Annotated in this window: 110 protein-coding genes, 2 tRNA genes, 2 pseudogenes, 1 riboswitch and 1 other annotated feature (1 of these 116 running past the window's edge); of the genes and pseudogenes, 66 read left to right on the forward strand and 48 right to left on the reverse strand. The window is 45.2% G+C overall.

All coding sequences use genetic code 11. The features are described from left to right. Positions 1-41 precede the first annotated feature (41 nt). Complete coding sequence (locus B2751_RS13835) at positions 42-593, reverse strand: YdhK family protein (protein WP_035412424.1); 552 nt, start codon at positions 591-593, stop codon at positions 42-44. A gap of 148 nt (positions 594-741) precedes the next feature. Between B2751_RS13835 and B2751_RS13840 the strand changes: the two genes are divergently transcribed. The 3 genes from B2751_RS13840 to B2751_RS13850 are packed head-to-tail and all read left to right on the forward strand — an operon-like array spanning position 742 to position 3325. Beyond that, positions 742-2091 (forward strand): sensor histidine kinase, encoded by a 1350-nt coding sequence (locus tag B2751_RS13840; RefSeq protein WP_290775321.1) that lies wholly within the window; start codon positions 742-744, stop codon positions 2089-2091. Position 2092: 1 nt separating this feature from the next. Then, complete coding sequence (locus B2751_RS13845; RefSeq protein ID WP_290775323.1) at positions 2093-2740, forward strand: response regulator transcription factor; 648 nt, start codon at positions 2093-2095, stop codon at positions 2738-2740. Between the two features lie 18 nt (positions 2741-2758). Then, positions 2759-3325: a histidine phosphatase family protein gene (locus B2751_RS13850; protein WP_290775325.1), complete on the forward strand. Its 567-nt coding sequence runs from the start codon at positions 2759-2761 to the stop codon at positions 3323-3325. 58 nt (positions 3326-3383) lie between these two features. Here the strand turns inward: B2751_RS13850 and B2751_RS13855 are convergent, their stop codons facing one another. Both B2751_RS13855 and B2751_RS13860 read right to left on the reverse strand, forming a co-directional pair. Beyond that, positions 3384-4871 carry a phytoene desaturase family protein gene (locus B2751_RS13855; protein WP_290775327.1) on the reverse strand — a complete coding sequence of 496 codons (1488 nt, stop codon included), beginning with the start codon at positions 4869-4871 and terminating at the stop codon, positions 3384-3386. 17 nt (positions 4872-4888) lie between these two features. Then, the gene (locus B2751_RS13860; protein WP_035412434.1) at positions 4889-5434 is read right to left on the reverse strand and encodes a methyltransferase family protein; all 546 of its coding nucleotides are present in this window, start codon (positions 5432-5434) and stop codon (positions 4889-4891) included. A 213-nt stretch (positions 5435-5647) separates the two neighbouring features. On the opposite strand from B2751_RS13860, the gene B2751_RS13865 reads away from it, so the two are divergent. Next, a complete protein-coding gene (locus B2751_RS13865; protein ID WP_047395064.1) occupies positions 5648-6475 on the forward strand; it encodes a D-alanyl-D-alanine carboxypeptidase family protein in 828 nt (275 codons plus the stop codon). A gap of 200 nt (positions 6476-6675) precedes the next feature. Here B2751_RS13865 and B2751_RS13870 read toward each other — a convergent pair whose 3' ends face one another. Next, positions 6676-9816, reverse strand: coding sequence for an efflux RND transporter permease subunit (locus B2751_RS13870; protein WP_290775331.1), 3141 nt, complete (start codon positions 9814-9816; stop codon positions 6676-6678). 184 nt (positions 9817-10000) lie between these two features. On the opposite strand from B2751_RS13870, the gene B2751_RS13875 reads away from it, so the two are divergent. Then, positions 10001-10073, forward strand: a tRNA-Val gene (locus B2751_RS13875). A gap of 97 nt (positions 10074-10170) precedes the next feature. Here the strand turns inward: B2751_RS13875 and B2751_RS13880 are convergent. After that, positions 10171-11193, reverse strand: coding sequence for a PTS transporter subunit IIC (locus tag B2751_RS13880; protein ID WP_035412440.1), 1023 nt, complete (start codon positions 11191-11193; stop codon positions 10171-10173). Between the two features lie 362 nt (positions 11194-11555). On the opposite strand from B2751_RS13880, the gene B2751_RS13885 reads away from it, so the two are divergent. Further along, positions 11556-12290: a metallophosphoesterase family protein gene (locus B2751_RS13885; RefSeq protein ID WP_290775333.1), complete on the forward strand. Its 735-nt coding sequence runs from the start codon at positions 11556-11558 to the stop codon at positions 12288-12290. Between the two features lie 36 nt (positions 12291-12326). Here the strand turns inward: B2751_RS13885 and B2751_RS13890 are convergent, their stop codons facing one another. From B2751_RS13890 to B2751_RS13910, 5 genes and pseudogenes are all read right to left on the reverse strand, one after another. After that, entirely contained in the window at positions 12327-12605 is a 279-nt protein-coding gene (locus B2751_RS13890; protein ID WP_056063494.1) for a hypothetical protein, read from the reverse strand. Between the two features lie 127 nt (positions 12606-12732). Further along, positions 12733-13895 (reverse strand): annotated as a pseudogene (locus tag B2751_RS13895) (IS3 family transposase). 111 nt (positions 13896-14006) lie between these two features. Next, positions 14007-14561 (reverse strand): TetR/AcrR family transcriptional regulator, encoded by a 555-nt coding sequence (locus B2751_RS13900; RefSeq protein ID WP_035412451.1) that lies wholly within the window; start codon positions 14559-14561, stop codon positions 14007-14009. Then, positions 14548-16866, reverse strand: coding sequence for a YhgE/Pip domain-containing protein (locus tag B2751_RS13905; RefSeq protein ID WP_290775335.1), 2319 nt, complete (start codon positions 16864-16866; stop codon positions 14548-14550). Before B2751_RS13905 ends, B2751_RS13900 begins: the two co-directional genes overlap by 14 nt. 149 nt (positions 16867-17015) lie before the next feature. Next, positions 17016-17981: a quinone oxidoreductase family protein gene (locus B2751_RS13910; protein ID WP_035412456.1), complete on the reverse strand. Its 966-nt coding sequence runs from the start codon at positions 17979-17981 to the stop codon at positions 17016-17018. A 104-nt stretch (positions 17982-18085) separates the two neighbouring features. Here B2751_RS13910 and yidD point away from each other — a divergent pair, with 104 nt between their 5' ends. Continuing rightward, complete coding sequence (yidD, locus tag B2751_RS13915) at positions 18086-18370, forward strand: membrane protein insertion efficiency factor YidD (RefSeq protein ID WP_035412458.1); 285 nt, start codon at positions 18086-18088, stop codon at positions 18368-18370. Positions 18371-18412: 42 nt separating this feature from the next. On the opposite strand, the gene B2751_RS13920 is transcribed toward yidD, so the two are convergent. Together B2751_RS13920 and B2751_RS13925 are read right to left on the reverse strand one after the other, a co-directional pair. Continuing rightward, positions 18413-18802 carry a tautomerase family protein gene (locus tag B2751_RS13920; RefSeq protein ID WP_056063504.1) on the reverse strand — a complete coding sequence of 130 codons (390 nt, stop codon included), beginning with the start codon at positions 18800-18802 and terminating at the stop codon, positions 18413-18415. A 60-nt stretch (positions 18803-18862) separates the two neighbouring features. Further along, positions 18863-20347, reverse strand: coding sequence for an aldehyde dehydrogenase family protein (locus B2751_RS13925; RefSeq protein WP_081780441.1), 1485 nt, complete (start codon positions 20345-20347; stop codon positions 18863-18865). 273 nt (positions 20348-20620) lie between these two features. Between B2751_RS13925 and B2751_RS13930 the strand changes: the two genes are divergently transcribed. The 5 genes from B2751_RS13930 (at position 20621) to B2751_RS13950 (ending at position 23990) form a co-directional block, all read left to right on the forward strand. Then, a complete protein-coding gene (locus tag B2751_RS13930; protein WP_231496923.1) occupies positions 20621-21109 on the forward strand; it encodes a DUF456 domain-containing protein in 489 nt (162 codons plus the stop codon). 192 nt (positions 21110-21301) lie between these two features. Then, positions 21302-22639 (forward strand): hemolysin family protein, encoded by a 1338-nt coding sequence (locus B2751_RS13935; RefSeq protein ID WP_056063508.1) that lies wholly within the window; start codon positions 21302-21304, stop codon positions 22637-22639. A 176-nt stretch (positions 22640-22815) separates the two neighbouring features. Next, positions 22816-23250 (forward strand): organic hydroperoxide resistance protein, encoded by a 435-nt coding sequence (locus B2751_RS13940; protein WP_035412467.1) that lies wholly within the window; start codon positions 22816-22818, stop codon positions 23248-23250. Between the two features lie 26 nt (positions 23251-23276). Next, a complete protein-coding gene (locus B2751_RS13945) occupies positions 23277-23450 on the forward strand; it encodes a hypothetical protein (RefSeq protein WP_197026247.1) in 174 nt (57 codons plus the stop codon). A 27-nt stretch (positions 23451-23477) separates the two neighbouring features. Then, on the forward strand, positions 23478-23990 hold the full coding sequence (locus tag B2751_RS13950) for a type 1 glutamine amidotransferase domain-containing protein (RefSeq protein ID WP_290775338.1): 513 nt from the start codon (positions 23478-23480) through the stop codon (positions 23988-23990). Between the two features lie 47 nt (positions 23991-24037). On the opposite strand, the gene mce is transcribed toward B2751_RS13950, so the two are convergent. After that, positions 24038-24448 (reverse strand): methylmalonyl-CoA epimerase, encoded by a 411-nt coding sequence (gene mce / locus B2751_RS13955; RefSeq protein ID WP_035412473.1) that lies wholly within the window; start codon positions 24446-24448, stop codon positions 24038-24040. Between the two features lie 264 nt (positions 24449-24712). Here mce and B2751_RS13960 point away from each other — a divergent pair, with 264 nt between their 5' ends. The 6 genes from B2751_RS13960 (at position 24713) to B2751_RS13985 (ending at position 30990) form a co-directional block, all read left to right on the forward strand. After that, the gene (locus B2751_RS13960) at positions 24713-26158 is read left to right on the forward strand and encodes a murein hydrolase activator EnvC family protein (protein ID WP_290775340.1); all 1446 of its coding nucleotides are present in this window, start codon (positions 24713-24715) and stop codon (positions 26156-26158) included. Between the two features lie 202 nt (positions 26159-26360). Then, complete coding sequence (locus tag B2751_RS13965) at positions 26361-27638, forward strand: murein hydrolase activator EnvC family protein (RefSeq protein ID WP_290775342.1); 1278 nt, start codon at positions 26361-26363, stop codon at positions 27636-27638. 64 nt (positions 27639-27702) lie between these two features. Beyond that, a riboswitch (TPP riboswitch) is annotated at positions 27703-27813 on the forward strand. A gap of 115 nt (positions 27814-27928) precedes the next feature. Beyond that, positions 27929-28732: a bifunctional hydroxymethylpyrimidine kinase/phosphomethylpyrimidine kinase gene (gene thiD, locus B2751_RS13970; protein ID WP_290775344.1), complete on the forward strand. Its 804-nt coding sequence runs from the start codon at positions 27929-27931 to the stop codon at positions 28730-28732. Then, positions 28713-29480, forward strand: coding sequence for a hydroxyethylthiazole kinase (thiM, locus tag B2751_RS13975; RefSeq protein ID WP_290775346.1), 768 nt, complete (start codon positions 28713-28715; stop codon positions 29478-29480). Before thiD ends, thiM begins: the two co-directional genes overlap by 20 nt. After that, positions 29470-30108, forward strand: a complete 639-nt coding sequence (gene thiE / locus B2751_RS13980; protein ID WP_035412485.1) for a thiamine phosphate synthase — start codon at positions 29470-29472, stop codon at positions 30106-30108. Before thiM ends, thiE begins: the two co-directional genes overlap by 11 nt. Before the next feature lie 513 nt (positions 30109-30621). Then, positions 30622-30990, forward strand: coding sequence for an ArsR/SmtB family transcription factor (locus tag B2751_RS13985; RefSeq protein WP_035412491.1), 369 nt, complete (start codon positions 30622-30624; stop codon positions 30988-30990). Positions 30991-31030: 40 nt separating this feature from the next. Here the strand turns inward: B2751_RS13985 and B2751_RS13990 are convergent, their stop codons facing one another. Beyond that, positions 31031-31669 carry a CHASE3 domain-containing protein gene (locus B2751_RS13990; RefSeq protein ID WP_035412493.1) on the reverse strand — a complete coding sequence of 213 codons (639 nt, stop codon included), beginning with the start codon at positions 31667-31669 and terminating at the stop codon, positions 31031-31033. A gap of 201 nt (positions 31670-31870) precedes the next feature. Continuing rightward, positions 31871-32737, reverse strand: a complete 867-nt coding sequence (locus B2751_RS13995; RefSeq protein WP_035412496.1) for a YitT family protein — start codon at positions 32735-32737, stop codon at positions 31871-31873. A gap of 136 nt (positions 32738-32873) precedes the next feature. Between B2751_RS13995 and B2751_RS14000 the strand changes: the two genes are divergently transcribed. Continuing rightward, the gene (locus B2751_RS14000; RefSeq protein WP_290775348.1) at positions 32874-33476 is read left to right on the forward strand and encodes a hypothetical protein; all 603 of its coding nucleotides are present in this window, start codon (positions 32874-32876) and stop codon (positions 33474-33476) included. Between the two features lie 183 nt (positions 33477-33659). After that, complete coding sequence (locus B2751_RS14005; RefSeq protein ID WP_035412502.1) at positions 33660-34496, forward strand: formate/nitrite transporter family protein; 837 nt, start codon at positions 33660-33662, stop codon at positions 34494-34496. A 35-nt stretch (positions 34497-34531) separates the two neighbouring features. On the opposite strand, the gene B2751_RS14010 is transcribed toward B2751_RS14005, so the two are convergent. Further along, positions 34532-34951, reverse strand: a complete 420-nt coding sequence (locus B2751_RS14010; protein WP_035412504.1) for a YkvA family protein — start codon at positions 34949-34951, stop codon at positions 34532-34534. Between the two features lie 98 nt (positions 34952-35049). Between B2751_RS14010 and B2751_RS14015 the strand changes: the two genes are divergently transcribed. Continuing rightward, positions 35050-36273, forward strand: coding sequence for an aminopeptidase (locus B2751_RS14015; RefSeq protein ID WP_035412507.1), 1224 nt, complete (start codon positions 35050-35052; stop codon positions 36271-36273). Between the two features lie 55 nt (positions 36274-36328). Here B2751_RS14015 and murB read toward each other — a convergent pair whose 3' ends face one another. Next, positions 36329-37243: a UDP-N-acetylmuramate dehydrogenase gene (gene murB, locus B2751_RS14020; RefSeq protein ID WP_214856439.1), complete on the reverse strand. Its 915-nt coding sequence runs from the start codon at positions 37241-37243 to the stop codon at positions 36329-36331. Between the two features lie 245 nt (positions 37244-37488). Here murB and B2751_RS14025 point away from each other — a divergent pair, with 245 nt between their 5' ends. From B2751_RS14025 to B2751_RS14040, 4 genes are all read left to right on the forward strand, one after another. After that, complete coding sequence (locus B2751_RS14025; RefSeq protein WP_035412512.1) at positions 37489-38004, forward strand: GNAT family N-acetyltransferase; 516 nt, start codon at positions 37489-37491, stop codon at positions 38002-38004. Positions 38005-38018: 14 nt separating this feature from the next. Further along, positions 38019-38504 carry a GNAT family N-acetyltransferase gene (locus tag B2751_RS14030; protein WP_052019161.1) on the forward strand — a complete coding sequence of 162 codons (486 nt, stop codon included), beginning with the start codon at positions 38019-38021 and terminating at the stop codon, positions 38502-38504. 29 nt (positions 38505-38533) lie between these two features. Beyond that, complete coding sequence (locus B2751_RS14035) at positions 38534-38893, forward strand: hypothetical protein (RefSeq protein ID WP_035412515.1); 360 nt, start codon at positions 38534-38536, stop codon at positions 38891-38893. A gap of 113 nt (positions 38894-39006) precedes the next feature. Beyond that, positions 39007-39942: a hypothetical protein gene (locus B2751_RS14040; RefSeq protein WP_290775350.1), complete on the forward strand. Its 936-nt coding sequence runs from the start codon at positions 39007-39009 to the stop codon at positions 39940-39942. Here the strand turns inward: B2751_RS14040 and B2751_RS14045 are convergent. Next, positions 39931-40761 (reverse strand): GNAT family N-acetyltransferase, encoded by an 831-nt coding sequence (locus tag B2751_RS14045; protein ID WP_349679895.1) that lies wholly within the window; start codon positions 40759-40761, stop codon positions 39931-39933. The genes B2751_RS14040 and B2751_RS14045 overlap by 12 nt on opposite strands. A 149-nt stretch (positions 40762-40910) precedes the next feature. Between B2751_RS14045 and B2751_RS14050 the strand changes: the two genes are divergently transcribed. Then, positions 40911-41174: a hypothetical protein gene (locus B2751_RS14050; RefSeq protein ID WP_035412522.1), complete on the forward strand. Its 264-nt coding sequence runs from the start codon at positions 40911-40913 to the stop codon at positions 41172-41174. Between the two features lie 99 nt (positions 41175-41273). On the opposite strand, the gene B2751_RS14055 is transcribed toward B2751_RS14050, so the two are convergent. Continuing rightward, positions 41274-42185 (reverse strand): hypothetical protein, encoded by a 912-nt coding sequence (locus B2751_RS14055; protein ID WP_035412525.1) that lies wholly within the window; start codon positions 42183-42185, stop codon positions 41274-41276. Positions 42186-42329: 144 nt separating this feature from the next. On the opposite strand from B2751_RS14055, the gene nfsA reads away from it, so the two are divergent. The 5 genes from nfsA to B2751_RS14080 all read left to right on the forward strand — a co-directional run bounded on the left by nfsA (position 42330) and on the right by B2751_RS14080 (position 46306). Then, complete coding sequence (nfsA, locus tag B2751_RS14060) at positions 42330-43076, forward strand: oxygen-insensitive NADPH nitroreductase (RefSeq protein ID WP_290775354.1); 747 nt, start codon at positions 42330-42332, stop codon at positions 43074-43076. A gap of 15 nt (positions 43077-43091) precedes the next feature. Then, complete coding sequence (locus B2751_RS14065; protein ID WP_290754012.1) at positions 43092-44297, forward strand: LCP family protein; 1206 nt, start codon at positions 43092-43094, stop codon at positions 44295-44297. A 156-nt stretch (positions 44298-44453) separates the two neighbouring features. Next, on the forward strand, positions 44454-45164 hold the full coding sequence (locus B2751_RS14070; RefSeq protein ID WP_035412533.1) for an NAD(P)H-binding protein: 711 nt from the start codon (positions 44454-44456) through the stop codon (positions 45162-45164). Positions 45165-45314: 150 nt separating this feature from the next. Continuing rightward, entirely contained in the window at positions 45315-45851 is a 537-nt protein-coding gene (locus tag B2751_RS14075; protein WP_231496927.1) for a TlpA family protein disulfide reductase, read from the forward strand. Positions 45852-45853: 2 nt separating this feature from the next. Then, complete coding sequence (locus B2751_RS14080; RefSeq protein WP_035412539.1) at positions 45854-46306, forward strand: hypothetical protein; 453 nt, start codon at positions 45854-45856, stop codon at positions 46304-46306. Between the two features lie 90 nt (positions 46307-46396). Here the strand turns inward: B2751_RS14080 and B2751_RS14085 are convergent, their stop codons facing one another. After that, a complete protein-coding gene (locus B2751_RS14085) occupies positions 46397-46606 on the reverse strand; it encodes a DUF3006 domain-containing protein (RefSeq protein WP_290754005.1) in 210 nt (69 codons plus the stop codon). A 257-nt stretch (positions 46607-46863) separates the two neighbouring features. Beyond that, entirely contained in the window at positions 46864-48240 is a 1377-nt protein-coding gene (nhaC, locus tag B2751_RS14090) for a Na+/H+ antiporter NhaC (protein WP_290775357.1), read from the reverse strand. A 507-nt stretch (positions 48241-48747) separates the two neighbouring features. On the opposite strand from nhaC, the gene argC reads away from it, so the two are divergent. The 7 genes from argC to argF are packed head-to-tail and all read left to right on the forward strand — an operon-like array spanning position 48748 to position 57911. Then, positions 48748-49779 carry an N-acetyl-gamma-glutamyl-phosphate reductase gene (gene argC / locus B2751_RS14095; RefSeq protein WP_290775359.1) on the forward strand — a complete coding sequence of 344 codons (1032 nt, stop codon included), beginning with the start codon at positions 48748-48750 and terminating at the stop codon, positions 49777-49779. Between the two features lie 30 nt (positions 49780-49809). Then, positions 49810-51027 (forward strand): bifunctional glutamate N-acetyltransferase/amino-acid acetyltransferase ArgJ, encoded by a 1218-nt coding sequence (gene argJ, locus B2751_RS14100; protein WP_290775361.1) that lies wholly within the window; start codon positions 49810-49812, stop codon positions 51025-51027. After that, the gene (argB, locus tag B2751_RS14105) at positions 51024-51797 is read left to right on the forward strand and encodes an acetylglutamate kinase (protein ID WP_214856452.1); all 774 of its coding nucleotides are present in this window, start codon (positions 51024-51026) and stop codon (positions 51795-51797) included. The genes argJ and argB overlap by 4 nt, the downstream gene beginning before the upstream one ends. Continuing rightward, on the forward strand, positions 51763-52908 hold the full coding sequence (locus tag B2751_RS14110) for an acetylornithine transaminase (protein WP_056063541.1): 1146 nt from the start codon (positions 51763-51765) through the stop codon (positions 52906-52908). Before argB ends, B2751_RS14110 begins: the two co-directional genes overlap by 35 nt. Beyond that, the gene (locus tag B2751_RS14115) at positions 52905-53963 is read left to right on the forward strand and encodes a carbamoyl phosphate synthase small subunit (RefSeq protein WP_290775364.1); all 1059 of its coding nucleotides are present in this window, start codon (positions 52905-52907) and stop codon (positions 53961-53963) included. The genes B2751_RS14110 and B2751_RS14115 overlap by 4 nt, the downstream gene beginning before the upstream one ends. Then, positions 53953-56985 carry a carbamoyl-phosphate synthase (glutamine-hydrolyzing) large subunit gene (carB, locus tag B2751_RS14120; RefSeq protein ID WP_290775366.1) on the forward strand — a complete coding sequence of 1011 codons (3033 nt, stop codon included), beginning with the start codon at positions 53953-53955 and terminating at the stop codon, positions 56983-56985. The genes B2751_RS14115 and carB overlap by 11 nt, the downstream gene beginning before the upstream one ends. After that, a complete protein-coding gene (argF, locus tag B2751_RS14125) occupies positions 56982-57911 on the forward strand; it encodes an ornithine carbamoyltransferase (protein ID WP_056063549.1) in 930 nt (309 codons plus the stop codon). Before carB ends, argF begins: the two co-directional genes overlap by 4 nt. A gap of 53 nt (positions 57912-57964) precedes the next feature. On the opposite strand, the gene B2751_RS14130 is transcribed toward argF, so the two are convergent. Together B2751_RS14130 and B2751_RS14135 are read right to left on the reverse strand one after the other, a co-directional pair. Next, positions 57965-58774 (reverse strand): MBL fold metallo-hydrolase, encoded by an 810-nt coding sequence (locus tag B2751_RS14130; protein WP_035412567.1) that lies wholly within the window; start codon positions 58772-58774, stop codon positions 57965-57967. Positions 58775-58926: 152 nt separating this feature from the next. Further along, a tRNA-Gly gene (locus tag B2751_RS14135) sits at positions 58927-59000 on the reverse strand. Positions 59001-59169: 169 nt separating this feature from the next. On the opposite strand from B2751_RS14135, the gene B2751_RS14140 reads away from it, so the two are divergent. Continuing rightward, the gene (locus tag B2751_RS14140; protein ID WP_231496925.1) at positions 59170-59715 is read left to right on the forward strand and encodes an imm11 family protein; all 546 of its coding nucleotides are present in this window, start codon (positions 59170-59172) and stop codon (positions 59713-59715) included. Further along, the gene (locus B2751_RS14145; RefSeq protein WP_023467229.1) at positions 59712-60131 is read left to right on the forward strand and encodes a hypothetical protein; all 420 of its coding nucleotides are present in this window, start codon (positions 59712-59714) and stop codon (positions 60129-60131) included. Before B2751_RS14140 ends, B2751_RS14145 begins: the two co-directional genes overlap by 4 nt. 71 nt (positions 60132-60202) lie before the next feature. Here B2751_RS14145 and B2751_RS14150 read toward each other — a convergent pair whose 3' ends face one another. Together B2751_RS14150 and B2751_RS14155 are read right to left on the reverse strand one after the other, a co-directional pair. Then, positions 60203-61159: an alpha/beta fold hydrolase gene (locus B2751_RS14150; RefSeq protein ID WP_290775368.1), complete on the reverse strand. Its 957-nt coding sequence runs from the start codon at positions 61157-61159 to the stop codon at positions 60203-60205. Positions 61160-61175: 16 nt separating this feature from the next. Further along, positions 61176-62864 (reverse strand): formate--tetrahydrofolate ligase, encoded by a 1689-nt coding sequence (locus tag B2751_RS14155; protein ID WP_290775370.1) that lies wholly within the window; start codon positions 62862-62864, stop codon positions 61176-61178. Between the two features lie 166 nt (positions 62865-63030). Between B2751_RS14155 and B2751_RS14160 the strand changes: the two genes are divergently transcribed. The 5 genes from B2751_RS14160 (at position 63031) to B2751_RS14180 (ending at position 67280) form a co-directional block, all read left to right on the forward strand. Further along, positions 63031-63918, forward strand: coding sequence for a carbohydrate ABC transporter permease (locus tag B2751_RS14160; RefSeq protein WP_052019165.1), 888 nt, complete (start codon positions 63031-63033; stop codon positions 63916-63918). Next, positions 63915-64802 carry a carbohydrate ABC transporter permease gene (locus B2751_RS14165; protein ID WP_035412579.1) on the forward strand — a complete coding sequence of 296 codons (888 nt, stop codon included), beginning with the start codon at positions 63915-63917 and terminating at the stop codon, positions 64800-64802. The genes B2751_RS14160 and B2751_RS14165 overlap by 4 nt, the downstream gene beginning before the upstream one ends. A 144-nt stretch (positions 64803-64946) precedes the next feature. Beyond that, positions 64947-65194 (forward strand) — a binding site (T-box leader). Between the two features lie 66 nt (positions 65195-65260). Further along, a complete protein-coding gene (asnA, locus tag B2751_RS14170) occupies positions 65261-66235 on the forward strand; it encodes an aspartate--ammonia ligase (protein ID WP_035412582.1) in 975 nt (324 codons plus the stop codon). Between the two features lie 171 nt (positions 66236-66406). Next, complete coding sequence (locus B2751_RS14175; protein WP_035412585.1) at positions 66407-66628, forward strand: hypothetical protein; 222 nt, start codon at positions 66407-66409, stop codon at positions 66626-66628. A 16-nt stretch (positions 66629-66644) separates the two neighbouring features. Beyond that, positions 66645-67280: a DedA family protein gene (locus B2751_RS14180; protein WP_290775372.1), complete on the forward strand. Its 636-nt coding sequence runs from the start codon at positions 66645-66647 to the stop codon at positions 67278-67280. Between the two features lie 153 nt (positions 67281-67433). Here B2751_RS14180 and B2751_RS14185 read toward each other — a convergent pair whose 3' ends face one another. Next, a complete protein-coding gene (locus tag B2751_RS14185) occupies positions 67434-68894 on the reverse strand; it encodes a potassium/proton antiporter (RefSeq protein WP_035412588.1) in 1461 nt (486 codons plus the stop codon). Between the two features lie 190 nt (positions 68895-69084). Here B2751_RS14185 and B2751_RS14190 point away from each other — a divergent pair, with 190 nt between their 5' ends. Next, a complete protein-coding gene (locus B2751_RS14190; RefSeq protein ID WP_035412590.1) occupies positions 69085-70365 on the forward strand; it encodes an ABC transporter substrate-binding protein in 1281 nt (426 codons plus the stop codon). A 59-nt stretch (positions 70366-70424) separates the two neighbouring features. Here the strand turns inward: B2751_RS14190 and B2751_RS14195 are convergent, their stop codons facing one another. Further along, positions 70425-71714, reverse strand: coding sequence for an NCS2 family permease (locus B2751_RS14195; protein WP_290775374.1), 1290 nt, complete (start codon positions 71712-71714; stop codon positions 70425-70427). Between the two features lie 197 nt (positions 71715-71911). Between B2751_RS14195 and B2751_RS14200 the strand changes: the two genes are divergently transcribed. From B2751_RS14200 to B2751_RS14250, 11 genes are all read left to right on the forward strand, one after another. After that, complete coding sequence (locus B2751_RS14200) at positions 71912-73675, forward strand: sensor histidine kinase (protein WP_035412597.1); 1764 nt, start codon at positions 71912-71914, stop codon at positions 73673-73675. Further along, positions 73672-74376 carry a response regulator transcription factor gene (locus B2751_RS14205; RefSeq protein ID WP_035412600.1) on the forward strand — a complete coding sequence of 235 codons (705 nt, stop codon included), beginning with the start codon at positions 73672-73674 and terminating at the stop codon, positions 74374-74376. The genes B2751_RS14200 and B2751_RS14205 overlap by 4 nt, the downstream gene beginning before the upstream one ends. 24 nt (positions 74377-74400) lie before the next feature. Further along, on the forward strand, positions 74401-75108 hold the full coding sequence (deoD, locus tag B2751_RS14210; protein WP_035412602.1) for a purine-nucleoside phosphorylase: 708 nt from the start codon (positions 74401-74403) through the stop codon (positions 75106-75108). 100 nt (positions 75109-75208) lie between these two features. Beyond that, positions 75209-76591 carry an aldehyde dehydrogenase gene (locus B2751_RS14215; protein ID WP_290775376.1) on the forward strand — a complete coding sequence of 461 codons (1383 nt, stop codon included), beginning with the start codon at positions 75209-75211 and terminating at the stop codon, positions 76589-76591. 62 nt (positions 76592-76653) lie between these two features. After that, on the forward strand, positions 76654-77823 hold the full coding sequence (locus tag B2751_RS14220; protein ID WP_290775436.1) for a CDP-glycerol glycerophosphotransferase family protein: 1170 nt from the start codon (positions 76654-76656) through the stop codon (positions 77821-77823). A 16-nt stretch (positions 77824-77839) separates the two neighbouring features. Next, positions 77840-78229 (forward strand): glycerol-3-phosphate cytidylyltransferase, encoded by a 390-nt coding sequence (tagD, locus tag B2751_RS14225; protein WP_035412608.1) that lies wholly within the window; start codon positions 77840-77842, stop codon positions 78227-78229. A gap of 52 nt (positions 78230-78281) precedes the next feature. Then, entirely contained in the window at positions 78282-79436 is a 1155-nt protein-coding gene (locus tag B2751_RS14230; protein WP_290775378.1) for a CDP-glycerol glycerophosphotransferase family protein, read from the forward strand. A 157-nt stretch (positions 79437-79593) separates the two neighbouring features. Then, positions 79594-80307 carry a Crp/Fnr family transcriptional regulator gene (locus B2751_RS14235; RefSeq protein ID WP_251137623.1) on the forward strand — a complete coding sequence of 238 codons (714 nt, stop codon included), beginning with the start codon at positions 79594-79596 and terminating at the stop codon, positions 80305-80307. A 232-nt stretch (positions 80308-80539) separates the two neighbouring features. Further along, positions 80540-80653 (forward strand): cytochrome C oxidase subunit II, encoded by a 114-nt coding sequence (locus B2751_RS14240; protein WP_155960209.1) that lies wholly within the window; start codon positions 80540-80542, stop codon positions 80651-80653. 12 nt (positions 80654-80665) lie between these two features. Next, a complete protein-coding gene (locus B2751_RS14245) occupies positions 80666-81136 on the forward strand; it encodes a cytochrome c oxidase subunit II (RefSeq protein WP_035412613.1) in 471 nt (156 codons plus the stop codon). A gap of 1 nt (position 81137) precedes the next feature. Continuing rightward, the gene (locus tag B2751_RS14250) at positions 81138-82829 is read left to right on the forward strand and encodes a b(o/a)3-type cytochrome-c oxidase subunit 1 (RefSeq protein WP_251137987.1); all 1692 of its coding nucleotides are present in this window, start codon (positions 81138-81140) and stop codon (positions 82827-82829) included. A gap of 99 nt (positions 82830-82928) precedes the next feature. Here the strand turns inward: B2751_RS14250 and B2751_RS14255 are convergent, their stop codons facing one another. The 5 genes from B2751_RS14255 to B2751_RS14275 are packed head-to-tail and all read right to left on the reverse strand — an operon-like array spanning position 82929 to position 86401. Beyond that, on the reverse strand, positions 82929-83558 hold the full coding sequence (locus B2751_RS14255; RefSeq protein ID WP_023467256.1) for a response regulator: 630 nt from the start codon (positions 83556-83558) through the stop codon (positions 82929-82931). After that, positions 83555-84580, reverse strand: coding sequence for a sensor histidine kinase (locus B2751_RS14260; protein WP_290775381.1), 1026 nt, complete (start codon positions 84578-84580; stop codon positions 83555-83557). The genes B2751_RS14255 and B2751_RS14260 overlap by 4 nt, the downstream gene beginning before the upstream one ends. Continuing rightward, entirely contained in the window at positions 84577-85296 is a 720-nt protein-coding gene (liaF, locus tag B2751_RS14265) for a cell wall-active antibiotics response protein LiaF (protein WP_029340864.1), read from the reverse strand. The genes B2751_RS14260 and liaF overlap by 4 nt, the downstream gene beginning before the upstream one ends. A 59-nt stretch (positions 85297-85355) precedes the next feature. Continuing rightward, positions 85356-85973, reverse strand: coding sequence for a hypothetical protein (locus B2751_RS14270; protein WP_023467259.1), 618 nt, complete (start codon positions 85971-85973; stop codon positions 85356-85358). Positions 85974-86023: 50 nt separating this feature from the next. Beyond that, the gene (locus tag B2751_RS14275; protein ID WP_058704987.1) at positions 86024-86401 is read right to left on the reverse strand and encodes a hypothetical protein; all 378 of its coding nucleotides are present in this window, start codon (positions 86399-86401) and stop codon (positions 86024-86026) included. A gap of 273 nt (positions 86402-86674) precedes the next feature. Between B2751_RS14275 and rsgA the strand changes: the two genes are divergently transcribed. Next, positions 86675-87724 (forward strand): ribosome small subunit-dependent GTPase A, encoded by a 1050-nt coding sequence (gene rsgA, locus B2751_RS14280; protein WP_290775384.1) that lies wholly within the window; start codon positions 86675-86677, stop codon positions 87722-87724. 72 nt (positions 87725-87796) lie between these two features. Here the strand turns inward: rsgA and abc-f are convergent, their stop codons facing one another. From abc-f to pflB, 3 genes are all read right to left on the reverse strand, one after another. Further along, entirely contained in the window at positions 87797-89497 is a 1701-nt protein-coding gene (gene abc-f / locus B2751_RS14285) for a ribosomal protection-like ABC-F family protein (RefSeq protein WP_290775386.1), read from the reverse strand. Positions 89498-89771: 274 nt separating this feature from the next. Further along, complete coding sequence (pflA, locus tag B2751_RS14290; RefSeq protein ID WP_035412629.1) at positions 89772-90491, reverse strand: pyruvate formate-lyase-activating protein; 720 nt, start codon at positions 90489-90491, stop codon at positions 89772-89774. A gap of 34 nt (positions 90492-90525) precedes the next feature. Next, positions 90526-92775, reverse strand: coding sequence for a formate C-acetyltransferase (pflB, locus tag B2751_RS14295; protein ID WP_290775388.1), 2250 nt, complete (start codon positions 92773-92775; stop codon positions 90526-90528). A gap of 339 nt (positions 92776-93114) precedes the next feature. Here pflB and B2751_RS14300 point away from each other — a divergent pair, with 339 nt between their 5' ends. From B2751_RS14300 to B2751_RS14310, 3 genes are read left to right on the forward strand one after another with little or no spacing between them, the layout of a single operon-like run. Then, a complete protein-coding gene (locus tag B2751_RS14300; protein ID WP_035412635.1) occupies positions 93115-93543 on the forward strand; it encodes a hypothetical protein in 429 nt (142 codons plus the stop codon). A gap of 28 nt (positions 93544-93571) precedes the next feature. Next, positions 93572-94744: a DEAD/DEAH box helicase gene (locus B2751_RS14305; RefSeq protein WP_035412637.1), complete on the forward strand. Its 1173-nt coding sequence runs from the start codon at positions 93572-93574 to the stop codon at positions 94742-94744. Further along, positions 94741-95385: a hypothetical protein gene (locus B2751_RS14310; protein ID WP_035412639.1), complete on the forward strand. Its 645-nt coding sequence runs from the start codon at positions 94741-94743 to the stop codon at positions 95383-95385. Before B2751_RS14305 ends, B2751_RS14310 begins: the two co-directional genes overlap by 4 nt. A gap of 54 nt (positions 95386-95439) precedes the next feature. On the opposite strand, the gene B2751_RS14315 is transcribed toward B2751_RS14310, so the two are convergent. The 7 genes and pseudogenes from B2751_RS14315 to B2751_RS14345 form a co-directional block, all read right to left on the reverse strand. Continuing rightward, positions 95440-97227: a GGDEF domain-containing protein gene (locus B2751_RS14315; protein WP_056063607.1), complete on the reverse strand. Its 1788-nt coding sequence runs from the start codon at positions 97225-97227 to the stop codon at positions 95440-95442. Between the two features lie 10 nt (positions 97228-97237). After that, a complete protein-coding gene (locus B2751_RS14320) occupies positions 97238-97726 on the reverse strand; it encodes a GGDEF domain-containing protein (protein ID WP_290775391.1) in 489 nt (162 codons plus the stop codon). 1471 nt (positions 97727-99197) lie between these two features. Beyond that, a pseudogene (locus tag B2751_RS14325) lies at positions 99198-101118 on the reverse strand (ABC-F family ATP-binding cassette domain-containing protein). Position 101119: 1 nt separating this feature from the next. Beyond that, positions 101120-101818, reverse strand: a complete 699-nt coding sequence (locus B2751_RS14330; protein WP_035412648.1) for a lysophospholipid acyltransferase family protein — start codon at positions 101816-101818, stop codon at positions 101120-101122. A 78-nt stretch (positions 101819-101896) separates the two neighbouring features. After that, a complete protein-coding gene (locus B2751_RS14335; protein WP_023467272.1) occupies positions 101897-102154 on the reverse strand; it encodes a hypothetical protein in 258 nt (85 codons plus the stop codon). 38 nt (positions 102155-102192) lie between these two features. Then, positions 102193-102498, reverse strand: coding sequence for a hypothetical protein (locus B2751_RS14340; RefSeq protein ID WP_035412654.1), 306 nt, complete (start codon positions 102496-102498; stop codon positions 102193-102195). Between the two features lie 125 nt (positions 102499-102623). Beyond that, the gene (locus B2751_RS14345; protein WP_023467274.1) at positions 102624-102791 is read right to left on the reverse strand and encodes a hypothetical protein; all 168 of its coding nucleotides are present in this window, start codon (positions 102789-102791) and stop codon (positions 102624-102626) included. A gap of 233 nt (positions 102792-103024) precedes the next feature. Between B2751_RS14345 and B2751_RS14350 the strand changes: the two genes are divergently transcribed. The 5 genes from B2751_RS14350 to map all read left to right on the forward strand — a co-directional run bounded on the left by B2751_RS14350 (position 103025) and on the right by map (position 108183). After that, entirely contained in the window at positions 103025-103879 is an 855-nt protein-coding gene (locus tag B2751_RS14350; RefSeq protein WP_035412657.1) for a CvfB family protein, read from the forward strand. 332 nt (positions 103880-104211) lie between these two features. Further along, positions 104212-105771 carry a DEAD/DEAH box helicase gene (locus tag B2751_RS14355; RefSeq protein ID WP_035412660.1) on the forward strand — a complete coding sequence of 520 codons (1560 nt, stop codon included), beginning with the start codon at positions 104212-104214 and terminating at the stop codon, positions 105769-105771. A gap of 106 nt (positions 105772-105877) precedes the next feature. Continuing rightward, complete coding sequence (locus B2751_RS14360) at positions 105878-106144, forward strand: hypothetical protein (protein ID WP_035412663.1); 267 nt, start codon at positions 105878-105880, stop codon at positions 106142-106144. A gap of 73 nt (positions 106145-106217) precedes the next feature. Continuing rightward, positions 106218-107408 carry an EAL-associated domain-containing protein gene (locus B2751_RS14365; protein WP_056063615.1) on the forward strand — a complete coding sequence of 397 codons (1191 nt, stop codon included), beginning with the start codon at positions 106218-106220 and terminating at the stop codon, positions 107406-107408. A gap of 13 nt (positions 107409-107421) precedes the next feature. Then, positions 107422-108183 (forward strand): type I methionyl aminopeptidase, encoded by a 762-nt coding sequence (map, locus tag B2751_RS14370; protein ID WP_023467279.1) that lies wholly within the window; start codon positions 107422-107424, stop codon positions 108181-108183. Positions 108184-108259: 76 nt separating this feature from the next. Here map and menC read toward each other — a convergent pair whose 3' ends face one another. From menC to B2751_RS14400, 6 genes are all read right to left on the reverse strand, one after another. Continuing rightward, the gene (gene menC, locus B2751_RS14375; RefSeq protein ID WP_290775395.1) at positions 108260-109330 is read right to left on the reverse strand and encodes an o-succinylbenzoate synthase; all 1071 of its coding nucleotides are present in this window, start codon (positions 109328-109330) and stop codon (positions 108260-108262) included. Further along, positions 109327-110700: an o-succinylbenzoate--CoA ligase gene (menE, locus tag B2751_RS14380; protein WP_290775397.1), complete on the reverse strand. Its 1374-nt coding sequence runs from the start codon at positions 110698-110700 to the stop codon at positions 109327-109329. The genes menC and menE overlap by 4 nt, the downstream gene beginning before the upstream one ends. A 71-nt stretch (positions 110701-110771) precedes the next feature. After that, positions 110772-111596: a 1,4-dihydroxy-2-naphthoyl-CoA synthase gene (menB, locus tag B2751_RS14385; RefSeq protein ID WP_023469886.1), complete on the reverse strand. Its 825-nt coding sequence runs from the start codon at positions 111594-111596 to the stop codon at positions 110772-110774. Between the two features lie 18 nt (positions 111597-111614). Next, positions 111615-112391, reverse strand: coding sequence for a 2-succinyl-6-hydroxy-2,4-cyclohexadiene-1-carboxylate synthase (gene menH, locus B2751_RS14390; RefSeq protein WP_035412672.1), 777 nt, complete (start codon positions 112389-112391; stop codon positions 111615-111617). After that, positions 112388-114031, reverse strand: a complete 1644-nt coding sequence (gene menD / locus B2751_RS14395) for a 2-succinyl-5-enolpyruvyl-6-hydroxy-3-cyclohexene-1-carboxylic-acid synthase (protein WP_290775400.1) — start codon at positions 114029-114031, stop codon at positions 112388-112390. The genes menH and menD overlap by 4 nt, the downstream gene beginning before the upstream one ends. Beyond that, positions 114021-115343: the 3' portion of an isochorismate synthase gene (locus B2751_RS14400; RefSeq protein ID WP_290775402.1), read on the reverse strand. It continues 63 nt past the right edge of the window; only the last 1323 of its 1386 coding nucleotides appear in the window; its start codon lies off the right edge, out of view; its stop codon occupies positions 114021-114023. Before B2751_RS14400 ends, menD begins: the two co-directional genes overlap by 11 nt.

Below are 115343 nucleotides of genomic sequence, written 5' to 3' on the forward strand. Positions count from 1 at the left end.
GAAAGCCCGCTTCTCCTTTATAGGAAAAGCGGGTTTTTTTATTATTTCTTTATCTCATCCTCGGTGACCCATTTATGATTTTTCACCATCTCTCCACCGTCCGTTGGTTCATAGTTCACCATGTAGACAGTCGTTTCTTTTACTTCATCAATCGTCGCTTTAGCTCCATCCATACCTTTCATATGATCTGCCTTGACAGTCGTTTCATCACCAACTTGCAGTGGCTTAGTTGGAACTGGATCAAGTTCTTCCTGAATGACCCATTTGTGATTTTTCACCATCTTTCCACCAGTAGTCGGTTTATAACTGATCGCATAGACGACAGTATCATAAGCACCGGCAATCGTTGCTTTTGCTCCGTTCATTCCGTCCATATGATTCGTCGTCAAAGTGACATTACTGCCTCTCGGATAAGTCGGATCACTAGCTTTCTTTAAACCAGACGGTACCTTTCCGTCACTCGAATGCATCATATCTCCATGTGACATGTCGTGTGAGTCACTATTACTTCCATCGTTATTAGCGGATCCACATGCACCGAGCCAAAGCGTAGAACTAAGAGCAAGTACAGTTAACGTCAATGATTTTTTCATATTAAAACCCTCCTGAAGTCATTAGTCTTCTTTACTATACCCAGCGTATGTGCAAATCGTGTGCAGATGAGGTGACAGTTTCGTTTGTCTGCATCGATCGCGTTTTTTTTAGCTATACTAAAAGTGGAGAGAAAAAGGAGGAATCGTCATGCGTCGTATTTCATACTCAGTTGGAGGAATCGTGCTTGCGGCATTTTTAATTTGTGGCAGTGTGTTGTTCGGGACATTGTATTATCAGTTGTCTCAAACACGAACGCAGGAAGTAGTAGACGGTTTACTGAACCGAGGAAATACACACCGTGATGTCCTGGTCGATTCCTATGACCAAACGACGATGCGCCATGTCAGCATGATGGAAGCAGATTCATCGTTTACTGTGGTGATCACTGATGCAGATGGAAAACAACTTGAAGCGTCACGACCTTTGTCGAATGAGATGAAGAGCATGTTAGAGCATACGGATTTTGATTATCGTCAACAAGGAAAAATCGTGACGATGCGTGACTTTTTAATGACGGACAGTCCCATCACCATTAACGGGGAACATCGTGGTCATGTATTCATGTTCGCTTCTAAAGAAATCGTAGATCACGTACTTGATCCGTTGAAACAGCAGTTTTTCCAAGTGGGTCTGCTAGCGCTTTTATTAGCAGGTGCTGCAAGCATTTGGACGACCCGAATCATTTCTCGTCCGTTGATTCAGATGGAAAAAGCGACAGCGCGTCTATTGGATGGGGAAGGTGGAGAGTTGCCGATTGATCGAAAAGATGAACTGGGACAATTGGCGCGTTCGATTCAGCAATTAAAACAAGATCTCGATTTTTTAAATCGGGAACGATCCGAATTTTTAGCAACCGTATCTCATGAACTACGAACACCATTGACATATATAAAGGGATACGCGGATATTCTCGAACGCCAAACGTTGACGCCGGATGAGCAACAACGCTACATTACGATCATTCGAGAAGAAAGTCAGCAAATGAATGAATGGATTGAGCAATTGTTTTGGTTAGCACGAATTGACGCCAATGCTTTTATGATGGAGCGAAAACCTGTCGATGTCGAAGACTTGATTCATCAAGTGATACGATTGATGCGTCCAGACATCGAACAAGAAAATGTTTCGTTCGAGATAGAAGGTGAGCGATTAGAAGTGATGGGTGACGCTCAGCAGCTCCGTCAGATGATCGTGAATATCATTGAAAATGCACGGCGACATACGACGTCGGGAAAAATTATCGTTCGTTATGGTGTCAACGCAGTAGGGGCTTTCATTCAAATCGAAGATACAGGAGAAGGGATCGCTGCAGAATCTTTACCTCATGTAAAGAAACGGCTCTACCGAACGGAAGCATCTCGTTCTCGAAAACATGGAGGAACTGGAATCGGACTCTCCATCGTTGAAGCAATTGCGCAGACACATGGAGCAGAATTGAACATCAAGAGTCAACTTGGACATGGAACACAAGTGACACTGCAGTGGAAGGAGAAATAAAATGCCGCATGTATTGATCGTAGATGATGAACCGAGAATGCTTGAACTGCTCAAACTGTATATTCAGCCGTATGGGTACACATGTCAGCTTGTGGATTCTGCGCAACAAGCTCTTGATCTCTGCCGTCAGCACGTATTCGACCTGATTTTACTAGATGTCATGATGCCAGATATGGACGGATGGACATGTTGTCGTCTCATTCGAGAACACTCTAACATCCCGATCTTGATGGTTACGGCTCGGAATCAGCGGGAAGACATCATTCGGACACGGGAAGTAGGAGCGAATGATTACATATCAAAGCCGATTCAAGAAGGAGAACTGATCGGACGAATGGAAGTTTTATTACAGCAGCGGCATGCTGGTCTATCCTATGACCGGGAAGGCTATCGTTGTAGTTACCTCCAACAAACGATTTCGTTAACGAAGACGGAGTTTGAATTGTTAGGTGTATTTTTAGATTCTCCACGACGTGTTTTGACGCGGAATCAGCTGACGACGATGTTATGGGGAGCGGAAGCGTCTGTAGACGAGCGGACAATCGACTCGCATATCAGACATTTAAGAGAAAAACTACGTGTTTGCGGTTTTCCAATCGAACAGCATCTGGAAACGGTTCGCGGAATCGGATACCGCTGGATACACTAGTAAGAAGGAGATTCAAACATGACGACACTTTATTTCGTACGGCACGCACATTCGACATACTCACCGGATGAACGGAGACGTCCACTTTCCGATAAAGGACAGGCAGATGCAAGACGTTTACTTGAAACGTTTCAAGAAATTCCAATCGACAGATTCTACAGCAGTCCGTATCAGCGGGCGATCGAGACGGTTGCACCGCTCGCGGAGGCACGTCGACAACCAATTATTGAGGTAGAAGAACTAAGAGAGCGATTACTAGCACCTGGAGAGCTTGACGGTTTTCAGGAGGCGGTTATGTATGTATGGCAACATCCGAATGAAAATCCGTATGGAGGCGAAACGAACAACGAAGCGTCGCAACGCATTCGGCAATTCATCGACGAACTAGTGGAGAAATATCCTGACGAAACAGTCGTTCTTGGAACACACGGGAATATCATGGTGTTACTTTTAGAAACATTTGATCCGACGTTTGATTACGCATTTTGGAAATCCTTACCGATGCCAGCCGTGTGTCGAATGGATGTGAAAGTAGGAAAACAGGTGAACATTCAAGTCGTACCACTTTTGACGAATGTAAAGTAAAAAAGAGGCGGAACTGATGAGTAAATCAGTTTCCGTCTCTTTTGTAATCAAAGAAATCTTAAGGCGTAGGAATAGCACCTTCATGTTTTCGGATCAAATCAGCTGTTAATTGACCGGACAAGGTGACCATCGGCACACCGCCGCCTGGGTGTGTAGAACCACCAACGAAATAAAGTCCTTCGTATAAGTCGCTCTTCGATGGAATCTTGAATCCACCATTTTTCTTCCGATCAGCTGCGACACCATAAATCGATCCACCGTTTGGACCATATAAGTCCTTCAGATCTTCTGGGGTGAAGCGATATTCAAACTCGATTGATTCCCGAAGACCGTAAAGTCCCATTCGTTCGAGTTTATCAAGAACGACTTCACGATACGCATCCCAGTCGACCTCACCTTTTTGGAGTGTTAGAGGAGGGACATGTGTCAAGACGAACAGATTATCTTTTCCATCGGGCGCTTGCGAAGCATCAGATTTCGATGAGACCCCGACATAAATCGTCGGATCCTCAGGAGGCGTTCCTTCTTTGAACATTTGAGCGAATTCGCGCTCTGGATTTTCTGAGAAAAAGAAGTTGTGATGTGCTAGTCCACTGTACTCACGGTTCACACCAAGTAATAATACGAGTCCAGAAACAGAGGGAGCAAACGATGCCTGTAATTTTTTTGCCTGCTTCCGGGCTTTTTTCTCAGGTACGATTCGTTCGTAAGTCGGGATGACCTCAAGATTTGAGACGACGATGTCGGCTGCATGGAACGTACCATTCGAAAGGACACCAACTGCTTTTTTATTTTCAAGGACGATTTGTTCAACCGGTGAGTTGAGATGCACCGTGACGCGTAGCTCGTCAAGCAATCGTTTCATAGCACGCGCGATTTGATACATCCCGCCCTTAACATAATAGATGCCAAGTCCCATCTGTACATAAATCATTTGATTGAAGACGGCTGGCGCTTGATAAGGGTTGGAACCGACATACATGACCATGTAGTTGAACAGCTGTTCGAGATACGGATCATTGAGGTGTTTTTTTGTTCCGGTCGCGACGGTGTTCATCGGGTCCATCTTTAATAAATCAGACATCGTATGGTATTTTTTTAAGTCCTTTAAATCTTCGAGACTGTATTTATAAAAGCTGTCGAGACATAAGTCATACATTTGTTTTGAGTACCGGAACAATTCGACGAAATCCGCTCTTGACGAAATTTGCTCGACTTCTTCAAGCATTCCAGGTAAGTCACCTTTGACGTCGATTTTTGTCCCATCTTCAAAAAAAGTACGCCATTGCGGTTCAATGCGTTCGATTTCTAAGTAATCATCTAAGTTACGATGAACACTTGAGAAGAGTTGTTCGAGTACCCAAGGCATCGTTAAAATCGATGGACCAGTATCAAAAGTAAATCCTTTCCCGCTGCGCTGATTTAGTTTCCCACCGACGTTTGCATTTTTTTCAAGCATCGTGACTGCGTAACCATCTCCAGCTAGACGAATGGCAGCAGACATACCGGCAAGACCAGCTCCAATGACGATTGCACGTTTCTTCAAATGGATCACTTCTCCTTTTAATAGATGAATGGAATCAAACGTTTTCGTTTTGCAGCCCACATCGTATAGGCAGGTCCGAAACCTTTTGTCAACATCGCTTCCTCGATCCGGATTCGATAGAGTAGGAAAAAGAACATGAGCACTCCAGCGAAAGCGAATAGGACCATTTGTCCCGTGAACAGAGGAAAGCTGATCGTGATCAACAATAATCCACTGTACAATGGATGGCGCAAGAAACGATAAGGACCACTACTGACAAGCTTGTCATCAGCTGCGACGACGACGTGACGAGTGAATTGTTGTTTTAAGTGGAGAATTCCCCAAAGGCGTAAAGCGACTCCACTCCACAACAGCAGGCAGGAAGTGATGCGCAACCAGGGAGAAACACTTTCGTCCGCAAAGAGGAAAGAGCAGACGATCGTTCCACTCAAGACAAGGAAAATCAAATAAAAACTTACTTGTTCTGCGGCGCCCGACCGGGAATCGGATCGATTCCGAAAACGAATCATTTCACTGATCCAACAGACGCTACCAATGCTGAAGATCCATTCCCACAATGTCACGTACGCTCCTCCTTTCTGTTTCAGAACTTGTTTCGAAAGCGCATTCAACGTTATTTACCCATTGCAATTCACCCTTAAGCTACATTTAGAAAACTTCAGAAATACTTCATTTTCATGACAAGCATTCCGAATGAACCCTGTTTGAAAAAAATAATGGTATTCTAATCTAAAACATGGATGCAGATCCTCATGCATAAAGGAGATACACGATTCATGAAATACATCAAGACACTCATCACGACATTGGCATTGACGGTAGCCTGTACGTCGACTTATATATCAGAAGCTGAGGCGGCGACTTCTTCTTATCGTCAAGCCAAGACATCCCTTCATTTACGTCAAGGGACATCAGTCGAGCAACCGAGTATTGCAGTCATTCCGACAGGGATTTATGTAACAGAACTATCAAAAATCGGTACGTGGTCCAAAATACAGTACGGAACGAAGATTGGCTATGCGAGTACGAAATATCTGTTAACGGATGAACAAATCGGTGGGAAACGTATTGGCAAGACACTCATCGCGAATAAGAACTTAGCACTCCGTTCGACGTACGCTCCTGGAGAGAATCAGCAAGCGCGTGCAGCTTTTGAGAAAATGCGCTTGGCGGCAAAAAAAGAGGGGATTACGCTGGTCGCATTTAGTACATACCGTTCGTACGCTTACCAAAAGGCATTGTTTGATAAATATGTCGCGCGAGATGGATATGAAAAAGCGAGTACTTATAGTGCGGAGCCAGGAAAAAGCGAACATCAGACAGGACTCGCTTTTGATATCGGGGGAGCAGATTCTTCTAAATACGCGATGTTCAGTTTTGCGAAGACGAAAGAGGCGAAATGGCTGTTCGCGAATGCACACCGGTACGGTTTCCATCTTCGTTATCCATCTGGTAAAGAATCGTGGACAGGTTATACGTATGAAAGCTGGCACTACCGTTATGTAGGGGCGACGCTTGCTGCTCGCCTGAAACTCAGTGGGTTGACAATGGAAGAGTATTTTCATCTTGCTCCTTGGAAACCAGTAAAGACTTCGACATCTTAAAACATGATAAATAGAGGGTGTTGGATTCATCTATTATTCGTCTTGAATGAAAGAGATGGACTGTTTGACAATGACCGGCATGCTGATTGGTAGCTGAACATGACGGTACATTGGAGCAGACGGATGAACCGTTGGAATTATAAGCCTCACACTATAAAAAGCCCATCGCAATCCAAGCGATGGGCTTTTTTGATGTTCACTTAATTGGTTGTTCGTTCTTTTTTCGCTTTTTTGAAGAAGAACAGTTCATAGACGACTGGAACAATGATGAGTGTTAACAACGTAGATGTCGTTAACCCCCCAATAACTGTTAGGGCGAGACCTTTTGAGATCAATGTCCCTGAAGAAGTTGTTAATGCGAGTGGTACTAATGCCATGATCGTTGCGAATGCGGTCATCAGGATTGGACGCAATCGTGTTTTACCCGCTTCAATCAATGATTCGCGAATTGGCATACCACGACCAACGTTTTGACCAATACGGTCGACGAGAACGATGGCATTCGTGGTGACGATACCAATTAACATCAAGAAGCCGATCATGACACTGACCGATAATGGTTCATTTGCAAAGAAGAGCGTGACGAGTGAACCGATTGGAACAAAAATCAGTGAAGACAAGATGATGAACGGAATTCGTGCTTTTCCGAACGTGATCAGCATCGTCAGGTAAACAAGCCCGATTGCAACGACAATCGCGATTCCGAGGGACTGGAAGATTTCGACTGTATCATCATTCCCACCACCACTTGTCAACGAGACACCGTCTGGTAAATTAATTTTTTCGACCTCTGTTTTTACAGCATTAGAAACGTTTTGTACGTCGTCTCCTTTAACTTGTCCGGAAACGCGAGCATATACTTTTCCGTCGAGCTTTTGAATTGATGTGAAGGTCTCAACTTCTTTGACGGTCGCGACATCTTTTAGAGCAACAGGACCGTTTGCTGAGAACAGTTGGACGTCTTCGAGATCTTTCTTCGAAACGAGTCCTTTTTCATAAGACAATTGTACATTTTGATCTTTATTATCAAGATTCAACGTTCCAACAGTAACAGGCTTCGTTTGATCATTGACGGTCCCGAGGATCTGGAAGCCGGATAGTCCACGATCACTTGCTTTTTCAGGATCGATTTCAACGAGGAATTGCTTTTGTTTTTCGCTGAAGTTGTTTGTGATATATTTTAAATCACTATTTTTGGACATATTATCCTCGACTAATTTCGCAGCTTTTTGAAGCGCTTCGAGATCGTTCGAGAACAGGTCGACATCGACGTTGTTGTTCGACGGAGGACCACCTGTTGATAATTCAGCTACGCTGATTTTGACATTGACGTTTTCCTCTTGAGCGATGTCCTCCATCTGTGTCTCAAGTGATTTGATCGTTTGCTCAACGTTCGCGCCGTCCTTCAGGTTCAAGAAATAACTTGCTTTATTATCGAGACGTAAGCCTGTCGTAAAGTCTCGTGCTCCGACAGACGTCGTGACGTCAGCGATTGCTTGTTCTTTATCAAACATCTTTTCCATCTCAAATGAGACGTCGCTCGTTTTCTCGAGCGATGTGGCAGCCGGAAGTTCAAGCGATGCCGTTAGTGTCTTTGAGGCTTCGTTCGGAATGAACGTAAAGCCGAGACGTGGAACGATCGCTAGAGAACCGCCGAGAAGAATGAACGATACAATTAAGATCGTCGCCTTATGCGAGAGTGACTTTTCAATCAGCTTGCCATACCACCGTTGAAGAGCACCTTCTTTTTCTTCTGCTGGAACCTTCTTAAAGGCAAATTTCGCAAGAATCGGTACGATCGTGATCGCAACGAGTAGTGAAGCAAGTAATGAGAAAATAATTGTCAAAGCAAACGGTAAGAAGAACTTACCAGTGATTCCACCGACGAATCCGATTGGCAGGAAGACGACGACGGTCCTGAGCGTCGATGATGTGATTGCTTTTAAAATCTCTTTTGTCGATTGTTCGATGATCTCATCCGTCATACCGGATTCGGATTTTCGAACACGCCGGAAGATGTTCTCGATAACGACGATACTATCATCAACGACACGACCGACCGCAACGGCCATCCCGCCAAGTGTCATGATGTTCAGAGAAATATCTTGCCAGTTCAAGAAGATAGCAGCAATGAGTAACGATAAAGGAATCGAGACGATGGCAATAATCGTTGCGCGAATATTTCGTAAGAACAAGAGTACAGCGAGAGAGGCAAAGAGGGCACCAAGTAATCCTTCTTTGACGAGTGTCGCGACGGATTCCTCGATATCCTTCGCTGAATCGATCCCAATCGTATAGTCGACTTGATCGTCATATTTATTAAGGATCTTCGTGACTTCATCTGCGATTTCGACCGTATTGGCATCTTGTTTTTTCGTGATTGCCATCGATAAGGAATCTTTTAAATCGTAACGTGTTTTTTCGCTTTGTTGCGAGACTGCTTCTATTTTTGCAATATCTTCTAGACGAATCGGTTCTGCAGGTTCAGACGCCTGATCTGTAGCTGCTCCACCTGTTGTACTTGGTGGTCCTTGTGTTGCACCTTGTGGTGGACCGCCAGCAGATGAACCACCTGTTTGATCGCTACTAGCTGAACTAGTCGCACCTGCAACGGGTGTCAATTGTAGATTTTTTAGTTTATCTAGATTTTCTAGTTTTTCCTCAACGCGAATCGGTATTTGTGAATCGTTTTCTGATAGCTGACCAGATGGGAACGAGACATACTTTCCGTTGATTTGTTCCTTGATACTTGAGAGCGAGAGTCCTGCTTCTGTTGCTTTCTGATTATCGACGGTGATTTGAACGAGATCATCTTTGTAGCCACCAACGGAAACGCTATTGATTCCTGGAATCTTATTAAGTTCAGGTTCGATATCGTCCTTGAGGATTTTTTCGATGTCTTTACCATCCTTACTAAAGAAAGAGATATTATAGATTGGGAACGATCCAAAGGACAGACGATTTAATTTCGTTGTTGCTTCCTCTGGTAGATTCGCATCTTGGATTGCAGCATCAATCTGTTGTTCGACTTTATCCATATCAGTATCGAACGGGAATTCGATGTTTAAGATACCGATGCTTTCATAAGAAGAGCTTGTCAGCTTAGTAGCTCCTTCGATTCCTTTCAAAGCAGTTTCAAGCTTCGAGACGACTTGTTTATCGACATCGTCGGGTGAAGCACCAGGATATACTGCTTCAACAGAGATTTGAGGAAATTCGATTTCTGGGAACTGATCGACTTTTAATTTCGAGAAAGAATAGACGCCTCCTAAAACTAAAAGAATGGCGATGATGAAAACAGCCACCGAATTCTTTAAACTGAATCGGGTTAAAAAGTTCATATGAACACTCCTTTCGTTTATATGTGCTTATTTACATAGTAGAGGACACTCATAGAACCCGCAACTTTAAAACTGTTTTATTCAAAAAGATCTTTTTGAAAAAAGATAATTTTTTTTGTTAAAAAGGCTTTACACCTTTCGATATGCTGCTATAATAAAAATATACCCAGTAACAACACAGCATGATTCTGTAGCTCAGCTGGGAGAGCGCTACCTTGACAGGGTAGAGGTCGCTGGTTCGAGCCCAGTCAGAATCATACCGAAATCGTTCCTTTTCGAAGGAACGATTTTTTTTGCATTAAAAAAACTATTCCCGAAATCAATCAGGAATAGTTGGAAGGTAGAGATATTATTTTATTGGATTTCGAGATGAAGATCGCCACGCTTCGTCCAGCCTGCGACAGTCGTCAATCGATAGAAGACGAGTGTCAAGACGCCAGGTAAAACGACACCAGTCAAGAAGAAGATAAGGAACGCCTGAGGACCTTGGTTGACGAAGATATTGAGTGGCGCAATCATCGAATTTAAACCGAGTCCAGCGAGTTCATATGGTACTTTCAAAGAGAGAAGAAGCGTCGCTACAGGAGCTGAAATCATCGCTGCGAGAAACGGTGCAACGACAAGACGTGGATTTTTAACGATATTCGGGAATTGTACTTTAGGTGTGACAAAGAATGAAGCAATCAAACCACCGGGATCCGTCTGACGATATGCCATCAATGTGAAGCCAACGAATTGAGCGGAACAGCCAATGAGTGCAGCGGCACTTGCTACAGGATCAAGCTGCAAAGCGATAGCGAGTGCAGCGGACGAAGCGGGAGACATCAATAAGACACTAAAGATGAGTGCAATGACAAGAGATGTAGCAATAGGAGACGATTCGACTGAAGCGGTGATCATAGCGCTGAATTTTGTAAGGAGTGGTGTCGTTACGGCAGCAGCACCGATACCAGTGATACCACCGGCAAGCACAGCACTCATCGGGATGACCATCATGTCAAATTTCGTTTTTCCAGTCATGCGTTTTCCGACATATACAGCGACCGCAGCTGCGAGTAATGCACTGATTGGCTGACCGGGGGCAAGAACGAGTCCAGAAGCAGTCGATTGAAGCGCAGCACCACCAATCGTCGCTGCGATCATCGCGCTGAACAGGACAAGTGTGTTTCCTCCGAGCTGAAAGGCGATACCGGCACCGAGTGCAGGAGCAAGCAGTACTTTTGCGACGCCGCCAATCGTCAGTAGCATTTGGATATGTAAAAAATTGCCGAGCGTCTCAATCAGGAGTCCGACACCGAGTGTTACAAGAACGGCATTCGCCATTCCAGCTGATACTTTTACCATTCGATCCATCGCATATTCTTTCAACGTTGTCATCCTCTCTCTATCTATCTCTATTTTTTGCCATGAAAAAAGCCTATCCATTTTTGGGATAGGCGCCACTCATTCTGTGCGGGCGCCTCATTCGATGCATCGAAAGGAGGGCCCAAAAATCATTTCCGTTTCATCATCGGAAAAGTTTTCAGTCCCTCATGCATAGAATAATCAGTCGTCCGGCTTGGTTAAATGGCTGTTGCGTCGGAATCATTCAATCGTGCCCCTCTCTGTGAATTTTTCTAAGCCTAACATGCTTCTGATCAATAATCAATATTTTCTGACAATTTATTTTTTCTCTAAATCTAATAGGAATTCACGCTATCATCGGGAAATCCTAATGTACTAACAATGGAGGCGTTTACATGAAAGTAATGATTTTTACAGATATTCACGGGAATGCTTCAGCATTGCGTGCCGTGTTGTCCTATCTCGATCAGTCTTCAGACATCGATGCTATATATTGCCTCGGTGATCTCGTCGGTATCGGACCTGAACATAATGAGGTCATCAATTTGTTAAGGCAGCGATCTGATATTCAGACGATTTCAGGAAACCATGATGAATGCGTCCTTGCTTTGATTCATGGGGATGTCTATCCCGCTAGTTACCAACATGCGAAAGAGCATCATCAATGGATTGCAGATTCATTGACGCAGGAGAATCAGAGTTATTTGGAGCGTTTACCGCGTGAATTGAATGTCACCCATCAGGAACAAACGATGTATCTGACACATTATGCCTATGCCGATCAGACGAAGAAAATCGGTGAGGAACCCTTAAAGCCAGCAGTGGATGGAACAAAAGAAAACTTACCCGTCCTTTTTTCTGGAAATGAGGCGCGAATCATTGGCTTTGGTCACCACCATCCAGCACAACAAGTTGAGACGGAGCAAACGCTGTACATCAACCCTGGAGCGGTCGGATGTCAGGAAACAGCTCTTGCCCCAGTAGCAATCCTCACTTTAGAAAAAGGACAAGTACGTTCGGAGATTCTGACGATTCCATATGATGATCGACCATTTCTAAATGTACTCAATACAACAGAAATGCCGGAACGTGAATTGATGCGACGTCTCTTCTTCGGAAATAGATCATGAAAAAAACCTTCATGAATAGTTCATGAAGGAAGTCGATCATGCAGACAGTTTCGTCATGATTGAGACGAGACAGACGATAATCAGTAACAGGATGCCGATATTTCGTTTCAACGAGTGACGTGACCAGTAGAAGAATAGTGCAAGGACAGGGGCCACGAAAAAGGCAAGAACAAGACTGATCAGTGTTGCAAGAAATAAAACAAATATCCAGAGCTTGCTCGTTGTCCGGTAAACCTGCCACATGTCGTAAAGCGACATAAGTGTATAAGCGAGTAATACAAAGATGATTCCGGTCGATAAACTCAAAACGATCATCACTCCATTTCTTTTTTAGTATAAGGGAAGGAGCAAAGATGACTATATGTCTTGCAGGAAAAAACGTGACGAATCGATGAACGTATAGACTGACCTAGCACTATGAGACACATATAAAACACCTTGATTAAGCTGCCAGTACACCGTATCTTTTCGGTGTCAGGTAGCCTAATTTTTCTTGGATTCGTTCTTCGTTATAGTAGTTTAAGTAATTAATAACGCGTTCAGAGACCTCATGGTCTCTTAGCGAGTTAAATTTGACGTACTGGAACTCCTTGGACTTTAAATTAGAGTGGAACGATTCAATAACTGCGTTGTCCCAACAGTTTCCTCTACGAGACATGCTACTTATTAGGTGATTGCTCTTAACGAATTCTTGAAAGGCATATGACGTATAGACACTGCCTTGGTCCGAATGAAGGATGACCCCTTCGGGATAGTTTCGGTTCTCAAGCGCTATCTTCAACGTATCGATCACAAGAGGCGTTTGTTGATGCTCGTATAACTTGTAGGCGATGATTTCGTTATTGAATAAGTCCATGATAGTTGAAAGATATTTCGTCGTGCTGCCGTATTGGATCTAAGTGATATCCGTCACCCACTTCTGATTCGGTTTACTTGCTGTGAAGTCGCGCTTGATGAGATCCGGTGCCGTTACGATGCGCTCACCTTGAGACTTCCATCTTCGTTTCGGCTTGATCCGGCATTGGAGATGGTGTTTTTGCATGATTTTCTGCACGGTATTCCGATTGGCTTTCAACTGATAAATTTGCTGTAATAATGCCTTTATTTTTCGATGTCCATTCCGATACTTCGTCTGCTTACTTAGTCCAATGATGGCTTTTTCGAGCACCGAGGGTGCTTTCACAGATTCTTTAATCCAACGGTAATAGCTTGCTCTCGGTACATTCAAAACGCTAAGAATAGCGGTGATTGTATACTTTCCCCGAAGAAACTCTACAATTTTTATGAGTACTTCTTTCTCAACTCTCTTTCGATCTCCATGTACTTTTTTAAGATTTCGTTTTCCATCTTCAGATGAGACATTTGTCGTTCTCTCTTATCATCCTCACTTGCAGAATCTGGACCATGTCCATAGGTATATTGTTTTCCAATCGGCTGATCAAATCGATAATGTTCGTTAGCGCGATACCATCTCATCCATGTTTTAATTTGAGATTCATTTTTGATTCCGTACTTCTCCATAATCTCTTTCGTCGTTAACTTACCATTCAGCTTATCTTTTACTACTGCCCATTTCACTTCACTTGAATATACGTTTTTGCCCATGCAAAAACACCTCCGATGTTAGTACTTTTTAAAAGTGTACCACTCCGAAGGTGTTTTATATTGTCTCAAAATTTTAGGTTAGCCCAATCCATTGATCAGCGGTTTTTTTATTCACAGAACGCGCAACATGGCACGTCGAATCGTATCGAGTTCAAGTGGACGCGCAATCGATGGCCATTCGGCGATCAACGCGATATACGTTCGAAAGATCAGGAAGGCCGTGACATCGACCGGTATGTCGCGATCGTCTTGACCAAGACGAGTCTCAAGTAATGTCTTGATATATTCGACGACATGTCGTTCAATCCGCATCCGTAATTCCTGCATCTCTTGTAATTTTAAGTTGCGTGTTTCTTCGATGATTTGAAGAATGAATAAGTGTTGTTGCTGATGATAGACGATGGCGTCGATCATTGCTTGTTTATTTTCTTCTACGGTCGCCTGTTCGACGTAAGCGCGTTCTGCTTCTTCTTTCATCTCTTGCAACACACGTGTTACGAGTGATTCAAACAGATTGAGTTTACTTTCGAACAATTGATAGACGGTTGGTTTTCCGACATGAGCGCGTCGGGCGACACGCTCGATCGTCGTTCCCTTATAACCGAGTTCTGAAAAGCAAGCCATTGCTGAGTCGAGTATCAAAGTTTCTTTATCAGACTGTGTCATGTTGTTTTCGTCTCGCTTTCGTTGAGAGTAGAATCCGTTTGGCTCCGAGCCCTCCAACGAAGCTGATGATTAATGCGACGACTAATATGATCGCAAGGACTTGACTATTGGATACGAGGGCATCCGTCACACCGAGTCCAAGCGCTTCGCGGAATCCACCGACCGAATATGTCATCGGTAAGAAAGCGTGAATCGCTTGGAAGAACCCTGGCGTCATTTCGACAGGGAACGTTCCACCACTACCACCGATTTGAAGAAGGAGTAGTAAGAAGGCAAGGAACTGTCCGACGCGACCGAGTAGCATCGCGAGCGTGAACAGAATGGTAATGAACGTCATACCTGTCAAGGCAGCGAATCCATAGAGCGCAGGGACACTCGCGACATCAGCATCCAGCACATAGACGATGGCTGTGGCCGCTGCGACACCTTGTAATGCGCCAATCGGTAAGATAAGTGATAATTTACCGACGAGGAAGCGCCATGTCAGACTCTCACCATGTTCGGGACGAATCTGATAGACCGAAGAGAACATCAAGGCACCTGCGAACAAGGCAATACTAAGGATATAAGCTGATAAACCAGAACCGTAATTGTTGACAGTCGAATAGTCATGTTCTTTTAAGACGACGGGTTCTGCTAGCATATTATCCCGCTCTTTTGTCGGCTTGACCGTCGCGTCTTTAGCTCCTTTGCTGAGCTCATCCTTCAGTGTTTTAGCTCCATCTTCAAGTTTCGTGTTGGCATCCGCGATTTTTGAAGCACCCTCGGTCGTTTTGCCGATACCATCTGTAATCGTAGAAGAACCAGATGCCAATTGTCCTAATCCGTTATTCAACGCGCTAGCCCCAGCTTGAAGTTGATGTGTACCATCTGACAGTTGGTTCGCGCCGTCAGCTAGTTGGGCACCGCCTGTTGCGGCTTTATGCACACCCGCAGTATACTGACCGAGTTTTTCATTGAACGTCTGTTGTCCACTAGCTAATTGTTGTGCGCCAGACTCGACTTGTTTCGCACCATCGACGAGCTTCAATTGTCCAGCGTTTAGTTGCGATACAGCAGACTGGACTTGCTGACCACCTGCGGCGAGTTGACCGATTTTCTTCGTTGCTTCTGTTGCTTGAGCAAGACTCTGATCAATTGCACCTTCTTGGGCAGCAAGACTTTGAATATTTTCTTCTAATGAACCAATAGAACCGAGTAATGTTTGTTTTTCTTCATCTGATAACTGTTCAGAAGCAGAAATAACTTCTTTTAGTTGAGCGACGTTTGCTTCAAGTGCTTCGCGACGGGCCCGTAAGTCCTGTTTCGCCTGTTCAGCATCTTGATTGAGTTGTGTTAAAAAGGCATTCGCAGCTTGTGCTTTTTCATCCAGTTGATTTAATCCGTCCGTCAACTGAGGAATTTTTTCATTAAGCTGAGCAGTACCCGCAGCCAGTTGTTCTGCCCCTTGGCGTACCTGTGTTGAGCCACCGCTGAGTTTTGTTGCGCCTTCTTGAAGTTGCGCGGCACCTGCCTGTAACTTGCCACCGTTTTCATCGAGTGTGTTCAATCCAGAAGATAGCTCACCCGTTTTTTGAGCGAAGAGGGTGGTTTTTTCGTCGAGTGTCGTGACACCATCACTCAGTTTTTTAGAACCTTGATTCGCTTCCCCGAGTTTTTCGGACAGTGTCAGACTGCCATCTGCGAGTTTTCCAAGATTTGTTGCTAGTGTTCTAGCGCCATCCGCTGTTTTATGGTTACCGTCCTCGAGTTTAGAGGAACCGTCCGACGCTTTTTCCATTCCGTTTGCGATTTTCTTTAACGCACCGAATATAGCACTACTATATTGTTTCGTAACGGATTTTCGGATTTTTTCGTTTAACTGTTTTGCGGCAGTACTCGAAATTTGTGTTCCCGAGTAGTTTTTCGCTGGATTCAAGTAATATTCTAACTCAATCTTCTTCGGGTGATCATCGAGTAGTGTCGTTGCATTTTTAGAAAAATTCTTTGGAATGACGACTGTCATGTAGACTTTTCCGTCACGCAATTCTTTCTCTGCCTTATCCTGAGACAAGAACTGCCAATCAAAATCATCATTTTTTTTGAGTTTATCGACGAATTGATCCCCGATGTCGACTTTCTCTCCTTTAAACTTTGTCGCCTGATCTTCGTTGACGATAGCTACCTTAATATCTTCTGTACGACCGTACGGGTCCCAGAATGCAGATAAGAAGATGGAGTTGTAAAGAAACGGTACGAGGATGAGGGCGAGAATAACGACGATCATCATCGGACTCTTCAATTTCTTCCATTCTGAGCGAAACATAAATACAAATCCCCTTTCTAAAACTCAAAACTAATTTGAGTTTTAGGTTTTGATGAGATTTACTTTACTCTCTTCATTATAAAAAATCAATCGATAATTCCAATTTCACACAAAAAAACGACTCACGGAGAGTCGTCTCTAGAAAATGATTAAGGAATTAACAGTAACTTTCCTGTACTACGTCGGCTTTCTAAAAAGTCATGCGCTGCTTTTCCATCAGATAAAGCAAAAATTGTCGGAGAGGACAGGTTAAGGTGACTAGATAAAATCCAATCAAACAGCTCACCCGATCTGCGGATGCGTTCCTCAGAAGACGTTAACACATTCCAAAGGTCGCCACCTGTTAATGTTTTGGACGTATCCATTAAAAAACGTGGATCGACAGGTGCGGGATCACCGCCTGCCATACCATAGAAGACGACGGTCCCATGTACTTTCGTTACATGGAAACTGTCCATTAGCGTAGAACCGATAGACTCATAAACGACATCGACCCCTCTACCAGAAGTTTGTGTAAGCACTTGCTCGACCCAGTTCTCTGAGTACAAATAGACAGACTCACAACCGGCAGTTTTTGCGATCTGTGCCTTATCGGGAGAAGAAGTTAAGCCAATCGGAGTTGCACCAAGTAAACGAATGAGTTGTGTCAGTAATTGCCCCACGCCACCGGCAGCAGCGTGAACTAAGACGGTATCTCCTGGTTGAACGTGATAACTGTCGCGAGTCAAATAATGTGCCGTCAATCCTTGTAATAAGACAGAAGCTGCTGTTTCGTATGAGATACCGTCAGGAAGCGGAATCAATTTATCAACGGGTGCCGCCACGTACTCAGCGTTCGCAAGCGGAACGTCCGCAAAAGCAATCCGTTGACCTACATGGAACGTTGAAACGGCTGCACCGATTGCGGTGATGACTCCTGCTCCTTCGTAACCTAAAATATAGGGAGGCTGTCCTTCTAAATGATAGTTTCCTTTTCGACGATAAATATCTGCAAAATTCAGACCGATCGCTTTCATTTCAATCAGAACTTCCTGTTCGCTGATTGTTGGCGTTGGCACGTCTTCGAAGCGTAATACATCAGAACCTCCGAATTCGTGGAATGTTAATGCCTTCATCTCAACACATCCTTCTTTTAAATCTGCTTATAATATAAAGCAGAACATCTGAAAATGATGGACAGATGCGTTACACTAGAAAAAAAGAAGAAAGAAGGGACGTTATGAAACGTGTCTTAATGGGAGGCATTCGCTTTTATCAAAAAGTCATTTCTCCCATGAAACCAGCCACATGTCGATTCTATCCGACGTGTTCCCATTACGGGATGGAGGCAATTGAACGTCATGGTGCAGTAAAAGGGAGTTATTTGACGACACGCCGTTTGCTCCGTTGCCAACCGTTTCATCCAGGAGGTCTCGATTTCGTTCCAGAACCTGATCAGTTTAGTTGGAAAGCGCCGTTACAGCGAGAAAATCCCCGTGAGAAGGTCGAAGTCACTGTGGAATAAGTCATGTTAGGGTTTATGTTAATTGTTTCATTTGTTGAACGCTCATAGTTTACCTGTTAAAAACTGTGCTTCACCGAGACCGAAACTCCAGTCCGCCGCATCATTTTCGACGATTGAAACCATTAAATCAGTCGGAGCAAGTCCACAATTTGCTTCTAATCGTTCAGCGAGCAATTGATAGAGACGTTGCTTCTTCTCTTTCGTCCGCGTTTTACTTGTCACACTGATAAGGACGATATCTTTACTCCGCTTAAAACCAAGACCTGTATCTTGAATGACCATTTCGTGAGCTTTGTGTGTATGCACGATTTGATACCGATCACGTTCCGGCACGTCGAATGCTTCGACCATCGCGTCATGTGCAGTGTTGAGTAACACGTTCAACTCTTCTTCAGAACGTCCTTCAATGACGTCGAATCGTAATAATGGCATAACCGTTCAGCTCCTTTTTTAAGTATGTAGAGCAGGGAAGAGTTCCCTGCTCTCGATTATTTATTCAAAGAATGGTTTGTATTGGCGGCGATCATGCATGACGGACAACCATTGTACAGTTGAGAATTCTTCAAGTACCCATTCACCGTTAAAGCGACCAAGTCCTGAATCTTTTTCACCACCAAATGGCATATGTGGCTCATCGTTGACCGATTGGTCGTTGATGTGAATCATACCTGTCTCGACTTCCAGTGCAAAAGCGGTCGCACGTTCAATAGATGAACCGTGCACTGCACCACTCAATCCGTATGGAAGAGAGTTTGCGATTTCAAGTGCCTCTTCATCTGTATCGAATGGGATGATGACTGCAACTGGTCCAAAGATTTCATTTTTAGCAAGCGGCATATCGTTCGTGACGCCTGTGACGACAGTTGGCGCAATGACGTTGTCTTTTGCTTCTCCACCTACACGAACGGTTGCACCGGCAGCTTTTGTTTTTTCAAGATCTTCAAGGATGCGTTCGACTTGTGATTGATTGATGAGTGGTCCGACTTGTGTCCGGTCATGTGATGGATCACCATACTGTAATTCTTTCACACGAGCAACGTATTTTTCGACGAACTCATCATGAATCGAAGAAGCGACAAGAATTCGGTTCGTCGACATACAGATTTGACCTTGATGATAGAACTTGCTGTAGACAGCAGATTCAACCGCACGATCGAGATCAGCATCATCAAGTACGACGAAGACGTTGTTTCCGCCAAGTTCAAGCGCTGTTTTCTTCAGGTGTTTACCGGCAAGTTCTCCGATGTGGCGACCGACTTCAGTTGATCCTGTAAAGGAAATCAAGCGTGGGACAGGGTGTTCGACGATGGCGTCACCGATTTCTGAACCACGACCGACGATAACATTTAAAACACCTTTTGGTAATCCAGCTTTTTCAAACAGGCTAGCGAAAATTAAACCGCCTGAGACAGGTGTGTCTGTTGCCGGTTTAACGACGACTGCATTCCCAATAGCGATAGCAGTAGCGATCGACCGCACAGCTAAGTGGAACGGGAAGTTCCATGGACTGATGACACCGATGACGCCAAGTGCTTTACGATAGATTCGGTTTTCTTTGCCTGGTACGACCGATGGACGAATTTCACCGTGCATCCGTAATGGGAAGGTAGCAGCTTCTTTTACGATCAAGACTGAGGCGAGGAATTCACCTTCCGCTTTAATACGTGTACTTCCTGACTCTTTGATTAGCCAATCGATGATAGTCTCTTTTTCTTCGTACAACACCTTCAGGAAGTTTTCGATGAGACCTTGGCGTTTTAAGGCAGGAACTTTCGCCCAGTCTTTTTGAGCAACTTGAGCCGCTTCATACGCGTCATCTAAATCTTGTTGGTTCGCGGCAGAGATCGTAAAGAGCTCTTCTCCAGTGAATGGATTTGTGTTCGTCATGTTGCTGTCACTTGCGCCTGTGCGCCACTGACCGTCAATATAAATCTTCGTAAAATCCGTATGCAATGTAGCTTCGTTTTGTTGAGCCATCTCATTTCATCCTCCATTCGTTATTATAACAATTAAGTTATTCACGTTATGAAAAGAAGTAAAACACATCCATACACTTCTACCAAACATATTGCTCAAAATCAGTCAGTCAAGCGGGTTTTAAAGAACTTTAAACCAGGAATTTAACCAATATAATGCTATAAAAATGAGTGGGATCGTTCTTTTTTAGAAGGACGATTGAAACAAGCGCTTGATGAAACCTTTGCCTCTTCACGTTCGTAATAAAAGCAAGAACTTTAGAAGAAGGGAGGGATGGAAGTGACAATTTTATTATGGAGTCTAATCGTCGTGTGTTTTCTCGTCGCTTTTGCAGGACTCGTATATCCGATCATCCCAAGTGCGCCGATTTTAGTGGTAGGCTTTTTGATTTATGGATTCGGATTCGGTTTCTCTGAATTATCGATTAGTTTTTGGGTGATTCAAGCGATTTTTATCATTCTCTTGTTCACACTGGATTATCTCGTCAGCGCCTACACTGTTGATCGACGGGGAGGATCTCAAGCGGCTAAAATCGCGACGACAGTGGGATTGATTGCTGGACCGTTTATTTTACCAGGAATCGGACTATTGATTTTCCCGTTCGTCTTTGCCATCTTGACGGAAAAAATCATTAGTAAAAAAACATGGCAAACAGCCGTTTCAGTAGGGATCGGTACGGTTCTCGGTATCTTATCAAGTGCGTTGTTAAAGGGAATCGCGATGTTGCTCATGATTGTAATCTTCATCCTATACGTGGTCTGACCGATTGAAATCGTGTCTTCAAGTACACATTTTGCAAAAGTTCCGTTATAGTATGAATATGAAAAAGTAAGGAAGCTTTGAAAGAATAAAGCTTCTTTTTGCTGTAAACGACCAGATGCCTTTGCATCTGGCTTTATATTAATGGAGGTGAATCCCCTTTCTTCGGGGAAACGATTGGACAGTACACACTCAATGGAGACATTCGACACGACGACGATCATTATTCGACTACTCGTCATTGCACTACTCATCATTTTAACCGCTTTTTTTGTTGCCGCCGAATTTTCGGTCGTCAAAATGCGAATGTCTCGAATCGATCAGTTGATTACAGAAGGAAGCAAGACTGCGAAAGTAGCGAAAAGGCTGCTTGAGAATTTGGATTATTATTTATCAGCCTGTCAACTTGGAATTACCGTGACAGCGCTTGGTCTCGGGTGGTTAGGAGAATCGACGGTAGGTGCGATTCTCAGTATGTTGTTCGAAGAAATCGACATCCCAAACTCCGTTTCGACGATCATTTCGTTCGTCCTTGCATTCTCAATTGTAACGTTTCTTCATGTCGTGCTTGGAGAACTAGCTCCTAAGTCCTTGGCTATTCAAAAGACGGAAGCCATCACGATGTTACTCGCACCACCGCTTTATTGGTTCGGTAAGGTCATGAAACCTTTCATTTGGACATTGAACGGTTCAGCCCGGGTCATTCTTCGTTTGTTTGGTGTTGAACCTGCTGGTCACGAAGAAGTTCACTCGGAAGAAGAAATTAAAATCATCATGACGCAGAGTTACAAGAGTGGAGAAATCAACCAGACCGAACTTTCCTACATGCAAAATATCTTCTCGTTCGATGAGCGGATCGCGAAAGACATCATGTTACCGCGGACAGATTTAATCACGATTTCGAACGATGCATCGATGGAGGACATTATTCGTCTCGTTGAAGAGTATCAGTTCACACGTTATCCGGTAGCGGAAGAAGGAGATAAGGATAAAATCCTTGGCTTCATCAATGCAAAACAATTATTTACGGACCATATGGCGAACAAAGGGAAAGCATTAAGTTATTACATCCATAACTTGCCGATCGTATCCGAGTATTCACCGCTTCAAGACGCGATGCTGAAGATGCAGGTGGAACGGACGCCAATGGCACTCGTCATTGATGAATACGGAGGGACAGCTGGTGTCATCACGATGGAAGACATATTGGAGGAAATCGTCGGAGAAATCCGAGATGAATTCGATAAAGATGAGAAAGCGGATATCGAACAGATTCATGAGCGATTATACCGGATTTCAGGTCGTGTCTTAATTGATGACTTAAATGAACGCTTTAACCTAGGTATTGAAGAAGAAGATATTGATACGATTGGTGGTTGGGTCATGGCACAGGATACAGAAGTATCAAGTGGTCAAGAATTCCGCTATCAAGCGTATACGATCAAGGTCATGGAAGTCGATAACCACCAAGTGAAGTCGATTTATCTTCAATTGCCTGATCAAGAAGAAGTTGCAACAGAGGATATCGGATAAAATAGCAAAATCAAAAGACGATGGACATTAAGTTCATCGTCTTTTTTCGTTATTGAAAGAATGGCAGGGTAAAGGGATTGAACACTCCTTGTGTTTATCTCCGCCAGTGACGGGTATTACTGTTTATGTGGCAAAAAAGTCTTTTTTTAATTCAACAGGAAAAGGGGTTTTCTATCATGTCAAACGTCATTCTTACTTCACGCGCATCTGCAGTCGGTGGTCGCGACGGGAAAGTCGCTTCAGATGATAACGTCATTAATCTTGATTTAGTCATGCCTGGAACAAAAGGCAAAGAAGACATTCCGACATCAAACCCGGAACAGTTATTCGCAGCAGGATATGCCGCTTGTTTTGATGGTGCCTACAATTTGATGGCGCGCCAAGCGAAAAAACGAGTCGAGACGCGGACTAATTCAGAAGTCAGCCTCTTACAGGACGAAGCGGATAACGGTGTGAAAATTGCGGCGAAACTCGTCGTCGAAGTCGTTGGGGTATCGCAAGAAGAAGCAGAAGAACTACTTGAGAAGACACACAATTTCTGCCCGTATTCAAAAGCGACTCGTGGCAACATCGATGTTGACCTTTCTGTTAAAGTCGTCGATTCGTTATAAGAATACATCCTTAAGGAGGGTTTTCGATGGCACCAAAAGAAACCGATCGTCCAAATGAAAAATTGGAAGATGAACGGGATCGTCTGTCTGATAAAGAACGGAAACTGACAGAGGAGCAGCAAAAGGAAATCCTAAAAGGGAAAAACGAGATGCCAGATGATCCGGTTTCTCCACGAGATCGCGGAGAAGATCCGATTTAAATTCAAATAACTTGGGAGATGAATCACATGTCTAAAAAAGTAGCAGTCGTACTCGCCGATCATTTTGAAGATGTAGAATTCACTGGACCGGTTGATGCGTTAAAAGAAGCGGGGCACGACATTACTGTCATTGGTGCCAAAAAAAGTGCAGAGCTTGTTGGTAAACAGGAAGATGCAAAAGTAACCGTTGATCTCTCAATTGATGAGACATCGGCGGCAGACTATGATGCCCTTTTGATACCAGGTGGATTTTCACCAGATTTACTACGCGAAGATGAGCGTTTCGTCTCATTCGTCGAAGAATTCGATATGTCAAAAAAACCGATCTTCTCGATCTGTCATGGACCTCAGTTGATGATTAACGCCAAAATCGTTAAAGGAAGAAAAATGACAGGTTATAAATCAATTCGCATCGACCTAGAAAATGCTGGAGTAGATTTCGCGGACGAAGAAGTCGTCGTTGATGATAATTTTATCTCAAGTCGACAACCGGATGACATTCCTGCATTCAATCGAGAAATCGTTGCAAAACTCGGCTAATCGTATAAAACAAAAATCAGCACTGCGTTGTCGCAGTGCTGATTTTTTTATGAGTTCTCTGGATAATCACAGAGTTCCGTGATAACCCCATGTGAATGACGAGGGTTCATATAAATCAGTCGTCGTCCAAACGGCGTCGTTCGATACGTATCTTCTAAAAATGTTAAGCCTTGTTGTTTTGCTTCGGCGATTGCTTGATCTAAATCATCAACACGGTAGGCAATGTGATGGACTCCTTTTCCACGTTGTTTTAAAAAACGAGCGATTGGACTATCCTGGCTAGTTGGTGTCAACAGCTCGATATGCGCATCATCGAACTCGATGACGGCGATGTTGGAAGCGACACCAGGTGCGGGGTTTGAGTACTCTTTTGTTAATGTTCCACCAAGTACTTTTGTATAAAATGAGATTGCTTCTTGCATATCGCGAACGGCGATGCCGGTATGATCTAGTTTCATCTGATGTTTCCCTCCATTCGCTTCAGTTTCCCAAAAATGAATTAAAGTTGCAATGGGAAGCTGTTTTCCATCATTTTCTATTACATAGAAGAGGAACAATTTATTTAAAATGAAATATCACTGAAATATTATGGAAGAGGAATGAATGCTATAATCAAAAACGTTCCTATAAATAAGAAAAACTATTATAGAATTTAATTTTAACGTAACTGTTATTCCATATAATGCATCGACATACTACTAGAGAAAAAGAGGGAATACTACATGAAAAAAACGTTCGCGTCGCTCATCGTTTCCGCACTAGTTCTTTCATCAGCACCTCATTTTGCAGCAGCTGACGATTTAAGTGAACAGAAAGCTAAAAACGAACAACAGCAACAAGACAATGCTAAAAAACAAAAAAACTTAGAGTCTTCCGTTAATCAGGAGGGTCAAAAAATTTCTAAGACGCAACAAGAAGTCAATCGATTAGACGAAGCCTTGAATGAAAAGATCTTTGCTGTCGAAACGAAAGATCGTCAAATTAAGGCGACGGAACGAGAAATCGTTCAACTTGGAAAAGAAATCGAAAAGTATAAAGCGAAATTAAAACGCCAAGAAAAACTACTTGGGGATCGTCTTCGTGTCATGCAAGAAAATGACGGGAACTCGATTAAATGGGAAGAAGTCATTTTTGGGGCAAAAAACGTCGGTGACCTCGTTAGCCGTGTCATGGCCGGAAAATCGATTTCAAAGCAAGATGATAAAATGATCACGGATTATCAAAATACGCAAAAGCAATTAGCGGATGCACAACAAGAAGTGAAAGACAAGAAAGCACAATTGGTTGTTGAAAAGCAAGAATTGAAACGCCAACAAGCAGAACTTGAATCGCAATTAAAAGAGCGAAACAAACGCTTAAAAGAATTACGTAAGAAAAAAGAGAAATTTGAAACACAATTGATGGATGCAAAAGAAGTCCAGCAAATTCTGATTGCTCAAGAAAAAGCGATTGCAGCTGAAAAAGCAGCACGTGAACGTGAAGCACGTATCGAAAAAGAGCGTCAAGCTCAAGCAGCACGTGAAGCAAAAGCGCGAGCAGAAGCTGAAGCAGCTCAAGCAGCGGCTCAAAAAGAATCTGAGCAACAAGCAGCTAAAGAAGCAGCGGCTCAGCAGGCAGCACAAGAGAAAGCGTCGCAAGCAGCGAAACCTTCTGGTTCGACGAAACAATCGACTCCAAAAGCATCTACACCTGCGCCAGCACCAGCTGCGCCAACACCGTCAGCACCTGCGACACCTAAACCGTCACCATCATCCGGTGGTCTGTTCATCCATCCAACGGTTGGGGCTGTCACGCAAGGCTATGGCTCAGCAGGTGGAGAAAACGGTTATACGTTCCATAACGGGATCGACTTTGGTGGTCCGGTTGGAACTCCAATCGTTGCAGCTGCAACAGGAACAGTCATTACAGCATCAGGTGGTGGTCCTTACGGAAACCACATCATGATTGCTCACCAATTAAACGGTAAAACGTACACAACATTGTATGCTCATATGAGCGCACTCAATGCTCACGCAGGTCAACGCGTCAGTCAAGGTGAACAAATCGGTTTACGTGGAAGTACTGGGAATTCAACTGGTCCACACTTACACTTTGAAATCCACGTCGGTGGATACAGCTATAGTGCAACTGGTCCAGCTAGCTCAGTGAACCCAATGACGATGTTTTAAACAGTAAAGAATCGTTGCTTATGCAGCGGTTCTTTTTTTGCGATTTTCAAAAAATAAATGATTATATTACAAAAAAACGTTTTCATTTGAAATGTAAATGAAATTTTTTTGAAACGATTAGGGTGCTATAATCTATTTCAGATATGAGAGAAACTTGAATACTATAATAAAATATGAAAAACATAAGTGAGGAAAACGATATATGCTAAAAAAACTAATTTCTACCATTGTTTTAGGAGCATTACTTATAACAGGAACACAACCAATTGCGGCAGCAACGATCAAAGAAAAAAAGGCTGAAAATGCCGCAGAACAACGTAAATTAGAAAAAGCAATTAAAAAACAAGAGTCGAAAATTTCGAAAGAACAACGTCAAATCAATCGAATCGATGCAGCGATCAACGAAAAGATTTTTCAGATTTCCGAAAAAAATAAACAAATCGAGAAATTGAATTTGCGAATTGATGAATTAAAAGCAGACATCGTTCGCTACGAAGAGATGTTGAAAAAACAAGAAGAACTACTCGGTGATCGTCTACGTGTCTTCCAAGAAAACGATGGAAACTCAATCAAATGGGAAGAAGTCATTTTTGGATCGAAGGATTTAGGTGATTTATTTAGTCGTGTCATGGCAGGGAAAAAAATCGCGGAGCAAGATGATAAAATGATTTCGGATTACATCGCAACCCAACAAAAGCTAGCGGAAGCAAAACAAGCGCTCGTTGAAAAAAAGGCGGAGCAGGTTGAAGAGAAGAAAACATTAATCGAACAAAAAAAAGCGTTGAAAGTTCAAATGAAAGAACGCAGTGCTACGCTTAAAAAATTACGAAAAGGTAAGACGAAGTTTACGACAGAACTTCTAGACGCGAAAGAACTACAAGCCACACTTGAAGCTCAAGAACGTGCGATTGCGGCAGCGAAGGCAGCAGCTAAAGTAGCGGCTGAAAGAGCAGCAGCCGAGAAAGCAGCAGCTGAAAAAGCCGCTAAAGCGAATGCTCAAGCAGCAAAACAAGCAGGTAAGAGTTCAGAATCACCTACTTCAGTTGCCCCACCCGTTGTTTCGAGCGGTGGGAAATTCGTTCGTCCATCTTCTGGTGGCGTATCACAAGGGTTTGGACCAGCAAGCGGTGCGAACGGCTATACGTTCCATAATGGTGTCGATTTCAGTGGTTCGGTCGGCTCACCAATCGTCGCAGCAGCAGCTGGAACGGTCATTACAGCTTCAGGTGGTGGGCCTTATGGAAATCACGTCATGATTTCTCACTTCCTTGACGGGAAAGTCTATACGACAGTCTACGCTCATATGAGATCATTATCTGTTCATGCAGGACAAACAGTTTCTCAAGGTCAGCAAGTTGGAACACTTGGTAGTACTGGGAATTCAACAGGACCACACTTGCATTTCGAACTACATGTCGGAGGCTATCAGTACAGTGCCTCTTCTCCTCTGAATGCAGTTAATCCATTAGCATACCTATAATTCAAAACGAGCTTCGGCTCGTTTTTTTCTTGCCGCTATGCTACAGTTAAGGCGAAATGAATACTTGAGCAACTAGGGGAGCTGGAGGAATCCGGCTGAGAGGAAAACCAATCTGTTTTCGACCCTATTACCTGAACTGGATAATACCAGCGTAGGAAAGTTGAGCCGAACGGATACCGAAATGGTTGGATAACGATTTCGTATAGCGTCGACTGCTTTTTTACAGCGGTCGACGCTTTTTTTGTCGGTAACAACTCCCTTACATTGCTCGATGGAAAGGTGAGAAAAATATGAAACATGTATTGACGATTGCGGGATCTGACTCCGGTGGTGGAGCTGGAATTCAGGCAGATTTAAAGACATTTTCGGCATTGGGCGTTTATGGGATGAGTGTTTTGACGGCGGTAACGGCTCAAAATACACTGGGCGTTCAAGCAGTAGAAGAGTTATCATCGGAAATCGTTGATGCCCAATTAGCTTCAATCTTTTCAGATATTCGTGTGGATGCTATCAAAATCGGTATGGTCTCGAATGCACAAACGATTCACGTCATTGCAACACATCTTCGCAAACAGACAGTTCCGATCATACTAGACCCTGTCATGGTCGCAAAAGGCGGGCATGCCCTATTGCGGACGGAGGCAGAGGAAGCACTAATCGCGGAGTTACTGCCACTTGCGACACTCGTCACACCAAATTTACCGGAAGCAGAGCGCTTAACAGGGCAGTCAGTTACTAATCTAGAGGAGATGCAACTGGCGATGCATCAGTTGGCTATGAAGACTGGAGCCGTCTTGCTAAAAGGTGGACATCTACCGGGAGCTGCCACGGATTTATTATGGGACGGGCAAGAGGAATACCGTTTCACATCAGATCGGTTAGATAATCAACATACTCACGGAACAGGCTGTACCTTATCTGCAGCGATTGCGGCACGGATGGCACTTGGAGAAGCTTTACCGGACAGTGTACGTCAGGCCAAGAAGTATGTTACAGAGGCGATTCGTCATGGATTTGCTCTCGGACAAGGGATTGGACCGACACATCATTTTCATTCACTTTGGAGGGATACACATGTTTACGACCATTCTTAAACACAAACCACTCATTCATCATTTGACGAACACAGTCACGATCAATGATTGCGCCAATGTCACACTCGCCGTTGGCGCATCTCCAGTCATGGCGGAGGATATTCGCGAAGTGGAAGAGATGGTTCGACTTGCGCAAGCTCTTGTCTTGAACATTGGAACAATTGATGCAGACATGCAAGCAGCTCAACGACTCGCCGCAAGCGAAGCGAGACGCTTGAACGTTCCGATCATCCTTGATCCAGTTGGAGCGGGAGCTACATCATTGCGTACGTCCTTTTCAAAAGAATTGAGTAGACTCGGATGTACGGTCGTTAAAGGAAATGCTTCAGAAATCAAGACATTGCTTGGGGAGAATGGACGAACAAAAGGAGTCGATGCTGCTAGTGATGAGATCATGGATCGAGAAATCATTCGTGCATTCGCTCGTAAACAAAAGTCCGTCATTGTCGTCACAGGTCCAATCGACTACATCACGGATGGCATGCGCGAAGTGGAACTACAAGTAGGTACGCCGCGTCTCGGAGACGTCACAGGTACGGGGTGTATGACAGCTTCTTTGATTGCGAGTTTTCTTGGTGCAGGATATTCTGCGTTTGAGGCAGCAGTCCACGGAACATTTATCATGGGAAAAGCAGGAGAACAGGCAGCATCAGAAAAAGGTCTAGGTAATTTCAAACGAGAGTTGTTCAATGCAATCAGTCTGATGACGGAGCAAGATTTGATAGAGGTGGTAGAACATGTCAATTGATTATTCCATTTATGCGGTGACAGATCGTCGATATCATCCGGGAGTTGCAATCGAAACGGTCGTTGAAGAAGCGATTTTAGGTGGTGCAACGATTATACAATTACGGGAAAAAACAGCGCAGGGAAAGGAATTCTTCGAACAGGCAGTCCGGTTAAAGAGATTGACGGATCGTCATGATGTTCCTTTGATTATCAATGACCGAATTGATATTGCGTTACTTGTCGGAGCTGGTTTGCATATCGGACAAGAAGATATTCCTCTAACCGCAGCGCGACGTCTCTTACCGAACACTGTGATCGGCGTATCGGTAGCAACCGTCGCGCAAGCGATTGAAGCAGAACGAGATGGAGCATCTTATTTAGGTGTAGGTTCTCTATTTGCGACGTCATCGAAAGCAGACGCCGACTCGATGTCACACACGATGCTTCAAGCGATTCGCGAAGCCGTGCGCTTACCTTTAATCGGCATTGGTGGAATTACGGCAACGAATGTCGCTTCTCTTCCTATCCCATTAGAAGGATATGCGGTCATCTCGGAAATTTTTGCTAAAGAAGATCGACGACGTGCTGCACAACATATGACAGATGCTGTATGGGAATGGCATCAATCTCTTCAGAACAGGGTATAATCCGTTCAGAGGTGATTGTATTGAAATGGCAGACGATCCGTTTTCGGGACTATTGGATCCGGTATCGATTGGAACCACAAATCATTCGCGTGGATAATCGGGGGATCTACCATTTGGGGAAAATTTTATTTCCGCGTCCTAATCGTGTATCTTATGAAATGGCTCTCTTGCTGAAGGAAAAGTATGAAAGACGCTACAAACGTCCGTTGTATATCAAGACAAGTTCGATCGCTACAGAAATTTGGGGACACACCCACTTAGACATCTATTATCGAATACTGCTTCGTCTCCCGATTCCTTCTCGATTACGTAAGTGTTATAGGAATCGATTGGAGAGTACGAAGATCATCGATATCGGTGTACGTGCGGTCGATCAAAATCGAATCGTTTGGGATATCGGTGATTACGTAGGGGGATGGTTGGTATTTTGGCTCATTCGTAGGCGGATGCGCTGAACTTGCAAATGTCCTGTTTCTCATGGTGCAATATAGAAATAGAAACGAGGTGACGGACATGGACATTCCCCGTTGTGAAACGATTGCTATTGATGAACAGCGTGCGTCTGAGATTGGACAAGTCGTTGATACGATTCCGACGCTTGAAATCGGAAAATTATTTAAGATCCTTTCAGATGCGACACGACTACGAATCGTTTATGCGTTGACGATCGAAGAGGAATTGTGCGTTTGTGACGTCTCTGCTTCTGTCGACTGCTCGATTGCGACAGCATCTCATCATCTTCGCTCCCTGTTGAAACAAGGGCTCGTCAAGTTTCGTAAAGATGGAAAAGTCGTGTATTATTCTTTAGATGACCATCATGTGTCGTCGCTTGTTCATATGGCGATGGAGCATGTACAAGAGGGAAAAGCAGTATCTGAATAATTTTTAGAGTAAACGAAAAGCGCAGNNCTGCGCTTTTCGTTTACTCTAAGGACGATTCGTCTGACTTGTTAGGTGCGAACCGGTGGGAAAAAAAGATCGTCGCACTAATTAATAAAAAGGACAGAATAGAGAGACTGAGACACATCCATTTATATGTAGCGACTAAAGTATCTGATTGTTGTAATTTTGCTTGAAGTGTCTTATACAAATCATCTTTCACACGAGATAAGTCCTCGAGAATCGTTTGTGTCGTTTGCGTCGTTTGTTTGGCAAGGCGCTTTGCTGCCGTTGGACTCTGACGCTCATAGACGACGAATACTCGTTCAATCTCGGACTCCCAGACATTATTGCGACGTAGTAAATCCTTGATTGCTCCTGGCGTGGTCGACGATTGATTTAGACTGTTTCGTAAATCATGAATTTTAGAAGTAGAAAAGTAATACTGTTCGAGATAACGACTATCTTCATACAATAAAAGACCACGCACCGCATTGGCACGATCTCGGTTATGTTCAACCAACTGGTCCACTTGATTGATTAACGGTATGTCATGATCCTTCATTTGCTCTGTTATCGTTGCAATCGTCCGATAACCAGATAGGGCGTAAATGATTGGGATAGAAGCAAATAAACTGATCAAAAGGATCAGCAGAATACGCTGACGCCAAAGTGAGTGCATGCAATCATTCCTTTAAATAAATAGACATGTCATAAGCTTAACTACTATCGCAAAAAAAGTGAAGCCTGTCCATTTTTTGAATAGGGAGAAGAAAGTAAAAAAATCAGTATTCCTAATAAAAAAGCAGGAAAGCTGGTGCAATACGAGAAGCTGTTTTAAAGTAAACGAAATAGAAAAAGCACAGCTAGGCTGCGCTTGAGTTTAAAACGAATACGAATGTTCCTTATAATTCCCAAAAACAGTATGGATTTCTGAGAACGTAACGAACGCGTTAGGTTCGACAGAAGAAACGATTTCTTGCAAACGGACGATTTCATTATTTTGAACGACGACATAGACCATTTTCTTCGTTCGGTTGGAGTATCCTCCCCGTGCATCAAGGATCGTCACACCACGACCAAGTTCTTTTGTGATGACTTCATTTATTTCATCCGCCTTTTCGCAAATAATGATACATTGCTTAGAAGCGGAATAAAAACTGTAAACCGTTTGAAGAGCTTTGGCGCGAACGAAGCTCATGATAAGAGCATACATAACGTGTTTCAAATCGAAGACCCACCATACCAAGATATAGATGACAAGATCTTGCATCAGAAATATGCGAGGAAGTGGCCAATTATGAAAACGAGCAAAGAAAAACTTTCCAAGAATATCGAGTCCACCTGTCGATGCGCCACCAAAGAAAATCAATGCCATTGCAAGACCAGAGACTAGACCGGCAAAGATGGAGGCAACAAGCGGATCATTCAACGACTCGGGAACGATCTGAGTCGGAATCCAGTCGATTAAAAAAGAAGAGGCAACGACAATGATGCCAGATAAGAACATGAATCGCTTTCGTAAGAAACGGAAACCTAAAAGGAAAAGGGGAATGTTTAAGAGCAATTGGGTTAATCCGATTGGAGTGTGGAAAAGCTCTTGAATGACAAGCGTGATCCCCATGATACCACCTGATCCGATATCATTTGGAGATAGTAGTAAGCTGATGTACAGGGAATACAGCAACGTACCTATGATTAAAAAACTGATTTTTTCAACTCTCTTTTTCTGTGGGTGTGTTGTAGTCATGGCATTATGATGAGTGACCTCATGCTCCTCCTTATGTGAGTATCTGCCTGCAAGAGTACGCCCATATGCATAAAATTTCAACCCTTCTTATGAAAAAAGATGAAAAAGGGTAAGTTTTTTTAGGAAGGTGATGAAAATGAAGAAAACATTCTTGATTATAGGCTGTATTTGTTTAGGCGTATTGGTGGGGATTCGTCTTTTTCAACAACCAGACGAAGAAAACCAACGATCTATTTGGCATGATGGTGATCTCGTAGCGAGACAAGTCGGTGCTTCCATGATGAATACGGTAGCTGTTCGCCAATTAGCTGAACAACTCCCGTTTTCATCAGAATTAAAACAGGTAGATGTCGAAGGAGAGTCGTTACGGCTCGCTTATGACGTCACAGGCAAAGAACGGCGTGCTTGGATTGGGACCGATACTGGTACATTACAAATGAATCAGGATTTCTTGAACGCTCGCTTATCAAAAGTACTTATGCATCATACGCTCGTTTTATTTTCGACGATTCCTGACTTGACCAATCTTGAAATTCACTATACCGATCCCTATTCGAAAGCTAATTTTAAGATAGATCGTAGCGCGTTCGACATCTATACACCATCTGACATCGAACGCGCTACATCATCGTCTGGACGTTTTAATCGTGTCGTCATCGATGGATATGTGCTTGATGCCTCCAGACGACAAACCTTTTTCGAGCGTTTCGCATCAGGATTTTCAATTCAAACTAATTAATTGTATAAAGCAAGAAAAGGCATTTTTCACAATCTCGACACAATGATATCGTTTACATCTCGTTCTTTTATGAAAACGATAAAACAGGTCGATTCAAGACTTGAACATCTCTTAAGATGGAAGTATCATAATAAATGAATAAACATTGTGAAGTGTTGAACAAAAGAAAGAGAGGTTTCTACAATGAACGAGGTAGAAGCATTAGAAGGATTACGGAATAAAGCAATCAAGTCGACACGTATGCTACAACTGCGTCCTCTCGAATACTTAGTTCGTGCCATGTTAGCGGGGATATTCATTGGATTTGCAATCATTTTTACCTTAAAAGCAATTAATGGGCTGTATATGGCAGAATCACCTGTCGCGACACTTGTCGGTGGATTGACGTTCGGAGTGGCACTCGTCTTGATCGTTTATGGCGGTGCAGAACTGTTTACAGGGAATACGATGTATTTCACGACGGCAACGATGCGCGGCTATACAACGAAGATGGATACGATGAAAGTCTGGTTGATTTGTCTGATCGGAAATGGTCTTGGAGGATTAGCATTCGCACTACTCTTCTCTCAAACAGGTATCTTACAGGAACTTGGAATGAACAATTGGTTGTTTGCTGTATCGGAAACAAAAATTCATCATTCGACGTGGGAAATCTTTACTCGGGCAATCTTCTGTAACTGGATGGTCTGTTTAGCAATTTTCATTCCGAAGAACATGAAGAATGAGTTAGCGCAAATCATGATGATGATGGTACTTGTCGCAGTCTTCTTCGCATCAGGATTTGATCATGTCATCGCAAATATGGCATTGTTCTCTATCGCATTAATCGTGCCACATCCGGATACGATTACGTTTGCAGGAGCCATGCACAATCTTTTACCGGCTTTAGCTGGGAATATCATCGGTGGAGCAGTCTTCATGGGAATGATTTATACGTGGTTGAATAAAGAAAAACTAGAAATAGATGAATCACGTCAATCTACGGCACCGGTTCATATCGCTTCTAAACAAAATGCATAATGAAAAAGCAGCTGTCGCGACAGCTGCTTTTTCATTCATTCCATATGTTGAAAGCGATCAACATCTGCGGCGAGTTCTTCGTAAATCGTCTCGACGATTTGTGCGTCATCAAAGAGTCCGAGGACGTTATCGTCCGGTAAGGCGTCAACAGGAGACGTAAAGTACAGAACTGCCGTTAGCAATAATTGTTCTTGCTCTGCATGCATCTCGAATTTTTTCTGATAGAGGGCACGAAGCATTTCGAGTAGTTGTTTTAATTGGAAATAAAGGACGAGTTCTGCCTCGCGTTCGATATCAGAACTTTCCGTAGACGCGATATCTTGTGTTAGATGTGCGAGTCCGATTTCTGCTCGAATCAACAATTCTTGTTGTGCTTTTTCATCACCGACGAGATCGAGTGCCTGTCGGTGAAAATACGTATAAGCTGATTTAAAATCTCCGGGTGTGAATTCCATGATGATGCCTCCTTCTCTTCTCTTTCTAGTTTCGCCTTATTTCTTGCAAAATTGCAACTATTTCGTGAAAATAAAGATACAAGAAAGGGGATTACATAATGCCGACACAAGCAGAATTACAACAGTACGCGTCTTTAGCAGTGCGTACCGGGATCAATCTACAGCCAGGACAACAACTTGAGGTGCGAGCGGGAATCGAGAATTTACCACTTGTTCGCGAAATCACACGTGTAGCATATGAAGTAGGTGCTACGCAAGTATATGTACAATGGTCAGATGATGAGATGACGAAAATCCGTTATTTTGATGCACCAGAAGACTCGTTTGATACATTCCCGGATTGGTTAAAAGCACGTTACGATCAGCTTGCAGAAGAAAAAACAGCATTCTTATCGGTCGTCAGCGAAGATCCAGATTTATTAAATGGTGTTGATTCAAGTCGAATCGCGCGTGCGAATAAAGCAGCTGGTATTGCTCTCGCCAATTGGCGAAAGTTCGTCATGAGTGACAATGTCAGCTGGTGTGTCGTAGCAGCACCTTCTGAAAGCTGGGCGAAGAAAGTATTCCCTGATGCAGAGGAACCGATTGAGGAACTGTGGGCAGCTATTTTGAAGGCAACACGTGCTGATCAAGCGGATCCGGTTGCTGCATGGGCGGATCATGATCATAATCTGCGTTCAAAAGCGAAATTCCTGACAGAGAAGAAATACAAAACATTGCATTATACAGCGCCAGGAACAGAGTTATCAATTGAATTACCAGAACGTCACGTTTGGTTAGGTGGCGGTGGTCCGAATGCAGATGGTGTTGATTTTATCGCGAATCTGCCGACTGAAGAAGTGTTCACATTACCGAAGAAGACAGGTGTTAACGGTCATGTCTCGAGTACGAAACCACTCAGCTACAGTGGTAACTTGATTGATGAATTTACTCTTTGGTTCGAGGACGGAAAAATCGTCAAAGCGGAAGCGAAACAGGGGCAAGAAGCATTGGATGATTTAATTTCCCTCGATGAAGGTGCCCGGTATCTCGGAGAAGTCGCGCTTGTACCACATCGTTCTCCGATTTCTGATTCAGGTATTTTATTCTACAATACGTTGTTTGATGAGAATGCTTCGTGCCACTTAGCGATTGGTCGTGCGTACTCGACGTGTCTTGAAAATGGTCCCAGTCTTTCAGCGGAAGAACTAGAAGCACAAGGTGCGAACGACTCGATGACGCATGTCGACTTCATGATTGGATCCGCGGATCTATCAATTGAGGGAGAACTTGCAGACGGGACGCGTGAATCAGTCATGCGTGACGGAAACTGGTCGATCTAAACGAATAAAAAGGTGAGTCCGAATACTGGGCTCACCTTTTCTGATTAGATTATTATCATGCTTCTTCCCCAATGATTTTTACTTCTGTCTCAAGTAAAATACCGAATTTTTCTTGGACGGTTTCTTGTACATGGCGAATGAGTGCAATGTAGTCAGATGCTGATGCGTTTTCGACGTTGACGATAAAACCGGCGTGTTTCTTTGATACTTCAGCACCACCGATGCGTGTTCCTTGGAGTTCACTATCTTGAATCAATTTACCCGCAAAATAGCCTTCTGGACGTTTGAAGACACTACCACAAGAAGGATATTCGAGAGGCTGCTTTGTTTCTCTTTTATGCGTTAGATCATCCATGACTTCCTTGATCAATGCTGGATCACCCTCCGTCAAAGCAAATCGTCCTTCGAGAATGATGTATTCTTTCTTTGAGAAACAACTCGTCCGGTATCCCAGTTCGAGTTCATCATGCGAAATGTTCAACAGATCCCCTTGTCGTGTCAAAACAGTGGCGCTATGAAGGCAATCTTTGACTTCTCCACCGTAGGCGCCCGCATTCATGATCAACGCGCCACCAATCGTTCCCGGAATCCCGCAAGCGAATTCAAGACCACTCAGTTGATGCGCATACGCAACACGAGACGCCTCGATGATTGCTGCGCCACTTTGAGCGACGAGTTCATGTCCTTCGACCGAAATGTCGGTTAACTTTTCAAACGAAAGAACGATACCGCGAATACCGCCATCACGTACGACGAGATTCGATCCGTTCCCGAGCAATGTCAAAGGGATGCCTCGTTCGTAAGCATATCTTACGACAAAAGCCGTTTCTTCATAAGACGTTGGGATGATGAAGAGATCAGCGATTCCTCCCATTTTTGTATACGTATGATATTTTAAAGGTTCATTGATCAGTACAGATTCTTTTGAAATGCCTTCATATAGCCCTGTCATTACTTGTTCAGTCATCATGGTCTCAGTCCTTTTCATAAATTCCTATCCAGCGCTTATGCGCTCAAAATATATTTTAACATTAATTGTGCAGTCGTTGTTCAACATACTGTTCCCAAAATACCGACTTATGCCGGGAATTGCAAGCACTAGGGAGTGAATGTCATCGATTAGTAATGAAAAACATCGCACAGGTAGAATAATAGGGAAGAGGAATGAAGGGAAAAGAACTCGGGAAAAGAAACATATAGAAGGAGGCGATGAGGATGGAAAGTGAACGATTATGGATGCGACCATTCGAAGAAGCGGATTTCAGCTTTTACAAGTCACTTGTTCAAAATGAGCAAGTCATGCGCTATATCAATGGTGGCGTTGCTCTGAGTGAAGATGAGGCACGAGAATGGTTCGATCGACAATTGGAACGATACTCGGATGAACGACAAACTGGTTTTTTGCTGTTATTCAAAAAAGAAACGAATGAACCAATCGGTTTCGCTGGATTATTGATGCAGGAAGTGGATGGAAAAGAAGAATTAGAAGTCGGTTATTGGCTCGAACCGAAGCACTGGAAAGTCGGTTATGGTCGTGAAGCAGCGAAACGTCTAATGATGGAAGCGTTTAATCGAGGGCATGATCGAATCATCTCGATCATTCATCCCGATAATCGTTCTTCTCAAAATGTCGCTCGCGCAAACGGTCTGAACTGGGAAAAAGATACGATTTTTAAAGACATTCCGGTCACGATATATGCTGGACAATTATCACGACTTTGTCGTAACTAAAGAGGAGAGTTTTTATGTACGCATTTGCATTTGAGTCTTTTCATCACATGACACCCGATACGTTATATGCATTGTTGAAATTACGAATGGATATTTTCGTCGTTGAGCAGGAGTGTGCATATCCGGAACTAGATGATCAAGATCAACAAGCCACACACCTGATCGTACGTAACGAAAGCGGTCAAATCGTTGGATGTCTTCGGATATACAACCATCCGACAAAAGGATTAGCGATTGGCCGGGTTGCCGTTCATCGTACTCACCGATCAGTTGGATTGGCAAAACAAATGATGGAGAAAGCGATGGATTATTTGCAGGAAAAAGCTACGATCTACTTACAAGCGCAAGCGCACTTAGAAGGGTTTTACGGGTCATTTGGTTTCGAAACTGTATCCGAACCTTATTTAGAGGATGATATTCCACATGTAGATATGCAGTTTTACGCAAAGGATTCTAAAAAAGACTTCACGTCGTCGAAGGATAAACCGATGAATAAGTAGAATGAACTTTTCTCGGAGGTGGATCAGTCATGAAGAAAGTGCTGGTCATTTGCGCGCTTAGTTTAATCGGTATCCTCTCTTTAGGAGTCGGTATTTCGTATGCTCAATTGCAAGGGAATTACCGTGATTCTGAGCAAGAATTGATGACGATTTTAGAGCGACAACATGATTTATCGGCTTCCTCCTTTCTTGAAGTGCATGCCTCCTTTTCTTTACAGCATCGGCAAATCATACACGTCCGCCTTCGTGGCGAGCCTGCCATCACATACGAATTCATCCAACCAAAGGATGAAATCGAATATTATGGTTCTGTCGGAACAAGTGTTGAAAAGACAGGGAAGCACGATGACGTCTTTCGAAATGCTCATCTAAAAGTCGGGGAAAAATAAAAAAATGGAGGATCTTCCGGAAACAACGGAAGATCCTCCATTTTTTGCTTTTAAGACGATCGGATATTGCGTACACTACGAAGAGATACTGGAATGAGGAGGTCGAGGGAATTATGTGGAAACCCTTTACGAAAAATCAATCAATTGCTCCGGCGTTGCAAGCCTTTCGGGAACTTGACGTTGAGATGTTTCGGACGCACGTTGCTCAACTGAACGATGCGGAACAACGTGCCTTACAATTCATTAAACGATCGCTAGAGCAGGATTCACCTGCTCATTTAGAACTAGCACTGGAGATGAAACAACCGTTCAGCGAAATCGATCGTCTGTTCCAAACGCTTGTCGCGTGTCAAAATCGTCAGCAGTTACTCGAGATGCTATTAGCGAACGGTCTTGACGTCAATCAAGTCTACACACTTGAGGGTCATCGCTCCATCGTCCGGCAGCCGCTTCACTTTCCTGTAGGTCTTTATGCGGCGCGTCATCCAGAGCTATGGACACTTGTCGCTACAAAATTGGACGTTACCTACACAATGCATCTTCAACGCAGTGATCAATTCATGGAGACGCATGAATTAAATCTGCTTGATCTCGTCTTATTACTTGATATCGAAGAAGAATTGACGATTCGGGTGCTGGATCAGCTGAGCGAATGCAAAGCGACCGTTGGGCTAGCAGAACGATTACAGCGCCCGACTTCACCGTTGTTGTTCAAAACAATTGAGGCAAATGCCTATCTTCCGACGTTCGTTTATGCGAAACATTACTTTCCATTCTATGCGTTGATTGGACGGCAAACGACGCTCTTTCCATCTTTATTAAAACGTGTGATGCAAGAGCCTGTTGCATCTGAAATCTGTAAGGATGCCTTGCTTGCTTTCCATAACCATCACCCTGGACTTGCTATGACAATGGGAGACGTCTACATCGAACAGTTATTCGGGATGGGTCTGGTGCTTCGTGACGTGGGGCACGTTGATTTTAGAAAAATGGATGCGGAGTATGTGTTACCTGAATACAGAGAGGTCGTCGATCGGTTAAACGATTAACGGGGGATGATCTGTACTAAATGTATGCCAATAAGAGGTTAACTGGATATCGCAAAACATCGTGGGACGATATAGTCGTAATACGTCTTGCTGTGTTGAAAGAAAAAAGACTTCAAACGTTTGAATGTTCGAACGCCGTAGTTTTTCCTGAAACGTATGGAGTATGCGACTTCCGTAGCCTTGACGTCTCAGCCCAGGTAGACAGGTGATTTCAAGAAGACGAATGTTCGGACCGAGTTTTTGAAATAAGAGTGTACCAACGACCAATTGCTTATCATAGACTAAATAAGGAACAGCTTTTCGTCTGATTAACTTTTCTAAATCAGCAACACTGTGAGGGAAGAAGTGGGTGGATCCTTTGAGGGCATCGTTACGAAGAGCCAGATACGTATCTTGATTGCGTTCATGAACAGCTTTCAAACTCAATGTGGCAGGTTGTCCGTCTGATAATCCGATCAAACGAAATTGTTCGGCATATAAACTGTAGCCAAGCTCTTTCCAAATCGAGGTTACAGAAAGGTCATGTGGTGGAGAAACTTGTACGTGAATTTGTCGACACCCTTGCCGAAGGGCATGTGTGTGTAATGAAATGGCGAGACGACGGAAGGCTTGAATATCATGAAAAGCTCCGTTCGTTAAACGAACGACATCATGTACGACATGATAGCCAAGTGTCGCCTGGATCTGATCAGACTCGAGGTAAATCCATTGACACTCTTCAAGAGGCTGAAAAAATGAAACATCATACGGCTGTTGATGAGAATGTAGAAGTTGATGGACGTGTCGTCTTTGAACATGAGACAATTGACCGTAATACACGATAGGCAAATTAAATTCCTCCTTTAAGAAAGTGAAGATGGTTGCATCTCACTTTTATTTTACAGGAAATAAAAGGTATTTATATCTTTTGTTTCAAATAAAAAGTAGATGGATTCCTGAAGATAAGAAAGAATCGAGGCAAAAATATCATGAAGTATTTTTGGATCATCATTGGGTTATCAGGATTTCTAATCAGTGCGGATACATTGACAGTAGAAGCACGTGATTACGATGAACCGGGCGTGAGTAGTTCGACGACGTATGGTAATTATGGAACGGAAGACCATATCATCGTTGATCGAAAAGAACCAATTTATGAAGGATTCGATTCACCAAACGATATGGCATTTTTATTTGCCTGTATTGCTTTACTGGCAACGGTTGGACTTGGAATCGTTAATGCTTCTGATTGAGATGAATCTGCTCTGAGCCACGAGAATACAAAAAAGCAAGTGACGCTGTCCGTCACTTGCTTTTTTGTATAGTATGAGTGGTTAGGAAGAGAAGGATCCTTAAAAATGAATACGTTTTTTACGTCCGACGCGCTCTATACGATCATGCTCTTGTTCTAGTCCAGCGCGCTCGAGGAGGTCGAGATAATAACGAAAAGGAGTCGAACGATGCGAAAAGTAAGGAATATATTCTGTGAACAGCATTGTCTCCGCTCGTTCTAAGGCTCGTAGTGAAATCAGGGCATGCAACTCTGCAAAGCGAATTTCTTGATAAGTGGATAAAGCATCTGCATCGATTCGGACATGTGACTGTAGTTTTTTTGCATGCACGTTCAAGCAATTGATATAGGCTTCTTGGTGTTCTGCTGTCTCACAGTGGGCAAGTACGGCAAGTAAAAGATCACTGCGTTCGGTATCAACGTCCATTGGAACTTTCAAGGCAGTATAGAGCGCGCGTTCCATCCACTCGATGCCATGACTATCATTTTTATAATAACCGACTAATTCTTGAAAAAAATCGACTTGTGAGACTTTTAATAGTCGAAAAGGATCGTTACTTAAAAATAAAGGTTCTTCTCCGGCAGCTGACGAAAGAAGAAAGAAAAACTCCTCAAAGGCAATCTGGGTTCCATTTTTGCGATGTGCATAATGGCGTAAATGCTTCAGCAAACGTTTTGCGGTAATATACCAATTCTTTTGTTCGCGAAGCGGTACGATTGGGTTTGGCTCAAGGTACTGTAAGTCGTATGCCAATTGGATGAACCGATCTGTCTGTGCGATGGTTTGTTCGACGGTCGGTTGTTCCTGTTCTTTTTGCAAATCCTTATACTTCACGAACTGTGTCAACATGGCGTCAAACTCTTTCTCTTCGATGACTTGTCTCGGAAGTTGACGATAGATTTCGACGATGATATCGCGAAGGGTCGTATCGCCATACTGTTCCAATAAAAGACGTAGTTTCCGTATTCTCATGATCGACCTCCTTCGCCAAAAAAGCACAGTACAACACTATTCATTTCCCGCTTTTTTCATAAACCGAACCTCTTCATTTGCGCTTTTTAGTCAGAGACGACTATCTTAAATAAGAAGACTCATTACAGAAGGGGACAATTACTCATGAATGAAACCATTCAACATTTACTCAACCACCGGTCAATCCGGAAATTCAAACAACATCAATTAGACGAAAAGACAATCGAGACACTTGTTAAAGCAGCGCAGGCTGCATCGACATCTTCTTATCAGCAAGCCTATGCGATTATCGGTGTCGAAGATGAAGAATTGAAACGACAACTAGTCGACGTTGCAAGTGGTCAACAATACGTGGCAGAAAATAGTTATTTCTTTGTATTTTGTATAGATTACCACAAACACATGTTAGCAGCAGAACTAGCAGGGGGGGATGTAAGTCGGACGATCGAGACGACAGAAGCACTTGTTGTGGGGGCTGTTGATGCGGGACTCGCTGCTCAAAATTTAGTCGTAGCTGCCGAGTCGCTCGGATATGGAACAGTCTATATCGGTTCACTGCGTAATGATGCCCGTCGTGTCAGCGAGCTCTTACAACTTCCTGATCACGTCGTACCATTATTCGGAGTCGCAGTTGGTCTTCCGGATCAGCAACCTGGTAAAAAACCCCGCCTTCCGATGGATGCAGTCTTCCACCGGAATACGTATACTGATGACGATACGATGCGTGACTTACTGGCACAATACGAAGAGTCGACGTCATCGTATTACGGAGAACGGACCGGTGGTCAACGGACAGAAGGGTGGGTCAAACAGATGGCTGCCTCGATGCACGAACCGAAACGGACGTATCTCCGCGAATTCTTGAAAGAGAAACAAATCGCAAAAGATTGATACGGAGGTATCTGAATGGCAGAACATCAACCACAGCGCTCCCGCTTGGAGCGACGACGCTTAGAACTAGAAGAGCAAGCAAAAGAAGAGGCATTTTCGTCGGAAGAGTCGATTGCTCATGAACCACTTAAGGGACAGCAGGGAACCGAAACGTACCATCGATATGTTGAAGAGCAACGACGGGACCAAAAAAGTACATCGCGTCGTTCTAAAAACGGCGTACTGAAACAGGTCGTACAGATGATCGGGAGTGCAGGCTCGCGATTGTTTTCTAATCAAGAACGCTCGAGACGTTCGAGAAAGACTGGGCGATCAGAGCAATCCGTGCAAAAAAAACCTGACGTATCTTCAAAAGAAGCCTATCCTAAAAAAATCAAGAAAAAACGTCGTTTTAAACGAAAGCTTCTTGGATTGTTTTTGCTGTTGCTCATCGCATTCGTTCTTTTTGCCTCACAACCCTTCACGTTTTTGTTGATCGGTAGTGACGCACGACCTGGAGAATCGTTACGCGGGTCACGTTCAGACTCCCTGTCGGTTATGCAATTCATTCCACTTTCTCGAACGATTCAGTTGACATCGATTCCGCGGGACACGTATACACCGATCTCCTGTGAGAATGGAAAGAAAGATAAAATCACACATGCTTTTGCCTTCGGTGGAGAAGAATGTACACAAGATGCCGTTTCTGGTCTACTCGATGAAGACATCGATGGGAAGATCGTCATCTCCTTCGATAGTTTCATCGGATTAGTTGATCAAATCGGTGGAATCGATCTTGTATCGACAGGAACGTTCTCCGAGCAGGATGCAAGTGGGAAAGCAAATCAGTATTCATTCCAGAAAGGAAAGGAATACCATATGGATGGTGCAATGGCACTTGCCTATTCGAGACACCGTAAAACGGACAATGACGGGGCACGCGCCAATCGTCAGTCGGAAGTCATCCAAGCCGTCGCGACGCACTTGTTGAAGCCAACTGGATGGTCGAAAATTCCGGCAGCGCACACGTATATGAAAGAAGAGATGAACCTCGATTTAAGTGTTCGTGAGATGGCAACAGCAGGTTTATCGATCGCCTTGATGTCAGAACGGAAACACTATGAAATTGAAGCCGTCAGTCAGCGATTGAATGGTATTTTCTATGACTTACCGAATGAGAAGGCACTGCAAGAACTACGTGATCGTCTCGATACGACGTTTTATGGTACCTTGAAGAACTAAAGGGGAGGGGTTTCCTTCCGGTCATTGCGGGTATAAATTGATGTACGTTGCTCCTTTGGTGGATCTTGTTAGGTCATCTCCGAAAGTAACGATTTTTGGACATGACATCATGACATTCCACGAAGGTGACTAACTTATCGAGGAGGGACCCCCCATATGAAAGTACTAGTTGTAGGTGCATCCGGTACGATTGGAGCGCGCGTCGTCAAATCGCTTGCCAAGGGTCATCAGGTCACGGTCATCGTTCGTCACGAACATCTGGTGGAACGATTCGAAAAACTCGGTGTCAAGGCACATTACGTCGATATTGAAACAGAACTCGAAAAAGTCATTGAACATGGAGTCGCAGGACAGGATGCAGTCATTTGTGCGGCGACCGCAGGAGTAGACGGCGAAGCAACGGAAATTGAACTGCTGGATCGGACAGTTGCCTTAAAAACGATCGATGCAGCTAAAAAAGCGCGTGTACGTCATTTCGTACTATTAAGTGCGTACGGTGCTGATCGACCTGAGCAATTTAAAAAGGATGTCTATCCGTTCTATGCTGCTAAGAATGCGGCTGAAGAGCAGATTGAACATAGCGGTTTGACGTATACGATTATTTGTCCCGTTGCCATCACGACTGGTGAAGGGCGCGGTTTGATTGAGGCAGATGAAGATTTGAAAGATACAAAGGATGCAACGATTTCGGAAACAGATGTCGCATCGATTCTCGTTGCTTCCGTTGATAATCGGTCAGTATTCAATCGACGTCTAGAAGTCAAGGAAGGGAAGACATCCTTGAATGAGGCCTTAGGCGGAACCGAGGCAGTCGGTAGCGTCAAAGATAACCGTCAAGTCAAAAAACAATTACCACGTTTTAACTAATCATTTAAAGAGCGTATCTAAATAAAATGAGGCGAACTCTTTTCTGTTTACAAAACAGAAGAGTTCGCTTTTTTGTTGATAAAAGAAGACGGTCGAAAAGAGGAAGTCTGCTACACTTAACGAAGAAGGAGGGGATTAGATGTGAAAAAAATGTTGATCTATCTGATCCTAGCGATCGCTATCATCGGCATTGCCTATCAAGGTTATCAAACATACGATGCGAAGCAAAAGAAAGTAGAACAACAACAAAAACAAGCATCGCAAGGTGGTCTAGAGGTAGGGATGAAAGCCCCGAATCTATCCTTGCGTCAAGAAGGAAAAACAATCGATCTAGACGAAATTAATCATGATGTCTTTGTTATTAATTTTTGGGCGACGTGGTGTCCACCTTGCAAACAAGAAATTCCAGAACTAAATGCCTTTGCACGACATACGAATATACCTGTTTATGGCATCAACGTCACGACATCGGAGCGGCGTGTTTCAGATGTTGCCGATTTTCTGAAGCAGACACCTGTTGAATATTCCGTGTTGTATGATCGAACAGGAAATTCAGAAGACGCCTATCGTCTCGTAGCAATGCCCGCAACCTACGTATTAGATCGTAAAGGAACGATTCTTGCAAAACATGTCGGTCCTGTGACGGAACAGATGTTAAAAGAGATGGTGAAACGAACAGGAGGATGACAATGGAACTCCTATGCGACAACTGCTCCTTTCAACAAACATTTCAACTCGGTCAACTAGATGGGTGGCCGACGTTTCCTGCTGTCTTGACGCAAGGAGTTGAAGCGTTCATGACAGGTCTGCCGCTTTGGTTCGTACCGTCGATGCATGAACCGGTCTTACAGCGGACGTATGTGGACGACTGGAATCGTTTTCGTTTAATCCAATACTATCAGCTACATCAAGCAGAAGTAGCGGATGATTGGGTACCGTACCAATTAGACTTATATCATTGTCCAACATGTCACCAGTTTTCAAATCGATTTTGGTGTGCTTTATTTTTGCAATTGGATGTCGTACAGCCACAGTATGTGTGTCCAAACGATCAAACAATATTAGAACGAATCGAAATATCTGATGTCCATCAGTACCCTTGTCCGTCGTGTAGTCACCATTCCCTATATGTTCGTCGTTAAAGCGAAAAAGCCATTCGTTTCATGAAGGACTGATGAGAGAAATTTTTCTCTATAGTCGATGCATGATACCGAATGGCTTTTTATCGATCATCAGCCCATTTGCCGAAACGAAAACGTTTGAAAGGAAGAGGGTGATGAATTGCTGACATCTATCGTATAAGTCGTACCGTCAAAAATAATTGTATCGCCTAATCTTGCTTCAGGTGGTAAATAACGTCGTGGAATGAAGCTTGAACCATTTTCCCACAGTAGAACGGCATATTTACCATCAAGTCGCTCCAGCGTACCACGTTTGATCATATTAACTCCTCCCACAATTACATCGAAGTCGTTCCTCGATCGAACAGGAACGTACTCTTTCTCTATCATTCTCTGTAATTTTTATTCTTATGTTTGGTATATTCCCAGTTCGTTTCATCTTTACACATAATTCTTTAAAAAAACGTGATTCCAAGCCGTTTTCGTCGTAATTCGGACGTAATTAACTGGAAATAAAAGCGATAGTGGCAGAAAAAAAGATCCGATATGTCATATCGGACCTTTAATATGAAATAGACTTAAGAAGCGAGGGACTGTTTCGTTTCGACTTTAGTCGGACGAAGAAAAGCAAGTAAGAACGTAAACAATGGTGAAAGAAGTAAAAAGAATGCGAACGGGATGTATTCCGTTACCGGAACACCTAGTGTTGAAGCGAAGAATGCTCCGGAAACTCCCCACGGAATGAGTGGATTGACGAGTGTTCCTCCATCCTCTAGTGAACGAGAAAGGAAACGTGGATCAATCTGACGTTCTTCAAAAACCCGTTTAAATGCTTGTCCTGGCAATAAAATCGACAAGTACTGTTCTCCAGCCATCACGTTGACACCGATGGAAGATAAGGCAACAGCAGAGATGATACTTCCATCGCGTTTGAGTCGTGAAACGGTCCGTTCAATGATGACATCGATGACACCGATGCCGCGTAAAACACCACCGAAAGCGAGTGCGAGCATGACGAGGGAAACGGACCACATCATTGATTGCAAGCCACCCTTACTGATGATTGCTGCGACGGTTTTACTAGAAGATTCTAGTTTTAAACCGTTTTGAATGACGGCCATCCAATTTGAAACGTCCCAATTTCCTTGAACGAGACCTGTTAACAATAGACCACTTAAGACACCAGCTACAAGCGTCGGGATGACCGGCATCTTACGCAATGCTAGAACCATGACAAGTAAAGGAGAAAGTAGCGTCCATGGTGATAGATGGAACAAGCGGGCTAATTCCTCTTGTGTCGTTTTCACAACAGTCGAATCGACAGTACCACTACTACGTCCAAAGATGAAGAATAAGATGAACGTAATCGTGATAGCAGGAATCGTCGTTCCCATCATGAAACGAATATGATCAAATACGGTAACGTTGACGATTCCCGGTGCAAAGTTCGTCGTATCTGACAAAGGTGACATCTTATCTCCAAAACACGCGCCACTGATGATAGCACCTGCTGCAAGTGCGGGATTGACACCTAACGCGATTGCGATTCCCATTAAGGCAACACCAACCGTACCGATCGTCGTAAATGAACTGCCTGTAAAGGTCGAAACGACCATCGCAATGAGAAGGGCGCTCGGTGCGAACCAAGTCGCCGAAAGAGTGGATAAACCAAAGTGAAGAAGGGTCGGCACTGCGCCACTCATCATCCAGACTGCGATCGTTATGCCGACGAGTAACATGATTAAGATTGGTTTAATCGCTTCCCGAATACCTTGAATCATATGATGTTCAACGTCTTCGAACTTAAATCCACGATAAACAGCATATCCTGAGACGAAAATAAGACTGGATAAGATGGCAAGATGCGGTTCGGCTTTAGCACCGAATAACGCGGACAATAAGATGATGATGCTGATTCCTAGGATAGCTGCGGATTCACGGAATGACATGCGCATGCTTCCACCTCCTTAAAAGAATATGGATAGATGATAGTCCTCTGTTGCTAACACGCTTTTATGCATGAAAGCAATGAACAAACGTAATCTTAACGAATAATAACGTTGGCGTCAACTATAAGAGATTCGCCAATGAATTAGAAAAGAGTATAAATGTGACGATTTTTTGTCGTAAACGCTTTCTTTTTTTCTTTAAATCTTGCACAATAGGAAGTATCAGATGACATTTTTGTGAACGATGAGGAGGATACATATGTTTACAATGATTTTTGTGGTAGTCGTTGCGATCATGGGTGCAGGCGTATTTGGGATCGATCATCTCGTAGCACAACGTGCTGAAAAGCGTTAAATGAGTGGATATAAAAGAAGTGTTGAAGGGGCTGTCTTATAGAAGACAATCACTTCAACGCTTCTTTTTTGCATAAAAACTAATAAAAATTCAATTGACAGTATAAATATACATATGTTTAAATCGGTATAACATTCTTTGAAGGGGAGCGTACAGTTATGAAATGTACCATCATCGGAGTAACAGGATACACCGGAATTGAACTATTAAGGCTATTAGAAGCACATCCTTCATTTGAGATCGTTTGTTTGATGAGTGATTCGATGGCAGGACAATCGATGAATGAGTTATTCCCATTCATGAATAAAAAAACGTATTCATTATTATCTTCCTTTTCCGTAGAACATTTAACGGAAACAGAGACAGACATAGTGTTCTTAGCGACACCGAGTGGAGTCTCGAAACAATACTTAGAACAACTTCAAAATTGGTCCGGTTACGTTATCGATTTAAGTGGTGATTTACGACTACCGTCTGAATCGTATGAAGCTTGGTATGATAAGGAACCAATTGATGCCCAGTTACAACAAAAAGCGACGTATGGTTTACCGGAATGGAATCGTCAAGCAATCAAAACGAGCAGATGGATTGCGAATCCCGGTTGTTATGCGACAGCGGTCCTTCTTGGACTAGCACCATTCGTAAAAGAGAAAAAAATCGATCCCTCTCAAATCATCATCCAAGCATCTTCTGGTCTAACGGGAGCAGGAAAGACGTTGACAACACAGACTCATCATGTCCATTCCAGTGAAAATGTTCGTTTATATAAAGTAAATCAACACCAACATATTCCAGAAATTGAACAGGCACTTTTGGAATGGACCGGTTCATCGTATCCGATCACGTTCTCGACGCAATTATTACCGATCAATCGAGGCATCATGGCGATCATGACGGTCCAGCCGTTCCTTGATCAATCAGAAGCAGAATGGCGATCCTGGTTGACGGAACAGTATGCAACGGAACCGTTTATACGTGTACAACACAGCGATCCGGAGATTAAGTCCGTCGTGGGTAGCAACCACTGTGATTTGACGGTCTATAAGGATGAACGGACAGGGCGCGTTACCATCGTTTCGGTCATCGATAATATGCAAAAAGGTGCTGCCGGACAGGCCGTTCAAAATGCCAACATTCTAGCAGGATTTGATGAAATGTCTGGTTTGACCCAACAACCGATCTTTATTTAAACACTTGGAGACGAAAGAGGAGGAACGCCTGTGTGGCAAGTACAAGTAGAGACCCCATTGACGATCACGACACCGAAGGGATTTCAAGCATCAGGGGTACACGTGGGGCTAAAGCGAAAGCGAAAGGATCTTGGTTTGATTTGGTGTGAGGAAGGAGCAAGTGCCGCAGCTGTCTATACGACGAATCAGGTGCAAGCAGCACCGATTACTGTGACGAAGCAAGCGATTCAGGCGTCACAAGGACGCATTCATGCCGTCCTCGTCAACAGCGGGAACGCGAATGCCTGCACGGGAGAACTTGGTCTATCACATGCGTATACATCACAACAAGCGTTAGCGACACATTTCGGGATTGCTCCTGAACAAGTTGTCATCGCTTCGACTGGGATCATCGGTCAACCGTTAGCCATTGATACGTTACTGGCAGGTATTCCACAGCTGATGCCTACAAATGACAAGGATGCCGCGAGTGATTTCGCCCATGCGATCCTGACGACCGATACCGGTACGAAATCAGCTGGTCAACAATACATGCAAGGGGATGTCCAAATTTCAGTATGTGGTGTAGCGAAAGGGTCAGGGATGATTCATCCGAACATGGCGACGATGCTTGGGTTCTTGACGACCGATGCAACGATTGAACCGGATGTCTTACAGACACTATTGCGCCGGACGATTCATCGGACGTTTAACTGCATTACCGTAGATGGAGACAGTTCGACAAATGACATGGTCATGATTTTAGCGAGTGGAGCTGCAGGGGGAGCGCCGATCGTTGAAGGTACGGACGAAGCATTGGCCTTCGAACAGGCCATCGAAACTGTTTGTCAAGATTTAGCGAAACAAATTGCGCGGGACGGGGAAGGTGCGACGAAGTTAATCGAAGTGACGGTAAAGGGAACACAAACCGATGAAGTAGCGCGGATGGTCGCTAAACAAGTCGTCGGATCGTCTCTCGTCAAAACAGCAATCTTTGGGGAGGATGCGAACTGGGGACGAATCATCGCTGCTGTCGGAAGTATCAAGGAGCCGCTTGATGTATCAAACGTTGATATTAAAATTGGTTCGCAGTGGGTGTTACAACAGAGCATGCCTATTTTATTTGATGAAACAATCGCATCGCAGGACCTCGCGCAACAAGACGTCCGAATTCATATCGATTTGCATGATGGAGTAGGACAAGGACACGCCTATGGTTGTGACCTGACGTACGATTACGTCAAAATCAATGCGAGTTACCGGACATGACGAAACGAAAAGTTATCAAACTGGGTGGTAGTGTATGGGAGCAATTGGATGCGCGGTATTTCGAGGAATGGAAAGCGTGGGTCGAAACCGGTAACGAACTATTGATCGTCCATGGGGGTGGCCCACTTCTATCGAGTTACTGTGAACAAGAGGGAATCAAACCCGTGTTTCGAGATGGTGTCCGTGTGACGACGGATGGTGTGTTACTCGGGGCGCGACGGATCTTAGCAGGGGAAGTCCAATCCGGGATCGTCCAGCAATTGAATCAGGCAGGAATTCCAGCGGTCGGGATGAGCGGGTTAGACGGTGCGAGCGTCCATGGTAAAAAAGTCAAAGGACTCGGAGCAGTTGGTCAAATTACGCACATTCATCCACGATTGTTCACAGTGTTGAGTACGAATGGTTATGTGCCGGTCGTCACATCCCTTGTCACAGGGGAACAAGGTGTGTTGAACAGTAACGGGGATGCGTGTGCCATTGCTGTCGCGAAGGCTTGGTCCGTCGACCGATTTGAATTGTTGACGGATGTCGAAGGTGTAAAAGTAAACGGTGACTATCAATCAGAAATCACGTCTGCAGCTATCGAAGCTGCGATCGCGTCGGGAGAAATTTACGGGGGAATGATTCCGAAGGTCGAAGCGATGATGCAGGCCACTCAGCATGGTATTTCAGAGGTCGTCATTCGATCGGGAAAAAATGCGTTAGCTGCAGGGACACGAATCAAGGAGGAATTACATGAGTGCACTACTACCCACTTATCAACGTACTGATGTGGAATTGGTCAAAGGACAAGGATCGATCGTAGAAGATGCGACAGGAAAGACGTATCTTGATTTCATCATGGGAATCGCTGTATGCAACACAGGGCACCGTCATCCTTATGTTCAGCAACGGCTAGAGGAACAGTTGAACCGAATTTGGCATACGTCGAATCTGTTTCAAATCGCGGCACAAGAGCGGGTCGCCGAGCGACTGACAGAAGACAGTCATCTCAGTCATGCTTTCTTTTGTAACAGTGGTGCTGAAGCAAACGAGGCGGCGTACAAACTCGTTCGAAAATGGACAGGGAAAACAGAAGTTGTCACGTTTAAACAATCTTTCCATGGTCGGACATTTGCGATGATGGGCGCAACAGGACAGGAAAAAATCAAAGCGGGATACGGGGAGATGGTGAATGGATTCAAACATCTACCGTTTAACGAGATGGAAAGCCTATCAGCAATTACGGATCAAACTGCTGCTGTATGGCTCGAAATCATTCAAGGAGAAGGTGGGGTCGTCGTCGCTGACGATGCGTGGCTAGAAGCGTTGATGAAGAAGGCGCAGCAATACGATGTCAAAATCATCGTCGATGAAGTGCAAACCGGAATCGGTCGGACGGGTTCACGTTTTGCATTTGAGCAGACACCACTCGTACCGGATATCATCACCCTCGCGAAAGGACTTGGAAGTGGACTCGCGGTTGGTGCGCTACTCGCAACGGAAGAGGCAGCAGAAGTATTCACGCCCGGATCGCATGGTTCGACATTTGGTGGAAATCCACTCGCGATGACAGCTGCAGAAGCAACACTTGACCTCTTGTTAAGTGACACTGTCATGGCAGACATTCAAGAAAAAGGTGAATATTTACGTCAACAATTAGAGAAAAAATTACCCAAGTCGATCGTGAGTTCTATTCGTGGACGTGGCTTGATGATTGGTATTGAATGTACGATGCCTGTTGCACCGCTGATTGACGCCTTACGTGAGAATGGTCTTCTTGTCGTTTCGGCTGGTCCTCATGTCATTCGCTTGTTGCCATCGTTGTTCGTGACGGAACAAGAGCTCACGCAAGCCATCGAAAAAATACAACTCGTTTGTCAACAGGAGGTCATCGTATGAAACAATCCGGAAAACTAACGCTTGCGAACGGAACGACGTTTACCGGTTCGTGGCAAGGAACAGTTCCAGTCAAAGGAGAAGTCGTCTTTTTTACTGGGATGACAGGATATCAGGAAGTCTTAACGGATCCATCTTATCAGGGGCAAATTCTTGTCTTCACATATCCGTTGATCGGTCAATACGGTATTCAAGCGGAGGCGTCAGAAAGCAACCAGATTCAAGTCGCTGGTGTCATCGTTCAAACTTTGGCTGAGGATGGGCAAGGAACATCACTCGCAAGCTGGCTAGGCGAAGCGAATATTCCGATTTTGTCGGGAGTAGATACGCGTTCCCTTGTACATCTATTACGGACAGAGGGCGACCAATTTGGAGACATGATGCAGGAGAATATGACAGTACCGGAGTCAGTAGACGCAGCATACATCGCTTCTGTGTCGACGACTTCAAACGTTGAATACGTTCCGGAAGTCGAAGAGGGTCATGTCGTCTGTATCGATTACGGTGTGAAACAATCGATGATCGATGCTTTGCTTGAACGGCATATGCGTGTGACGGTCGTGCCATACGATACGACACCGGAACGGATTCAAGCACTGGCACCAGACGGTCTGCTATTTTCCAATGGACCTGGTGATCCGACGCAATTAGATCCATTCCTTTCAGAAATCCGTGAACTGGCGACGAGCTATCCGACACTTGGTATTTGTATGGGACACCAAGTTCTCGCTCATGCGTTCGGTTGTACCTTATTAAAACAACATCATGGACACCGAGGAGCGAATCATCCTGTACGTCATCTAGCATCCGGACAAGTATTCATGACGTCTCAGAATCATGGTTATGCCGTTGATGTTAAAAGCATCGAAGCGTCTGAGATGGAACTTGCGTATGAACACATCAATGATGGATCCGTTGAAGGATTGATTCATCCGGCTCTACCGATCATGACAGTCCAGTTTCACCCAGAAGCGAGTCCAGGACCGACAGAGGCGATGGTCGTCTTCGATCAATTCGTAAATACCGTATTACATCAGGAGGTAGCATATGTGGGATAAACAGAAAGTACTCGTCATCGGTTCGGGTCCGATCGTCATCGGACAAGCAGCAGAATTTGATTATTCCGGCACACAAGCCTGTCAGGCGCTTCGAGAAGCGGGATGCGAGGTCATCTTAATGAATTCGAATCCGGCTACTATCATGACGGATCCGAGCACGGCAGATCATGTCTACATTGAGGCGATGACTCTTGAAAAAGCAACAGCTATCATCAAACAAGATCGACCGTCCCATCTCCTAGCGACGGTCGGCGGACAAACGGCACTCAATCTTGCAATGTCACTCGAAGAAGCAGGAGTACTTGAGCAATACGGTGTCGAACTCCTAGGGACATCGCTTGAGACGATCCGAGATGGAGAAGATCGCGAACGATTCAAGCAAAAGATGATCGAGCTCGCGCAACCGCTCCCGGAAAGTCAAACGATCGAATCGTTAGCAGAGCTTGAAGAATTCATGGCAGTACATGGTGTCCCACTCGTCATCCGACCAGCCTTTACGCTCGGGGGAACGGGCGGTGGAATTGCGCTGACAAAGGACGAAGCACGTCTGCTAGCGCAAAACGGCTTACAAGCAAGTCCGATTTCACAGTGTTTGGTTGAAGTGAGTATTGCTGGTTATAAAGAAGTCGAATATGAAGTCATGCGTGACAGTGCAGATACGACGATCATCGTCTGTAACATGGAAAACATTGATCCCGTCGGTGTCCATACCGGAGACTCTGTCGTCTTTGCACCGATTCAATCGATTTCGGATCGAATGAATCAGCAATTGCGGACGGAAGCGCGTAAAATCGTGTCGCACCTCGGTGTCATCGGTGGATGCAACATCCAGTTTGCGATCCACCCGACGGAAGAACGCTACTTCGTCATTGAAGTCAATCCGCGTGTCAGTCGCTCTTCAGCACTTGCTTCCAAAGCGACGGGGTACCCGATTGCGAAATTAGCGACGCGTCTTGCACTCGGTGAGCGACTCGACGACTGTATCAATCCTGTCACGAAGGAGACGATGGCGAGCTTCGAACCGACGATGGATTATATCACGGCAAAAGTGCCTTGTTTCCCGTTCGATCTATTTACTGACAGTAACCGGACACTTGGTACACAAATGAAGGCGACCGGTGAAAGTATGGCGATGGGGAAGACGCTGGAAGAAGCGTTACAAAAGGCGTGGCGTGGTGCAGGAGTCGAGCAATCGCCTCTTTATCCGACATGGATGAAAACAGCGGAGGCTGGCGTATTGTGGAAAGAAATAAAAGCGCCGACGGACCGTCGTCTGCTCGCGATGTTAGCACTACTAGATCGTCAGGAAACGACCGTCGAAGAACTCGTCGAACAGACGAAAGTACAAGCTTTATTCGTCAAAGTACTCCAGCGCCTCGTCGATCAACAACAAAAAATTGATTTATCGAATGAAAGTTCTTTAAAACAGACAAAAATGATGGGCTTCACGGACGAACAAATTGCCTTTCTGACGGGTGTCGGTGCTGTAGACATCGAGCACTTACGTAAAGAGAAAGGCATCCTTCCTGTCTATCATATGATTGATACATGTGCAGGAGAGTTCAAGAGTGCAACTCCTTACTTCTACGGAAACTGGAGTGGTCAAACGGAAGTCACTGCATCGACGAAAAAGAAAGTCGCTGTCATCGGTGCGGGACCCATTCGGATCGGTCAAGGAATCGAATTTGATTATTGTTCCGTTCACGCGGTACGTGCACTACAAGCATCCGGTTATGAAACGATCATGATCAACAATAACCCGGAGACCGTCTCGACCGACTTCGAAGTCGCAGATCGCCTGTATGTCGAGCCGTTGACACTCGAAGACGTCATGCATGTGCTAGAAGCAGAGGATTGCGAAGACGTTTTAGTCCAGTTCGGAGGACAAACAGGGATTGCGCTGGCGTCTGGTTTGGAGAAAGCCGGTTATCATCTTCTCGGAACGACGGCAGCTGTCATCGATCAAATGGAAGACCGTGAGCGGTTCTATCAATTTTTAGATGACATTGGTATCGATCGTATTCCGGGACAAGAAGTGGCGACGCACGAACAAATGATAGAAGTCGCAACAACGATCGGTTACCCGGTCATGATTCGTCCTTCCTATGTCATCGGAGGTAAGGGGATGCATATCATCCACGATCAAGAGCAATTAGAGACGATCGTTTCCGAATTAGCATTCCCTGTCCTCGTGGATGCCTACCTCCAAGGAAAGGAAATCGAAGTCGATTGCATTACGGATGGAACAACGACGTACGTTCCGATTTTGATGGAGCAATTGGAACGGGCAGGAGTTCACTCTGGAGATTCGACGATGATTCTACCACCTGTATCGCTCAGCGCTACCGTTCAGAGCGAAGTAGAACGAATTGCACAGATGATCGGGCAACGGATGGATTATAAAGGAGCGTACAATATCCAATTCGTCTTGCATGACGATCAGGTCTACGTGCTAGAAATCAATCCGCGTGCCTCCCGCACGTTACCGATCGTCGCCAAAGTAACGGGTCAACCAATCTTGCAGTGGGCAGTCCAAGCTGCTGTCGGTCAAGCGGTCGCACTACCAACAGAACAGACGAAACTTAATTTCCATGCCGTCAAGACCCCTGTTTTTTCAACGCTGAAACTACAAGGAGTCGATCCGAAAACAGGCCCTGTCATGCGTTCGACAGGTGAAACGTTGCAATGGACGACAGACGGACTGGCACTGGAGCGTTTCATTTTCGACGAGACGACGAAACGACATTTGACCGCAAGAGACATCATCGTTGCTGGAGCAGATACCGAGGCATTCGGAACAGGTGTAGCGTTAGATGAAACGATCGACTGGGCACAATGTGCGATTTTCTATTCACACGTGACAGAAGAAAAAACCAGTCGCGAAGCAGCGCTTGCTGCCGGAGTACAAGTTCTGACAGAACCTGAACTAGCACAGTATCATCTACAAGCGGTAGAAAAGTCCTCTTATGCTATTAAGCCACTTCATACATGGACAGAGCCGATCAAGGAGGAAGTAAAATGAAGACGATGCAACAACTGCAACATTTCTTGACGATGGCGGAACTGACGCCGGAAGCATTGACGGAGCTATTGGCACTCGCGAAAGATATCAAGCATCAACCAAGCGTTTACCAAAACGTATTAAGCCATAAAAAAGTTGCCTTATTGTTTGAAAAGGCATCGACGCGGACACGCCTATCATTTGAAGTGGGTGTTGTCGAACTCGGCGGGCATCCAATCGTACTGAGTGGAGCAGATATGCAAATCGGTCGGGGGGAGCCGCTTTCTGATACGATTCAAGTCATGAGCCGTTACGTCGATGCCCTCATGATCCGGACGTTCGGTCATGAGATCGTCGATACACTTGCGGCACATGGCACGATTCCAATCATTAACGGACTGACGGATTTGCATCATCCGTGCCAAGTCCTTGCTGACTTGCTGACGATCGAAGAGACATTCGGAACCCGGGCTGGAAAGATTTTGACATATATCGGGGACGGGAACAATATGGCGCATTCGCTAATGATTGGTGGAGCGCTCAGTGGAATGGAAGTCCGGATTTGTGCGCCAGCAGCCTATGCTCCTGATCCACAAGTCGTTCATGAGGCACAAGCCATCGCGAAAGAAACCGGTGGAAATATCATCGTCATGACGGACCCTAAGGAAGCAGCGAGTGGTGCGGATGTCGTGTATACGGATGTCTTCGCAAGCATGGGGCAAGAGGAAGAAGCGACGATGCGTCTGCAAGCATTTGAAGGATATCAGGTCAATGACGATATCATGAATCAAGCGAATGATGAAGCCATTTTCTTGCACTGCCTGCCGGCACACCGTGGGGAGGAAGTCACGGCAGACGTCATCGATGGCAAGCAATCTGTCATCTTCGATCAAGCCGAGAATCGTCTCCACGCACAAAAAGCGTTACTCGTCACATTACTTGGATAATCATAAAAGACTCGGTCGCCGATTTAGCGACCGAGTCTTTTGGTTGATGAAAGTTAATCGTAGTGACGCCGTGCTAATCGTTCCTCGTGTTCTTGTTTGACTTGTCGCTTATTTTTTTCGTGCAGACGTTTCATGAACGGAGTCGTTTGCCAGGATGGTGCCCAGTCAGATTCTTTTCCGGCACGGAGCGCGAGGATATAATCATAGCTCTGATGAAGTCGTTCAATCATCTCTGTTCGGACATCGCAAATGTGACCGTGTCCGGGAATCAAGAGTTTGACTTCATATTCATAAATGAACGACTCGAGTAGTTCGAGTGTCGTCAAATATTCAGAGGAATCGTGTTCAATCAAAGGGATTTCAACATCGGAAGCATAATCACCGCAGACTAACAAGTGAAGTGGCATAACGATGAAGGAAAGGTGAGTCGCTTCATGACCGGGCGTCATAAAGAAGATCAGCTTCGTCTGTCCAATCGTCAAAATCGTTTCAGACTCATGGATCACATGCGTCACATCTGGAAATAGCACGGGGGAGTCGATGTAAAATTCATCGTTAAAGTCTTGAACGGCTTTGAGCGCTTCTTGTCGATCGACATCGATGAACGGTTTAGAAGCGATGACGATGGCATCCGTAAAGGCGTAAGCACCTAAAATATGATCAAAATGAGCATGCGTATAGACGACATATAATGGTCGTTCACGACGCACGATTTCAACGTCTCGACGAATCGTTGCAATCTCATCAGGAAGCCAGCCAGGATCGACGACAATCAGACAATCAGGCGTCTCGATCAATGTTGAGGTCGTTTTCATAAGTGTACTTTGATAAATCGTCACGCCAGGCATTTTCATCTGAATCATACGAATCCTCCTTTACGAATCTCTATCTATATCGTTGTATACCCATAAATTCGTTGGAATCATCAGCAGAACCAATAAAAAAGACGACTCGCACGCCGCGAGTCGCCTGCCCTCTAGAGGGAAATGGTCCTAGACCTATGTTATGTCATAATTGGAGCGGGTGAAGAGAATCGAACTCTCGTCATCAGCTTGGAAGGCTGAGGTTTTACCATTAAACTACACCCGCGTATTGGCTACATGAAATATAGTAGCATAGCAAAAAGAGCATTTCCATAACTTTTATGAAAAAAGGCAATTTCTTTTGAGATTCAGTGTACAATAATACTAGTTAATCGTTTACACTGGTAATCTTGATTTGTAATATGGGTAAAGTTGGGTAGAGGAGAGAGTGTCTGGTGAATGAAGTAAGAGTTTGGAGCGAACAGCCGATGGGAAAAGGATGGGAAGCAATTTGTCATCACCAATTCGATCGTCATCGCTTATTGATAGGAGAGTGGTTCCATAACGTAGGTGTACTTGCTTTTTCCATCAATCAAGATGCGGATTTGCTACCGGATGTCCTTCCGAACACATTCGATCTGCCGCTCGTCTCGGAACGTGTGCAGCGAGTCATTGCAGCATATGCGCCCTTTTCTGTACAATGTCTCAAGGTACATCTTGAGACGAAGGACGGAGTGGTTCCGTACTATCTTCTCAATCTCTTATCTGTCAGTCGGATCGAACATTTACATACGACGGATGTATTCCGTCCGATTCCGAGACGGCGCGTCTATTTTTTGACAGAGCGACGAATCAGCGATTCGATATGTCCGCATCATCTTATGCGAGATGAGCGAACACATCGCATGTTCGTCTCTGCTCAACTCGCTCGACAATTCGAGCGTATGGCTGTGACGGGTATTCGCTTTGAAGAGATACAACGAATGGAGGAATTCAAATGAAACAGTACACAGTCGATCATTGGATCACGCTAGAATATCCAAAGGTATTTGAATATCAAGAAGAAGAAACATACGTCAGTTTTTATTCAACAGACGAAAATGCAATGGGCACGCTACAATTATCCATTTATGAGTCCGATTCAGAAGAACTGACACCGTATGAAGCGGCAGAACAAGAAATCAATCTGTTGGTAGAAGAGTTCGGCATCGAACTAACGGGAGCACTTGAAGTCCGCCGTAATTCAACAAAAGAAGCATTGCTAGCAGTAGACGGGAAAGAAGAAGATATCTTCTTACGCATCTATGCGTATTCAGACGGGGAACGGCTAGTCCTATTGACATACTCCGCAGAACGCGAGACGCTTGAAATCGAGGAAATCGAAGCGATGATTTCTTCACTAACTTGGATTCAATGAAGTACACAATAGATTGTTCAAAAGGCAGCAGATCCAAGGATCTGCTGCCTTTTTGTATCGATTGATATGACTTAAGAAGAACGAGAAGATGAGCGTGTAGCTGCAGGATTGACTTGTTTATTCAACCAGCTCGCGATATCTGCGAAAACGCGGATACGTTCGAACTCATGGAAGAGCTCGTGGCGTAACCCTTTATAAATCGTCAGCTGTACGGCATCGACACGGACACGGTTATACATATCGAACAGATGATGGATACCTTTGCCGTCAAATGCGACCGGGTCATCGCCACCCGCGATCAACAAGAGCGGTAAATGTCGCGGGTGCTGATAGATGGAGGCAAGTGCGTTGACGAGTTTCGTTGCGTGCAAGAGTTCATAGAAGAACCCGAGTGTGACCGTTTGACCGGATAACGGATCTTCATCATAGCGCATGACGGATTGTGGATCCGAAGAGAGCCAGGCATTTTTCGATAGTGCCGGGAAGAAACGTAGATTATAGCGTCCGAAGACCAGTTGTCCGAAACGTTCAGCAAGATGTGTAGAAGAAAGCTGATTGATTTGGCGTTCGACGAGCTTTTCGCTGATGTTACCGAGTAAACCTGTGCTCGTCGGAGGGCCGCTCGCGATGATTCCTGCTACCGTGTGACCGAGTGTTTGACCAATCCGGCGAGCGATCAACGAACCAAAACTGTGACCGAAAATGAATACTGGTAACGTCGGGTAACGTTCTTTGATGTCAGAGACGAGTTCTTCTGCGTCCTGCATCAATTGATTAAAACCTTGATTAGGTTCAAGATGACCGAGTGTCCCGCGCTGTGCAGCTTGAGTTCCGAAACAGCGCAAATCTGCGATGATCGTGTGGTAATGATGAGCATAGAGGAATTCTGCGAATTCCTCATACCGTGCGCCATGCTCCATCATCCCGTGAAAGACGATCACGACTCCTTTCGAATCATGTGCTTCGAGGCTATGCAATGTCGTAGTATAGCCGTCAGAGGCTATCCAGTGTGAATGATCAATCGTCATGTAACTCATCCTCTCATTAAGAAAGTCCGAATACCTGTCCGTCTTCCGAAACGCCCATATGGAAGGCAGCAGGAACCGCGGGTAATCCCGGCATCGTTAGTACATTCCCAGTCAATGCAACGATGAATCCTGCACCAATCGATGGTCGGATTTCACGAACTGTAATCGTGAAGTCTTCGACACGACCATACCGAGCGGGGTCATCGGTTAAAGAAAATGGCGTTTTTGCCATACAAATCGGTAAATGATTCAATCCCATCTCCGTACACCGTTCGAGTTCGCGGAGGGCTTTGTCTTCAAAATGAACGTCGGCTGCGCCATAGACACGTTTTGCGATACGTTCGATCTTTTGACGAAGCGGCAACTCGTCAGGGTACAGTGGACGGAACTGGCTTGGTTCCTCAAGTGCTTGCATGACTTCCGCGACGAGTGCTTCACCGCCGGCACCGCCTTTACTGAAGACTTCGCTTTCCGCCACACGAATATTTCGTTCCTGGCACCATGTCAAAATCATGTTCCGCTCGGCTTCCGTATCGGTGAAGAAACGGTTCAAGGCAACGACGGCAGGGACACCGAACAAGTTCATCGTCTCAACGTGTTTTTCAAGTAAAGCAAGACCATCCGTTAAGGCAGCGAGGTTTTCTTCGCTGAGTTGTGTTCTGTCTACACCACCATGCATCTTCAAGGCACGAACCGTAGCGACGATGACGACGGCATCCGGATGGAGTTTGCCAATCCGAGATTTGATATTGAAGAATTTCTCAGCTCCTAAGTCAGCGCCGAATCCTGCTTCTGTGACAACGTAGTCACTTAACTTCAACGCGGTTTGTGTAGCAATCAAAGAGTTGCAGCCGTGTGCGATGTTCGCGNNATTGGCGAACGGGCCGCCATGAATCAATGCCGGTGTTCCTTCGACGGTCTGAACGAGGTTTGGGCGGAACGCATCTTTTAGAAGCAACGTTGCAGCTCCTGATGCTTGAATATCCTTGACCGTAACCGGCTGTTGATCGTACGTATACGCAACGACAATGCGGCTCAGGCGTCGTTCGAGATCCGTGATAGAGTCTGATAGACAGAGGACAGCCATGATTTCGGAAGCGACCGTGATATCGAAGCCATCTTGACGCGGAACGCCATGTGCAGGACCACCGAGACCAATCGTAACTTGGCGCAAGGCACGGTCGTTTAAATCAAGCACACGTTTCCAGACGATACGGCGTGGATCAATGCCAAGAATGTTGCCTTGATGCAGGTGATTGTCGAGCAAGGCACTGATTGTATTATGAGCAGATGTGATCGCATGCATATCACCTGTGAAATGGAGATTGATCTCCTCCATCGGCAGGACTTGGCTATAGCCACCACCACACGCACCACCTTTTAATCCCATCGTCGGACCAAGTGAGGGTTCCCGTAAACAAATCATCGTCTTATGGTTTGCTCGGTGTAGTGCTTGTCCGAGTCCGACAGTGACGGTTGATTTCCCTTCACCGGCAGCCGTTGGATTGATAGCAGTGACAAGAATCAGTTTGCCGTCAGATTTCGTTGCCAACCGGTTCAGCAGCCCGTCTGTCAACTTCGCTTTATACTTTCCGTACGTATCAAAATCTTCTTCTTGCAAACCAATCCGATCCGCGATTTCTCGAATCGGGCGTAAGACAGTTTGTTGTGCGATTTCTAAGTCAGAACGAATGGTCTTTTCCATGGTATCGACTCCCTCTTTGATTGGATCTCTCTTTTTTCTAATAGTAGCCTATCTAGTGTGAACGCGCCAAAAGAAAACGTTCAATATTTTCCACCCAATGGGTCAAATGGTGACGTGTTCAAGTGTAAGTGAAAGACGTACTGTAGAGTGGAGGAGGGATGAAACAATGACATCTGGACAAAAGAAGTGGAAACGCGGTCTTGATTTTTGGCTCTTCGTCGGACCGGTCTTTCTTGTATTCGCAGTGATCGTGCTTGTACCGTTTTTCAATGGCGTCATGTATTCGTTCACGGACTGGAATGGTGTAACAGGAGAATTAAATTGGATCGGCTTTGATAACTATGTCCGTCTCTTTACGAGTGACGAGCAGTTTCAGCAGTCATTTTGGTTGACGACGAAATATACGGTCGTCGCCGTCGTCTTAACGAATGTCGTCGGTTTCATCTTGGCGTTCTTATTGACACAAAATATTCGCACACGTAATTTCTTACGGACAATATTCTTTATGCCGAACTTAATCGGTGGATTGATTCTCGGATTCGTCTGGCAGTTCATCTATGTCAAAGGCTTTGCATCAATCGGTGAATTGACAGGGTGGAGCATATTTGAACTTCCATGGTTAGGAGATGCCCGAACAGGGTTCTGGGGTATCGTCATCGTTTCAATTTGGCAAGGTGGCGGTTACATCATGGTCATCTATATCGCGGCTCTACAAAACGTTCCTCAAGAGCTGATTGAAGCAGCAAAAATCGATGGTGCCAATCGTCTATCGACGTTACGGAACATTACGTTGCCACTCATTATGCCGTCCGTCACGATTTGTCTGTTCTTAACGATTTCGTGGTCCTTCAAGTTATTCGATACGAACTTGTCACTAACGAATGGTGGACCCTTCAAATCGACCGAAATGCTTGCTTTAAACATTTACAAGGAATCGTTTACGAATAATAATCTTGGACTCGGTTCAGCGAAAGCAATCATCTTCTTCGTTGTTGTTGCGGCGATTACAGTCACTCAAGTCTATCTGACGAAAAAACGGGAGGTGGAAGCATGAGTACGGCACAACCGTTACCTACTCCGCAAGAGGAGAAACCAAAGCGCTCTAAAAAGGCGAGAGGTCGTTATTCACTCCGTCTTGGAACAGTCGAACTAGCAGCCTTATTGATGGGGCTTCTGTATATGATTCCGTTTTATTACGTCGTCTCGAATTCATTCAAGACGCAGGGAGATATCTTTACGAACACATCGGGTCTACCAAAGGAATGGATGACTTCCAACTATTCAGAAGCATGGGAAGCCATGAACTTCGGAAAAGTCTTTTTAAACTCCGTCATCATTACAGTCGGTGCTAATGCGGTCATCATCATCTTTTGTTCGATGGCAGCCTGGAAGCTTGTCCGTACGAAAACACGTTTGTCGACGATCATCTTCTTCTTGTTCGTTGCTGCGATGATCATTCCATTCCAATCAATCATGATTCCTTTATCGAAACTGTCTGGGGATCTTGGATTACAGAATAGTTATTGGGGACTGATTTTGATGTACCTTGGTTTTGGTTCTGGACTATCGATCTTCCTGTATCATGGTTTCATGAAGTCGATTCCTGAAGAAATCGAGGAGGCAGCAATCATTGATGGTTGTTCACAATGGGGTGTGTTCTGGCGCATCGTCTTCCCATTGCTCAAGCCGATTACAGTGACGATCATCATCTTGAACACGCTGTGGATTTGGAACGATTTCTTATTACCCTCGCTCATGTTACGAGATGTCGATTTACGGACGATTCCTCTCGCGACGTTTTACTTCTTCGGACAGTATACAAAACAATGGGACTTGGCTCTTGCCGGACTCGTGCTTGGGATCATTCCGTTGTTGCTATTCTTCTTCGCCCTGCAAAAACAGATCATTCAAGGGATTACAAGTGGATCAATCAAATAATTTTTGTAAGCGCGTTCTCGATTCTAGGAGAACGCTTTTTTTATGTTTCATGCATCAGATTAATCTGATAACTTTTATTTTTTTTGAAAAAAAGGCTTTTCAAATACTTGCGACCTGTTGTACGATGTTCTCAATTCAATTGTAACAACGACGTTGAAGGGAAGAGTAACACCTTGTACGACCGTATAGCGAGCTGGGGATGGTGAGAGCCCAGTCGGAAGCAAGATGCGAAGAACCTCCCGGAGTCGCTACCCGAACCCGAATGTCAGTAGGCGTAGCCGGAGTTGCCTGTCCGTTATCATATGGCCGAAGATGAAGTGATTCGTCTTTTGAGTGAGCAACATCGTTGCTAACATGGGTGGTACCGCGGAACCGAGTCTTTCGTCCCATATTCTTGGGAAAGAAGGGCTCTTTTTTATGGCTTCTTTTTCAAAACACAATTGAGGAGGAACATCACCATGACAACACTCGTATCGATGAAACACACACAGGAAGCAATCACACTCGTAAAGAAACGCTTTGAGGAACGCTTTTCGACGACACTCGGATTAACACGTGTTGAAGCACCATTGTTCGTAGAGAGCACACTCGGCGTCAACGACCATCTCAACGGCGTAGAGCGCATCATCCGCTTTGATGCACTAGATCACACGACAGATCTTGAAATCGTCCAATCCCTTGCGAAATGGAAACGTCAAGCGCTTCACACATACGGATTCGAAGCTGGAGAAGGATTATACACATTGATGCATGCGATTCGTCGTGATGAGATACTTGATGCGACACATTCCATCCACGTCGACCAGTGGGATTGGGAACGGGTCATTACGAAAGAACAACGGACGAGTGCCTATCTAAAAGAAACGGTACAAGCGATTTATGCAACGATTCGCCAAGTCGAGCAAGAAGTGGAAGCAGAGTATGGCATTTCAGCGATCTTACCGGAAACGATTCATTTCATGACAACACAAGAACTAGAGGATGCCTATCCAACGCTTTCAACAAAAGAACGTGAAACAGAGGTCACGAAGGCATACGGTGCTGTTTTCTTGATGCAGATTGGTGGCGCGCTTGCTTCGGGAGAGAAGCATGATGGTCGAGCGGCAGATTACGACGATTGGACACTCAACGGTGACATCTTAGTACATCACCCAGAAATCGGAGCATTTGAATTGTCTTCAATGGGAATTCGTGTTGACCGTGAAGCGCTATTAAAACAGACGTCCATCGCTCAAGAAGAGGATAAATTGGCTTTCCCGTTCCATCAAGGTGTGCTCGAAGAGCGTCTGCCGTTAACGATGGGTGGAGGGATTGGTCAATCACGTATGGCGATGTTCTTATTGAAGAAACGTCATATCGGCGAAGTCCAAGCTTCTGTCTGGTCGGAAGAGACTCGTAAAAGTCTTCAAGCTGAAGGTATTCACTTGCTCTAACATATATATATAGTAAGAAAGCGTCAAAGGAATGATATTTTAAGTAACGAAGAGCACACTTCCATTCGGAAGTGTGCTCTTTTTTTAAAGGTCATAAGACCTCAGGCGGAGGAAAAGCGTGTCAATTCTTGATAGAATGGGGATAACAATAAATAAGAAAGAGGTGAAAGCATGTCTTCTCTATTAATCGTCGGAATACTCATCCCCATTTTGTTCATTGCGTTTCTTTGGTTCAACATTAAAGGTTTACGGACAATGTGGCGGGATTATAAACGGACAGGCTCAATCGTTGCACTCGGCTTTTTCATTGTCGGGGTCATCGGAATTTTCACAGGTGTCTGGACAACTCTAGTCGTCATCATTTATTATCTCCTCCGTCCAGCGAGAGGATGAACGGAGGGTTACTCGTATGTTGGAATGGTTATTTTCGGCCGGAGAATCTAATCTCTGGCTGTTTTTAGGAATCATGATCATTGGTCTTGGAACAGAATTGATTCCAGCAGAAGTCGGATTACCGCTACTCGGTTTATATGTATCGAACGGAACAGTCAGTTGGACAATTGCTGTTCTCGTCGGCTTTCTAGGGAGTTTGATGGGGGCGACAGTCTTTTATCTCTTAGGGCGTTACGCAGGTCGTCCAATCCTTATACGATACGGAAAATGGTTACTGATCAAAGAAAAAGAAATTGAGCAGGGTGAGCGAATCGTCGGAAAGTATGGAACATGGTCCGCGTTATTTGGACGATTCTTCCCTGTCGTTCGTTCAGTCGTCTCGATTCCCTGTGGTCTGTTTGGTCTTTCATTCAAGCGCTATCTACTCGCTTCAAGTATTGGATTATTTCCGGTCTCTTTCTTTTACATCTGGGTCGGGGAGCGATTCGGAGTAAAGCGAGCGGAGTCAATGCTTAAAGGGCTAGAGCAGGAGTTATGGTGGATTTTAGGCGGAATCGTCGTAATCCTCGGCGGGTACATCCTGTATCGTCGCTCTAAAGCGAAACAACACGGACAGACGCAAGACGTAAAAACGAAGCAACAGAATAAATGAAGGGGTCGACAAAAAGTCAGTCTCTACAAAGATAAGGGTGGCAGAATGATGATCTGCCACCCTTATCTCATAAAAAAAGGACTCGTCACACGCGACACCTACAGGAAAGGGCGTGAAAAGACGAGTCCTTCTTTTTTTGAGTAAGCCCGGGATTCAAGCAGGAGGAAACAAGAATCGCTTCAGCGACTTAATACGATGTTTAGGCGTCAGCAGTAACAGTTGATCATTGCCTTCAAGAGCAGTGTCGCCACGGGGAGTAATGATATGATCATCGCGAATGATGGCGGTAATCAAAAACTCTTGCGGTAGATCGATTTCTGAAATCGTCGTTCCGATGAACGGATGGGACATCGGTAACGTCAATTCAATGATTTCTGCGTTCGGTTTACCGATCGACATGAACTCAATGACCGTATGGATAGCAGAAGTCTGTGTCTCGTTGAGACGTAACCGTTCGGAAAGGAATGTCAACATACTCCCTTGAATCAGTGTCGATAGTAGAACTGTAAAGAACACGATATTGAAAATCATCGATGCATTCTCGATGTCGGCAACGAGTGGGTATGTCGCAAGAATGATCGGTACCGCTCCTTTTAGACCAGCAAAAGAAATAAAGACCTTCTCTTGCCACGAATAACGAAACGGCAATAAGCTAATCCAAACGGACAGCGGTCGAGCAATGAAAATCAAAATCAACGCAAGGGCAACGGAAGACAGGATAACCCGGATATCGAGCAATTGTTTCGGGAAGACGAGCAACCCGAGAACAATGAACATTCCGATTTGAGCTAGGTGCGCCATACTCATCGTAAAGCGGACGAGCGTCTGACGGTAGACGAGTTCATGATTACTGATATAGATTGCTGTCACATAAACGGCGAGAAATCCACTAGCATGAAATGTATCAGCTAACCCGAAAGACAAGAAAGCAAACGACATGAGTAAAATCGGATAAAAGCTCGAGGAAGATAAGTCAATCCGATTGATCAAGGTTGAAGCTGTCCATCCAATGAATAGACCGATTAAAAGCCCCATCGACATTTCCCAAACGAGTGAACCGAGTCCCATCAAGAGTGATGCTTCTTCAGGATTCGTCACGAATTCAAGGAATAAGACGGTCAAAAAGACAGCCATGGGGTCATTCGTTCCAGATTCAACTTCGAGTGTTGACCCTACCTTACGTCGGATCGGTTGTCCACTTAAGACAGAAAAGATGGCAGCAGCATCCGTCGATCCTACGATTGCGCCAAGTAAAAAGGCATTCGCCCAACTGAAGCCAAGAATGTAATGGGAGGCAACTGCAACGATGGAAGTAGCAATGAAGACTCCGAACGTTGCAAGAGAAAGCGAAGGTGCGAGCTCGTGTCGCACTTCTTTCCACGCTGTTTGCAGACCACCTTCAAACAGAATGATGATCAGAGCGACAGTTCCAAGAAGCTGGGCAAGTTCCGCATCGTCAAAGCGAATGAAACCTGTAATATCACTTCCGGCAATCATACCAAGAGCGATAAAAATCAATAGAGCAGGAATATTCAGACGACTTGATAACTTCGTCGTCCACACAGCGGCGAACAATAGTATACCAATCAATAAAATCGTGAATTGTAAGGACATGGCATCAAGCTCCTATTCAATAAAGAATCTTCTAGTTTCATGATACAACAATCCCGATGAAAAGACTCGGATAACGATTGTTCAATATTTTCCACCACACCGGACAACTTTCTCTCTCTTCATTGCAAGCGTTTTCATTTATTGTGAAGGTGTAGCACGTAAATGAAACGAAATCAGGGAGGGAATCCGAATGCGTAAAAGAAGATGGGCAGCATTACCTGTCGTCACAACGGCGATGGTCGTCGCTTTGGCAGCATGTGGTGGCGGTACATTGAATAGCGATGACTCGAAAGATAGTGGTTCAAAAGATGGTAAGACGCTCAACGTATTCCAATTCAAGGCTGAAATCGCAAAAGACATGGAAAAAATGGCAAAAGCGTATGAGAAGGAGACGGGGACGAAAGTCGTCGTACAAACAGTTGGTGGTGGATCGGATTATGGTGCTGCCTTGAAGTCGCAGTTTGCCTCTGGGAATGAACCGGATGTCTTTAACAACGGTGGCTTTACGGAAGCAAAAACATGGCAGGATAAATTAGAAGATTTGTCAGACGAAAAATGGGTCGGTGATCTAACGGACCTATCAAAAGAGCCGATGACGATTGATGGAAAGTTATACGGCATGCCGATGAACCTTGAAGGATACGGCTTCATCTACAACAAAGATATCTTCAAAAAAGCAGGCATCACAGAGCTTCCAAAAACATTAACGGAATTAACGGATGCATCTAAAAAGTTGAAAGCAGATGGTGTGACGCCGTTTTCGATCGGATATGGAGAGTGGTGGATTCTTGGAAACCACCTAATGAACATTCCGGTCGCACAGCAGGATGATCCAGATCAGTTCATCGCGGACTTGAATGCTGGAAAAGCTAAATTCGAAGATAACAAACAGTTCAAGGAATTCATGAATCTGTTTGATTTGACGATTAAGTACGGGAATAAAAATCCGTTAACGACGGATTACAACACACAAGTTTCTCAGTTCGCTGAAGGTAAGACAGCGATGATTCAACAAGGGAACTGGGCACAGCAATTGATCACAGATGTGAATCCGGATATCAATATGGGATTCATCCCGATGCCAATCAATGACGATAAAGAAAAAATGGATCGTCTCCCTGTTGGCGTACCAAATAACTGGGTCGTCAATAAAAACTCGAAGAATAAAGCAGAAGCGAAAAAATTCCTCGAGTGGATGGCGACATCTGATACAGGAAAAGACTACATGGTCAACAAATTCAAGTTTATTCCGGCCTTCAAATCAATCGAAGCAAAAGATTTAGGACCGCTTGCAGATGATATCCAAGCGTACTCGAAAGCTGGTAAAACGATCTCATGGAACTGGTTCAAGTATCCGGATGGTGCAGTAAACGAGTTTGGTGCGATCATGCAGGCATACGTCGGTAAGCAAAAAACAGCTGACGAGATGCTACAAGATTTCACGAAAACATGGGACAAAATGAAGAAATAAGAAGTGATTCAAAAAAACATGCCTGTTCCGATCAACTGACGGAACAGGCATGTTTTTTATTATAGGAAAAATAATTGGATGAAGAAGAGAAGCGCAAATACATAGATGAGTGGATGGACGCGCTCTTTTTGGATGGCTTTCATGATCGGATAAACGATGAAGCCGAATGCGATACCGGTTGCGATGCTACCGGATAACGGCATGATCAAGATGACAAGGAAAGCTGTGAAAGCTTCACTGAAATCATCCCATGGAATCTGTTTGATGTTTTGAATCATAAAGGCACCGACTAGAATCAACGCGGGTGCGGTAATCGCGGGAACACTTGAAATCGATTGAACGAACGGTCCAAAGATGGCAGATAATGCGAAGAGTATCCCGACCGTCACGGACGTGAGTCCAGTCCGACCACCCGCAGCAACACCTGCTGCAGATTCTACATAAGCAGTTGTTGGACTTGTTCCGAACAAGGAACCGGCAACCATCGCAGTCGAATCAGATAATAGTGCGCGTTCACTATTTTTCAATGATCCATCTTCTTCAATCAATCCAGCTTGTTCACCGACAGCGACCATCGTACCTGTCGTGTCAAACATCGTTACGAGCACGAAGGAGAGGACGCCGCTGAATAGCCCGTACTGAAATACGTCCTGAATGGCGTTGAACGGATTAGTGATGATCAATCCTTCCGGTAACGTTGGTAACGCGACGAAGGAATCTGAGAACTTTAATTCACCTGTCAAAAATGCGATCACACTAGAAAGGATCATGGCGTAAAGGATAGCTCCTGGTACCCGTTTGATCGTCAAGATCGCAGCAACTAATAACCCGATGAGTGTGATCAGCGCTTCTGGTGACGTCAAGGCACCAATCGTGACCAGTGTATCTTCACTACCAATGAGAATTCCTGACATCTTGAGACCAAGTGAAGCGATGAAGAGACCGATTCCACCCGTGATGGCAAGCTTTAAGGTCATCGGAATGATTTCGATCAGTTTCGTACGGATCGGCGAGAGTGACAACAATAAGAAGATGACACCAGCGACGAACACGACTGAAAGTGCTGTTTGATATGGAATTTTTTCACCGACGACAAGTGTATATGTGAAGTACGCGTTGAGTCCCATTCCGGGTGCGACTGCGATCGGTAGATTCGCATAGAACCCCATTAAAAGTGTACCGATCAATGTAGCGATGATCGTCGCAGAAAAAGCTTGGGCTTGAGGGATACCGGCATCTGCTAAAATCGTCGGATTGACGAGCAAAATGTATGCCATCGTAATAAACGTTACAAATCCGGCTTGGATTTCACGTTTTACGGTTGTTTGGTGTGCGGCAAGTTTAAACATGGATAAAAGAACCACCTTCATAACAAATTGATTAAAAGACGAACATTGATGATATTATAGTAAAATTCATTCGGAATCAAGTCGAAAGAAAAAATAATTTATTATTGCAATCCTGAAAGAGAATATCAGGAAATGATGTAAGCGAATTCAAGGTTATGATACGATTGATTACAAGAAAAAGGATGGGGGCGCCTTTTATGAAAAGTATCCGGACACGTTTGATTCGTCTCGTTGTCTTAGCGATCTTAATTCCGACAGCCCTCGCGACTTCGATTTCCTATCTTTATGTACGACACCAGAACATCGAACAGGCAGAACATTCTAGCCTGAACGTGTTGACTCGGGGAAATACACAGGTGACTCATTATATAGAGGATATTCGACGTCTATCAACGAGTTTATATGCGAATCGCTCGTTGATGAACATCATGCGTGTCGGAGCGGATCAGGAACTAGACGAATCCGATGGAGTCGTCTCGCGGGCGATGTTAGGTCTATTTTTATCCCGACAGGATATTGAGCAGTTACATTTCGTCATCTTGAATGGCTATTCAGAGTATTCGGTTTACAATATGAAAACGACGAGTCGAGGAACATTTGATTGGATGCAAGAAACGGATTATTTTCGATTAATGAAACAAAAAAACAGTTGGTTGATTGACGGAGCTCACCCGATCGAGCCGTACAATGTGCATACGATGATTCTCGATGAGAAACAAGTCGTCAGTTTTCGTTATCGGATTGATCGTGTCGAGACGGATGAGCCGCTTGGGTTCCTCTCAGTCGATATTCCGGTTCGGGTATTTGAACAGCAATTAAAATTGTTCGAGAATGATCCGGATGAGTCGCTGTGGCTGATGACCGATCAACGTGTTCTGGCACAGACTGGAGCAAAGATGGACCTACCTACCGACCAATTCACTGGACAGAGTGGAAGTCTACGTGTCGGAAAATCGTTCATCGTCTACTCGAAAACGATGACGAACGGAATCCCGTTGACACTGATCAAACGGATTCCTTATGCATCCGTCATCCAAGGGGCAAACGAGACGGCATTGATTCTCGTACTGATTGGTCTCGCTTCTCTTATCGTCATGATTATTGCCGCGAGTCTGGTTGCCATGCAAATCACGAAACCGATTAAACAGTTGACGGCAAACGTCTGGCGAGTCGAACAGGGTGATTTATCGGCACCGTTCGTTGCCACGACGAATGACGAGATTGGATTACTCAATCGTCAGTTCCAACGCATGATTCAACGGATCGATCGTTTGATTAAACGGGAATATCGATTGGCGCTCGAAAATCGGACGAATGAGCTTCGAGCCTTACAATCTCAACTCAATCCTCACTTTTTATTCAACGCCTTGCAATCGATCGGAACGACGACGTTACAAGGGGACCGGAAGATCGCGTACCGCTCCATCACCGGATTATCGCAAATGATGCGTTACTCGATGAACAATGAACAAACGATCGTAACGTTAAAACAAGAAGTCGATCATCTTCAAGCATACATCCGTCTGCAACAGCAACGTTTTCCTGAGCGATTCCGTTATATCGTCGACGTCCCTTGGCACCTCAATGACATTGAAGTACCAAAGATGATCTTACAACCGTTTGCTGAAAACTATTTCAAACACGGCTTCCGTCAACAATTAGCGGCGACAGAAAACTATCTTGCCTACAAAGTACGGACGGATGGTGGACGTCTCATCATTCAAATCGAGAATAGCGGTGCCGTCCTTGAAACAGGACGACTTGAAGAAATTGATCGAAAAATGCGTATGCATCGTAGTCCAGAGGATCTCGAGACGAGCGGGATCGGTCTCCACAATATCTACGAACGTCTCTTGATATTTTACGGGGAGGAAGCAAGTATGACCCTCTCTTCTCCAGTGACGGAGGGAGGATTCAAAATCGTGATTCGGATTCCATATGAAAAGGGGGATTTGGCATGAACGTATTGATCGTAGATGATGAACGACATGTACGAGAAGCGGTCAAACTGCTCGGAGAATGGGACAGATGGCGTGTTTCAAACCTATACGAGGCGGAACATGGGGAAGAGGCAAAACGTTTACTGGATACCGGAACGATCGATTTAATGCTGACCGACGTCGAAATGCCTGGACTGGACGGATTAACGTTACTGGAATGGACAAAAAATCATCATCCAAAGGTCGTCACGATCGTGCTGACAGGGTATGATGATTATACGTATATGCGGCGTGCCATTTTGCATCAATCCTTTGATTATTTATTGAAGCCAGTTGATCCAGATGTACTCAATGATGCCTTGTCCCGCGCGATGGAATGTATCCATCCGGTAGTGGAATCAGGGGAAGCGATTGATCAAATCGCAAAATATATCGAAACGCATTATGCGGAAGAATTGACACTACAATTCATGAGCGAACGGTTTTACTTGAGCCGAGAGTATATATCACGGCGCTTCAAACAGCGTTTTTCTGTTAACTTATCTGATTACATTCAAACAATTCGTTTGAATCGGGCGAAGGAATTGTTGAGCGAGACGGAAGCGCGTATTTATGAAATTGCGCTTGAAGTCGGATATCAGGACGATAAGTATTTTCGGAAAGTGTTCAAAAAACAATTCGGTGTCACACCGAACGAGTTTCGTGAATTGTTGTCGATTTAAACGACTATCGAGGAGGAATCGTACATGAGTGTACACATTAACGCAGCTGAAGGACAAATCGCCGAAACGGTCTTACTTCCAGGAGATCCGTTACGGGCTAAATACATCGCCGAAACGTTTTTAGAGGATGTTGTTCTCTACAATGAAGTTCGAGGAATGTATGGTTTTACAGGTACTTATAAGGGTAAAAAAGTTTCTGTTCAAGGAACAGGTATGGGTGTACCATCGATGTCAATCTATGCGAACGAACTCGTTCAGTCGTATGGTGCGAAAAACTTGATTCGTGTCGGTACTGCTGGTGGCATTACTCCAGACGTTAAAGTCCGCGATGTCGTTATCGCAATGAGTGCTTCACATGACATGGCACAAAACCGCGCTCGTTTTAACGGATTAGACTACGCACCGACAGCGTCTTTTGATCTGTTGCATAAAGCCTATACAGCCGCAAAAGAACAAGGCATCGATGCAAAAGTCGGTCAAATCTTCACGACGGATCAGTTCTATCAAGATGATTTTCATCATTTCAAAAAATGGGCAGATTTCGGATGCCTCGCAATCGAGATGGAAGCAGCAGGACTGTATACGCTCGCTGCGAAACATAAGGTAAATGCATTGACGATTTTGACGATTTCGGATCATCTGTTGACAGGGGAAGAAACGACATCGGAAGAGCGTCAAACGACATTCAACGACATGATGAAAGTCGCGCTCGAGACAGCGATTCAATTATAAAGAGCAAGACGGAGAATCCTCTCCGTCTTTTTTCATATCGAAAAAGAGATATGGTAAGATGAAGGCAGTGTTATAGACCAGTTAAAGGAGAGATTCTCGGATGGAAACAACGATGACAGAGACAGTTCTTTCAGAACGCTTGCAATTACAACGGCACTTTTTCCGGACAGGGGCAACACGCAGTCTAGCCTTCCGCTTAAGTATGTTAACGTTCTTACGCCAAGCAATCGAAACACATGAAGCGGCGATTTATGAGGCATTAAAACAAGATCTCAATAAAGGACAGCATGATGCGTTCACGACGGAAATCGGATTCGTTTACGGAGAGATTCAACGGATGGAGAGACAACTCCGTCGACTGGCAAGACCAAAACGTGTCGCAACACCGCTTCTGCATATCGGGTCGAAAAGTGAAATCCAATACGAACCTTATGGCAATGTGCTTGTGATTGCACCATGGAACTATCCCTTCCAGCTCGCACTTGCTCCTGTCATTGGTGCGATTGCAGCCGGGAATACGGTCGTCCTTAAACCATCCGAGTTGACACCGAATGTCTCTCGCGTATTACGAGAAGTCTTTGAAACGGCATTCCATGAACGATTCGGAATCGTCATAGAAGGGGATGCTGAAGTCAGCAGTGCCTTATTAAACGAGCGTTTTGACTATATCTTCTTTACGGGTTCCACACGCGTTGGAAAAATCGTACATCAGGCTGCGGCGAAGCACCTGACGCCAGTCACGCTTGAACTAGGTGGAAAATCTCCGACGATCGTGCACAAGGATGCAGACCTTCGTCTAGCAGCGAAGCGGATCGCATGGGGAAAATGGTTGAATGCGGGACAGACATGTATCGCTCCGGATTATGTATTGATTCATGAAGACGTCAAAGAACGCTTCTTACAACTGATAGAAGAAGAAGCCTTTAAACAGTACGGAAACGGCGTAGGCGTCTCTTCATACGTTAAAATCGTATCGGACGATCATTTGAATCGTTTAAGCAATTATTTAACGCAAGGAACGATCGAATTCGGTGGACAAGTGGATCCGGAAACACGCAAGATGGCGCCGACCGTCATGACTGGTGTAGCAACAGATGCTCCATTGATGCAAGACGAAATCTTCGGACCGATCCTACCGGTGTTAACATACCGTGAAATCGAAGAAGTTATTACATTCGTCAATGATCGTGATAAGCCGCTTGCGCTTTATCTATTCACAGAGAATAAAGCCATCGAGCATCGCGTCCTTGAGCGAATTTCGTTTGGTGGTGGATGCGTCAATGACACATTGATGCATGTCGCACAGCACCACTTACCATTTGGTGGAGTCGGAGCAAGTGGAATGGGTGGATATCATGGCAAATATAGTTTCGAGACGTTCAGTCATCGGAAAGGAATCGTCAAAAATACGACGGCATTTGATTTACCGTTCCGCTACATGCGAACAAATAGCAATTCCAAATGGATGCGCTTTTTGTTATGATGAGCTGTGATTAATTGACTTAAGAAGGAGCTCTTCACTTGAAAGATCAAGTAAAACAGTGGATGAAACGAACAGGCTTGATTGAACGCGGTCTTCGTACCGTCATGAGAGTCTTTACATGGTTGCCACAAAAACGTAAGCGAATTCTTTTCGAGAGTTTTCTCGGAAAACAATATAGTGACAGTCCGCGTGCCATTTACGAATTGATGCGCGCGATGCATCCGGAGTGTGAGTTGATTTTCAGCAAGCAACGAGGTGTTGCATTTCCACCAAATGTCAAGACAGTAGATCGGTTGACGTTCCGCTGGATTTATTTACTTGCGACGTCACGGGTCTGGGTATCAAACAGTCGGTTACCGGGTTGGTTGATCAAACCGGAAAAAACGTTTTATCTCCAAACTTGGCATGGCACACCGCTCAAGAAACTAGCGCTTGATATGGATGATGTCCAAATGGCGAATACGACAACCGAACGATATAAACAAGGATTTAAGCAGGAAGCAGCAAAATGGTCTAGCTTAGTTTCACCCAATGCCTATTCCAGTTCAATATTTAGACGGGCATTTGCATTTGAAGGTGAGATGCTAGAAATTGGGTATCCTCGAAATGATATATTTTATCAAGAGGCGCGACATGCTAAAATCAAAGAAGCAGTATATCGCCACTATGATATTGATCATTCAAAAAAAGTCTTGTTGTATGCACCAACTTGGCGAGATAATGCATTCGAAGGTCAAGGGAAATATTCATTTGAGCTACCTTTTTCGCTAAATGAATTTGAAAAGCGATTTGGGGATGAATACGTTCTGCTTGTCCGAATGCACTATTTAGTCGGAAGTCGTCTCGACGTCACTGCTTATCCATCCGTTCGAAATACATCGGACTACCAGGATATCGCGGAGCTCTATCTGGCGTCGGACGCCTTGATCACGGATTATTCTTCTGTCATGTTTGATTTTGCGCACTTATCTCGTCCGATTTTATTCTATACGTATGATTTAGAACATTATCGAGATCAGTTGCGTGGATTTTACTTCGATTTTGAGCAGGAGGCACCGGGACCATTGTTGTCGACTGAAACAGCACTGTTTGAAGAGCTGAACCAGTTAGATGATTGGCACACACGGTATGCGTCAGCATTTCGAGTGTTCCAAGAGACGTATTGTCAATGGGATGATGGACAGGCTTCAGAACGGGCGATGAAGACGATCATAAAGAGAATTCACGGATAAAAGGGAGAGCAGAATCATGAAAAAGGTTATTACGTACGGAACATTTGATTTATTACACTGGGGTCATATCAACATCTTAAAACGCGCAAAAGCGATGGGAGACTATCTTATCGTTGCGATTTCAACGGACGAATTCAATCGTTTGAAACATAAGCAGTCCTACCATAATTTCGAGAATCGAAAGATGATTCTTGAAGCCATCCGTTATGTGGATGAAGTCATTCCGGAAAACAGCTGGGATCAAAAAGTAGAAGATGTGAAGAAGCATAACGTCGACCTCTTCGTCATGGGTGATGATTGGAAAGGCGAGTTCGATTTCTTAAAAGAGCATTGTGAAGTCGTTTACCTTAGCCGAACTGAGGGTATTTCTACGAGTCAGATTAAAACGGAATTAGCTTCGAAGTGATTGAAGAGGAGACCACACGACGACGTGCGGTCTTTCTTCGTAGAAGGGCAGGATGAAAGTGGTTAGAGAAGGAATCGTATGGGTCTATTTATTGTTGTTTCGTATTTGTTATGGTGTCTTTCGGTTGTTACCGCTTCGCCCCGTCACTTTATTTTGGATGACATACGGGGATAACGCAAAACCTGTTAATGATCGCTTGGCGCAGGAATTGCCAAATGAGAAACGGTATCTTGTATATGATCACCATTTCATGAAGCAGCCGGATTTATGGAAGTCAGACCGAATGCTTCGCTTTCGTCGATTACGGTTCGTCAGACTCGCATATTTACTTGCGACCTCCCGGACGGTTTTCGTCGATAATTATGTTGCGGAATTCAGTGTTGCTAAAACGCGAAGTGGAACACGACGTATCCAGCTATGGCATGCCGGCGGAACGTTAAAGCAGTTTGGACTAACTTCTTCGAAAAGCCTGTTCGTATCGGAACGGATACGAAATCGGTTCCGACGTGTCTATCAGGAATATGGTGATTTCATCGTGCCGGGGATGCGTTGTGCGACACAATTCATGGCACCGCATGATTTAAAACGATCTCATTTTAAACCGTTCGGCATGCCGCGGACGGATTATTGGTATGATGAGGTTCAGCGGGAACATCGGGCGCTTGATTTAAAAGAACGTTATGTAAAACCCGACCGCCGGATTCTATTGTATGCCCCGACTTACCGCGAATATAAAGGAACGGAAGATCACACGATTCAACAATTTGAACAACTGGCTAAAACAGGCTGGACGATTCTTGTTAAGTTACATCCGACGATTCGAGCGCTTTCGACCTATCGTTCCGCCCATATACATCTTGTGGATGACACGTATCAGATCAATGATTATTTGCTCATCACGGATGTTCTGGTGACCGACTATTCGTCGATTCCATTTGAAAGCTGTCTTCTTGAGGTTCCAACGTTCTTATACACACCGGACATCGATACATATCGACAACTACCAGGACTTGTCGATCAGTATCCAAAACCATTACCGGTGCGACAGACGGAGCAGATTGCGCAATTGATGGAGTGGATCGTGTCTGACGCGATACTTGAAGAGTGCCGTCAGCACATGCAAGAATTCCAAACAAGTTGGTATGATCACCCACCAGGTCAAGCAGTTGAACGAATCGTTCATCATTATTACGGAACAGGTATGTAATACTATATCTGACGATTGCTTTAGTTTTAGAAAGCGGTCGTCAGATACTTTTTCAAAAATAATGTGAAACATTGAACAAAGTTTGACAATCTTTTGAAAATCCATTCTTTTGAACTGTGATGTTCTATACTAAAAGCAGAAGAAAAGGAGAGGAGAAATGGATATGCTGACTTGTGGAACGACTGAAGCGAATACATTCATCTTATCACCTGAGACAAGAACGTTACTAGAGAGCTTCATGACGGAAACGACGTTCAAAAAGGATTCCATCGTCTGTTGGGAAGGGGAAATGAACGACAAGTTGTTTTATGTGAAACAAGGAGGCGTCAAACTATCGAAGTTGACGAAAAAAGGCAGTCCATTACTCATGTTCTTATATTTCAAAGGGGATCTATTTGGTGAATTTGATGTAGGAGAAGCTTTTCCGAGTTCATACAGTATCGAGACGATGGAGGATAGTATCATCGGTTTCCTCTCAAAAGAAAAATTAGAGGAACTCATGAGAAAGGATGGTACTTTTGCGCTTGAAATCATGCGGTGGCAAGCATTGATGCGGAAACAGACGGAGACTAAATTGCGCGACTTGCTATTGTTCGGAAAACCGGGTGCGTTAGCTTCGACGTTACTTCGTCTCATCGCGATGGAAGGGGAACAAGTAGGAGAAACCTACCGTCTTGCAAAACGTCCATCCGATGGGGAGTTTGGTCAATTGATTGGCGCACCGCGTGAAACGGTCAATCGGATGTTCTCCCAGTGGAAAAAAGAAGGTGTCATTTCGATGACGCCAAAAGAAATCATCATTCATGATGCACAATATCTGCGTGATCTGTGTCATTGTGAAGGATGCCCAGCAGGTGTTTGTCGAATTTAATAGATAGTGTACAAACAATTCAAACGTGAAGCAGAATTTTCTGTCTCATGTATGGATTGTTTTTTTTGTAGATGAGTCGTGCCTCCTTCTCTTGTTCAGATGTGAACTTTTTGTGTGTTTTTAGAAAGAAAAGTGCGGATTCTTCACATTTGAAGTGATATATATCACAGTTTCCGAACTTGCTGAATTCTTACAATAAAGACAAGTTCAAAGCAGGAGAGGAGTAATCACCATGGACCAAAAATCAGAATCAAACCTCAAAGGAACATTTATTGCCGTCCTGATCGTAGCAGGTATCATCATTGGGATGTGGAGCTCAATCTTTCTATTATTCTTATCACGGTAAGGGGGAGTCACAATGCATATTCATCGTCTAGAAAAAATCTGGCTGATTTTTGGAGCAGTGATGCTTGGCGTCTTTTTAACCATCATCGGCGTATCCGCTTTTGCATCCGGAAATCAACCGCCATCCGATGCAACATTGATTGATCCGACGAAAGTTGATCAAACGAAACCATTCGACAAGCCAGGACTAAAAAAAATCGATGACGACCGATACGAAGCGATCATCGTCGCACAAGCGTTCCAATTCACACCAAAAGATATGGTCATTCCCAAAGGGGCAACGGTTGATTTTTTGGTGACATCAAAAGATGTCGTCCATGGCTTTGAAATTGTCAAGACGAATGTCAATATGATGGTCGTTCCTGGTCATATCAATTCCATTGAATATACATTCAAGGAAGCTGGCGAGTATTTGGTCGTCTGTAATGAATACTGTGGATCGGGTCATCATATGATGGCAACCAAAATCAAGGTGGTGGAATAAGATGAATGCCATTTCAAAAAAATTAAGACAGTTCGAGATGGAGCGTGGTCTGCCTGCTACCGTCATCGGAATTAAGGAAGCGAAGCTCGCTTTCGCACATGTTAGTTTTTCGCTCGTTGCCTTATTGATTGGTGGTTTATGTGGATTGTTGCAAACGATGGTGCGGACAGGTGTCATTCCAGAAATTGCTGGAGTCGGCTACTATGAGCTTCTCACTGCCCACGGGTTAATGCTTGCGATCGTCTTTACGACATTATTCATATTTGGATTACTGTTTTCATTTTTAGGTCAATCCTTTGGACGTTTCGAAGACTTTCCTCGACGTCTCGGGTGGGTTGGGTTCTGGTTCATGATCCTTGGTGTCATCCTCGTCACATGGATGGTACTTGCAGGAGAAGCTTCCGTCCTCTATACATTCTATGCACCACTCAAGGCACATCCAGTATTTTATATTGGACTCGTCATCTTCGTCGTCGGAACGTGGATTGCTTCTGGTGCCATGTTCCGTATGTATGCTGATTATAAACGGGAACACCCTGGCGTTCATCCACCACTTCAAGCATACATGAGTATTATGACTGCCTTATTATGGGTGGTTGCGACACTCGGAGTAGCAGCGACGATTCTTTTTCAGCTCCTTCCCTTATCCCTTGGTTGGACGGATAAGGTCGGAATCGAGCTATCCCGGACGCTATTTTGGTACTTTGGTCATCCACTCGTCTATTTCTGGTTGTTACCTGCCTACATCGTCTGGTATACAGTCATCCCGAAAATCGTTGGTGGAAAGGTTTTTTCTGACGCGTTAGCACGTATGTCATTTTTATTGTTCCTCCTCTTTTCGTTCCCGGTTGGTTTTCACCATCAATTGTTAGAGCCGGGGATTTCTGCTTTTTGGAAGTATGTCCAAGTCGTCTTAACGTTCCTCGTCATCATTCCATCATTGATGACAGCCTTCTCGATGTTTGCGACTTTTGAGTTGGCGGGTCGTCGGAAAGGGGCGACCGGGGTATTTGGTTGGGTGAAAAAAATGCCGTATCGCGATGTACGTTTTCTTGCACCGTTCATCGGGATGTTGTTCTTCATTCCTGCAGGTGCAGGTGGTGTCATCAACGCATCCCATCAACTAAACATCATCGTTCACAATACGTTATGGGTCACAGGACACTTTCATATCACGGTCGGTGCCGCTGTGGCATTGACGTTCTTTGGAACGGCTTACTGGCTTGTCCCGCTCTTACGTGGTCGAACGTTAACAGCGGCAATGAATCGTCTTGGGCTTATTCAAACGGCTGCCTGGACGATCGGAATGCTCTTCATGTCGACAGCAATGCATATCTCAGGTCTACTCGGTAATCCACGACGGACGGGTCCTGCCGCCTACTTCAAAGATTCGATCGTCGCTGACTGGATTCCATATCATGTCGCCATGGCAATTGGTGGGACGATTTTATTCATCTCGATTCTATTGTTCTTGTATGCGATGTTCCAACTTGCATTTCGTACACCAAAAGGAACGGAAGAATTTCCGATTGCTGAAACGGAAGAAGAGGCGATGGCAACGCCACTCTTCTTTGAAAATTGGAAGCTATGGATTTTTGTAACGTTCGCTTTGATTGCGTTTGCGTACACAGTACCGATTTGGCATATGATTGAAAACGCCCCTCCAGGCGCTCCGGGATGGAAGCTTTGGTAATCGTTTCGTACAACATCAAAACCCCGAACGGTCTCTGACTAAGAGACGATTCGGGGTTTTTGGCATGCGCTTAAAGAATAAGTAATGAAGGGCTAAATCTTATTTGACGAGATTATGCTTGAAGGCATAGACGACAGCTTGTGTACGGTCTACGACATCTAGTTTTGATAAGATGTTCGAGACATGTGTTTTGACGGTTTTTAAGGAAATGAATAATTCGTCCGCAATCTCTTGGTTCGCCATACCACGAGCCATCAATTGAAGAACTTCCTGCTCACGTTCCGTTAAATCATCATGTAAGTGTGTCGTAGGACGACGAAGACGTTCCATCATTTTACCGGTCACTTGTGCTGCCATGACGGATTGACCGTTTGCTGTCTTGCGAATCGCTTCTGCGATGTCAAAGGCGCTAGCTGTCTTTAAAACGTAACTCATCGCACCCGCTTCAATGACAGGATAGACTTTCTCGTCATCAAGAAAACTCGTCACGACGAGAATTTTTGCTTCCGGCCAGTCTTTGCGGATCAACCGGGTTCCTTCGACGCCATCAACTGGCTCCATCACTAAATCCATCAAGATAACATCCGGTCGGTGTTCGAGCGCTAGCAAGGCTCCCGCTTGACCATCCGAAGCTTCAGCGACGACCTCGATGTCTGGTTGTGTGGAAAGGAAAGCAGACACACCGGCCCGGACCATCTCGTGGTCATCTACTAATAATACGCGTATCATACTTGCACCATCCGATCTTTTCTAAGTTTTACTTCGATTTGGGTTCCTTGTCCAGGAACACTGACGAGACGAATCGTTCCACCCATCTCAGCCGTTCGTTCTCGCATCGAATTGATGCCATAAGAGGCAAGTTTTTTTTCATCCACAACAAATCCAACACCATCATCATTCATGCTCAGGATAATTGTTTCGTTGAATTGCCGGAGCTCGATATCCATATGGGACGCTTTCGCGTGACGTAAGGCATTCGTTAATCCTTCTTGAACGATCCGGAACAACTCGTTTTCGATTTGTCGTGGGAGTGACATCTCTTCTAACTTCCAACTCAATTGTGTGGACTGCTTTCTAGATAATTCTTCGAGCAGTTGAGAAAGTCCTTGTTGTAACGTCATCCCTTCGAGTTCGACGGGGCGAAGTTGAAGTAAGAGCGAACGCATTTCAGACTGTGCCGTTTGTGCCATCGTCTCGACCATTTCGATTTGTTTGGCAGCAGCTTCAGGTTGAGACAAAATCGTCTGTTTGGCTGCTGTCGTCATCATCGAGATGGCATAAAGTTGTTGTGAAACGGAGTCGTGTAAATCACGTGCGAGTCGCTTGCGTTCTTCGGTGACAGCTTGAATCCGTACCTGTTCGACGTGCTGCGGACGCGTGCTGATCTTTTGAACGGTCTCGACTTGCTCGTCAATACGTTTTCCAATTCGTGACAGGCGTGTCAACGTATGAAAATAGGGACCGGGAACAATTGTGACATCTTTTCCTTGCTCCAGTTCGATGATGGCAGTCGTGACACGCTTGAAGTCACGACGCAAGAAAAAATAATGCATGCTACCGATAGCAAGCGGCAGTAGTAATGAGAGTCCGATGACGAGTAAAAGGACAGGAAAGTCTTGCTGACGGACGAAGAGAACATGCCAATCGACTTGGCGTGTACTTAAGAATAACAACGTCGTCATGACGGCTGTCAAGAAGCCCGTCATGACTTGCAGAGCGATGACACCAAGCGGAAATTGATCACGCTTCATATCGAAGACACCTCCACGTTGCCAATACCGAGCATGACATGAATACGAACCTTCCGCGTCGCTTCACCATATTCTGGTGCTCGGAATTGAATGCGTCGATTGAAGAAGGTCGGAATACGGCGGATGTCCGTCTTGACGCTTCCGAAGCCGATCGACGTGTCGAGCGTATAATCATAACCGGACGGTAAAAGAATCCGGACGTCCCCGACGACGCCACTGACGACGATCAATGTTTCACCTTCCGGGACATAGGCATGCGTCAAATCGATTTCTAAATCCTTGACGATGAACTGTTCACTTAAGTCCTGTAAGACATACGGTGCATCGGCCTGGGTCGAGAAGGAGTAAGCTGGTTGAATCTTGATGCCTTCCTCTTCATATTGATGGGGGGCAATCCGTGAAAACAAAAATTCACGGACAGAATGCCGTGTCACAAGAATGATCCCAAGATAGAGCAAAATTCCGGCAATGACAAAACCGATGGCAGCCGAACTGAGGACGACGCCAGCAAGAATGATCGTACCGACGATATAAAAGAGGATCGCTAGTTTTTCATGATTGCGCCGCCGGAAATGAATCCCGACGTAATACAGCAGGAAAGGGAATAAGACACCGAACAATACATTTCCTGCACCGGATAATAGGTCATAGAATAGACCAAGGGCGAACAGGATCGATACGTAACCGACCAGTTGTTTCGTACTTAATCGTCGCACGATCAATCTCCTTTCTAACATGACAAAGGGAGGCATACGCCTCCTTCGTCATGAACTGCTTATTGGTGAATGCGGCGTTCGAGTTCAGCGATACGCGCATCGATATCATCTTCATCAACGGCTGGTTGTTTTGCTTCAGGTTCTTCCGCCGTGAACGGATGTGCTTCTTCTTTTATAGTAGCATTTGGTTCGCGATCTAGCACCTGGTTCATCTTGTTTTTTAAGTTCGAAACGTTTTCGCGCATCATCCATTCGTACCGTTTGTTCTGTAGGTCTTCGAGCTTCAACTTCAATTCGAGGGCTTCACGTTCAAGCTCATTTAACTCACGTTTCGTTTCAGCGACGAGTTCTTCGAAGAACCGGTATTGCTCTCCGTAATGTTTCGATTCGATGGCAGCACGTTCGGCGAGTTGCTGTTCACCGGCTTCGTTTGCGATTTCAACTTGTTTGAAGCGTTTATCGGCTAAATCCTTCGCTTCTTCCTGCTTTTGAGTCAGTTCCAGCAATAATGTCCGTTGACGCTCAAGTAGTCGATCAATCTCTTTTAAATCAGCTTCTGTAGATCGAATATGACGAACGAGCTTTTTAGCAGGTACTTCGCCCTGTTCAGCGGCTTTTTTGACTTCTGTCATCATTTGTGTCGCAAAATCATTGAGTTGATCAAACACGTTTTTCATGAAAAATTCCTCCTTGAAAGTGGTAAACAGTATGGGTATTATCTTTAAATTTAGAATCGTTTTTCGTCTAAGTCTTTCCAGTCAGCTTCAAAATGTGTTGTTGACGTACGGCGGCGGTTAAAGAGATCTTGAACATTGACACGCTGTAGTTTCATACGCATGTAACCAACGTACAATGCGATGGCTGCTGCGATTCCGATGACTGCCCAGATGTTTGAGAGGGCAAGTCCGATTCCGATGGCTGCTAGAAATCCGAAACCGAGTTTCGCTGGCCATTTGTTCGATTGCATGAACTTACTGATCGAATAGAACGCAAGTAATGCCCCTAAACCAAGTCCGATCATATGTGGTAATGTTCCGATGACAACGGCGAGTAATGCGAGTCCGGCAAGAACCATCACCAATTGTTTTCCTTTCGATTGCTTCATGAGGAAGCCTCCCTTGTGTTGATACCTTTATAATACGGAAGTCCTTCTGTTCGTACGACGCTCTTTGGACCGTATTTGCTCTCGGGCTTAAGGCGGAGAGAAGGTCTGACTTTGAGGGAAGCGCTACCAGAAACATTGATTGATATGATATTCTATAAAGGAATCGAATCGAGAGGAGTGATGTTGATGAGTGCAACAATCAACGCTAAAAAAGTAACATGTGTCGAAAACCAGGGAGGGGTTTCCCTCCCTTAAATCAGAGGAGGAAACCATTTGAACGAATGGGGTACACCACCTGTCTACGAAACGACAGGAACAGAACAACTGGGACGAATCACGGCCGTCTACCAAACGCATTATCGTGTCATGACGGACACAGGAGAATCACTTAGCGAACTGTCTGGTAAGCTGCGTTTTCAATCAGGAACGAAAGCTGAATTGCCAGCGGTTGGAGACTGGATCATTCAAACAGAGCGAGAGCCAGGCAAAGGACGAATCGAACGGGTCTTGCCACGGTCGTCTCAATTTTCCCGAAAAGCGGCAGGGACGGAGACCGAGGAACAAATTATCTGCGCGAATGTCGACGTTGCCTTGCTCGTCATGGCTTTTGGACATGACTTCAACGTCCGTCGACTGGAACGTTATTTAACGGTTGCTTGGGATGCAGGGGTGACACCAATCATCGTCCTGACGAAAAAAAGTTTGATGCCGTCGATCGAAATAGAACTGCAGGCTGTCGAAGCGATTGCGTTCGGAACACCAATCCTTGCCGTTGATTCTTTGACGGGTGACGGATTAGAGGAACTACGTGCCCAGTTACAAGTCAAGCAAACGATCGTGTTAGTCGGATCGTCCGGCGTTGGGAAGTCGACGCTCGTCAATGCTTTAGCTGGAGAACAGTTAATGGAGACGGGTGGCGTACGGGAAGACGATGAACGTGGACGTCACACGACGACACATCGCGAACTGAAACGACTGGCGAACGGTCTATTGCTTGTTGATACACCGGGGATGCGAGAATTGGCCTTATGGGATGGCAGTGACGGTTTATCGTCGACGTTTTCCGATATTGAGGAGCTTGCTGAAAACTGTCGTTTCCGAGACTGTGAACATGATAAGGAACCGGGATGTGCCGTTCGGATAGCTTTAGAAGATGGCACACTAACTGCTGAGCGCTGGAACAGCTTCGTCAAGCTAAAACGAGAAATCGCCTATGCGGAACGCAAGCAAAACGTGGCGTTGCAGGCGGCGGAGAAAGAAAAGTGGAAAAAAATCCACAAGCAGGCCCAAGCGCATACGAAAGTGAAGTATCAAAAGCGATAATACGATTGATATATGAAAAGCATCTGCAACGGAAAAAGGAGTCTCTTTTTCTATGCAGATGCTTTTTTCTCGTTATTCTTTTGAAAGTGATTCATTTGTTTCTGTATTGAACGGCACGTTACCCGTCAAAGCATCAAGACGATGTAGATCGGATTGAATCGCTTCAGGGTCACTTCGGCGCGCGTTTCGTACCGTGGCCGTTCCGACCGGATGATCGTTGAATCCAGTCGTTAAGTCAAACGTCCGGTTCGATAGCCGATCGGTAAAATAACGATCGTGAGAGACGAAGAGGAGCTCACCAGGGAAGACATCGAGGGCGGCTTCGATTTGTTCACGAGTCGCAAGATCCAAATAGTTCGTCGGTTCGTCGAGAATAAGCAAGTGAGCACCAGAGAAATAAAGGCGTAAAAAGGCGATTCGACATTTCTCACCCATACTGGCGTCGGAAATCGACCGGTAAACATCATCGCGACGGAATAAAAAGCAGGCGAGCAACGTCCGGGCGTCCGTTTCACTCATCGTGCCGAACTCGAGCAATGCCTCTAACAACGTACCGGATGTCGGTAAATGGGAAAGAGCTTGTGAAAAATAGCCGGTTTTTAATCGAGGATGGCGGATGACTGTCCCTTGATTAGGAGCATATTCGCCCTCAATGAGACGCAGTAAGGTCGTTTTCCCACTTCCATTCGGTCCAATGACAGCAATCCGGTCACCGCGATCGATTGAAAATGAGACATCGTTTAGAATGGTTTTCGTCTCATATCTAAACGTGACGTGTTCGAACGAAACGAGTCGCTTCGCATGAATCGCTTCATGTTCAAATGCGACGTGAACAGTCGGTGCAACCTCTGGCTTTTTAACACGATTCTCCAGTAAGCGCTCAAGCTGTTGTTCTTTTGCTTTGACCTTTGTTGCGTGTTTAGCGGCTTTCTTTTTCGCATATGGATCGCGTTCACTCGCTTGATCCGAAGCTTTTTGATGCCATTGCCGGTATCCTTGAATCATGCGTGTCAGCTCTTTACGGGTGCGTTCTTGTTTTTCGTACGCTCGTTGTTGCGACAGAGCTTGATGTTCCTTTTGTTCTTTATAGGACTGATAGTTTCCGCTGTATCGCGTTGCCCCTGATTCGGATAATTCAATGACGGCATCAGCCGTTGCGTCGATGAAGAATCGTTCGTGTGAGACATAGAGAATCGAGGTCCGTGACATGTTGACCCATTCCGTGAGCCACTCGAGTGTCTCTTGATCCAGATGATTCGTCGGTTCATCGAGAATGATGAAATCAGGTCGTGATAGAAGCAGACAGGCAAGTTGGAGGCGCGTCTGTTCACCACCGCTTAAACTGGATGCTTTGTGTGTCCAGAGTGCTTCCTCTAATTTGACTTCTTTTAAGACGCGTGCTGCATCTGCTTCCAGCGAGAAGGCGTCCTGATCGATTGCTTGTTGATAAATCGTCAAGTCACCATTTATGGCATTAGCGCGAAGTTGATAACGAACCGCATCCGCTCGTTCGACGACATCAAGAACGGTGTGATCGCCCGCCACAAAGTGTTGTGATAGTAGACCGAGTTTTTTGTAATGACGCTTGATCGAACCGTCAGTCGGTTGAAGTTGATCAGCGATCAAGTGTAACAGTGTCGTTTTTCCGATGCCGTTCGGACCGATTAAGGCGACATGTTCACCGGTATGAATATGAAAAGAAACGTCCGAGAAAAGGCGTCGTTCGTCGTAGTCCATCGATAGGTGTTGGATCGTAAGTGTTTCAGTAGGCATAAAAGCAGCTCCTTTAGTGTTCATTTCCGATAAGATGAAATGAAAAACACACCATCCGAAGCGAGCGGATGGTGTGCCGGAGTGTAACTCAAAGAAGGCGATGACCAGAGGATGGTCACACCGAAAAAGAGCAGACTCGTAGCGTCAGACATCCGCAACTGCATTGCGAAAGAGATGATTTCATTCATCAAGCGACGTGTACGAGTGATTGCTTCATTTCGGTGTTGTACCTCCTGTTCATAATCTATGATGTCATTGTAACAAATTGGAAACGTTAACACAAGTACGATTCAAGTAGGGTTTGCGCAGCGTTTGTTTCTTCTCGTGAAGGGGGAAGCACATCAGTTAACGGATAAGCAAGACCAAGGTTTTCCCACTTATAGACTCCGAGTTGATGATACGGCAGTACCTCGACGCGCTCGACGTTTCCGAGCGTCCGGATGAACTCGCCGGTCTGACGGAGGAAATGTTCCGACATCGTAATACCTGGAACGAGGACGTGGCGAATCCAGACGGGAATGTTTCGCTCGGCTAGGCGTTTTGCGAAGGCGAGTGTATTGGCGTTACTTCGTCCAGTCAAGACGCGACAAGCAGCATCGTCGATATGCTTGATATCGAGCAGAACCAAATCCGTCGCATCGAGAATGGCGTCGATGTTTTTCGGGACGACGGATCCCGCGGTATCGATGACCGTATGCAGTCCATGCCGCTTCGCTTCTGTTAAAGCAGCCTCTAGGAACTCTGGCTGAGCGAGCGGTTCACCTCCAGAGAAGGTGATTCCGCCACCCGTCGCCTCGAAAAAGGAGCGATAGCTGATCGCTTCTTTTACGACTTCGTCTGCTGAGACACGCTGTCCGCAACCGAACTCCCATGTATCCACGTTATGACAGTATTGACACCGTAGTGGACATCCTTGCGTAAAGACGATGAATCGAATGCCAGGACCATCGACTGTTCCACATGATTCAACGGAATGGATCATACCATAGGTCATTCTGCTCACTTCCTTTCACATACTACACATCATTTTAGAGAGAACCGTGGAACGTACGATTGATGACATCAATCTGTTGTTCACGCGTCAGTTTAATGAAGTTGACGGCATAACCGGAAACCCGAATCGTTAACTGTGGATACTGTTCCGGATGCTCCATGGCATCAAGTAACGTCTCACGGTCGAAGACGTTGACATTCAAGTGATGACCTTTTGAAGTCGTACCACCCATATATCCGTCAAGTAATCCGACCGTATTGCGAATACGTGTTGCTTCCTCCTTACCAAGTGCTTTTGGAACGATCGAGAACGTGTAGGAGATACCATCGAGCGCATGTTCATATGGTAGTTTCCCGACAGACGTCAGAGCAGCGACAGCACCACGGGTATCACGTCCATGCATCGGGTTAGCACCCGGTGCGAATGGTTCACCCGCACGGCGTCCGTCGGGTGTATTTCCTGTCTTTTTACCGTAGACAACGTTTGAAGTGATCGTCAGGACAGACTGTGTCGGGAGCGCATTGCGATACGTTGGATGTTTACGGATTTTCTCCATGAATAGCGTCACGAGATCAACCGCCATCTGATCGACCCGTTCATCGTTATTCCCGAACTTTGGAAACTCGCCTTCGATCTTGAAATCAACTGCAACCCCATCCGCATCTCGGATTGGACGAACTGTCGCATAACGGATGGCGGATAGACTATCAGCGACGACTGATAAACCAGCGATGCCGCATGCCATCGTCCGTAAGATTTCCGGATCATGTAAAGCCATTTCAATCCGTTCGTAGCTGTACTTATCATGCATGTAGTGGATGACATTCAGTGTGTTGACGTACAGTTCCGCGAGCCAATCGAGTTGACGATCATAAGCCGCCATGACCGTCTCGTAATCGAGTACTTCATCGAGCATCAATGGTGTAGCTGGGGCGACTTGGATTTTGAGCTTCTCGTCCATTCCGCCATTGATCGTATAGAGTAATGCTTTTGCCAGGTTTGCTCGAGCACCGAAGAACTGCATCTGTTTCCCGATCCGCATCGCGGAGACACAACAAGCGATGCCGTAATCATCCCCATAAACCGGCAACATCAAATCATCGTTCTCATACTGAATCGAGCTTGATATGATCGACATCTTCGCGCAGAATTCCTTAAATCCGCGTGGAAGCTGAGTGGACCAGAGAACAGTTAGATTCGGTTCAGGTGCCGGACCGAGTGTCGAGAGCGTGTGTAAGAAGCGGAATGAACTTTTCGTGACATTTGATCGACCATCTTCACTCATCCCGCCAATCGATTCCGTTACCCACGTCGGGTCGCCAGAGAAGAGATCGTTATAGTCCGGTGTTCGTAAGAATTTGACGATCCGAAGTTTCATGACAAAATGATCGACGAGCTCTTGTGCTGTTTCTTCCGTCAAGCGGCCGGTCGCAAGATCACGTTCGACATAAATATCGAGGAACGTCGAGACGCGACCGAGTGACATAGCTGCACCATTTTGTTCTTTGATCGCAGCAAGATAAGCAAGATAGACCCACTGGAATGCTTCTTGTGCTGTTTCTGCAGGGCGGGAGAGATCAAAACCATAGCGAGTTCCAAGCTCGGTCAATTCCGTTAATGCGCGCAATTGTTCATTCATTTCTTCGCGGTCGCGGATCATCGATTCAGAGAGGAAGCCGCCACGTGCCTTCAAGTCTCGCTTACGTTCTTCAATCAAACGTGCTGTTCCGTACAAAGCGACACGACGATAGTCGCCAATGATCCGCCCACGTCCATAGGCGTCTGGTAATCCTGTGATGATACCGGCTTTACGCGCGGCGCGCATCTCTGGAGTATAAGCATCAAAAACCCCTTGGTTGTGTGTTTTTCGGTAATCGCTGAAAATTTTCGTGACGGTCTCGTCTGCTTCAAAGCCATACGCAGCTAAGGCATCATTCACCATCCGAATCCCGCCGTTCGGATGAATTGAACGTTTGAACGGTTCATCCGTCTGTAAGCCGACGATTTTTTCAAGAGAGGGATCCAGATACCCTGCATCATGCGAGAGAATCGTTGATGGTGTCTTGGCATCGACGGCATACACACCACCACGTTGTCGTTCTTCATTCGTCAACTGTAGAATTTGTTGCCAAAGCCGTTGCGTCGCTTGCGTCGGATCGACTAAAAAGTGATCATCACCTGTATATTCCGTGCGATTGAGCCGGATGAAGTCTGCAACATCGATTGTCTTGATCCATTCGCCAGACGTAAAGTTTGCCCAGGCACTCGTTTTTTCTAATAACATGGATACCACTCCTTTAAAATTGAGCTAATGATCAGTTCCTTATGTGAATAGTGTAACAAAAGGAGGTAGAGATTCCCTTTACGTTCATGTGAATATTTTAACAAGTGAACAAACGTTGATATGACGGGCTTTCTTTATTTCTGTACCTATGAAAGAGTGAAGATTAAAAAACAGTTGAAGTCTGGTAAATCAAGATTTTCACGGAACTGTATGAGCTGATTTGAAAAAGATCCACTAGCACAGTTGAAACTGTGAGGAATGTCACGTTACGGTATCTTGTGTTTTTAGGACGTATCGTTGACAATGAAAAAGGGAACATAGAACGTGGAGGTGTGCCAAATGGAGTATGTGTCATTAACGCAACAAGGAGATTATCAGTCGGGAGACTGGGTCTCGCTGAAAATCGGATCGGAAGGTTCGACGCGAACTGGGATGATCACAGAATTTGAAGGTGATGGATTCTGGATTCGGTTTGAAGATGATTTTGATTATGAAGACTTTATCGGCTATGATGAATCGTACTGGATTGCGCTTGTTCGCCGTCCCGTGGACGTAAAAGCGACGTATGCGAGTCTTGCCGTGTATCCGGCACTCGCTGCAGAATTACAGGATCGTGTCATCCAAGGCTTCGAGATTTTAAAGGAAGAAGCTGGTGAAGAAGAAGTCCGGTTCCACATCCGATTGCTCGACGCAGGAAATGAATATACACAGACATTACGGGGATACCGTGATGCATCAGGAGATCATGTCGAATACGTAACGGCATGATGGAATTAAGAGAGTAGGAGAAATCGTTATGAACTTTACAAAACCATTTTTACAGGAAGCATGGGAACGGGCGCGCTTTACAGAGTTGATGCCTGTTCAAGAACAAGCGATTCCGTTGTTGCGCGAAGGAAAAGATGTCCTAGCTGAAGCGCCGACAGGAACAGGGAAAACGCTTGCTTATGTCATTCCAGCTTTAGAAAAGATTGAAGTGGAAGAGCCACACGTGCAAGTCGTCATCACGGCACCAACACGGGAACTCGTCATGCAAATTCATCAAGTCATTCAATTATTTGCTCAAGGAAGTGGTATCAAATCCGGTGCATTCATTGGTGGTGTTGAATTAAAGCGACAATATGAACGATTGAAGAAAAAGCCGCAAATCATCGTCGGAACACCGGGACGTCTCGTCGAGTTGATTGATTCGAAGAAGCTGAAGATGCATAAGGTGAAATTGATTGTTTTAGATGAAGCGGATCAAATTTATGAAAGTGGCATGAGTGACTCGGCGACGCGAATCGCAAATAGTGCGCTACGCGATCGACAACTGGCATTTGTCTCAGCGACATTGCCGGAACGGACAGCAGAATGGGGACGGACGCTTGCGAATGATCCTGAGACGATTCGTGTTGAGCGTGCCGTCAGCACACAAGTGACATTCGGTTATTTGGAGACTTCACGTCGTCAGAAACCGGAATTGTTACGTCGTCTGGCGAACATGCAAGGATCAAAAGTGCTGACATTCATCAACAATCGCTCATTCCTTGGACCATTGAATGGCGAGTTGAGTAAATTCTCACTGAAATACCGGATTTTAGACGCTGAAAAAGGAAAACGAGAGCGGATGGAGACCTTGCGTTCTTATAAAAAGGGAGAGTTTCCTTTACTCGTCACGACAGGTCTTGCGGCGCGTGGGCTTGATATCGAAGCGGTCACACACGTCGTCCATTACGATTTACCGGAGTCGCTTGACGATTTCGTACACCGTTCAGGTCGGACGGGACGCGGAAACGCAAATGGGATGGTACTTGCACTTGTCACGGATCAAGATTTAAAACACTTAAAAACACTTGCAAAGCAAATGGGCGTCGAGATGGAGCCAATGGAAATTTACCGCGGAGAAGTCATTCCGAAACGTGAATTCACAGCTCCTCAGACGATTAAGCGACCGGCTACTCCTCACCGGAAAGGGCGATCGAAATGAAGAACGATCGAAAAGTAATTCCATTTCCGACGACGGTTTCTGAAGCGGAAATGAATGCAGCCTTGAAGAAAATGTATCAGGAAGCAGCAACAGCACGCAGTACGGACTGGGTCGCTTTCATTGAAGAGATTGCGACAGAAGGACGTTGGTATTTAAAAGATGCTGAATTGTTCCGGGACTTATTCGTTGACTGGGCGATCTTCTATGAAACGGATGATCAAGGAAAAACACCGCACGGTCGTTTTCTCGAGCAGATAAAAGACGAGCTATCACCTAGTCTCTATCGCGCCTTGCGTGGATTAGCTGACCCGATGCCGTCGCTGTTTCAAGTCGATGCAGATGGTGTTGTTGATTTAATGTCGAAACAGACGTATCAAACGGATTTGGCTGAGATTGAAGTCGAACCGGGGGATCTGTTGATTGGGAAACTGCTCTATATTTCTGGTAAGTGGCGCTTTGCGATTGCCTACATGAAGGTAGCGCGCGCATTAGTACCAGAAGTCCTCGCTTTGTTGACGGACTTTGTGGATGAAGTGGGAGAAGACGCGTTACTTCGTCAATATCCAGAGTTTTGTGCGGAATTAATCGACTTGCTCCTCGATATCGAAGAAGGTAACATTGCACCAAGACCAGAAGAATAACTCAAAAAACCTAGGACACGTTGACTACAAAAAGTCATATGTCCTAGGTTTTTTTCATGGGTCCGCTCGATATAAAGCGACATCATTCTTATCCCGATGTTTCACGCGATACATGGCAAGATCGGCTTGCTTTAAACATGTTTCAAGATCGGCCTCATGACACGCTGTCACTCCGATGCTTGCGGAAACGAATAAAGATTGTCCTTTGTAGACATAGGGACGTCTTAAAAATTGTAAAAAGGATTTACATTTTCGGCGTAAGGAGAGTTCATCATCGGCTTGTAAAAGGATCGCGAATTCATCTCCACCGAGGCGATACACGGATTCCGAAGAACTTGTATGTTCGCTCAATCGCTTCGCAACTTCAATTAATACATAATCTCCTGCCTCGTGACCATACGTATCATTGACTTGCTTAAATCCATCTAAATCGACTAAGGCAAGATAATTCTTATCGGAGAGTCGATTTGAGAAATCTCGTTCTAAGGAACGACGGTTTCCGATATTAGTCAAAGCATCATGATAGGCATGGTATTCGATTCTCTTTTGACGAATTTTGCTTTCCGTGACATCATGTAAAATCGTGAATCGTCCCATCGAGGTAGCGGCAATTTGAATCGGAATATCAATGATTTCATAGCGTCGACTTTGTTCATCCTCATACTCATCAACGTTCGTTTCGAGCATTTCTAACAAATGACGCATCGTACGAGGAACATGTTCAATCGTCATATCTGGCAAATGAAACAGACGTTGGGCAGCTAAATTCGCGTACAGCGCAGTGCCGGACTGATCGAGTCGAATCATCGGATCAGGATGACCGAGGAAGAGTGGAATGACCTGTTGTTCACTATCTTGGATTTGTTGTTTTCGATGTTCAATGCGTGAAGCGAGTTGTTCATTTCGTTCGTGTAATTGTGCGACAATCAACCCATGTTGACGGGCAATCAAGATTTGTCGAACGATTAGTAGGAATAATATGATAAAGATGTCGAGTTTTCCACCTTCTTGTTCCACCATGTAGTGGATGAACAAAGGGATGGCCAGTAAAGGAAGCCACGAACGGGGAATGACCGTCGTTCGAGCAGTTCCTTCTTCAATATGATCAACATGCCATAGAATAGCTGCGCTTTGCGCCAAACGAATCAATATCGGGAAGAACACCAGATAATTCGCTGAAAAATCAGGGAAGTAGACACTAGAGACTTCATAGATACCACGAATGAAAATGGATAAGAATAATAGAAATAAGGCCATCCGTGATACCCAATGTGTTTCTTGGATGAACGTAAAATAGAAAAAAACGAACAAACCGAGTGATGTGTTCGTAATGACGATGATGGCATAAGGAACAGTCTGAAGCCCAGGGTTCGTCAGTTCATTGAGGACATGGAATGCGACAAGTCCAATGAAAATGACGATAATCGCGGCATCAACGAAAGCAAGTACATGTTGTCCGAGTGTTCGTTTTGTGATGATTCGGTAAAAAATCGCGTATAAGAATACGTAATGGGATATTGAAAATAAAATCAGGCTATAAATAGATGGAATTGGAAAGTCTGAATAGACAAAACGTAACGTCTCAAAAATGGAACCGATATAGGATAAAACCAGTGATCCTAAAGCAATCAGCCAGAAATTTCGTCTGGGTACGACTAATATTTGTTCCTTACGATAAGCCGTAAGAATGAAGTAAGCGATCAACCCAAGTGATACATACTGAAGTACCTGTTCGACAATCCCATTAGAGATGGAAGGAGTCCATGTAGTAAGGATCATTAGAATAAAAGAGATGACGAGCATGGCAGGGAACCAACGGATGAAGTAGTTTGATTTAAGCACGGGATCCCTCCTAACGTTTGATGTGGACAGCGAACATATAGTTATTTTTCTCGTTCTTCTTGATCTGGTACATGGCTTCGTCTGCCCGAATCAATAACTGTTCTGAACTCTTACCGTCTTCAGGGTATAAGGAAATTCCGATAGATGGTGTGATACGAAGCGTATACGTGTTGATATAGAATGGATAATTTAGGATTTCGAGAACGTGTTCGGCAAACTGTCGAGTTTCCGAGGCAGATGCCTGAATGAAGATCAAGAATTCATCTCCACCAAGGCGTGCGACGAGATCAGTTGGCGTCGTCATTGATTGAAGACGCGTTGCTGTTTCTTGTAGCAGTAAATCACCGACATCATGTCCATAGGTGTCATTGATTTGTTTGAATCCGTCCAAATCTATGAATAATAAGGAGCCATAATCTAACGTTGGCAGAGTTAGATAGAGTTGCTCCTCGAAGTAACGCCGGTTTGGTAAACGAGTGAGTGAGTCATGGTATCCCATACGTTCTAGCCATACTTCCTGTTGATAGTCTTCTGTGACATCCGCTAAGACGACGAAATAGCGTTGCTGATGTGGNNACATGTAGGAGGTGAGCAGGATAGGTCGACTGCTTTTGTTGAAGCAACGGGATGAGCCGATCAAGTTGACGGCGTTGACTCGGTCCGAGCGGTAAATCATTCCATCCTGCTTCTGCAGCGGCTGGATTGACGGATCGAATTTGATACATGTCATCGATTTCAAAAACGATTTCTGGATAAGACAAAAAAAGTGACGTCAGTTCTTTTTCACGCAACTGTAGCAACTCTGTTTTTTGATGAACGATGTCTTCTAGATTCGTTTGTAATGCCGTTGTTTCCTGTAACAACCGAAGATTTTCCCGGTATGAAAAAAGCTGCCGTGTTAAAAATAATAAAAACGTAATACCAATAGACAACAAGAAGAAGGTTCGAGAGACAGGATAAAACGTAATATAAAGAATCAGCGCAGATAATAAGATGTAAACCAACAGTGAACGCGTAAGTGTCTCGACTCGAATGAGATTTGCTTGCTCCTCACGACTCATGGGAAGTGTACGTGTGTTCAGAAAGGCGATGAGGAACAGACCGCTAAGTGGATATAGCGGAAGCAATAGACCCGATATTTGCGGTTCACCGTTTAATAACAAGGTATAAAACACGAAGTTTGTCATGCCGAGAATGAATGTTCCGAGGACAAGAAAGATAAATCCTGATCGTGATACGTTCCGTCTTAACCCAGACGCATAGAGTAAAAAAAAGAAAAGCGTCAACAAAATTGTCAAAAAGGCATAAAATGTCCAACTGATTTGCTCGAGTGTCGTTCGCGTATAAGAGGGAACAAAGCGGAAAATAGCGATATATCCAGCAATCATTGAAACAGCGAATAAAGTCAAGGAATCAAGAATCAATAACTTTTGTTTTTTGAATAATGTCAAATCTAATTGTCGGAAAAAGAAAAGGACCATCATTGTCAAATGAATCGTATAAGGTAAATCCAGCAAGACGTTCAAATTGACATCGTTCCATTGAAAGAAACGTCCAATCATATTCAGGAAATCGCCTAAAAAATAAGAGAAGAAAGCGATGGATAACCACTTGTACGGAAGGGAAGGTTGTTTGAAAGCCGTCGATCGACTAAATAAGAAAATCATGAAAGAACCGCTTAAACTAATAAGTGCCGAGAGTTGTAACGAAAGGTCTTGTGGCAATAGCCAGAGCAGTATGTAAGTAATGACTAAGTAGAATGCGACGATAGGGTAGATGTTTTGAACCATCCGTTTCACTAGAACTCCTCCTTTCGCAAGCCTTCCTCCAAAACGAAATATGCTATAACATTACCCGATATCTAATATGAATTCACATTTATTTTCATAATTAAAAATAAAAGTAAGAGATGTTTTCTATTTCATAAAAAAAGCGGAACTCTTCTAAGTGAAGAACTCCGCTTATCGGATTTATTGATGAGATTGGCGATGGTTTTCAAATGCCTCGATTTTTTCAGAAAGATATGTCCAATATTCCATTCGCTCGTCAAGCGTCGCTTTGGTCTTTTCGATGGCTTGATACAATTCATTGACCTTTCCGAGATCACTTCCTGCTGAAGCGAGATCAGCCTCTAATTGCTCTAGTTCAACTTCACTCTCTTCAATTTGTTGCTCAATGATAGCCCAATCTTGTTGTTCCTGATAACTTAGTTTCTTTGGCGTCTCTGTTTTTGGTGCTGTAGCAACCTCTGCCGTTTTTTCAACGACGATTGAGGGAACGGGTGCTGCCATTTGCTCAAGATAGTCTGTATATTGTCCGTAATAAAAAATGATGTTTCCATCTTCAAATGCAATCAGGCGATCGACGACCCGATCGAGGAAGTAGCGATCATGACTGACTGTGATGACAGTACCTGGGAATGATTCTAAATAATCTTCTAGTACGGATAAGGTCTCGGTATCCAAGTCGTTCGTTGGCTCATCAAGGAAGAGGACGTTCGGTTCTTCCATCAAAATCGTTAACAATTTCAGACGTCGCTTTTCGCCACCAGAAAGCTTGCCGATTTGTTTATATTGTGCTTCCGGTTTAAAGAGAAATTGTTCGAGCATCTGACTTGCTGTGATCTCCTCACCGGCGAGTGTCGTAATGACTTTTGCGATCCGTTCGACCTCATCGATGACGCGGCGTTCGGGATGCGTGAATTCGGCGAATTGACCGTAAAAACCGATCTTCACCGTTTCGCCGTGAATGATCTCACCCGTTGTTGGCTCTAAGNNATTGAAAGAAGTGTCGATTTTCCACTACCGTTTCGACCAACGATGCCATACCGCTCTTTGCGTCCGATCAGAGCGTCAAACGATTCAAAAAGTGTCCGTTCACCAAATCGGTGCGAGACGTCATATGCTTCAATGACTTTCTTGCCGAGGCGGGTCGAACCGACCTGTACTTCAAGTGTCGCTTCTTCTTCCTCGTAAGAAAGGTCTTGTAAAGCATCCACGCGCTGGATCCGGGCTTTTTGTTTCGTCGTCCGTGCTTTTGCTCCGCGACGCAACCAAGCGAGTTCGCGACGGAGGATGTTTTGACGTTTTTCCTCCATAGAAGCCGTCCGTTCACGACGTTCGGCACGTTTTTCAAGAAACGATTCATAGTTTCCGACATAGAAATAAGCTGTTCCATTTGCGATCTCCATCATATGATTCGTGACACGATTCAAGAAATAGCGATCATGAGTGANNGATTCAAGAAATAGCGGTCGTGGGTGATGAGTAAGATAGCGCCTCGATAATCGGCCAGGACGGTCTCAAGCCAAGCGATCGTATCGGCATCGAGTTCGTTCGTCGGCTCATCAAGCAGGAGGAGATCAGCTTCATCGAGTAAGGCTTCAGCGAGTCCGACACGCTTACGTTGTCCTCCGGAAAGAGAGCCGATCAACGCGTTCAAGTCGAGGATGCCGAGTTTGTTTAAGATCATCTTTAAACGCGATTCCGTGTCCCACGCTTGCGCGGCATCAACCTCGGTTTGCGTCGTGATGAAGCGGTTGAGTAACGTCTCACTTGTCGGATCCTGTTCGAGCGCTAGTCGTGCCGTTTCGTAGTGGCGCAACGCGTTGATCGTTGGTGTGTCACCCGACAGGAGTACTTCCATGACAGTCCGATCTTCCGGATAATCGGTCGTTTGCGATAGCAAACGGATCCGATAATCATTTGGATGATGGATCGTACCAGCATCTGCTGTTTCTTTGCCTGCTAGAATGTGCAGGAGGGTCGATTTACCGGTACCGTTGACGCCAATGATACCGATCCGGTCACCAGGAGAGACGGAAAACGTGACATCTTCGAAGACAATTTTATCGGCAAATTCTTTTTTGAGATTTTCTACTTTCATTAACATATTAGACACCTTCTACAATCTGTTTGATTTGATGTTCGACCGTCTGAACGAGTTCTTTCTGTGTCATCGTGCTCGGGTCAATCGACGGCAAAATCGTGACTTCGACTGTAGCCGGACGGATCTTACCCGTTTCCTCCATGACACGATAACTACCTGAAATCGCGACTGGTACGACGCGTGCGCCACTTGATGTCGCAAGGGTAAAACTTCCTGCTTTGAATTCCGCCATCGGTCCGCCTTTTGAACGTGTTCCTTCTGGGAAGATGATCATTGATTGTCCGTCCTTGATCGTGTCGACACCAGAGCGGATCGCTTTTAGTGATTGGCGTCGGTCTTTTCGGTCAATCATGACACACCCCATCAGATTCATCCAGACATTAACGATTGGAATTTTATTCACTTCGATTTTTGAGATGAATGCTTTTGGTTTATCGATTTTTCCAAGTAGAATCGGAACATCGAAGTTTCCTTGGTGATTCGAGATGAACACGACAGGTTCATTTGCCGGGATATGTTCATGCCCCGTCACATGGACACGAACGCCAGCGAGTCGGAGGAGAGAGTTCGCCCAGGCGCTCGCTACACGCTGAACGAATGCATAGCGCGCGAGATGCGTTCGACGTTTTGCGGTTGGTAAAAACGGTAAGGTACAGGGTAAGACAAGTCCAAAATAAATGAACCAAATGACAGTACGGATCATGGTAAAGTGACAACTCCTTTTTTCATTGCTGATGTTATTGTACAAAAAAAGACCAGGTGTCGCACCCGGTCTCCATGATTATTCCCAGTAACGAGGCTCAGATTCCTCTTCGCTTTCTCCAAGTTCGAAAGTGAGGCGACGTGTCGTCGGATCAACGGAGAACGTAGCGTTCGTGTTGTCGATCTGTTTGATTTCCATCGTCTCTTCATCCAAGATGAGAGTCAAGCGGACCTTATCTTCGTGATCTACGAGCAGTACGCCATCTTCCTTCAACCATAAATCGATGACAGGTGAGTAGCGGAGTGTCCAACCGTTTGATAAAGGGATTTCGTTCATAATGAATCTGTTCCTCCTAGGTGATGAAATCGTGTTCTTTATTTATCATGCTGGTCTGTCCCAGAGAATGCAAGTGGTGTACTCGAATCTCGATTAGGATAGGCAATTTGATAAGACTGTTCTCGTTTTTTCATGCGTTCGTACTGTTTTTTGACGCGACGGTATTGAATGTATTCAATGTAAGTCAGATAGGACGTACGGAGTAACTGTCGAATCGATGATAACGATAGGCAAATCGCTAACGTAAAGACGAAAACACCAATCGAACTTGTATAATAACCGGTAACAAAACTTAAGTATGTAGTGATGAGACCCGCAATCGTCGTGAATAAGTAGAAGAGCACGTCCGTTTCCTCCTCGAAATTAAAATATAGGTGTGTTCATCTAATTCGAGGTTGAACTTGATTTTCCTTTATCGTCCTGTAAATGTCCGGAAAAAATAAAAAAATCCACACGGAAGGTGTAGATTTTAAGGGCGATCGATTTGCTGAAGCGCTGGTGTCTTCGGAGTCATATCTGTACTGTTTGATCCTTCTGCAAAAACGATTCCAATCGTAGCAAGGAAAGCAAAAAATGCAAAAACCAATGTTTTCGTGAAGCGTCGAGCGAACGAACGCGATTGAATATTATGAAACATTTTTATCCCCCATATTTACCTAAACTAAACCTTCTTTTTCCTGTTATTTAATCATATATCTTTTTTTCAAAAAAATCACGCAAATGTGTTTCGTTCACAAATATGTCACAACTGTCATCGTGGGGTCGATTTCAGAGGTGAACAGAAAAAGAGTATAGTATGGTAGGGAAAGAACAGCAGGATGGTAAGAATGAACTTGAACCAATTCAAATAGAGAGAGGAGATGACCCGAAATGGGATTACGCGCAGGACAGGTTGTCACATTAAAAGTAGAACGTGAAGCAGAGTTCGGAGTGTTTTTGACAGATGGAAATGAAGATGTGTTGTTGCATAACAATGAACAGACACAAAAAGTAGCTCTTGATGATGAAGTAGAAGTCTTCTTGTATCAAGATAATGAAGGACGTTTGGCATCATCGATGACGATTCCAGAAGCTTCATTTGAAGACTACGTCAAGACGACGATCAATGGGACACGCTATAACACAGGAGTGTTCGCGAATATCGGGATTCAAAAAGATGTTCTTGTCTCACTTGACGATTTGCCGCAACGTCGGATGTTCTGGCCGGAAGAAGGCGATCAACTTTTCATTCGTCTAAAACATGATCAAAAGCTTCGTTTACTCGGAGACCCTGCACCATATGCTTACTTCAACTTACGAGCGAAGCCAGCTCCAGAAGAATGGAACAACATGGACGTCGAAGGTCTCGTCTTCTCACAACGCGAACCAGGCGTCAATGTCTGGGTCAACGATCAGTCAATCGGATTCTTGCATGAACGCGAGATGGAACGTTGGCCGCGTCTTGGAGAAGTCTTGAAATTACGAGTGACAAATGTAAAACCAGATGGTACAGTATTACTTTCAGCACGACCACGTGCCTTTGAAGCCATTGATACAGACGCGGAGTTGATTCTGAACCATCTACTTGAACATGATGGTCAGATGCCGTATGGTGATAAGACAGCTCCCGAGAAGATCGATGAAGTATTCGGTCTCAGTAAGGCAGCATTCAAACGAGCGCTCGGTCGCCTGTTGAAAGATAAAAAAATAGAAAAAAATGAAACGGGTATTCGGTTGACGCAATAATCAAACCGAGTAAGCCTGCGTTTCGAATAGATAGTAAGGAATTCATCATTTTGGTGGTTGCGGCTGGTTTGATTACCGGCGACCATTTACTGAATATACCCCATCACTAGTGGGGGCACGCGATGACGTTCATCGCACGGTCCGGGCACTTCGCCTTTCCCTCGCCCTTATGGCAACGATTATGATGGTGACTTCCCTAAACATTATTATGAGAGAAACCACTCTATCTTTATGGGATAGATTCTGTTATAATAGGTAGTCGATTGTATTCGTTACGGTAGCGTCTGTTTAGTGGCAGACGCTTTTCATATGACAAAGGAGAGTATTTAGCATTGACAACATTTCGTGAATTAAATCTTAGTGAGGCACTTATCAAAGGTGTCCTAAAAATGGGCTTTGAAGAAGCAACACCAATCCAAGCAGAAACAATTCCAGTCGGACTCAGCGGCGTTGACTTAATTGGTCAAGCACAAACAGGTACTGGTAAAACTGCAGCATTCGGTATCCCAACAATCGAGCGTCTTGACGCAAAATCACGCAACATCCAAGCGTTGATCCTTGCTCCGACACGTGAGCTTGCAATCCAAGTAGCTGAAGAATTGAACCGGATCGGTGAAGTAAAACGCGTTCATGCACTTCCTGTTTACGGCGGTCAGCAAATCGATCGTCAAATCCGTGCACTTCGCAAAAATCCACAAATCGTCGTTGCGACACCAGGACGTTTGATGGACCACATGAACCGTAAGACGTTGAACCTCGATCACGTTCAAACGGTCATCCTTGACGAGGCAGATGAGATGTTGAACATGGGATTCGTCGAAGATATCGAGAAAATCCTCGGTGCACTTCCTGAAACACGTCAAACACTCTTGTTCTCAGCAACGATGCCACCACAAATTCGTAAAATCGCAGATCGTTTCATGACGACTCCGACGCACATCAAAGTCAAAGCAAAAGAAATGACAGTTGAAAACATCGACCAGTCATTCATCGAATTGAAAGAAAGCCAAAAATTCGACGTTCTTTGCCGTTTGATCGACACGGATTCTCCAGAACTTTCAATCATCTTCGGTCGTACGAAAAAACGTGTTGACGAGATGACAGAAGGCTTGATCCAACGCGGATACACAGCTGACGGTTTACATGGTGACTTAACACAAGCAAAACGTGACCAAGTCATCCGTCGTTTCAAAAAAGGAACAATCGATATCCTCGTAGCGACAGACGTTGCAGCACGTGGTCTTGACATCTCTGGTGTCACACACGTCTACAACTTCGACGTCCCACAAGATCCAGAAAGCTACGTTCACCGGATCGGTCGTACAGGTCGTGCTGGTAAAACAGGATCGGCTGTCACATTTGTTACACCACGTGAATTCGGTCAAATTAAAACAATCGAACGTGTCACGAACAAAAAAATGTCACGTCGTCATGCACCAACACTTGATGAAATCTTAGAAGGCAACTTGAAGCTTGCTGCACAAGAACTCATTAAACGTGTTGAAGCAAAAGACTCAAAAGAATATACGACACTTGCACAAGAACTCTTAGAAGAGTACGAAGCAGTGGAACTTCTTTCAGCAGCACTTAAAGGATTGACGAAAGAGCCGGATGCAACACCAGTCCAAATCTCTTCAATCGAACCAATCCGCGTGAAACGTTTCGGTAGCAACGGTGGTGGAAACCGTCGTCCTTACGGAAACAAAGGTGGAAGTGGAAGCGGCAACCGCAGTGGCGGATACCGTGGAAACAACCCGCGTGGTGGCGATCGTCGTGAAGGTGGTCGTTCATCTTCTTCATCAGATCGTCGTGAAGGCGGTTATGCTGGACGTAGCAACCGTAGCGAAAGCGATCGTAACCGTGGTGGACGCAAACCACGCTTTGAAAAGTAAACGATTCGAACCGATTTGTCACAGACAAGTCGGTTCTTTTTTATGATTTATCTAAGCGGTCATGATAAAATGAGCCATGAACGATAGGGAGAGGGCTGAATCATTCGTGTATACCATTTATGTAGCAGCATCCGTCTGTCTCGTTGCACTGATCGTCGCGACGAAAAAGATTTGTGAGCGGACGACAAAAGGACATTTTCGTTATATTCCGTTAGCGACCTTATTATTTGGTGGCATCATCTTTCTTGTGCTGGCCATTGGTAAGGGCGGAGCTGTTGGGATTCAATACGGTGTCCTGAGTATCATCTACTTGACGGCGACATTCGGTGTGTATTTGTATATCGCAATGCGGAAAGATACGACGTTATCGTAAAACAGGGGGCTCTCTCGTTACAGAGAGGCTCCTTTTTTGTTAAGATAGAACAAGAGTACAAGGGGGGAATAGAATGGACGCATTAGATGTCATCGTTCATCCCGAAGAGATAGAGGCGTGGTTTCAACCGATCGTAGGCGCTGCCCCTTTTAAGGTGGAAGGGTATGAAATCCAGTCCCATTTTCGTGGAGAACCGTTAAAACCATTTTTTCAGGAAGATGATGTTCCGATCGAGTATCAGCTCGAAGTCATGGGACATGTCGTCCGTCAAGCATTCCAAAAAGTACCCTCCGATACACAAGCGTTCATCCTGATCCGTTGTCGTCCGGCTTGGTTGTTTGAGAACGGTGGGGAAGATTTCTTGCATGTTTTACGTACGGTCGACTCGTCGTTTCCAAAAGAACGGATGTATGTTACTTTGACGGATGTTCAAGTCGATGATTTTGATCGTCTGGGCCGGATCGTCGCGTACTATCAGAATTCTGGACTGAAGGTAGCGCTGGATCGCGCGGAAGCAACGAGTCTCGAACGCGTCTTTTCGATGTCGCCGGATATGTTGATCGTCGATCTATCTTCAATGATTGAGAAAAAGACCGTCTCAGCATCGTATCCGCATCTCTTACAGACGATGGAGCACCTTTGTGATCAGCTTGGAGCGCCACTTTTGTATAAAAACATCAGTCATCTTGGTCAACTTCGATATGCGTGGCAGCATGGTGGACGCTATTACATGGGGAATCTTTTAGGAGAGGCTGCGCCGGAATGGGTCATGACTTGTCCTGGAATGGAGGTCTTGATCCATGAAGTCCCGATGTTCTATAAATATGATCGGGAACAGATGAATCGCCTGTTCCAACTGGAGCAAGACTGGACAGTCCGATTTAATGAGTATTGTCAGTCCTTGAAGTCGGAGCAAGATCTCGATCAATGGCTGCTAATGCTCGCCCGGAAGATGGAGCCGGAATTCATCCGGTTTTACATCACGGACGCGAATGGCTTCCAACAGTCTTCGAATGTCAGTAAAAAGAGTGGCGAGTGGAAACTGTATTCCTTCTACAAGGGATACAACTGGAGTTTTCGTCCTTACTTTATCCGGACGACGGTAGCAATGGAGAGACGGCATAGCGGATATCTGTCGGAACGGTACGTCGACTTCAGCTCGAGTGAACAAACGCGGACGTTTAGTATGCCGCTCAGCAATGGCATGTTCTTATTTGCGGATATCTCCGCAGATTATCTATATCAAGAACGATTGAGTGAATGAGGAGGAAATGAAAGTGTTAGATTATGATTATGAAGCATTACGAGAAATTGGACGCATTGTCGCGATGGCGCGCGACGAGATGGCGGATGCCGTCAAACCAGGAATCACGACAAAGGAACTTGATGACATCGGAGCACGTATTCTGAAGGAGCAGGGAGCAGAATCTGCCCCGATCGTCATGTATGATTTTCCGGGAGCGACATGTATCAGTGTCAACGATATCGCAGCACACGGTATTCCGGGTAAATATGTCATTCAAGAAGGCGATATTGTTAATGTCGATGTCTCAGCTGTGAAGAATGGCTACTATTCGGATACGGGGAAAACAGTCATCGCAGGAGAAGCAAAACGTCCGGAAGATGTCCGACTCGTTGAAGTATCATTGACGGCGCTTGAAAAAGGACTCGAGAAGGTCAAAGCCGGAACGAAGGTCAATCAGATCGGAAAAGCGATCTATGCTGAAACGCGTAAGAGTGGTTTCACCGTCATCCGTAACTTAGCGGGGCATGGTCTCGGGAAGACACTTCATGGTGAGCCGGAATCCATCTCGAACTACTTCAATCGTGAAGAAAACGATCTGCTGAAGGAAGGGCAAGTCATTGCTGTCGAGACGTTCATTTCAACAGGAGACGAGTTCTGTATCGAAGATGAGCGGGATGGCTGGACGTTATACACACCAAATCGGAGCCTTGTCTCACAGTTTGAGCACACTGTCGTCGTCTTAAAGGACGGGTATGAGATTTTGACGAAAGTCGAAGGCAAAGAATCGTTCTAAAAAAGTTCGCATAATAAAACACAAAAAGAGGCAATGGAAGTCAATCCATTGCCTCTTTTTCGTCGTGGTGTTCTTGTTACAAAGAGATCCGGGAGGTTGCCAATTTGTTTAATTGGGACTCGGATACGGCTGGAGCAAAATAGCGAATGTGTCCGTGTTCGACATGATACGGGGTCTCGAGCAAATCTTCTTCAAAATAATCCGCAGTACTTGCCATATCGATCGGATAAGCGAGCCCTGGAAGTGTCGCGAAAGCAAGGGTCTGACGACGTCCGATGCCGCTCTCGAACATCCCTCCGAGCCAGTAGGGCGCTTTTGTTCGAAGGGACAAAGCGTTCGTCAGCCCACCGACACGTGCCGGTTTGATGTTCAGAATCTGACCAGCGTGAAGCGTCTTCATCAAATCGGCATCCGCTGGAGCGACGATGGATTCATCTAGACAAATCGGTGTCTGCAAGAGTTTAGCGAGACGTTGATGTCCGGACCAATCCGACGCTACGAGAGGTTGTTCCATCATAACGAGACCGAATGAATCCCAATGCTGTAATAAAGGAAAGTCTGCTTCTGTGAAGCTGCCGTTAGCGTCAAACATCAAGGGCGCATCAGGGAAAGCGGCACGTACTTGCTCAAGAACGACGGTATCCGTCGGAGCGAGCTTCAGCTTGATCCGTCCATATCCGGAGGCGAGCGCTTGTCCGACGGCTTCGACGGTCTGCGCTGCAGAAGCCCGTCCGAGTGCTTTCCCGCAAGGTACGAGGGATGATTCATCACCTCCGAGATACGTAGCGAGCGATTGTCCGGCAGCTGCTGCGAATAATTCATAAATCGCTCCTTCAAACATCGCTTTTGCCATCGGATTGCCTTGCACGATGCGGAAGCGGTGCGTGACATCTGCTGGATGATGGAGCGGTTGGTCAAGTAACTGGTACAGCAGTGAAGCGATTCCTTGCAGAGAATGTTGTGTTTCGGACGTATACCACGGTGTATCAAACGCGACTCCTTCCCCGTAACCCATTCGTCCTTCCGAATCGGTCAGGCGCAAAATCGTCGTCCTGCGTATCGTTAACGTCGAGAGTGCTGTTTGCATCGGACGACGAAAGACGAGCGGTACATCGAACAATTCGGCAGACCGGAGGGTGATGCTCATAATGACTCCTTCAGTTGTTTCCGCAATAGTTTACCGTTCGCATTGCGTGGCAAAACGCTATGGTAGATGTAATCAACTGGACATTTATATTTGGCGAGCAATTGACTGATTTCCGTTCGGATGATGGCTTCATCGAGTGAACTAACGATGAAGGCAACCGGAACTTGTCCCCATTTAGCATCAAATCGTCCGACGACACCTGCTTCTTGAATCCCATCGATCGAGAGAAGTGCTGATTCGACCTCAGCTGGGTAAATATTTTCCCCACCTGAGATGATGAGATCACTTCGACGATCGAGGACATATAGGTATCCATCGGCGTCCAAACGTCCCAAGTCACCAGTCTTGAAAAAACCGTCTGCTGTAAAGGCGTCTGCCGTTTTCTCTTCATCATGAAAATAGCCTTTCATGATTGTCGGTCCTTTGACTTCGATTTCTTGGTGACGCGTGATGCGGATTTGCGTCGGATAAATGGCTTGTCCAGCTGATCCGATTTTTCGTAAGGCATCCTCAGGCAGAAGAGTCGCGATTTGAGAAGCTGTTTCCGTCATCCCATATGTCTGCATGACAGGAATATTGCGGTCGAGTGCACGCGTCAGAATCGGTAATGGAACAGGACCACCCCCTGTCAGTACGACGCGAAGCGCGTGACGACGTAGTCCGGCGTCGAGCAACCGATCAAGCATGACTGAGACGAGTGAGACATGTGTAATTTTTTCCGTCGTAATCCAGTGTAAGGCGCGTTCTGGTGAAAAATGTGGCTCGAGAATGATCGGTACTCCATAGATGACCGCTCGATAGACGACGGCTAACCCACTCATATGAAACAGTGGTGTGACAATCAAAAAACGATCCTCTGGCAGTGATCCGATATGACGAGCGGCATTCGTCGCACTCGAGAAATGATTCAACATCGTTTGTTCCACAGCTTTCGGATGTCCGGTCGTACCACTCGTAAAGAGCATTGATTGGACGTATTGTTTAGGCATATGGCGTATTAACAGATCGGGCGCTTCTTTTTCATAAGAGAAAGCTCGACACGGAATCGCTGTATCGAGTATCCGGTCTGTTACGACGAACCGCACATCTGCCTGTTTGAATTGGCGTAGCACTTCCGTTTGCGTTAGTCGAGTGTTGATCGGGACGACGGTTAATTCAAGCAATTGAGCAGCGTGAAGAGCGACGATATACTGTGCACTGGATGGACCGTAAAGAGCAATCCGGTCTCCGCGTGTCACGATCGTCGCCCACGTACTCGCCAAACGATGCGCGCGTGCATATAGTTCAGACCACGTCCAACGCTCCGTTTCCGTAATGAGCGCGATGTCATCCGGTTGCTCTTTTGCCCGTGTATAGATCCAAGGATACAAAATAGTCACTTCCTTTTTGATGAATATACGAAAAAGGTTCAATGTCATAAGACGATTGAACCTTTTTTTCATTATGGGAAACGCGGAAACTGTCCGAAGTCAGGATTGCGTTTTTCTTTGAACGCATCGCGTCCTTCTTTTGCTTCGTCAGTCGTGTAGTACAGTAATGTTGCATCTCCTGCGAGTTGCTGAATCCCTGCGAGACCATCTGAATCGGCGTTGAATGCCGCTTTGAGGAAACGAAGAGCCGTTGGTGAATGTTGAAGAATTTCAGCACACCATTGAATCGTTTCTTGCTCGAGATCCGCGAGTGGAACGACCGTGTTGACGAGTCCCATATCAAGTGCTTGCTGTGCGTCATATTGACGGCAGAGGTACCAGATTTCACGCGCTTTCTTGTGTCCAACGACGCGCGCGAGGTAACCAGAGCCATATCCAGCATCGAATGAACCGACTTTTGGACCTGTTTGTCCGAAGCGGGCGTTGTCTGCAGCGATCGTCAAGTCACACACGAGGTGAAGGACGTGTCCGCCACCAATCGCATAACCTGCGACCATAGCGATGACTGGTTTCGGGATGACACGAATCAAACGTTGAAGATCAAGGACGTTTAAACGTGGGATTTCATCGTCGCCGACATATCCACCATGTCCGCGTACCTTTTGGTCTCCGCCAGAGCAGAATGCGAGATCGCCTTCACCTGTTAAGATGATGACGCCGACGTTTTGATCGTCACGTGCACGTGAAAATGCGTCGATGAGTTCATGGACCGTGTGTGGTCGGAACGCATTGCGAACTTCTGGACGGTTGATCGTGATTTTTGCGATCCCGTTCCATTGTTCATATTTGATGTCTTCATAGCTACGGGCTGATACCCATTCCGGAGCGTATTTCATTTGAATTCCCCCAATATGTTAGTGATGAATAAGTAGATTCTTTACCATTGTAACAAACTTTTGCGGTTGGTCGATATGTGGGGCATGCGAAGCATGCAAAATCACGTGAATTTTTTCAGGTGATGCCGCTCGTAAGGCGATGGCGCGGAATTTTTCATCCTCTTCCCCGACGATCCAATCAATCTCTTTCGGAAGGCATGACCAAAGAGAGGGCATGCTTCCTGTACCTTGTGCTCGAAGCGAAGCACTCAGACCTTCAACCGTTTGAGACATACGCTCCTGACGCAGTCGCGTGCGTTGTTGTTCTTTGAGAAGCGCTTGAGGTTTAAATAATCCAAGTGTCTCCCAATGATCAATGAAAGCTTCGAGTCCATCCTTTTCGAGTCGCTCCGCTAACATACGATCGGATGCACGACGTACTTTTCGCTCCACTGCCGTCTTGATACCTGGTGTTGTACTAACAGCGATTGTTCGAGCGATTTGCTCAGAGACGACACTCAACATTAAGGCGATTCGTCCGCCCATCGAATAACCGAGGACAATCCATGGCTCGGATCGTGTAGCGAGCAGCGCCTCAAGATCCTTGACTTGTTGTGTCAAACGCATTCGTTGATTAGACGCTGGTATCGTTTCTCCATGTCCCATCAAATCGAGGCGGTAGACGGTGAAGTGAGTCGATAAATGCTCACTTAGCATGTCCCACGTCGAGAGGGAGCCTGTAAAACCGTGGAGTAATAAGAGCGGTGGACCAGCTCCCTCGATTTTCACATGATAGGGATGACCGCGTAAAATCATCGGAATACCTCGGCTAACGCTTGATTCGTCACGTCCCAAATCGAACGATGCATCTGTACGTTTTCGATTCGTGTTGTCTTGACTTCAAGTATCCGAGTGACATTCGTCTCTTCCGCAAGTGCTTGACGTAACGCAGCAATCGAATCAATCGCCTGATAGGTCACACCGTAGCCGGAGGCAAGGGAGTCGAAGTCGAGATGCTGCGGTGTACCGAATAGTGGCTCGAACACCGCTTGCTCGAGTTGCTGTTGCGGTAAGAAGCTAAAGATGCCGCCACCCGCATTGTTGACGAGAATGATCGTTAACGGAAGCGTGCGCGCTGTCATCAGCCCGTTGATATCATGAATGAATGCCAGGTCACCAACGAGTAAATAGCGGTGTTTGGCATCAAACGTTGCCCCGAGAGCACTCGAGAGGATGCCGTCAATCCCATTTGCTCCACGGTTCGCGAGTAGACGAAGGGGTGTTCCTGTAGGCAAGAACGTATCAATATCTCGGATTGGCATACTATTCGAAACGAATAGGCTTCCTTCTTGTAACGTCGTTAACGCGCGGACGACGTTATACTCCGTCATCTCCTCTTGATCGATCGTCGTAAAGGCATCGGTGACGCGTCGCTCTGCCTGTTGTAACAGATTGAGGTACGTAGGGTCATGCGGAACGGGCTCATGATGTTCGAGTTGTCGCGCGTGACCAATCACGAAATCCGAATGGAGTTGGGGATCGCGCCAATTCCCTGGATGACCAACGACTGTCGTCGGAATATCCCGAGACCAAAGCAGATAAGGTTTTGACGTCGGCATGGCGCCGAAACGAATGATTCGATCCGGTCGGACGTGCTGAGCGGTGGCCGGATGTTTTAGCCATGTATCGTAGTAGGCAAAGACGTGATCATCATGCGATTGCCGCCCTTGACTGAGTGGATCTGCTAAGACCGGAATCCCTGCTTGTTTTGCATACGAGATGACAATCTGACTGTCCGCGGCAGCAAGTTGTGGTCCAAGTACAAAAAGAAGGCGCTCTTTCTGAAGCACGATCGCTAAGGCGTTATTTACTCCCGATGTCGGTTCAGGTAAAACGCCGACAGGACGACCTGTTCGTAAAAGATCGAGTTCAGGCACGAGTGGTTCACGTAATGGAACGTTGATTTGAACTGGTCCCGCCGGTTCCGTCAGGGAGAGCAGGGTTGCACGTTTTGCGACATGAGCGACGTAAGGAAGACTCGCTTCTTCTGCTAAGGGAAGATCAAATGCATGACGAACCTGCTTGCCGTATAGTCCGACCTGATCGATAGCTTGAGGTGCCCCGACATTACGTAATTCATGAGGTCGATCGGCAGTCAAAACGATCAATGGAAGTTCAAAAATATTAGCTTCGGTTACTGCTGAATAATAGTTCGTCGCAGCGGTACCGCTTGTACAAATTAGCGCAACGGGACGAACACGCTCTTCCGTCCGTGTTAAACCTAAAGCAAAAAAACTAGCCGACCGTTCGTCAACAAGGACGTGGGTACGGCTAGACGGATGCAGAAAAGCTGCAATAGCAAGTGGTGTCGAGCGGGAACCGGGACTGATGACGAAGTCCCGGACACCAGACGCAACGAGCGTATCAATTAACGTGTGCATCCACTTAGTCAACATAAATATCATCCTTTTCAATCGAACCAATGTGTGAAAGAGCTTGTAACATCGGTGATAGTTTAGTTTCCGTCTCTGCTAGCTCGCTGTCGAAATGAGAACCTTCAACAAGACCGCAACCGGCATAAAGAATGACAGCCCGTTCCGTAAATAATCCAGAGCGAATGGCAACAATGAATTCCCCATCATCCTGTCCGTTCATCCAACCAACGGGTGAACCGTACCAACCCCGTTCGAACGTTTCAATCTCTTGGATCGCATCGACCGCTAATTGCTTTGGCTCGCCACCAAGTGCAGGTGTCGGATGAAGTTTCTCAATCAGTTGGAATAACGTGACATCTGCTTTTAAACGCGCTGTGATCGGTGTATAGAGATGTTGGATATGACGATTTTTTAAGAGAATCGGGGTATCCGGACAATCCAGTTGCTCTGAAAAAGCAGATAACGTCCGTTCGATCGAATCAGCGACAATCCCGTGCTCTATTCGGTTCTTTTGATCTTGTAATAACGATTGACCGAGTGCCTCATCCATCTCATCCGTCGCGTGGCGCGGTGCAGAACCGGCGACGGCTGCTGTCTCAAGGCGACGTCCACGTTTTTGGACGAGTCGTTCCGGTGTGGCTCCGATAAAGGCCTCTTCCGGATTCGGCTGGAAGCAGAAGACATAGCTACCGGGCTGCGTATCTTCGAGTTCAGCAACGACGGCGGCTACATCAAGTGGGCGGTCCAGTTCGTAGACGACTTCCCGCGCCAAAACGATTTTTTCAAGTGTTGTCTCCAAGTAATGCATCGCTTGTTGAAACGAGGCTTCAAAGGCTTCATTTCCATCCCGAGATAGACGTAAACGCGTGACGCCTGTCGAAGTCGGTGTTTGCGGTTGATTAACTTTGGCGAAATCAAGTGCGAGCTGATTTAAGATTGAATCGACTTGATCCATCGGTTCAACACGGGCAAAGATCGTCACGCGTGTCTTACCATCTTGCTCTAAGAATAAAAACTTCGGAATCGTCATCGAAGCGTCTCCAAAGGAAGACCAGCGATAATCCGGTTGGTTAAGTTCAGTGAAAGAGAATCCGCTGAACGCAAACAAATCATGACCGACATGGTCGCGATTCACATTTGTCCATTGCGATTGAATTCGTAAAAAACGATCCGTTCCTGAAGCCTGAAGTTGTTGTACGATACCAAACCCAATGGCCCGCATCGAGCGATCAGGTGTCGCGAAATAAAATCGTTCCTCGATACCCTGTTCGAGAGAACGCATGTCAGTTGCTTCGATTTCCCATGAATACGAAGCAAGTATAGGTCGTTGTGA

This window comes from Exiguobacterium sp. UBA6282, assembly GCF_002440475.1.
In the GTDB taxonomy this organism is placed as follows: Bacteria; Bacillota; Bacilli; order Exiguobacteriales; family Exiguobacteriaceae; genus Exiguobacterium_A.

Coding starts and splice junctions, on each gene's coding strand:
- B2751_RS13835 (WP_035412424.1), bottom strand. CDS start 593: ATGAAAAAATCATTGACGTTAACTGTACTTGCTCTTAGTTCTACGCTT.
- B2751_RS13840 (WP_290775321.1), top strand. CDS start 742: ATGCGTCGTATTTCATACTCAGTTGGAGGAATCGTGCTTGCGGCATTT.
- B2751_RS13845 (WP_290775323.1), top strand. CDS start 2,093: ATGCCGCATGTATTGATCGTAGATGATGAACCGAGAATGCTTGAACTG.
- B2751_RS13850 (WP_290775325.1), top strand. CDS start 2,759: ATGACGACACTTTATTTCGTACGGCACGCACATTCGACATACTCACCG.
- B2751_RS13865 (WP_047395064.1), top strand. CDS start 5,648: ATGAAATACATCAAGACACTCATCACGACATTGGCATTGACGGTAGCC.
- B2751_RS13870 (WP_290775331.1), bottom strand. CDS start 9,816: ATGAACTTTTTAACCCGATTCAGTTTAAAGAATTCGGTGGCTGTTTTC.
- B2751_RS13880 (WP_035412440.1), bottom strand. CDS start 11,193: ATGACAACGTTGAAAGAATATGCGATGGATCGAATGGTAAAAGTATCA.
- B2751_RS13885 (WP_290775333.1), top strand. CDS start 11,556: ATGAAAGTAATGATTTTTACAGATATTCACGGGAATGCTTCAGCATTG.
- B2751_RS13890 (WP_056063494.1), bottom strand. CDS start 12,605: ATGATCGTTTTGAGTTTATCGACCGGAATCATCTTTGTATTACTCGCT.
- B2751_RS13900 (WP_035412451.1), bottom strand. CDS start 14,561: ATGACACAGTCTGATAAAGAAACTTTGATACTCGACTCAGCAATGGCT.
- B2751_RS13905 (WP_290775335.1), bottom strand. CDS start 16,866: ATGTTTCGCTCAGAATGGAAGAAATTGAAGAGTCCGATGATGATCGTC.
- B2751_RS13910 (WP_035412456.1), bottom strand. CDS start 17,981: ATGAAGGCATTAACATTCCACGAATTCGGAGGTTCTGATGTATTACGC.
- yidD (WP_035412458.1), top strand. CDS start 18,086: ATGAAACGTGTCTTAATGGGAGGCATTCGCTTTTATCAAAAAGTCATT.
- B2751_RS13920 (WP_056063504.1), bottom strand. CDS start 18,802: ATGCCATTATTACGATTCGACGTCATTGAAGGACGTTCTGAAGAAGAG.
- B2751_RS13925 (WP_081780441.1), bottom strand. CDS start 20,347: ATGGCTCAACAAAACGAAGCTACATTGCATACGGATTTTACGAAGATT.
- B2751_RS13930 (WP_231496923.1), top strand. CDS start 20,621: ATGGAAGTGACAATTTTATTATGGAGTCTAATCGTCGTGTGTTTTCTC.
- B2751_RS13935 (WP_056063508.1), top strand. CDS start 21,302: ATGGAGACATTCGACACGACGACGATCATTATTCGACTACTCGTCATT.
- B2751_RS13940 (WP_035412467.1), top strand. CDS start 22,816: ATGTCAAACGTCATTCTTACTTCACGCGCATCTGCAGTCGGTGGTCGC.
- B2751_RS13945 (WP_197026247.1), top strand. CDS start 23,277: ATGGCACCAAAAGAAACCGATCGTCCAAATGAAAAATTGGAAGATGAA.
- B2751_RS13950 (WP_290775338.1), top strand. CDS start 23,478: ATGTCTAAAAAAGTAGCAGTCGTACTCGCCGATCATTTTGAAGATGTA.
- mce (WP_035412473.1), bottom strand. CDS start 24,448: ATGAAACTAGATCATACCGGCATCGCCGTTCGCGATATGCAAGAAGCA.
- B2751_RS13960 (WP_290775340.1), top strand. CDS start 24,713: ATGAAAAAAACGTTCGCGTCGCTCATCGTTTCCGCACTAGTTCTTTCA.
- B2751_RS13965 (WP_290775342.1), top strand. CDS start 26,361: ATGCTAAAAAAACTAATTTCTACCATTGTTTTAGGAGCATTACTTATA.
- thiD (WP_290775344.1), top strand. CDS start 27,929: ATGAAACATGTATTGACGATTGCGGGATCTGACTCCGGTGGTGGAGCT.
- thiM (WP_290775346.1), top strand. CDS start 28,713: ATGTTTACGACCATTCTTAAACACAAACCACTCATTCATCATTTGACG.
- thiE (WP_035412485.1), top strand. CDS start 29,470: ATGTCAATTGATTATTCCATTTATGCGGTGACAGATCGTCGATATCAT.
- B2751_RS13985 (WP_035412491.1), top strand. CDS start 30,622: ATGGACATTCCCCGTTGTGAAACGATTGCTATTGATGAACAGCGTGCG.
- B2751_RS13990 (WP_035412493.1), bottom strand. CDS start 31,669: ATGCACTCACTTTGGCGTCAGCGTATTCTGCTGATCCTTTTGATCAGT.
- B2751_RS13995 (WP_035412496.1), bottom strand. CDS start 32,737: ATGACTACAACACACCCACAGAAAAAGAGAGTTGAAAAAATCAGTTTT.
- B2751_RS14000 (WP_290775348.1), top strand. CDS start 32,874: ATGAAGAAAACATTCTTGATTATAGGCTGTATTTGTTTAGGCGTATTG.
- B2751_RS14005 (WP_035412502.1), top strand. CDS start 33,660: ATGAACGAGGTAGAAGCATTAGAAGGATTACGGAATAAAGCAATCAAG.
- B2751_RS14010 (WP_035412504.1), bottom strand. CDS start 34,951: ATGGAATTCACACCCGGAGATTTTAAATCAGCTTATACGTATTTTCAC.
- B2751_RS14015 (WP_035412507.1), top strand. CDS start 35,050: ATGCCGACACAAGCAGAATTACAACAGTACGCGTCTTTAGCAGTGCGT.
- murB (WP_214856439.1), bottom strand. CDS start 37,243: ATGATGACTGAACAAGTAATGACAGGGCTATATGAAGGCATTTCAAAA.
- B2751_RS14025 (WP_035412512.1), top strand. CDS start 37,489: ATGGAAAGTGAACGATTATGGATGCGACCATTCGAAGAAGCGGATTTC.
- B2751_RS14030 (WP_052019161.1), top strand. CDS start 38,019: ATGTACGCATTTGCATTTGAGTCTTTTCATCACATGACACCCGATACG.
- B2751_RS14035 (WP_035412515.1), top strand. CDS start 38,534: ATGAAGAAAGTGCTGGTCATTTGCGCGCTTAGTTTAATCGGTATCCTC.
- B2751_RS14040 (WP_290775350.1), top strand. CDS start 39,007: ATGTGGAAACCCTTTACGAAAAATCAATCAATTGCTCCGGCGTTGCAA.
- B2751_RS14050 (WP_035412522.1), top strand. CDS start 40,911: ATGAAGTATTTTTGGATCATCATTGGGTTATCAGGATTTCTAATCAGT.
- B2751_RS14055 (WP_035412525.1), bottom strand. CDS start 42,185: ATGAGAATACGGAAACTACGTCTTTTATTGGAACAGTATGGCGATACG.
- nfsA (WP_290775354.1), top strand. CDS start 42,330: ATGAATGAAACCATTCAACATTTACTCAACCACCGGTCAATCCGGAAA.
- B2751_RS14065 (WP_290754012.1), top strand. CDS start 43,092: ATGGCAGAACATCAACCACAGCGCTCCCGCTTGGAGCGACGACGCTTA.
- B2751_RS14070 (WP_035412533.1), top strand. CDS start 44,454: ATGAAAGTACTAGTTGTAGGTGCATCCGGTACGATTGGAGCGCGCGTC.
- B2751_RS14075 (WP_231496927.1), top strand. CDS start 45,315: ATGTTGATCTATCTGATCCTAGCGATCGCTATCATCGGCATTGCCTAT.
- B2751_RS14080 (WP_035412539.1), top strand. CDS start 45,854: ATGGAACTCCTATGCGACAACTGCTCCTTTCAACAAACATTTCAACTC.
- B2751_RS14085 (WP_290754005.1), bottom strand. CDS start 46,606: ATGATCAAACGTGGTACGCTGGAGCGACTTGATGGTAAATATGCCGTT.
- nhaC (WP_290775357.1), bottom strand. CDS start 48,240: ATGCGCATGTCATTCCGTGAATCCGCAGCTATCCTAGGAATCAGCATC.
- argC (WP_290775359.1), top strand. CDS start 48,748: ATGAAATGTACCATCATCGGAGTAACAGGATACACCGGAATTGAACTA.
- argB (WP_214856452.1), top strand. CDS start 51,024: ATGACGAAACGAAAAGTTATCAAACTGGGTGGTAGTGTATGGGAGCAA.
- B2751_RS14110 (WP_056063541.1), top strand. CDS start 51,763: ATGAGTGCACTACTACCCACTTATCAACGTACTGATGTGGAATTGGTC.
- B2751_RS14115 (WP_290775364.1), top strand. CDS start 52,905: ATGAAACAATCCGGAAAACTAACGCTTGCGAACGGAACGACGTTTACC.
- carB (WP_290775366.1), top strand. CDS start 53,953: ATGTGGGATAAACAGAAAGTACTCGTCATCGGTTCGGGTCCGATCGTC.
- argF (WP_056063549.1), top strand. CDS start 56,982: ATGAAGACGATGCAACAACTGCAACATTTCTTGACGATGGCGGAACTG.
- B2751_RS14130 (WP_035412567.1), bottom strand. CDS start 58,774: ATGATTCAGATGAAAATGCCTGGCGTGACGATTTATCAAAGTACACTT.
- B2751_RS14145 (WP_023467229.1), top strand. CDS start 59,712: ATGAAACAGTACACAGTCGATCATTGGATCACGCTAGAATATCCAAAG.
- B2751_RS14150 (WP_290775368.1), bottom strand. CDS start 61,159: ATGACGATTGATCATTCACACTGGATAGCCTCTGACGGCTATACTACG.
- B2751_RS14160 (WP_052019165.1), top strand. CDS start 63,031: ATGACATCTGGACAAAAGAAGTGGAAACGCGGTCTTGATTTTTGGCTC.
- B2751_RS14165 (WP_035412579.1), top strand. CDS start 63,915: ATGAGTACGGCACAACCGTTACCTACTCCGCAAGAGGAGAAACCAAAG.
- asnA (WP_035412582.1), top strand. CDS start 65,261: ATGACAACACTCGTATCGATGAAACACACACAGGAAGCAATCACACTC.
- B2751_RS14175 (WP_035412585.1), top strand. CDS start 66,407: ATGTCTTCTCTATTAATCGTCGGAATACTCATCCCCATTTTGTTCATT.
- B2751_RS14180 (WP_290775372.1), top strand. CDS start 66,645: ATGTTGGAATGGTTATTTTCGGCCGGAGAATCTAATCTCTGGCTGTTT.
- B2751_RS14185 (WP_035412588.1), bottom strand. CDS start 68,894: ATGTCCTTACAATTCACGATTTTATTGATTGGTATACTATTGTTCGCC.
- B2751_RS14190 (WP_035412590.1), top strand. CDS start 69,085: ATGCGTAAAAGAAGATGGGCAGCATTACCTGTCGTCACAACGGCGATG.
- B2751_RS14195 (WP_290775374.1), bottom strand. CDS start 71,714: ATGTTTAAACTTGCCGCACACCAAACAACCGTAAAACGTGAAATCCAA.
- B2751_RS14200 (WP_035412597.1), top strand. CDS start 71,912: ATGAAAAGTATCCGGACACGTTTGATTCGTCTCGTTGTCTTAGCGATC.
- B2751_RS14205 (WP_035412600.1), top strand. CDS start 73,672: ATGAACGTATTGATCGTAGATGATGAACGACATGTACGAGAAGCGGTC.
- deoD (WP_035412602.1), top strand. CDS start 74,401: ATGAGTGTACACATTAACGCAGCTGAAGGACAAATCGCCGAAACGGTC.
- B2751_RS14215 (WP_290775376.1), top strand. CDS start 75,209: ATGGAAACAACGATGACAGAGACAGTTCTTTCAGAACGCTTGCAATTA.
- B2751_RS14220 (WP_290775436.1), top strand. CDS start 76,654: ATGAAACGAACAGGCTTGATTGAACGCGGTCTTCGTACCGTCATGAGA.
- tagD (WP_035412608.1), top strand. CDS start 77,840: ATGAAAAAGGTTATTACGTACGGAACATTTGATTTATTACACTGGGGT.
- B2751_RS14230 (WP_290775378.1), top strand. CDS start 78,282: ATGAAAGTGGTTAGAGAAGGAATCGTATGGGTCTATTTATTGTTGTTT.
- B2751_RS14235 (WP_251137623.1), top strand. CDS start 79,594: ATGGATATGCTGACTTGTGGAACGACTGAAGCGAATACATTCATCTTA.
- B2751_RS14240 (WP_155960209.1), top strand. CDS start 80,540: ATGGACCAAAAATCAGAATCAAACCTCAAAGGAACATTTATTGCCGTC.
- B2751_RS14245 (WP_035412613.1), top strand. CDS start 80,666: ATGCATATTCATCGTCTAGAAAAAATCTGGCTGATTTTTGGAGCAGTG.
- B2751_RS14250 (WP_251137987.1), top strand. CDS start 81,138: ATGAATGCCATTTCAAAAAAATTAAGACAGTTCGAGATGGAGCGTGGT.
- B2751_RS14255 (WP_023467256.1), bottom strand. CDS start 83,558: ATGATACGCGTATTATTAGTAGATGACCACGAGATGGTCCGGGCCGGT.
- B2751_RS14260 (WP_290775381.1), bottom strand. CDS start 84,580: ATGAAGCGTGATCAATTTCCGCTTGGTGTCATCGCTCTGCAAGTCATG.
- B2751_RS14270 (WP_023467259.1), bottom strand. CDS start 85,973: ATGAAAAACGTGTTTGATCAACTCAATGATTTTGCGACACAAATGATG.
- B2751_RS14275 (WP_058704987.1), bottom strand. CDS start 86,401: ATGAAGCAATCGAAAGGAAAACAATTGGTGATGGTTCTTGCCGGACTC.
- abc-f (WP_290775386.1), bottom strand. CDS start 89,497: ATGCCTACTGAAACACTTACGATCCAACACCTATCGATGGACTACGAC.
- pflA (WP_035412629.1), bottom strand. CDS start 90,491: ATGACCTATGGTATGATCCATTCCGTTGAATCATGTGGAACAGTCGAT.
- pflB (WP_290775388.1), bottom strand. CDS start 92,775: ATGTTATTAGAAAAAACGAGTGCCTGGGCAAACTTTACGTCTGGCGAA.
- B2751_RS14300 (WP_035412635.1), top strand. CDS start 93,115: ATGGAGTATGTGTCATTAACGCAACAAGGAGATTATCAGTCGGGAGAC.
- B2751_RS14305 (WP_035412637.1), top strand. CDS start 93,572: ATGAACTTTACAAAACCATTTTTACAGGAAGCATGGGAACGGGCGCGC.
- B2751_RS14310 (WP_035412639.1), top strand. CDS start 94,741: ATGAAGAACGATCGAAAAGTAATTCCATTTCCGACGACGGTTTCTGAA.
- B2751_RS14320 (WP_290775391.1), bottom strand. CDS start 97,726: ATGGGATACCATGACTCACTCACTCGTTTACCAAACCGGCGTTACTTC.
- B2751_RS14330 (WP_035412648.1), bottom strand. CDS start 101,818: ATGATCCGTACTGTCATTTGGTTCATTTATTTTGGACTTGTCTTACCC.
- B2751_RS14335 (WP_023467272.1), bottom strand. CDS start 102,154: ATGAACGAAATCCCTTTATCAAACGGTTGGACACTCCGCTACTCACCT.
- B2751_RS14345 (WP_023467274.1), bottom strand. CDS start 102,791: ATGTTTCATAATATTCAATCGCGTTCGTTCGCTCGACGCTTCACGAAA.
- B2751_RS14350 (WP_035412657.1), top strand. CDS start 103,025: ATGGGATTACGCGCAGGACAGGTTGTCACATTAAAAGTAGAACGTGAA.
- B2751_RS14365 (WP_056063615.1), top strand. CDS start 106,218: ATGGACGCATTAGATGTCATCGTTCATCCCGAAGAGATAGAGGCGTGG.
- menC (WP_290775395.1), bottom strand. CDS start 109,330: ATGAGCATCACCCTCCGGTCTGCCGAATTGTTCGATGTACCGCTCGTC.
- menB (WP_023469886.1), bottom strand. CDS start 111,596: ATGAAATACGCTCCGGAATGGGTATCAGCCCGTAGCTATGAAGACATC.
- menH (WP_035412672.1), bottom strand. CDS start 112,391: ATGATTTTACGCGGTCATCCCTATCATGTGAAAATCGAGGGAGCTGGT.
- menD (WP_290775400.1), bottom strand. CDS start 114,031: ATGTTGACTAAGTGGATGCACACGTTAATTGATACGCTCGTTGCGTCT.